This is a genomic window from Agrobacterium sp. CG160-95 (genome assembly GCF_053521725.1).
Genome location: NZ_JBNWDU010000003.1, coordinates 115,344 through 230,686, shown reverse-complemented (window position 1 = coordinate 230,686; position 115,343 = coordinate 115,344). Strand labels below are relative to the sequence as shown.

The 115,343-nt window shown below is 59.0% G+C and carries 98 protein-coding genes (2 of these 98 cut by a window edge); 68 read left to right on the top strand and 30 right to left on the bottom strand.

Annotation, left to right across the window (positions count from 1 at the left end; genetic code table 11):
• Positions 1-789, bottom strand: partial view of a DNA polymerase IV gene (gene dinB / locus ACQZ63_RS12470; RefSeq protein WP_448799217.1) — the 5' portion only. Its footprint begins 291 nt before the window's first position; 789 of the gene's 1,080 nt are visible here — the first part of the coding sequence; it begins with the start codon at positions 787-789; its stop codon lies beyond the left edge, outside the window.
• Between the two features lie 23 nt (positions 790-812).
• Complete coding sequence (locus ACQZ63_RS12465) at positions 813-2,879, bottom strand: ATP-dependent helicase (RefSeq protein WP_111796681.1); 2,067 nt, start codon at positions 2,877-2,879, stop codon at positions 813-815.
• Between the two features lie 287 nt (positions 2,880-3,166).
• Between ACQZ63_RS12465 and ACQZ63_RS12460 the strand changes: the two genes are divergently transcribed.
• The 7 genes from ACQZ63_RS12460 to ACQZ63_RS12430 all read left to right on the top strand — a co-directional run bounded on the left by ACQZ63_RS12460 (position 3,167) and on the right by ACQZ63_RS12430 (position 10,960).
• Positions 3,167-3,904, top strand: a complete 738-nt coding sequence (locus tag ACQZ63_RS12460; protein WP_025594974.1) for a carboxylesterase family protein — start codon at positions 3,167-3,169, stop codon at positions 3,902-3,904.
• Positions 3,905-4,115: 211 nt separating this feature from the next.
• Positions 4,116-5,186 (top strand): LacI family DNA-binding transcriptional regulator, encoded by a 1,071-nt coding sequence (locus ACQZ63_RS12455; RefSeq protein WP_025594973.1) that lies wholly within the window; start codon positions 4,116-4,118, stop codon positions 5,184-5,186.
• A gap of 5 nt (positions 5,187-5,191) precedes the next feature.
• Positions 5,192-6,793 (top strand): FAD-dependent oxidoreductase, encoded by a 1,602-nt coding sequence (locus tag ACQZ63_RS12450; RefSeq protein ID WP_448799299.1) that lies wholly within the window; start codon positions 5,192-5,194, stop codon positions 6,791-6,793.
• A gap of 49 nt (positions 6,794-6,842) precedes the next feature.
• Positions 6,843-8,114, top strand: a complete 1,272-nt coding sequence (locus ACQZ63_RS12445) for an ABC transporter substrate-binding protein (RefSeq protein ID WP_112154226.1) — start codon at positions 6,843-6,845, stop codon at positions 8,112-8,114.
• A gap of 10 nt (positions 8,115-8,124) precedes the next feature.
• Complete coding sequence (locus ACQZ63_RS12440) at positions 8,125-9,057, top strand: carbohydrate ABC transporter permease (protein WP_448799216.1); 933 nt, start codon at positions 8,125-8,127, stop codon at positions 9,055-9,057.
• Positions 9,047-9,889 carry a carbohydrate ABC transporter permease gene (locus ACQZ63_RS12435; RefSeq protein ID WP_112401829.1) on the top strand — a complete coding sequence of 281 codons (843 nt, stop codon included), beginning with the start codon at positions 9,047-9,049 and terminating at the stop codon, positions 9,887-9,889. The genes ACQZ63_RS12440 and ACQZ63_RS12435 overlap by 11 nt, the downstream gene beginning before the upstream one ends.
• Positions 9,890-9,907: 18 nt before the next feature.
• Positions 9,908-10,960: an ABC transporter ATP-binding protein gene (locus tag ACQZ63_RS12430; protein WP_112154227.1), complete on the top strand. Its 1,053-nt coding sequence runs from the start codon at positions 9,908-9,910 to the stop codon at positions 10,958-10,960.
• Positions 10,961-11,068: 108 nt separating this feature from the next.
• Here ACQZ63_RS12430 and ACQZ63_RS12425 read toward each other — a convergent pair whose 3' ends face one another.
• From ACQZ63_RS12425 to ACQZ63_RS12410, 4 genes are read right to left on the bottom strand one after another with little or no spacing between them, the layout of a single operon-like run.
• Positions 11,069-11,806, bottom strand: coding sequence for an ABC transporter ATP-binding protein (locus ACQZ63_RS12425; protein ID WP_025594968.1), 738 nt, complete (start codon positions 11,804-11,806; stop codon positions 11,069-11,071).
• Positions 11,803-12,648, bottom strand: coding sequence for an ABC transporter ATP-binding protein (locus ACQZ63_RS12420; protein WP_025594967.1), 846 nt, complete (start codon positions 12,646-12,648; stop codon positions 11,803-11,805). Before ACQZ63_RS12420 ends, ACQZ63_RS12425 begins: the two co-directional genes overlap by 4 nt.
• Positions 12,635-13,534 (bottom strand): ABC transporter permease, encoded by a 900-nt coding sequence (locus ACQZ63_RS12415; RefSeq protein WP_013761140.1) that lies wholly within the window; start codon positions 13,532-13,534, stop codon positions 12,635-12,637. The genes ACQZ63_RS12420 and ACQZ63_RS12415 overlap by 14 nt, the downstream gene beginning before the upstream one ends.
• Positions 13,531-14,559, bottom strand: coding sequence for an ABC transporter permease (locus ACQZ63_RS12410; protein WP_004431168.1), 1,029 nt, complete (start codon positions 14,557-14,559; stop codon positions 13,531-13,533). Before ACQZ63_RS12410 ends, ACQZ63_RS12415 begins: the two co-directional genes overlap by 4 nt.
• Before the next feature lie 205 nt (positions 14,560-14,764).
• On the opposite strand from ACQZ63_RS12410, the gene ACQZ63_RS12405 reads away from it, so the two are divergent.
• The 9 genes from ACQZ63_RS12405 to ligD all read left to right on the top strand — a co-directional run bounded on the left by ACQZ63_RS12405 (position 14,765) and on the right by ligD (position 26,783).
• Positions 14,765-15,478, top strand: coding sequence for a FadR/GntR family transcriptional regulator (locus tag ACQZ63_RS12405; protein ID WP_004431172.1), 714 nt, complete (start codon positions 14,765-14,767; stop codon positions 15,476-15,478).
• 67 nt (positions 15,479-15,545) lie between these two features.
• Positions 15,546-16,526, top strand: coding sequence for a mannonate dehydratase (locus tag ACQZ63_RS12400; protein ID WP_013761138.1), 981 nt, complete (start codon positions 15,546-15,548; stop codon positions 16,524-16,526).
• A gap of 116 nt (positions 16,527-16,642) precedes the next feature.
• The gene (locus tag ACQZ63_RS12395) at positions 16,643-18,181 is read left to right on the top strand and encodes an ABC transporter substrate-binding protein (RefSeq protein ID WP_370953851.1); all 1,539 of its coding nucleotides are present in this window, start codon (positions 16,643-16,645) and stop codon (positions 18,179-18,181) included.
• A gap of 245 nt (positions 18,182-18,426) precedes the next feature.
• Positions 18,427-19,530: a hypothetical protein gene (locus ACQZ63_RS12390; RefSeq protein WP_448799215.1), complete on the top strand. Its 1,104-nt coding sequence runs from the start codon at positions 18,427-18,429 to the stop codon at positions 19,528-19,530.
• A 185-nt stretch (positions 19,531-19,715) separates the two neighbouring features.
• Complete coding sequence (locus tag ACQZ63_RS12385; protein WP_111784135.1) at positions 19,716-22,055, top strand: bifunctional diguanylate cyclase/phosphodiesterase; 2,340 nt, start codon at positions 19,716-19,718, stop codon at positions 22,053-22,055.
• Between the two features lie 207 nt (positions 22,056-22,262).
• Positions 22,263-23,156 carry an SDR family oxidoreductase gene (locus ACQZ63_RS12380; protein WP_111784140.1) on the top strand — a complete coding sequence of 298 codons (894 nt, stop codon included), beginning with the start codon at positions 22,263-22,265 and terminating at the stop codon, positions 23,154-23,156.
• A 19-nt stretch (positions 23,157-23,175) separates the two neighbouring features.
• Positions 23,176-23,460 (top strand): hypothetical protein, encoded by a 285-nt coding sequence (locus ACQZ63_RS12375; protein ID WP_065660283.1) that lies wholly within the window; start codon positions 23,176-23,178, stop codon positions 23,458-23,460.
• Positions 23,457-24,287, top strand: coding sequence for a non-homologous end joining protein Ku (gene ku, locus ACQZ63_RS12370; RefSeq protein ID WP_019566663.1), 831 nt, complete (start codon positions 23,457-23,459; stop codon positions 24,285-24,287). The genes ACQZ63_RS12375 and ku (ACQZ63_RS12370) overlap by 4 nt, the downstream gene beginning before the upstream one ends.
• 3 nt (positions 24,288-24,290) lie before the next feature.
• Positions 24,291-26,783 carry a DNA ligase D gene (gene ligD, locus ACQZ63_RS12365; RefSeq protein WP_448799214.1) on the top strand — a complete coding sequence of 831 codons (2,493 nt, stop codon included), beginning with the start codon at positions 24,291-24,293 and terminating at the stop codon, positions 26,781-26,783.
• A 3-nt stretch (positions 26,784-26,786) separates the two neighbouring features.
• Here ligD and ku (ACQZ63_RS12360) read toward each other — a convergent pair whose 3' ends face one another.
• The 3 genes from ku (ACQZ63_RS12360) to ACQZ63_RS12350 all read right to left on the bottom strand — a co-directional run bounded on the left by ku (ACQZ63_RS12360) (position 26,787) and on the right by ACQZ63_RS12350 (position 29,324).
• Entirely contained in the window at positions 26,787-27,578 is a 792-nt protein-coding gene (gene ku / locus ACQZ63_RS12360) for a non-homologous end joining protein Ku (RefSeq protein WP_065660285.1), read from the bottom strand.
• 97 nt (positions 27,579-27,675) lie between these two features.
• Positions 27,676-28,680: an inorganic phosphate transporter gene (locus tag ACQZ63_RS12355; RefSeq protein ID WP_004431194.1), complete on the bottom strand. Its 1,005-nt coding sequence runs from the start codon at positions 28,678-28,680 to the stop codon at positions 27,676-27,678.
• Positions 28,680-29,324, bottom strand: coding sequence for a DUF47 domain-containing protein (locus ACQZ63_RS12350; protein WP_004431197.1), 645 nt, complete (start codon positions 29,322-29,324; stop codon positions 28,680-28,682). The genes ACQZ63_RS12355 and ACQZ63_RS12350 overlap by 1 nt, the downstream gene beginning before the upstream one ends.
• A gap of 113 nt (positions 29,325-29,437) precedes the next feature.
• Between ACQZ63_RS12350 and ACQZ63_RS12345 the strand changes: the two genes are divergently transcribed.
• Positions 29,438-29,980 carry an NUDIX hydrolase gene (locus tag ACQZ63_RS12345; RefSeq protein WP_065660287.1) on the top strand — a complete coding sequence of 181 codons (543 nt, stop codon included), beginning with the start codon at positions 29,438-29,440 and terminating at the stop codon, positions 29,978-29,980.
• A 21-nt stretch (positions 29,981-30,001) separates the two neighbouring features.
• Here ACQZ63_RS12345 and ACQZ63_RS12340 read toward each other — a convergent pair whose 3' ends face one another.
• Together ACQZ63_RS12340 and ACQZ63_RS12335 are read right to left on the bottom strand one after the other, a co-directional pair.
• Complete coding sequence (locus tag ACQZ63_RS12340) at positions 30,002-33,148, bottom strand: efflux RND transporter permease subunit (RefSeq protein WP_111784137.1); 3,147 nt, start codon at positions 33,146-33,148, stop codon at positions 30,002-30,004.
• Between the two features lies 1 nt (position 33,149).
• Positions 33,150-34,298 carry an efflux RND transporter periplasmic adaptor subunit gene (locus ACQZ63_RS12335; RefSeq protein WP_448799213.1) on the bottom strand — a complete coding sequence of 383 codons (1,149 nt, stop codon included), beginning with the start codon at positions 34,296-34,298 and terminating at the stop codon, positions 33,150-33,152.
• 186 nt (positions 34,299-34,484) lie between these two features.
• Between ACQZ63_RS12335 and ACQZ63_RS12330 the strand changes: the two genes are divergently transcribed.
• From ACQZ63_RS12330 to ACQZ63_RS12320, 3 genes are all read left to right on the top strand, one after another.
• On the top strand, positions 34,485-35,159 hold the full coding sequence (locus ACQZ63_RS12330) for a response regulator transcription factor (RefSeq protein ID WP_448799212.1): 675 nt from the start codon (positions 34,485-34,487) through the stop codon (positions 35,157-35,159).
• The gene (locus ACQZ63_RS12325; RefSeq protein ID WP_065660289.1) at positions 35,156-36,490 is read left to right on the top strand and encodes a sensor histidine kinase; all 1,335 of its coding nucleotides are present in this window, start codon (positions 35,156-35,158) and stop codon (positions 36,488-36,490) included. The genes ACQZ63_RS12330 and ACQZ63_RS12325 overlap by 4 nt, the downstream gene beginning before the upstream one ends.
• Before the next feature lie 326 nt (positions 36,491-36,816).
• Positions 36,817-37,797, top strand: coding sequence for a DUF535 family protein (locus tag ACQZ63_RS12320; protein WP_065660290.1), 981 nt, complete (start codon positions 36,817-36,819; stop codon positions 37,795-37,797).
• A 31-nt stretch (positions 37,798-37,828) separates the two neighbouring features.
• Here ACQZ63_RS12320 and ACQZ63_RS12315 read toward each other — a convergent pair whose 3' ends face one another.
• Complete coding sequence (locus ACQZ63_RS12315; protein WP_013761123.1) at positions 37,829-38,749, bottom strand: hydrogen peroxide-inducible genes activator; 921 nt, start codon at positions 38,747-38,749, stop codon at positions 37,829-37,831.
• 216 nt (positions 38,750-38,965) lie between these two features.
• On the opposite strand from ACQZ63_RS12315, the gene katG reads away from it, so the two are divergent.
• A complete protein-coding gene (gene katG, locus ACQZ63_RS12310) occupies positions 38,966-41,137 on the top strand; it encodes a catalase/peroxidase HPI (RefSeq protein WP_111804001.1) in 2,172 nt (723 codons plus the stop codon).
• Positions 41,138-41,193: 56 nt separating this feature from the next.
• On the opposite strand, the gene ACQZ63_RS12305 is transcribed toward katG, so the two are convergent.
• The gene (locus ACQZ63_RS12305) at positions 41,194-41,370 is read right to left on the bottom strand and encodes a hypothetical protein (RefSeq protein ID WP_038495335.1); all 177 of its coding nucleotides are present in this window, start codon (positions 41,368-41,370) and stop codon (positions 41,194-41,196) included.
• Positions 41,371-41,614: 244 nt separating this feature from the next.
• Between ACQZ63_RS12305 and ACQZ63_RS12300 the strand changes: the two genes are divergently transcribed.
• Positions 41,615-42,508 carry a helix-turn-helix domain-containing protein gene (locus ACQZ63_RS12300; protein ID WP_198927084.1) on the top strand — a complete coding sequence of 298 codons (894 nt, stop codon included), beginning with the start codon at positions 41,615-41,617 and terminating at the stop codon, positions 42,506-42,508.
• Positions 42,509-42,639: 131 nt separating this feature from the next.
• Here ACQZ63_RS12300 and ACQZ63_RS12295 read toward each other — a convergent pair whose 3' ends face one another.
• Positions 42,640-44,760 (bottom strand): TonB-dependent siderophore receptor, encoded by a 2,121-nt coding sequence (locus ACQZ63_RS12295; protein ID WP_448799210.1) that lies wholly within the window; start codon positions 44,758-44,760, stop codon positions 42,640-42,642.
• Positions 44,761-44,982: 222 nt separating this feature from the next.
• On the opposite strand from ACQZ63_RS12295, the gene ACQZ63_RS12290 reads away from it, so the two are divergent.
• From ACQZ63_RS12290 to ACQZ63_RS12275, 4 genes are read left to right on the top strand one after another with little or no spacing between them, the layout of a single operon-like run.
• Positions 44,983-45,993, top strand: a complete 1,011-nt coding sequence (locus ACQZ63_RS12290) for an iron-siderophore ABC transporter substrate-binding protein (protein ID WP_448799209.1) — start codon at positions 44,983-44,985, stop codon at positions 45,991-45,993.
• Positions 45,990-47,033 (top strand): FecCD family ABC transporter permease, encoded by a 1,044-nt coding sequence (locus tag ACQZ63_RS12285; RefSeq protein WP_448799208.1) that lies wholly within the window; start codon positions 45,990-45,992, stop codon positions 47,031-47,033. Before ACQZ63_RS12290 ends, ACQZ63_RS12285 begins: the two co-directional genes overlap by 4 nt.
• Positions 47,034-47,035: 2 nt before the next feature.
• A complete protein-coding gene (locus tag ACQZ63_RS12280; protein WP_448799207.1) occupies positions 47,036-48,070 on the top strand; it encodes a FecCD family ABC transporter permease in 1,035 nt (344 codons plus the stop codon).
• Positions 48,067-48,879 carry an ABC transporter ATP-binding protein gene (locus tag ACQZ63_RS12275; RefSeq protein WP_112179400.1) on the top strand — a complete coding sequence of 271 codons (813 nt, stop codon included), beginning with the start codon at positions 48,067-48,069 and terminating at the stop codon, positions 48,877-48,879. The genes ACQZ63_RS12280 and ACQZ63_RS12275 overlap by 4 nt, the downstream gene beginning before the upstream one ends.
• A gap of 5 nt (positions 48,880-48,884) precedes the next feature.
• Here ACQZ63_RS12275 and ACQZ63_RS12270 read toward each other — a convergent pair whose 3' ends face one another.
• A complete protein-coding gene (locus tag ACQZ63_RS12270) occupies positions 48,885-49,268 on the bottom strand; it encodes a winged helix-turn-helix transcriptional regulator (protein WP_448799206.1) in 384 nt (127 codons plus the stop codon).
• 153 nt (positions 49,269-49,421) lie between these two features.
• Here ACQZ63_RS12270 and ACQZ63_RS12265 point away from each other — a divergent pair, with 153 nt between their 5' ends.
• Positions 49,422-49,811 (top strand): DoxX family protein, encoded by a 390-nt coding sequence (locus ACQZ63_RS12265; protein WP_025594944.1) that lies wholly within the window; start codon positions 49,422-49,424, stop codon positions 49,809-49,811.
• Between the two features lie 26 nt (positions 49,812-49,837).
• On the top strand, positions 49,838-50,581 hold the full coding sequence (locus tag ACQZ63_RS12260) for an SDR family NAD(P)-dependent oxidoreductase (RefSeq protein ID WP_004431234.1): 744 nt from the start codon (positions 49,838-49,840) through the stop codon (positions 50,579-50,581).
• An 87-nt stretch (positions 50,582-50,668) separates the two neighbouring features.
• Here the strand turns inward: ACQZ63_RS12260 and ACQZ63_RS12255 are convergent, their stop codons facing one another.
• Entirely contained in the window at positions 50,669-51,544 is an 876-nt protein-coding gene (locus ACQZ63_RS12255; protein WP_448799205.1) for a helix-turn-helix transcriptional regulator, read from the bottom strand.
• 132 nt (positions 51,545-51,676) lie between these two features.
• Between ACQZ63_RS12255 and ACQZ63_RS12250 the strand changes: the two genes are divergently transcribed.
• Positions 51,677-51,874, top strand: a complete 198-nt coding sequence (locus tag ACQZ63_RS12250) for a hypothetical protein (RefSeq protein ID WP_111828766.1) — start codon at positions 51,677-51,679, stop codon at positions 51,872-51,874.
• Positions 51,875-51,890: 16 nt separating this feature from the next.
• Positions 51,891-53,342 (top strand): aldehyde dehydrogenase, encoded by a 1,452-nt coding sequence (locus ACQZ63_RS12245; RefSeq protein ID WP_448799203.1) that lies wholly within the window; start codon positions 51,891-51,893, stop codon positions 53,340-53,342.
• Positions 53,343-53,372: 30 nt separating this feature from the next.
• On the opposite strand, the gene ACQZ63_RS12240 is transcribed toward ACQZ63_RS12245, so the two are convergent.
• A complete protein-coding gene (locus tag ACQZ63_RS12240; protein ID WP_004431240.1) occupies positions 53,373-54,269 on the bottom strand; it encodes a choline sulfate utilization transcriptional regulator in 897 nt (298 codons plus the stop codon).
• Positions 54,270-54,363: 94 nt separating this feature from the next.
• On the opposite strand from ACQZ63_RS12240, the gene choX reads away from it, so the two are divergent.
• Together choX and betC are read left to right on the top strand one after the other, a co-directional pair.
• Positions 54,364-55,317, top strand: a complete 954-nt coding sequence (choX, locus tag ACQZ63_RS12235; protein ID WP_448799201.1) for a choline ABC transporter substrate-binding protein — start codon at positions 54,364-54,366, stop codon at positions 55,315-55,317.
• A 14-nt stretch (positions 55,318-55,331) separates the two neighbouring features.
• The gene (betC, locus tag ACQZ63_RS12230) at positions 55,332-56,846 is read left to right on the top strand and encodes a choline-sulfatase (protein WP_448799200.1); all 1,515 of its coding nucleotides are present in this window, start codon (positions 55,332-55,334) and stop codon (positions 56,844-56,846) included.
• Between the two features lie 12 nt (positions 56,847-56,858).
• Here the strand turns inward: betC and ACQZ63_RS12225 are convergent, their stop codons facing one another.
• Genes ACQZ63_RS12225 through ACQZ63_RS12200 form a run of 6 tightly spaced genes read right to left on the bottom strand, consistent with a single transcriptional unit; the run spans position 56,859 to position 63,376 of the window.
• Positions 56,859-57,758 (bottom strand): carbohydrate kinase family protein, encoded by a 900-nt coding sequence (locus ACQZ63_RS12225; protein ID WP_065660303.1) that lies wholly within the window; start codon positions 57,756-57,758, stop codon positions 56,859-56,861.
• Positions 57,755-58,795, bottom strand: coding sequence for an ABC transporter ATP-binding protein (locus tag ACQZ63_RS12220; protein ID WP_448799199.1), 1,041 nt, complete (start codon positions 58,793-58,795; stop codon positions 57,755-57,757). Before ACQZ63_RS12220 ends, ACQZ63_RS12225 begins: the two co-directional genes overlap by 4 nt.
• The gene (gene argH / locus ACQZ63_RS12215; RefSeq protein WP_448799198.1) at positions 58,795-60,309 is read right to left on the bottom strand and encodes an argininosuccinate lyase; all 1,515 of its coding nucleotides are present in this window, start codon (positions 60,307-60,309) and stop codon (positions 58,795-58,797) included. The genes ACQZ63_RS12220 and argH overlap by 1 nt, the downstream gene beginning before the upstream one ends.
• 4 nt (positions 60,310-60,313) lie before the next feature.
• On the bottom strand, positions 60,314-61,156 hold the full coding sequence (locus tag ACQZ63_RS12210) for a carbohydrate ABC transporter permease (RefSeq protein WP_019566689.1): 843 nt from the start codon (positions 61,154-61,156) through the stop codon (positions 60,314-60,316).
• The gene (locus ACQZ63_RS12205) at positions 61,153-62,094 is read right to left on the bottom strand and encodes a carbohydrate ABC transporter permease (protein WP_004431252.1); all 942 of its coding nucleotides are present in this window, start codon (positions 62,092-62,094) and stop codon (positions 61,153-61,155) included. Before ACQZ63_RS12205 ends, ACQZ63_RS12210 begins: the two co-directional genes overlap by 4 nt.
• Before the next feature lie 16 nt (positions 62,095-62,110).
• Positions 62,111-63,376, bottom strand: coding sequence for an extracellular solute-binding protein (locus tag ACQZ63_RS12200; RefSeq protein ID WP_019566690.1), 1,266 nt, complete (start codon positions 63,374-63,376; stop codon positions 62,111-62,113).
• Between the two features lie 245 nt (positions 63,377-63,621).
• Here ACQZ63_RS12200 and ACQZ63_RS12195 point away from each other — a divergent pair, with 245 nt between their 5' ends.
• The 3 genes from ACQZ63_RS12195 to ACQZ63_RS12185 are packed head-to-tail and all read left to right on the top strand — an operon-like array spanning position 63,622 to position 68,178.
• On the top strand, positions 63,622-64,848 hold the full coding sequence (locus tag ACQZ63_RS12195; protein ID WP_013761100.1) for an ROK family transcriptional regulator: 1,227 nt from the start codon (positions 63,622-63,624) through the stop codon (positions 64,846-64,848).
• Positions 64,849-64,867: 19 nt separating this feature from the next.
• Positions 64,868-67,270: a PIG-L family deacetylase gene (locus ACQZ63_RS12190; RefSeq protein WP_448799197.1), complete on the top strand. Its 2,403-nt coding sequence runs from the start codon at positions 64,868-64,870 to the stop codon at positions 67,268-67,270.
• Positions 67,267-68,178, top strand: a complete 912-nt coding sequence (locus tag ACQZ63_RS12185; RefSeq protein ID WP_035200396.1) for a DMT family transporter — start codon at positions 67,267-67,269, stop codon at positions 68,176-68,178. Before ACQZ63_RS12190 ends, ACQZ63_RS12185 begins: the two co-directional genes overlap by 4 nt.
• Before the next feature lie 12 nt (positions 68,179-68,190).
• Here ACQZ63_RS12185 and ACQZ63_RS12180 read toward each other — a convergent pair whose 3' ends face one another.
• Both ACQZ63_RS12180 and ACQZ63_RS12175 read right to left on the bottom strand, forming a co-directional pair.
• Positions 68,191-68,658 carry a hypothetical protein gene (locus ACQZ63_RS12180; RefSeq protein ID WP_173997785.1) on the bottom strand — a complete coding sequence of 156 codons (468 nt, stop codon included), beginning with the start codon at positions 68,656-68,658 and terminating at the stop codon, positions 68,191-68,193.
• 73 nt (positions 68,659-68,731) lie between these two features.
• Entirely contained in the window at positions 68,732-69,625 is an 894-nt protein-coding gene (locus ACQZ63_RS12175; RefSeq protein ID WP_004431265.1) for an AraC family transcriptional regulator, read from the bottom strand.
• A 197-nt stretch (positions 69,626-69,822) separates the two neighbouring features.
• On the opposite strand from ACQZ63_RS12175, the gene melA (ACQZ63_RS12170) reads away from it, so the two are divergent.
• From melA (ACQZ63_RS12170) to ACQZ63_RS12120, 11 genes are all read left to right on the top strand, one after another.
• Positions 69,823-71,289, top strand: coding sequence for an alpha-glucosidase/alpha-galactosidase (gene melA, locus ACQZ63_RS12170; RefSeq protein WP_173997787.1), 1,467 nt, complete (start codon positions 69,823-69,825; stop codon positions 71,287-71,289).
• Positions 71,290-71,396: 107 nt separating this feature from the next.
• Positions 71,397-73,484 (top strand): ABC transporter substrate-binding protein, encoded by a 2,088-nt coding sequence (locus ACQZ63_RS12165; protein WP_448799196.1) that lies wholly within the window; start codon positions 71,397-71,399, stop codon positions 73,482-73,484.
• An 87-nt stretch (positions 73,485-73,571) separates the two neighbouring features.
• Positions 73,572-74,579: an ABC transporter permease gene (locus ACQZ63_RS12160; protein ID WP_004431273.1), complete on the top strand. Its 1,008-nt coding sequence runs from the start codon at positions 73,572-73,574 to the stop codon at positions 74,577-74,579.
• Between the two features lies 1 nt (position 74,580).
• Entirely contained in the window at positions 74,581-75,717 is a 1,137-nt protein-coding gene (locus tag ACQZ63_RS12155) for an ABC transporter permease (RefSeq protein WP_004431275.1), read from the top strand.
• Between the two features lie 12 nt (positions 75,718-75,729).
• Complete coding sequence (locus ACQZ63_RS12150; protein ID WP_035200401.1) at positions 75,730-77,394, top strand: ABC transporter ATP-binding protein; 1,665 nt, start codon at positions 75,730-75,732, stop codon at positions 77,392-77,394.
• A 21-nt stretch (positions 77,395-77,415) separates the two neighbouring features.
• Positions 77,416-78,789, top strand: coding sequence for an alpha-glucosidase/alpha-galactosidase (melA, locus tag ACQZ63_RS12145; RefSeq protein WP_035200672.1), 1,374 nt, complete (start codon positions 77,416-77,418; stop codon positions 78,787-78,789).
• A 361-nt stretch (positions 78,790-79,150) separates the two neighbouring features.
• On the top strand, positions 79,151-80,215 hold the full coding sequence (locus ACQZ63_RS12140) for an HlyD family secretion protein (protein WP_004431283.1): 1,065 nt from the start codon (positions 79,151-79,153) through the stop codon (positions 80,213-80,215).
• 11 nt (positions 80,216-80,226) lie between these two features.
• On the top strand, positions 80,227-83,001 hold the full coding sequence (gene rbbA / locus ACQZ63_RS12135) for a ribosome-associated ATPase/putative transporter RbbA (RefSeq protein WP_076845614.1): 2,775 nt from the start codon (positions 80,227-80,229) through the stop codon (positions 82,999-83,001).
• Entirely contained in the window at positions 82,998-84,116 is a 1,119-nt protein-coding gene (locus ACQZ63_RS12130) for an ABC transporter permease (protein WP_065705613.1), read from the top strand. The genes rbbA and ACQZ63_RS12130 overlap by 4 nt, the downstream gene beginning before the upstream one ends.
• A 135-nt stretch (positions 84,117-84,251) precedes the next feature.
• Positions 84,252-84,854 carry a hypothetical protein gene (locus tag ACQZ63_RS12125; RefSeq protein ID WP_448799195.1) on the top strand — a complete coding sequence of 201 codons (603 nt, stop codon included), beginning with the start codon at positions 84,252-84,254 and terminating at the stop codon, positions 84,852-84,854.
• A 214-nt stretch (positions 84,855-85,068) separates the two neighbouring features.
• Positions 85,069-85,215 carry a DUF1127 domain-containing protein gene (locus ACQZ63_RS12120; RefSeq protein WP_004431290.1) on the top strand — a complete coding sequence of 49 codons (147 nt, stop codon included), beginning with the start codon at positions 85,069-85,071 and terminating at the stop codon, positions 85,213-85,215.
• Between the two features lie 442 nt (positions 85,216-85,657).
• On the opposite strand, the gene ACQZ63_RS12115 is transcribed toward ACQZ63_RS12120, so the two are convergent.
• On the bottom strand, positions 85,658-86,101 hold the full coding sequence (locus ACQZ63_RS12115; protein ID WP_004431292.1) for a response regulator: 444 nt from the start codon (positions 86,099-86,101) through the stop codon (positions 85,658-85,660).
• A 378-nt stretch (positions 86,102-86,479) separates the two neighbouring features.
• On the opposite strand from ACQZ63_RS12115, the gene ftsZ reads away from it, so the two are divergent.
• From ftsZ to ACQZ63_RS12100, 3 genes are all read left to right on the top strand, one after another.
• Positions 86,480-87,442, top strand: a complete 963-nt coding sequence (gene ftsZ / locus ACQZ63_RS12110; RefSeq protein ID WP_019566702.1) for a cell division protein FtsZ — start codon at positions 86,480-86,482, stop codon at positions 87,440-87,442.
• A gap of 202 nt (positions 87,443-87,644) precedes the next feature.
• Positions 87,645-88,343 (top strand): GntR family transcriptional regulator, encoded by a 699-nt coding sequence (locus ACQZ63_RS12105; protein WP_004431295.1) that lies wholly within the window; start codon positions 87,645-87,647, stop codon positions 88,341-88,343.
• 108 nt (positions 88,344-88,451) lie between these two features.
• Positions 88,452-89,417: a dihydrodipicolinate synthase family protein gene (locus ACQZ63_RS12100; RefSeq protein WP_013761087.1), complete on the top strand. Its 966-nt coding sequence runs from the start codon at positions 88,452-88,454 to the stop codon at positions 89,415-89,417.
• Between the two features lie 112 nt (positions 89,418-89,529).
• On the opposite strand, the gene ACQZ63_RS12095 is transcribed toward ACQZ63_RS12100, so the two are convergent.
• On the bottom strand, positions 89,530-90,567 hold the full coding sequence (locus tag ACQZ63_RS12095; RefSeq protein WP_019566703.1) for an Ldh family oxidoreductase: 1,038 nt from the start codon (positions 90,565-90,567) through the stop codon (positions 89,530-89,532).
• 326 nt (positions 90,568-90,893) lie between these two features.
• Between ACQZ63_RS12095 and ACQZ63_RS12090 the strand changes: the two genes are divergently transcribed.
• The 7 genes from ACQZ63_RS12090 to ACQZ63_RS12060 all read left to right on the top strand — a co-directional run bounded on the left by ACQZ63_RS12090 (position 90,894) and on the right by ACQZ63_RS12060 (position 97,918).
• Complete coding sequence (locus ACQZ63_RS12090; protein ID WP_013761084.1) at positions 90,894-91,700, top strand: ABC transporter substrate-binding protein; 807 nt, start codon at positions 90,894-90,896, stop codon at positions 91,698-91,700.
• A gap of 71 nt (positions 91,701-91,771) precedes the next feature.
• Positions 91,772-92,437, top strand: a complete 666-nt coding sequence (locus tag ACQZ63_RS12085; RefSeq protein ID WP_111809841.1) for an amino acid ABC transporter permease — start codon at positions 91,772-91,774, stop codon at positions 92,435-92,437.
• Between the two features lie 12 nt (positions 92,438-92,449).
• On the top strand, positions 92,450-93,103 hold the full coding sequence (locus tag ACQZ63_RS12080) for an amino acid ABC transporter permease (protein ID WP_004431304.1): 654 nt from the start codon (positions 92,450-92,452) through the stop codon (positions 93,101-93,103).
• Positions 93,096-93,818 (top strand): amino acid ABC transporter ATP-binding protein, encoded by a 723-nt coding sequence (locus tag ACQZ63_RS12075; protein ID WP_004431309.1) that lies wholly within the window; start codon positions 93,096-93,098, stop codon positions 93,816-93,818. Before ACQZ63_RS12080 ends, ACQZ63_RS12075 begins: the two co-directional genes overlap by 8 nt.
• The gene (locus tag ACQZ63_RS12070; protein WP_448799194.1) at positions 93,818-95,059 is read left to right on the top strand and encodes an NAD(P)/FAD-dependent oxidoreductase; all 1,242 of its coding nucleotides are present in this window, start codon (positions 93,818-93,820) and stop codon (positions 95,057-95,059) included. The genes ACQZ63_RS12075 and ACQZ63_RS12070 overlap by 1 nt, the downstream gene beginning before the upstream one ends.
• A 110-nt stretch (positions 95,060-95,169) precedes the next feature.
• A complete protein-coding gene (gene lhpI / locus ACQZ63_RS12065) occupies positions 95,170-96,879 on the top strand; it encodes a cis-3-hydroxy-L-proline dehydratase (protein ID WP_448799193.1) in 1,710 nt (569 codons plus the stop codon).
• A 10-nt stretch (positions 96,880-96,889) separates the two neighbouring features.
• Positions 96,890-97,918 carry a trans-3-hydroxy-L-proline dehydratase gene (locus ACQZ63_RS12060; protein ID WP_025594919.1) on the top strand — a complete coding sequence of 343 codons (1,029 nt, stop codon included), beginning with the start codon at positions 96,890-96,892 and terminating at the stop codon, positions 97,916-97,918.
• 61 nt (positions 97,919-97,979) lie between these two features.
• Here ACQZ63_RS12060 and ACQZ63_RS12055 read toward each other — a convergent pair whose 3' ends face one another.
• The gene (locus ACQZ63_RS12055) at positions 97,980-99,002 is read right to left on the bottom strand and encodes a LacI family DNA-binding transcriptional regulator (RefSeq protein WP_025594918.1); all 1,023 of its coding nucleotides are present in this window, start codon (positions 99,000-99,002) and stop codon (positions 97,980-97,982) included.
• A 157-nt stretch (positions 99,003-99,159) separates the two neighbouring features.
• A complete protein-coding gene (locus tag ACQZ63_RS12050) occupies positions 99,160-99,480 on the bottom strand; it encodes a hypothetical protein (RefSeq protein ID WP_004431319.1) in 321 nt (106 codons plus the stop codon).
• A gap of 297 nt (positions 99,481-99,777) precedes the next feature.
• On the opposite strand from ACQZ63_RS12050, the gene ACQZ63_RS12045 reads away from it, so the two are divergent.
• The 7 genes from ACQZ63_RS12045 to ACQZ63_RS12015 all read left to right on the top strand — a co-directional run bounded on the left by ACQZ63_RS12045 (position 99,778) and on the right by ACQZ63_RS12015 (position 107,836).
• Positions 99,778-100,581 (top strand): transporter substrate-binding domain-containing protein, encoded by an 804-nt coding sequence (locus ACQZ63_RS12045; RefSeq protein WP_173997801.1) that lies wholly within the window; start codon positions 99,778-99,780, stop codon positions 100,579-100,581.
• Between the two features lie 66 nt (positions 100,582-100,647).
• Complete coding sequence (locus ACQZ63_RS12040) at positions 100,648-101,352, top strand: amino acid ABC transporter permease (protein WP_004431329.1); 705 nt, start codon at positions 100,648-100,650, stop codon at positions 101,350-101,352.
• Entirely contained in the window at positions 101,349-102,008 is a 660-nt protein-coding gene (locus ACQZ63_RS12035; protein WP_003505666.1) for an amino acid ABC transporter permease, read from the top strand. The genes ACQZ63_RS12040 and ACQZ63_RS12035 overlap by 4 nt, the downstream gene beginning before the upstream one ends.
• Positions 101,989-102,720 carry an amino acid ABC transporter ATP-binding protein gene (locus ACQZ63_RS12030; RefSeq protein ID WP_004431334.1) on the top strand — a complete coding sequence of 244 codons (732 nt, stop codon included), beginning with the start codon at positions 101,989-101,991 and terminating at the stop codon, positions 102,718-102,720. The genes ACQZ63_RS12035 and ACQZ63_RS12030 overlap by 20 nt, the downstream gene beginning before the upstream one ends.
• 24 nt (positions 102,721-102,744) lie before the next feature.
• On the top strand, positions 102,745-103,680 hold the full coding sequence (locus tag ACQZ63_RS12025; protein WP_013761076.1) for a 2-hydroxyacid dehydrogenase: 936 nt from the start codon (positions 102,745-102,747) through the stop codon (positions 103,678-103,680).
• 340 nt (positions 103,681-104,020) lie between these two features.
• Positions 104,021-106,171 (top strand): putative bifunctional diguanylate cyclase/phosphodiesterase, encoded by a 2,151-nt coding sequence (locus tag ACQZ63_RS12020; RefSeq protein WP_448799298.1) that lies wholly within the window; start codon positions 104,021-104,023, stop codon positions 106,169-106,171.
• Between the two features lie 510 nt (positions 106,172-106,681).
• The gene (locus tag ACQZ63_RS12015; protein WP_448799192.1) at positions 106,682-107,836 is read left to right on the top strand and encodes a porin; all 1,155 of its coding nucleotides are present in this window, start codon (positions 106,682-106,684) and stop codon (positions 107,834-107,836) included.
• A 237-nt stretch (positions 107,837-108,073) separates the two neighbouring features.
• Here the strand turns inward: ACQZ63_RS12015 and ACQZ63_RS12010 are convergent, their stop codons facing one another.
• Complete coding sequence (locus ACQZ63_RS12010) at positions 108,074-109,561, bottom strand: amidohydrolase family protein (RefSeq protein ID WP_448799191.1); 1,488 nt, start codon at positions 109,559-109,561, stop codon at positions 108,074-108,076.
• Positions 109,562-109,729: 168 nt separating this feature from the next.
• Between ACQZ63_RS12010 and ACQZ63_RS12005 the strand changes: the two genes are divergently transcribed.
• The 5 genes from ACQZ63_RS12005 to ACQZ63_RS11985 form a co-directional block, all read left to right on the top strand.
• Entirely contained in the window at positions 109,730-111,295 is a 1,566-nt protein-coding gene (locus ACQZ63_RS12005) for an ABC transporter substrate-binding protein (protein ID WP_448799190.1), read from the top strand.
• A 171-nt stretch (positions 111,296-111,466) separates the two neighbouring features.
• Positions 111,467-112,435, top strand: a complete 969-nt coding sequence (locus ACQZ63_RS12000; RefSeq protein ID WP_004431345.1) for an ABC transporter permease — start codon at positions 111,467-111,469, stop codon at positions 112,433-112,435.
• Between the two features lie 18 nt (positions 112,436-112,453).
• The gene (locus ACQZ63_RS11995; RefSeq protein WP_038495432.1) at positions 112,454-113,404 is read left to right on the top strand and encodes an ABC transporter permease; all 951 of its coding nucleotides are present in this window, start codon (positions 112,454-112,456) and stop codon (positions 113,402-113,404) included.
• 5 nt (positions 113,405-113,409) lie between these two features.
• Positions 113,410-114,603, top strand: coding sequence for an amidohydrolase family protein (locus tag ACQZ63_RS11990; protein ID WP_448799189.1), 1,194 nt, complete (start codon positions 113,410-113,412; stop codon positions 114,601-114,603).
• Positions 114,603-115,343: the start of an amidohydrolase family protein gene (locus ACQZ63_RS11985; protein ID WP_448799188.1), read on the top strand. It continues 753 nt past the right edge of the window; only the first 741 of its 1,494 coding nucleotides appear in the window; its start codon is at positions 114,603-114,605; its stop codon lies off the right edge, out of view. Before ACQZ63_RS11990 ends, ACQZ63_RS11985 begins: the two co-directional genes overlap by 1 nt.

The following is a 115,343-nucleotide window of genomic DNA, read 5'->3' as shown; positions in this document are numbered from 1 at the left end:
CGCCAGATTGAGATCGTCGATATCCTCGACGAATGTGTCCTCGGCGCCGACAGATTTGCGGATGCGATCGGGCTTGACCTGCCGTTCATCGATACCGCGGGCGATGTTATAGAAATACGGGCCGGATTTCCCGAAATGCTGTTGCAGAAAACCGAGTGATTTCGACTTGAGATCGAGCCCTGTTTCGATGCCGTGCTGTTTCATCCGCTCGGCCGTGGCGGGTCCTACGCCATGAAATTTCTTGACGGCCAAGGCTTCAACAAAGCCAGGCCCATTCTTCGGCGTGATGACGGCCTGGCCATTCGGTTTGTTCAGGTCGCTTGCCATCTTGGCCAGAAACTTGTTGTAGGAGATGCCGGCAGATGCATTGAGGCTGGTGACCGCCTTGATCTTTGCGCGGATCTCCAGCGCAATTTCGGTGGCGATCTCCATGCCTTTCAGGTTTTCGGTGACATCGAGATAGGCTTCGTCGAGCGATAGTGGCTCGATCAGCGGGGTATATTCGGCAAATATCTCGCGTATTTGTTGCGACACCTGCCGGTAGACCTCGAAGCGTGGCGGTACGAAGATCAGGTCCGGGCATTTCCGTTTGGCAGTGACGGACGGCATGGCGGAATGCACGCCGAAGGTTCTCGCCTCGTAACTTGCCGCAGCCACCACGCCTCGTGCGGCCGATCCGCCGACGGCGACCGGCATGCCGCGAAGTGCGGGGTTGTCGCGTTGCTCCACCGATGCATAAAAGGCATCCATGTCTATATGGATGATCTTTCGAACAGCCGTGTTATCCATCGTTCCAGCCTGTACGATCTTCCCTATTTCCACATCGCCCGCATCCGCGCGCCTACATCGATGCGGATCTGCTGCGCGCTGCGCTCGGAGGCTGCGGCCGAAACCAGGGGCCAGGTGGCGGTTTCAAAGAACTGCAGCAAAGTTGCCGGTATGAAGCGGGTTCTAGCGGCATAGACATGCCGGTCGCCCTGCGCGTTCTGGCCATGGGTGAAGAACCGTTGCGGGGTTATCAGTGACAGGCTGTCCTTGGCGCGCGTCATGGCGACATAGAGCAGCCGGCGTTCCTCCTCGACTTCATGCGTGGAGCCGACACCCAGATCGGAGGGTATGCAGCCATCGACCACGTTCAGGATAAAGACGGAACGCCACTCCTGGCCTTTTGCCGAATGAATGGTTGAAAGCGTCAGATAATCCTCATCGAGCAGCGGCACGCCTGCCTGATCGCTGGTGGCATCCGGCGGATCGAGCGTCAGTTCGGTGAGGAAGCGTTCGCGGGAAGGATAGCCGCCGGCAATCTGCTCGAGTTGCAGCAAATCGGCCTTCCGCGTCTCGGCATCCTCATGGATGCGTTCGAGGTGGGGCTCGTACCAGAGCCGCGCCTGCTCGATATCTGATGGCCAGCCGCCGTGCAATTTTCGCATGTTCGCCAGCAACTGCACGAAGGATACCCAGTCATCACCGGTTTTGGGTGGCGGCGGAATTTCGGCTAGGGCGAGCAGAGGTTCAGGATCTGCCGCAATCGTATCGAGAATATTGCCGGCTTTCTTCGGCCCGATACCCGGCAGCATCTGAAGTAGCCTGAAACCGGCGACGCGGTCACGCGGGTTTTGCGCGAACCGCAATACCGCCAGCATGTCCTTTACATGGGCACTGTCGAGAAACTTCAGGCCGCCAAATTTGACGAAGGGAATATTGCGGCGTGTAAGTTCAACTTCAAGCGGCCCGCTGTGACTGGAGGTGCGAAACAGCACGGCCTGTTGCTTCAGCGTCATGCCGGTCTCACGATTGGCCAGCACCTGGTCAATAATGAAGTTCGCCTGCTCGGTTTCGCTTTTTACTGTCACGAGCTTTGGCCGCTCGAGCGACTGTCGTTCGGTCCAGAGGTTTTTGGTAAATCGCTCACGGGCAAGGTCGATGACACCATTGGCGGCAGCCAGTATCGGCTGTGTCGAGCGATAGTTGCGATCAAGGGTGATAATATCGGCAGCCGGGCTGAAAGATGCCGGAAAATCAAGGATATTGCGCACCGTTGCTGCCCGGAAGGAATAGATCGACTGGGCATCGTCACCCACCACGGTCAATCCGCGACCGCCCGGTTTCAGTGCCATCAGCACCGCGGCCTGCAGCCGATTGGTATCCTGATATTCGTCGACCATCACGTGGTCGAAACGATTGCCGATATCGCCTGCAAGGTCGGGATCGCTGACCATCTGGGCCCAGTAGAGCAGAAGATCGTCGTAATCGAGAACGTTCTGGGCCTGCTTGGCCTCCACATAGGCAGCGAATAATTGCTTGAGCTCTTCTTCCCAACTGGACACCCATGGATAGTGCTGGCGCAGGATTTCTTTCAGCGGCGTTTGTGAATTGACGGCGCGCGAATAGATCGCAAGACAGGTGCCCTTTGTCGGAAAACGGCTCTCGGTCTTGGAGAAACCCAGCTCGTGTCGGGCAAGGTTCATCAGATCAGCGCTGTCTTCGCGGTCGTGGATCGTGAAATCCACGTCCAGTCCAATCTGTTCCGCATAGATTCGCAAGAGGCGCGCGCCGATCCCGTGAAACGTGCCGGACCAGGCCATCGCATCCGTGAGGGCTCCGGCGTTAGCGCCGATGACCTGCTTGCAGATACGCTCGACACGACGGGACATTTCGGAGGCGGCACGCCGTGAAAACGTCATCAGCAGGATGCGGCGAGGATCGGCGCCATTGACGATCAGATGCGCCACCCGGTGCGCCAGCGTATTGGTCTTGCCGGAACCGGCACCGGCGATAATCAGCAACGGTCCAGCCGTGTGTCCGCCTGAAGGCCCAACGCCATGTTCCACGGCCTTGCGTTGCTGCTCGTTCAGTTTGTCCAGATAGGCAACCGCCATGCCTGCATCCTTGATATTTGCCTATCCGCACGAAGACGGCATTTTTCAAAAGCACTCTTGTTGCAATGATTAGCAAAAACTCAAACAGCAGGCCAGAACAAATAATGAACGCATGTCTCTGTCCTCCACACTGCGGTGGACAAACCTGGCTGATCGATATTCGCAGCCTCAATCGGGTTCCGCATGGCGTGTTGACCGGCATGCTTTTCAAACCAATGAACCAACCCGGCGGCTGATGAGTTCACCAGTCGCGTCTTGGAAGACGTGTTTGTTGGGAGGACAAAAGCATGAAGCATCTGAAACTATGCCTGATCGCTGTTGCAGCACTGGCCACATCGACATTTGCCTTTGCCGAGCAGAAGGCCATGAGGTCTGACGCAACGATCGCGTCGGATATCAATTATCTGCTTTACACGCCCAAAGACTATGCCGGTTCGGACAAAACCTATCCTCTCGTGGTCTGGCTGCATGGCGGCGATCAGGGCGGGAGCGACGTCGAAAAGCTGCGCCGCAGCGGTCTGCCAAAATTGATCGAAGGCGGCCGTGATTTTCCTTTCATGGTGTTTTCGCCACAAAATCCGAGCGAGGAACTGCTTTATCCGATCGAACGTGTCGCAAGCGTCCTGGCTTCCGTTGTGGCGGATCATCGGGTGGACCGCAGCCGTATCTATCTGATTGGATATAGCCGGGGAGGGTTCGGCGCCTGGTCAATGGCCGAGCAGTTTCCACAAACTTTTGCTGCGGTCGTCCCAATTGCCGGTGGCGGCATCCGCCATTACCTCAACCGCACCAATGAAAAGACAGCATTCTGGGCCTTTCACGGCTCAAGGGATGAGGTGATTCCTTTGTCCGATACTGTTGTCCTCGTTCAGCGTCTCCAGGAACTGAAACGTAATGTGCGGCTGACGGTTTTTGAAGATACGAACCATGAAGAGGTGGAGGCAAAAGTGCTCGGCGATGAGGCGATGTGGACCTGGCTTCTCCAGCAAAAGCTTGCAGACGCAAAGACGCCTTCGGTACCCTGAATCCGCAGCGGGCACCGTTTTACCGCTGGTATGAAAGCCCATAACCCAGCGCGGCCGTCATAAGGCCGGGCTGGCCGCATCATAAGCCTTCGTCAAAACATCTCTCCGCAAGCGTGTCTTTCGCCTCTTGACACAGAGTAGGGAAGTCGTGCTAATACGCATTAACAGCTAATACGTATTAGCAGTCAACGAGTGTCGGGGAGGGCATTGCGTGACCAGCCATAAACGCCTTACTCAGAACGATATTGCGAAGCTTGCCGGCGTCAGTCAGGCAACAGTATCGCTTGTTCTGAACGGCGCGCCGACCGCGATTGCGCGTATCCCGGCTGAAACACGCGAACGCGTACAGGCGGTCATTCGCAAGACGGGTTATGTCGCGGACCCGATCGCGCGCCGCATGGCCAAGGGGCTTAATCGCATCCTCGGCGTCTTCACCTACGAGCCTGCTTTTCCAAGCGCACAGGCGGACTTCTTCACGCCGTTCCTGTTGGGCATCGAGGAAGAGGCGCAACAGCAGGCGTACGATCTTCTGCTGCTGACCAGTGCCGGCGTCGGCAACAACCGCAAGATTTTTTCCGAGGGCAACAGGCTCCGGATCGCCGATGGCTGCCTTGTCCTGGGCCGTGAATTCGACCGCAAGGAGCTTACCCGGCTGGTCTCGGAAGATTATCCATTCGTGGCGATCGGCCGACGCGACGATGCGGGCGGGCCCGTGCCCTATGTCGGCGGCGACTATGCCGCGGGCACACGGCAGCTTGTTGAGGATGCCATGATGCTCGGGCATTCCAAACTCGCCTATATCGGCCCTGCGGGTCCGGCGGAATCGATTGCCGACCGCTGGCGAGGTTTCAGTGATGCGCTCGGCACGGCGGCGACGCTTGCATTGCACATAAAGGCGGTAAACCGGCCTGCCGAAAAGATCCTCGACGCGATCATCGAAAGCGGCGCGACGGTGGCATTTTTCATAGAACTGGCGGATGCGGTGCGCGTCGAGACTTTGGCACGGGAGCGCGGAATTGGGGTGCCCGACGTGTTTTCGATGGTCGTGCTTGGCAGCCATATTCGTGCCGGCCGCAGCCCGGTGCGTTTCACATCCTATGAAATTCCCCGTGAAGAGATGGGCCGGCAGGCGACTGCAATGCTGGTGAACCGCATCGAGACCGGCAGCCCGGGAAGTCAAATTCTACTCAAGTGCCAACCCGTCAAGGGTGAAACATTGGGGCCGGCTCCAGTGGCCTCCCCTGATAAGTCCCCAGTCAACAAAACGGATGAGACGACGTGAAAGAGATGCAAGCAGACATTCTTGTGGTCGGTGGTGGCCTTGGCGGCGTGGCGGCGGCCCTCGGTGCCGCACGCGCCGGAAAGCGCGTGATCATGACCGAGGAATATGACTGGATCGGCGGTCAGTTGACCAGCCAGGCCGTTCCATCGGACGAACATAGCTGGGTCGAGCAGTTCGGCATCACCCGCTCTTATCGCGCGCTGCGCAACGGCGTGCGCCAATATTACCGCGACCATTATCCGTTGACGGAAGGCGCCCGCTCCTGGAGTGACCTCAATCCGGGTGGCGGCTGGGTCAGCCGCATCTGCGCCGAGCCGCGCGTCAGCCTTGCGGTGATGGAAACCATGCTTATGCCCTATATCGGTGCCGACCGGCTGACGGTGCTCAAGCCCTATCGGCCGGTTGCTGCCGATGTGGACGGCGATAGGGTCCGCGCGATCACCGTGCGGCATCGCGACAGCGGAGCGGAGATCGTCATTTCCGCCGACTACATTCTTGATGCCACCGAGCTTGGCGATCTGTTGCCGATGACGGGCACGGAATATGCCAAGGGGTTCGAGGCGCAATCGGACACGGGGGAGCCCAGTGCGCCGGCCAGCGCCCAGCCTGATAATGTGCAGGCCGTGTCGATCTGCTTTGCAATCGATCATGTCGACGGCGATCAGACGATCGACAAGCCTGATAATTACGACTACTGGCGCAAGTACCAGCCGCATTTCTGGGGTGGGCCGATGCTCGGTTTCACCGCGCCGCATCCGCGCACGCTGGAACACACGACCCGCTCCTTCACGCCCAATCCGGACGACGATCCGTTGCTGGTTGATGCCGACCAGCGCAAGGGCGGTGGCGATGAAAACCTCTGGATTTTCCGTCGCATCGCGGCACGCAAGAACTTTGCGCCAGGTTTTTATAAATCCGACATCTGCCTCGTGAACTGGCCGATGATCGACTACATGGACGGCACCATCATCGATGTGTCGGAAGAAGAAAAGGCGCGGCATCTGAAGGCGGCGGCCGAACTTTCCTATTCGGTGTTTTACTGGTTGCAGACCGAAGCGCCGCGCCTTGATGGCGGACAGGGCTTTCGCGGCCTGCGTCTCAGAGGCGATATTACCGGCACCGAACACGGCCTTGCCATGGCGCCCTATATCCGGGAAAGCCGCCGCATCAAGCCGGTCACGCGCATCGTCGAACAGGATCTTTCCTACACGGTTCGCGGTGACAGGGGGGCTGTCCGCTATCGCGACAGCATCGGCATCGGCATGTACCGCATCGATCTGCACCCATCGACCGGTGGCGACAACTATATCGATGTGCCTTCCTGCCCGTTCGAGATCCCGCTTGGCGCACTCATACCCGAGCGCGTGAAGAACCTTATTCCGGCGGGCAAGAACATCGGCACGACGCATATCACCAATGGCTGCTACCGCCTGCATCCAGTCGAATGGAATATCGGCGAAGTGGCTGGAATGCTGGCGGCCTATTGCCTGGAAAAAGGTCTCACACCGCATCAGGTGCAGGAAGACGATGACCATCTTCATGTCTTCCAGACGGCGCTGACCCGCGAGGGCATCGAAATACGCTGGCCGGATATCGCGGCCTATTAGGACGGCGGACTGCCGTTCGATCGAACCCATCTTTGGAGGAGGACTGGGAATGAATAGTCATTGGAAAATGCAAACCACGGCCTGCGCGCTGGCCCTTATCGGCTCGTTTGCTCTGGCAGGGGCAGCGGCGGCACAGGATGCGGTCAAGCTGCGCATGACGATCTGGAGTGCCAACGAGGCGCATCTAAAGCTGTTCAACGACATCGCAGCCGGCTTCAAAAAGGACCATCCGAATGTCAGCGTGACCTATGAGTCCCTGCCTTTCGACACCTATACCACTGCGCTCACAACCCAGATTGCGGGCGGCAATGCGCCTGACATGGCCTGGATTTTCGAGACTTCGGCCTATGATTTCGTCAAATCAGGCGCGCTTTATCCGCTCACCGACACGCTGAAGGCCGCTCAGGGTTACAATCTCGACGAAGTCAGCGCCGGGGCCACGGAACGCTGGTCGCAGGACGGAAAGCTCTTCGCCTATCCGTTCTCGACCTCGCCCTTTGCGGTCTTCGTCAACAATGATCTCATCAAGGCCGCAGGTGCAAAGACGCCGGCGGAGATGATCGCTGCCGGCGAATGGACCTGGGAAAACGCCATCGCCACCGCCTCGGCGGTCGCGAAATCCGGCAAGGGCGGGCTTGTGGTCCGCGACTTCAATTACCAGAGCTGGCAATATCTGACCTCCGTGTGGAACGGCTGGGGCGCATCGCCCTGGAGCGCGGATGGCGCAACCTGCACCATGTCGGAAAAGCCGATGGCGGATGCGGTGTCGTTCATCCATGACGCCATCTTCAGCAAGAGGGCCATGCCCGGCCCCGGCGAGACGGTCGATTTCTTCGCCGGTAATGCCGCGATGACCATTACCCAGATCAGCCGGGCCTCGCTTTTGCCGAAGGACAAGCCTTTCGGCTGGGACCTCGTGCCGCTGCCGAAAGGACCTGCCGGCGAATACGCGCTGATCGGACAGGCCGGCATCGGCGTCATGCAGTCTGGCAAGAATGCGCAGACGGCGGCCGAATTCGTTGCTTACATGACCAATCCGGAAAATTCGGCAAAGCTCAGCCAGTTCTTCCCCTCGGCACGCAAGTCGCTTTTGAATGCGGAGGTGTTGAAAAAAACCAATCCGCTACTCAGCCAGGAACAGATCGAAAAGGTCGTCATATCAGGTATCGCCACGGGCAAGGTCATGCCCGGCCACACCGGCTTTGCCCAGATCCAGCAGATCGTGCGCTCAAACCTCGATGCGGTCTGGCGGCCGGAGGCCGATGTCGCGGGAGCGCTTCAAAAAATCTGCGGCCAGATCGCGCCGCTCCTGAAGCGCTGAGGAGAAAGCCATGGCTGTCGCGCAGGAGATTACCCGTCCCCGGCATCGCCCGGTATCGGCGTTCTGGACCATCGCGCGGCGCGACAGTCTTGCTGGCTTTCTGTTCATCGCCCCGCAGCTGATCGGGATCATCATCTTCGTGCTGATCCCGCTCGGGCTGGTGTTCTGGTATTCGCTGCATGAGTGGAACGTGCTCGCCAATACCTTCACCTATACCGGTGCGCGGAACTACCGGATGCTCATCGAAGATGGCAATCTTCTGGAGGTGCTGGGCGCGACCGGGATATTCTCCGCCGGACTGGTTGTTTTCAACCTGTCGCTGGCGCTGCTGCTTGCCGTGCTGCTCAACCAGAAGCTTGCCGGCATAGCGATATTCAGAACGCTGTTCTTCTCGCCCGTCGTCGTGTCTCTGGTTGCCTGGACGATCGTTTGGGGTTTCCTGCTGCAGAAGAACGGCGGCATCAACGGCATGTTGCTGATGGTCGGCATCGAAGGCCCCAACTGGCTGCGCGAGGAGACGACAGCGATGATTTCGGTCATCGTCGTACAGGTCTTCAAGAATGTCGGGCTCAACATGATCCTGTTCCTGGCGGCACTTCAGGGCGTGCCGAAGGAACTCTACGAGGCCGCCCGCATCGACGGTGCGCCAGCCTTCAAACAGTTCCGTCGCATCACCCTGCCGCTGATCAGCCCGACGATCCTGTTGACCTCGATCATCACCATTGTCGGCTCGCTGCAGGTTTTTGCTCAGATCGCGGTTTTGACCCAGGGCGGGCCGGGTCTGTCGACCACGGTGCTGGTCTACTACCTCTATCAGCAGGCTTTCCAGTTCCATTTCTTCGGTTATGGCTCGACGCTGTCCATCCTGCTGTTCCTGATCGTCGCGGTATTGACCTTTGCCCAGTGGCAGATGCGCAAGAGGATCGTCTTTTATGAAAGCTGACCTTTCCCCCCGCACGCAGGTGGCGCTTTACGGGCTGTTGTGCGTGCTGTTGATCCCGTTCGTCTTTCCGACCTGGTGGATGGTGACATCGTCGATCAAGCCGATCAGCGACATCTTCGCCTTCCCGCCGCGGTTCTTTCCCCAAAACCAGGATTGGACGACCTACTCGAAGGTATTCGAGTTGCAACCCTTCGTGCGGCAATACTGGAACTCCGCCTATATTGCTGCTGTCGTGACGATTGGCACGATGATTGTCTCCTCCATGGCAGGATATGCCTTCGCACGTATCCGGTTTCCGGGCGCCAATGTGATCTTCATGATCGTGCTGCTTGGCCTGCTGATCCCGTCCGAAGTGACGATCGTGCCGCTCTTCCAGATGTTCCTGAAGGCAGGCATGGTCAACACCCACTGGCCGCTGATCCTCGTGCCGATTTTCGGGGCGCCAAGCGTGTTTGCCACCTTCGTCATGCGGCAGTTTTTTGTGACACTGCCGGGGGAGCTGGAGGAGGCCGCACGCGTCGACGGTCTTGGACGTTTCAAGATATTTCGCAAGATTGCCTTGCCCTTGGCAAAGCCGGCGCTTGCTTCGGTCGCGATCTTTACGTTCCTGCATTCCTGGAACCTGTTCCTCGAACCCATCGTCTTTCTCTCCAGCGCCGAGATGTTCACGCTGCCGCAGGCGCTGACGCAATATACCGACGCCTATGGCGGGCCGATGTGGAACATCCAGCTTGCCGCAGCGACGCTGACTGCGCTGCCCGTGCTCATCGTCTTCGTGATTGCCCAGAAGCAGTTTGTCGAAGGCCTCGCCCATACCGGCCTCAAGGGCTGAAGAACCGGAAACCGATTGATGGCTCACGTTACTCTCTCCGACATCCGCAAAAGCTATGGCGCGGTCAAAACCATTCACGGCATCGATCTCGCCATTATGGACGGCGAGTTTGTTGTGCTTGTCGGGCCTTCCGGCTGCGGCAAGTCGACCCTGTTGCGGATGATAGCCGGTCTCGAAACGATTACCGGCGGAGAGCTCAGGATCGGCGAACGGGTCGTCAACGATCTCGACCCGAAGGACCGCGATATCGCCATGGTGTTCCAGTCCTATGCCCTATATCCGCATATGACGGTGGCCAGCAATATGGGCTTTTCGCTGGAGCACCGCGGCTCGAGCAAGCAGGAAATTGCTGAAAAGGTGAACTGGGCAGCGGATATTCTTGGCCTTGCGCAGCTGCTCGACCGTTTTCCGCGCCAGCTCTCTGGCGGCCAGCGCCAGCGCGTCGCGATGGGCCGGGCCATTGTTCGCAATCCGCAGGTGTTCCTGTTCGATGAGCCCCTCTCCAACCTTGATGCGAAGTTGCGCGTCGTCATGCGAGGCGAGATCAAGGCGCTGCACCAGAAGCTGAAAACCACCACGATCTATGTGACGCACGACCAGGTCGAGGCGATGACGATGGCCGACAGGGTCGTGGTTCTCAATGGCGGCAGGGTCGAGCAGATCGGCACGCCACTCGAACTTTACGACCGCCCGGCAAATCAGTTCGTTGCGGGCTTCATCGGTTCGCCATCGATGAACTTCCTGACCGGCGCGATAACTGAAAGAGGTTTTGAAACCGCAGGTATCGTGTTGCCCTTGCCAGTTTCCGCGGCCGGCTTCGTCGGCAAACAGGCCGTTTACGGCATCCGCCCGGAACACTTCCTGCTTGATGCCGGCGGCGTGCCTGCCGAGATAATACTGGTTGAACCATTAGGATCGGAAACGCAGGTCACCATGAAATTCGGCGGTTCCAAGGTGCTCGGCGTCTTTCGGGAACGCATAGGGCAGGCAGTCGGCGACAGCATCATGGTCTCGCCGACGCTTAACAGCGTTCATCTGTTTTCGAGTGAAGACGGAGCGCGGCTGAACTGATCGCGAGGCCCTCTGCCTCTTGCGCGGCCCGACGGCCTGATCAGATACTGGACTGCCAGGGAAAGCCTCGCAGTCCAGCTGTTCCAATGGCTCACCCCATGACGGCTTTCAAAGAAAGCTGCTCTCGAAGAGCTCGCCTGAATAGGCGGCGTGGGTGATGCCCGCTTCAAGATCGGCCTTGGTCAACTCATCGACAAAAACACCATTCTGCATGACCAGAACGCGGTCGCACATATGGGCTATAACCGACAGGTCGTGGCTGACGAGAACGAAGGTGAGGTTCTGCTCGTCGCGCTGATCGGCCAGGAGGTTCAGGATTTCCGCCTGAATGGAGACGTCGAGAGCGGATGTCGGCTCGTCGAGAAGCAGGATCGGCGGCTCGAGGATAAGCGCGCGGGCGATTGCAACACGCTGACGCTGGCCTCCGGACAGTTCGTGCGGGAAGCGCTCGGCAAAATGCGCGGGCAGGCCAACCTGCTGCAGCGCGGCCGGAACCTTCGACCAGCCGTCACCAAGCCCCATGGAGCGGATCGGTTCGGCAAGAGCCCGGCCGATGCGGTGGCGTGGGTGCAGGGAACCATAGGGGTCCTGGAACACCATCTGCGCCAGCTTCAGCTCGTCGCGGCTACGGACTTTGCCCACAGGCTTGCCTTCGAAAGAGATCGATCCGGTCCAGCCGGATTCAAGGCCGGCAAGCGATCGCAGCAATGTCGACTTGCCGCAACCGCTTTCGCCAACGATGCCGAGTGTCTCGCCTCTGTTGACCCGAAAGCTGACGTCGCGCACGACGTGATTGCGGTTTTCCTTCGTGCCGTAGACGACATCCAGCTTGTCTACCGTGATCATCGCATCACCTCCGCATCGATTGCCTGGCGATCCAGCACCTTGAGGCGCCGAACCGGATTGCGGGGATCGGGCATGGCCGCGATCAGGCCCCGTGTATAGGGGTGTTGCGCATCTTCGAGCTTGGAAAGCGTCTCCACGACGCGTCCGCCATACATGACCAGCACGCGTTCGCAAAAGGCTGCGACCATGCGGATATCGTGACTGATGAGGATGAGGCCCGAATTGTTTTCGCGCACCATCTCGTCCAGAAGCAGGAGGACATCCTTGCGGACGCTGACATCGAGTGCTGAGGTCGGTTCGTCGGCGATGACCAGCTTGGGTTTGGCAAGCAGCATCATGGCGATCATCACGCGCTGTCCCATGCCGCCTGAAATCTGGTGGGGATAAAGCCCCATCACGCGGTCAGGATCGTTTATGCGCACGCGCAGAAGCATGTCGCGCGCGGCATTTCTGGCGGCCTTGCCCTTGAGGGCCAGATGCAGCTCGGCCGCTTCCGCCACCTGCTTTCCGATCGGCAGGACCGGATTGAGGGAATAACGCGGGTCCTGCATGATGAGTGCCATCTCGCTGCCGCGGATCGCACCCATCTGGCGCTCGGATTTTTCAAGCAGCGGTTCGGAGAGGAAATCCATCCGTTCTGCCGTCACCGTGGCACTCTTGGGCAGAAGGCGCATGGCGGCACGACCGGTCGTGGACTTTCCGGACCCGGATTCGCCGACGATACCGACACGCTCGCGCCCGACGTCGAAGTTGACATTGGAGACGGCGGGGATGGCGTTGCGGCCAAAGCGAACGTTAAGATCGCGGACCGAAAGAATGGGAGAGCTATCAGGAACGGGCATGACGCGGATCCAGTAGGTCGCGCAGCGTATCGCCAGCGATGTTGAAGGCAAGGCTCGTCAAAAGGATCGCGATGCCGGGCATGACGGCGACCCACCAGTAATCGAGCATGAATTTACGGCCGCTGGAAATCATCGCCCCCCATTCGGGAAGCGGCGGCTGAGCGCCAAGACCGAGGAAGCCAAGCGAGGCGGCCGTCAGGATGATACCGGCCATATTCAATGTCAGTCTGACGATGACCGAAGGAATGCACATCGGCGCGATATAAAGAAACAGGATGCGCATCGGCGAGGCCCCATAGAGGCGTGCGGCCGCAACATAGTCGGTGTTGCGCACGACCAGCGCTTCGGCCCGCGCCAGGCGCGCGATGGGCGGCCAGGCGGTCAGCGAGATCGCGATGATTGCGGTACCGAGACCGGCTCCCATTGCAGCAGCAAAGGCAAGTGCCAGAACGAGCGAAGGGAAGGAAAGGACAATATCGGTCGCGCGCATCAGAATGGCGTCGGTTCTGCCGCCGAAGAAACCGGCCATGACACCGATTGCAAGGCCGATAGGGCCGACGATGACCGAGACCGACAAGACGGTCTGGATCGTGATGCGGGTGCCATAGACGAGGCGGCTGAAAATGTCTCGGCCAAATTCGTCGGTTCCCGCCAGATGCGCCCAGCTGGGAGGCTGAAGCGCATTGTCGAGCACCTGGCGCACCGGATCATATGGCGCAATCAGGGGAGCGAAAATGGCAACCACGACCAGAATGGCGAGAATGGCAAAGCCGAACATTCCAAGCGGCTCGTCGCCAAGCTTCCGCAGCGTCCGCGCCGTCGTTGTGGATATCCGAGACAACGCGCTGCGGCTCCGCACGGGAGTGTTCTGAGTTATATCGGTCATCGAGCGACCTCCCGTGTCCGCGGGTCAAGCGTGGTGTAGGCCACGTCTGCGAGGAAGTTGAGCATCATAAAGATGAAGCCGATGACGATCGTGGCTGCGAGGATCGCATTCATGTCACCGATAAGCAGTGCATTCGTCATGTATTGTCCGATGCCGGGCCAGGAAAAGACGATTTCGGTCACAACGGCGCCTTCCAGCAGGTTGCCATAGGAGATGGCGAGAACGGTGATCAGCTGCACCGCGATATTCGGCAGTACATGGCGGGTTACGGTGCGCGCCGGGCTGACGCCTTTCGCACGCGCCGCAATCACGTAATCCTGGCTAAGCTGTTCGAGGGTGAAGGCGCGGGTCATGCGGGTAATGTAGGCCATTGCCATATAGGCAAGGATGATCGCCGGCAGCATGATATGCGCGAGCGCATTCCAGAAAATCTCTGTCTCACCTGCGAGAAGAGTGTCGACCAGCATCAGCCCTGTTCTCGGCTCCACGAGGCCTTCGTAAAAGACGTCCACGCGACCGGGCCCGGCGACGAGGTTGAGATTCGCATAAAAAATCACGAGCCCGACGATACCGAACCAGAATACGGGTATCGAATGCCCCACCAGCGCAAAGACACGTGCGAACTTGTCGATAAACGTGTCGCGAAACAGGGCCGCGGCGAGACCGAGCGGGACGCCGATGACGGTGGAGATGATGATTGCCAGCGTTGCAAGCTCAAGCGTCGCCGGGAAGGCTTGCGCCAGGTCCCGCGTTACCGGGTTCCCGGTCAGGATAGCTATACCGAAATCGCCGTGCAGCAGGCCGCGGAGATAGATGAAAAACTGCTGGTAGAGAGGGAGATCAAGCCCAAGCCGAGCCCGCATGGCTTCATAGGCTTTGGGATCTGCAAGCTCACCGACGATTGCCCCGACCGGATCGGTCGGCATCACCCGGCCAATGATGAAGGTGATGCAGAGCAGGATGAAGAGGCTGACGACAAGTTGCAGGAAGCGATGTCCAAGCCCGCGCAATGAAATTTCAGTCATCGCAAATCGCACTTCCACGAGAAAACGCTGTCAGCGATGCCACTTTTTGAACGGCTCGCCGCAGACGAGCAATTCTACCCTGCAAAAACTTTTGATGGTACTTCATCCCAACTCCTCCCTGAGCTAACATGAAAACATATGACGTAACGCCACGTCATCATATGAGTAACGAAGGGATTCGTTTTCTGCAAGAGGGAAGAGTGGCATGATGGGCGATAGGGAAAAGCCGCGGGAGCGGCGGGCACAACAGATCATCGATAATCTCAGTGCAGAAATTCGCAGTGGAAAACTTAAGAACGGCGATCAGCTTCCCACGGAACCGCAGCTTGAGCGCACCTACGGCGTGAGCCGCACAGTGGTTCGCGAGGCGATCGCGGATCTGCGCTCTTCCGGCTATGTCATTCCCATCCACGGCAAGGGCGTGTTCGTCAGCAATGTCAGCGAGTGGGCCGGTGTGAAGCTGACGCAATCCGAAGTTGGCACAATTGCAGAAACGCTGGAAATGCTTGAGTTTCGGCTCGCAACCGAAGGCGAAGCAGCGGCAATTGCCGCCTATCGCCGCACAGCCCAGCAGGAAGCGGCGATTTCCGCAGCCCATCGGAAAATGGGCCGGGCCATCGATGCGGGCGAAAGCACCGTCAGTGCCGATTACGAGTTTCACACGGCCATTGCGATAGCGACCAACAACCGGTTCTATCTCGAGGCACTGCGCCAGTTCGGGTCACGCTCGATACCGCGCGGTCAGTTTCCAACCCTGCCGGAGACGGGCGACGCGGATTATCTGCGCAAAGTGCAGGCCGAGCATGAGGCAATCCTGCGCGCCATCGTAGAGCAGGATCCGGATGCCGCGCGGAAAGCCATGCGCGATCATATGCTTGCGAGCCAGCGTCGATACAGGTTGCTTTCCGAGGCGCAATAGCATCTCGACACTCATCTTATTTCGTGCGATGTCATATGATGACTAGCATGGAGTGAGGAGAGAATCGATGTATGTCGGCACCCAGGTGACAGCGCGCGATGACGAGGATTTCAAGGTTTGGGCGCAGCTTGGCGTCAAGAATATCAACGCCGATCCGCCTGGTGCACCCGCAAGCTGGACCTTTGAGGATTTTGAGCGTCACCGTGACAAGGTCGAGAGCTTTGGCCTCGTGCTCGACATGGTGCAATTGCCGTTGCCATCAAGGCCGATCGAACAGGCATCGTTTCCCGATATCCTGCTTGCCGGGCCAGAGCGCGACCGGCAGATCGATGCCGTCTGCAGAATGATTGAGGATATCGCCAGGGCCGGCATCCCGGCGGCGAAATACAACCTCAATCTCATCGGCATCCCGCGCACTGAAATGGAGCGTGGGCGCGGTGGTTCGCTCAATGAAGCCTGGCGATGGGACAAGGCGGACCATGACGCGGCTCCGGGCCTTGCCGGTGTTCTATCCGAGGACGAAAATTGGGAACGCATCGACTATTTCCTCGAACGCGTGGTGCCGGTTGCCGAAAGCAACAAGGTGCGGCTCGCCTGCCATCCGCATGACCCCTACACCCCGCCCGGCTACAAGGGTGTCACGCGGGTGCTCGGCACCGTCGAGGGCCTGAAGAAATTCGTGCAGATGCGGGAAAGCCCCTATCATGGCCTGAATTTCTGCCAGGGATCGATCGGCGAGATGCTCGACAATCCGCGCGAGGAGATCGACGAGATCATCCGCTGGTTTGGCAGCCGCGACAAGATATTCAATGTCCATTTCCGCAACATCAGCGGCGGCAAGCTGTCGTTCATGGAAACTTTTCCCGACGAGGGTGACATGGACATGGTCCGTTCGCTGAAGCTCTACCATGAACTCGGCTATCGCTACATGATCATGCCCGATCATGTGCCGACGATTGCGGGCCGCGATCCCGTCGGTGTCGCCTTTGCGTTTTGCTACGGCTACATCGCCGCGCTCATCGAGGCGCTTAATAACAACCATCTTTGACTGTTTCAGGCCGGTTGGCGCATGTGGCGCTGCCGGCTTGCAATTACCGATCTGTAGGAGGAGCAGGTATGAAAAAATCAATGATCCGTCTCGCATTCACCACCGTTCTGGGCGCCATGCTGGTGCAGGCGTCGCCGGTGGCGGCCAAGACCCCCAACGACCAGCTCGTCGTCGGGACATCGCTTGCCCAGGTGCTGTCGCTAGACCCCCATCAGGCTACCGAAGCGAAAGCCAACGAAATCATGGCCAATCTTTACGATCGGCTGATCTCGGTCGATGGCTCGGGAAAGGTTTCGCCGCAGCTGGCAGAGCGCTGGGAGACAGATGACAAGGGCATCACGTTTCATCTTCGCGCCGCCAACTTTGCCTCGGGCAATCCCGTTACCTCGGCAGATGTGGTTTATTCGTTCAGCCGCCTTTTGAAGATGAATCAGGCGGCGGCCGCCAACCTCAAGCGCGTCGGTTACAACGCGGAAAATGTCGACAAGCTGGTGAGCGCCCCGGACGAAAAGACGGTCCGTATCGAACTGTCAGGGCAAACGACATCCGAACTGCTGCTCTATCGTCTGGCGATGGTCATTGCCAGCGTTGTCGACAGCAAGGAGCTCAAGTCCCATGAAGTTGATGGCGACTGGGGCAATGCATGGCTGAGAACAAATTCCGCCGGTTCAGGACCCTTCACCCTCAATCGCTGGTCGCCGAACGAAATTATCATTCTTGAGGCCAACAAGGACTATGTGGCTGGCAGCCCGAAAATGCGTCGCGTAATCGTGCGGCATGTACCGGAAAGCCAGGTGGAGCGCCTGATGCTGGAGCGAGGCGACATCGACATTGCCAGCGCGCTGACGGCATCCGACCTTGCGACCTTCAACAACAAGGAAGGTTTTCAGATCCAGCGCGTGCCGACGGGTGGTTTCTACGTCCTGTCCATGAATGCGGGCAAGGAGCCTCTTTCCAACCCCAAGGTTCGCGAAGCAATTGCTTACGGCATCGACTACAAGGGAATGGAAAAGACCATCATGGGCCCCTATGGCAGGGCGCGCACGGTGCCGGTTCCGGAGAATTTTGAATACGCCATTCCAAGCCCCGACTGGAAGCTTGATGTCGAGAAAGCGAAATCTCTTCTGAAGGAAGCCGGTTATGAGAATGGCTTCACGCTTAATCTGAAGACAATTGCCCAAACGCCGCGCATTGATCTTGCTACGGCCATCCAGGCATCGCTCAGCCAGGTCGGTATCAAGGTGAACATCCAGCAGGGTAACGGTTCGGATGTGATTGCCGCTCACCGTGCGCGGGACTTCGATCTGCTCATTCCGCAGACGGGCGCCTATATGCCCAACGTCCTCGGCTCGATGGAGCAGTTCTCCAGTAACCCCGACAACTCGCTTGCTGCCAACAATGCCGGCAATTTCGTCTGGCGCTCTGCCTGGGACATTCCGGAACTGACGGCTCTGACCGCAAAGGCTTCCCTTGAGCCCGATGCCAAGAAACGTGGGGAAATCTACACCCAGATGCAGGAAATGTTCGTCGCGCAGAAGCCAGCGGTTCTGCCTCTCTTCGAGAGATACGAGCCGATCGTTTTGACGTCGCGCGTCAAGGATTATGTCGGTCACCCAAGCCAGACGACGCGACTGGAAAACGTGACGAAGCAGTGACTGCGAACCACTAGACGGAAAACATGTGACGGGCGGTGAATTTACCGCCCGTTTTTTTGTGGGTCCCTCGACTGCTTGCTGGCCAATTAAGACAGGGCCGTCGTGCGAACTATTACGTCCGCATCCTTGAATTCTTGGGGTTTTCGCGATGGCTCTAGCGGGTTAGACCGTGCAGCGATCAACCCTTTCCCAGAGCGGGATTCCCAAACCCCGCTCGCTCACATTCCATTAAATGCGTTGGCACCATGAGCTTCCCACAGATAAAACTTCCCGCAAGGCCGCTCGGTTTGAAGCGCGGTGTCATTTCGGTACCGGCGGCCTATTACTTTTCCATCCCCGTGCTGCTGGTGATTACAGTCGTCCTGCTCGTGGCCGAAGGCCCGGGTGTGTTGCGCGACTATCAGATCAGCCGCGACCCGCTGGAGATCGAAAGCGGCGACATCAACGGCAGTTGCAAGACCCGCAAGGCGATCTTCACGAATTGCGAAGCGGAGCTTTCCTACGACCATGGCGGTGTGAGCTACAAGAAGGATGTCGAGGTCATGTTCGTCGATTTCCATTCAGGTGACTATGAAACCGGTCTGGTCATTTCGGCGAAGAATCCCGAACTTGCAACGATTTCACTTGGCCTCGATATGCTCTGGAACCGGATCATAACCCTGGGCGTGTTCGTTGCCCTGCTCGGTTTCGGCTGTTTCGCACTGCTGCTTGCACTTATCCGCACCTTGCGGGCTCGTCTGCGTCTGCGGCACCCGGCGCCATTGACTGTTATTCCGGTGGCGCTGACGGCGGTCGCCGAAAAACGCAGCCGTCTCTTCGTGACCTATGCCGATACGGTCAGGGAAGGGAAGACGAAGAGGCAATCCTTTACCTACCTGGAGAGAGGGCGAATCCCGGTCGTCGTTGGCCACACAGGCAAACACGATGTCGCACTGGCGGTCTGGCACGGTGAAACCCCGCTGCCTGTTCTGCTTGACGATCAGCTGGAGCGAATTGACCTATCGGAACAGGAAAGAGCGGAAGCACTTGCCTCGCTCGAACCGGTGCTTGCGAACCGTGGGCAGGAGGGCGTATCCGCCCCCGGCGCGGCGGTGACAAAGGCCCCAAGCCTTGCGCGACGGCTGGCAACGTTCGTTGCAATTTTAGCCTTTATCGTCGTTGCAACCTTGGGGTACTGGCTGTGGTACGTCACCAGCGCGCCTTCGCAATTCAACTCTCCGGGCATGGACCTCAACAACATGATGCCCGCGGCGCTCAACGAGTGGGGCTGCGCGCGTCTGCAGGAGCGTTTTGCTGATGGTCCGGCACCTTTCGGTTGTGCCGGGGACGATTTTCGAAGCTGGAAATAAAGGCTTTCTCTCTTGGCGTTTATTGGGCCGGTCGCAAGAGCTTGATGGGCTGGCGCGTCGGCCCGGCGTCTCCTGGCTCTTTGTCGATGAGATCGATCAATTATCCAAAGTTGCATTAGAGATTTATAAATAAACCAACTCCATAGTGCGATCGTGGGCGGTTCTCGAGGCTGGGAGAGTGCATCATGTTCACGGTTCTGGAATGCGTTGCGGTACAACACGATCATGCGATCGTGCTGCTTGCAGCGGTTATTTGCCTGCTTGGCATGCATGCTTTTTTCCATTTGTTGTTGCGTGCGGAAGAAAGCCCGGCTGGCCGCAAGCCTTACTGGGTGCTGGTTGCCGCCTTTGCAGCGGGGCTCAGCGTCTGGGCCACGCATTTCGTTGCCATGCTTGCTTATAAGGGTTCAGTCCCGATCGGCTTTGATTTCCAGTTCACGGCGCTGTCGGCGGTTCTGGCCGTTCTGGGGTTCTGGCTGGCGCTCAGGGCGCGCTCGCAGGCGAGCTACAGTCCCGTTATCGTCGGAACGCTGGTTACCCTTTCGGTTGCCGTCATGCATTTCGTCGGCATGGCGGGCATGGATGTGGCCGCTACGATCAGCTATCGCTGGGCCCCCGTTTTGGGCGGTTTTGCCGTTGCCTGGGTATTTTTTCTGCTGGCCTTTTTCCTGTTCCTTCGCTCCGCCGCATGGAAACGCATCGTCATTCCGGCCGGATGTTCGATCTTGGCAATCTGCGCTTTGCATTTCACCGCCATGTCGGCCACGATCCTGTCGCCGGATCCGTCCGTCGCTGGCCCGGATCCCGACAATCTCGCCAGAGTGATCATGATTGCTGCCGTTTCGGGCGTGACTTTCCTGGTCCTCGCAGCCACTGCCACCGCCGCTCTCGTTGACCGTTACCTTGTCGATCTCAAGGGGCTTGTGGATGCGACGCTGGATGGTCTTGCCGTGGTCCGTGATGGCCGCATTGTTGAGCTGAATACCCGTTTTGCCGGGCTTGTCGGCAGCGATGAGGCATCGCTGATGGGTAAAAATCCCGATGATCTCTTCAAGGCCATGGACGGACAGCCCACCTATCTGCCGCGCCTCGCGCCGGTTGAGGCAATCCGCGAACGCACCGACCGGCCGCAGGTGTTCGAGCTTGCCGTGCGCACCATCGAGTATCGCGGCCATCCTTGCGAAGTGCTGGCCATCCGCGACCTGACGGAAAAGCGGGAGGCGCAAAGGGAGATCGAATATCTGGCCCGCCACGATGTGCTGACCGGCCTTTCGAACCGCACCATGTTCCAGACGCGGCTGCACCAGCAGATCGAACATTGCGACGCGGAGGATGAGTTTGCCTTGCTGGCGCTCGATCTCGATCGGTTCAAGGCGGTCAACGACATTTTCGGCCATGCCGAGGGCGACCGGGTGCTGAAAAAAGTTGCGACCATCCTCGATGAATGCGCAAGGCCGGGAGATATCGTCGCCCGTCTCGGGGGCGATGAATTCGTTATCCTGACTGCCCGGCACACCAAATCGGAGGAGGCACGTCTGCTTGCCGAGACGATCCTTGCCATGTTCGGGTTAAAAATGAATGCGGCCAACGACCCGACCGCTGTCGGCGTCAGCATCGGCATCGCCGTCTTTCCGCGGGACGGGAACAGCAACGAAAGCATCTTGCACGCCGCTGATCTGGCGCTTTACCGCGCCAAGATGGGTGGGCGCGGAATATTGTCCTTTTATGATCCCCTGATGGATCAGGAGGCCCGCGAGCGCCGCCAGCTCGAAACTGATCTGCGGCTCGCCATCAACCGCAACGAATTGGTGTTGAACTATCAACCTGTCCTTTCCGTCGAATGTGGTCAGGTCGTCGGTTATGAGGCGCTGGTACGCTGGCAGCATCCGACAAGGGGTGTCGTACCTCCGGATGTCTTCATTCCGATTGCAGAGGAAAGCGGGATCATTATCTCGCTCGGCGAATGGGTGCTGCGCGAGGCCTGCCGCCAGGCGAGCACCTGGGCGCCGCACTTGAAAATCGCAGTCAATGTTTCACCATTGCAGTTTTCGCTCGCAAATCTCGGCCATGTCGTCTGCACGGTCCTCATGCAGTCCGGCCTTTCGCCGAACCGGCTGGAACTCGAGATCACCGAAGCCGCGTTGCTGAAGGACCGCAAGGCGACGCTGATCATCCTCAACCAGTTGAAGGCGCTGGGTGTGGCCATCGTCATGGATGATTTCGGCACCGGTTATTCCTCGCTTAGCAACTTGCAGAGCTTCCCCTTCGACAAGATCAAGATCGACCGCAGCTTCATCGCCGCCATGAGCGAGGATGATAATGCCCGCGCCATCGTGCGCGCGGTGATCGGCCTCGGTCGCAGCCTCGATCTGCCAGTGACGGCGGAGGGTATCGAAACCGACGCGCAATATCGCATGGTTGTCGATGAAGGTTGCGCGCAGGCGCAGGGTTATCTCTTCGGCAGGCCGGATGTGGCTCCTGCCGCGGCGGCAAGTACGGGCAAGCGGAAGAAACATTCCGTCTGAAAGAGGAGTGCGGCGGCGTGATGCCGTCGTAATTCCATTCTCCTACGCCAATGGAACGAGAGCGAACGCAGATCGTTAGGATTGTGTGTGGTGCGTCCGTGTCGCCACCGCCGCAGCAGGCGGCAGACGACAGCCCTGACCTTCCGATGATGAATTCGCTGGTCATGAGACGCACCAAGGATGGAATTCTATCTCTGGGAGAAGCCAATGACAGACCGCCTTGAGCCGCAGGACCCGCGCAACCAGTATCCGCGCCCGCCCTTTTCAACGCCGACTCAGGAAATGCCGGGGCTGGTCACGAACATGATGCCTTTCCCTGATCATGGTGAAAAGACCTATCGCGGCAGCGGCAAGCTTGCCGGGCGCAAGGCGCTCATAACCGGCGGTGATTCCGGCATCGGTCGCGCCGTGGCAATCGCCTTTGCGCGAGAGGGTGCAGATATCGCGATATCCTATCTGCCGGAGGAAGAATCGGACGCCGAAGAGGTGGTAGCACTTATCGAAGCGGAAGGCCGCGTGGCGGTCGCCTTACCCGGAGATATTACCCATGAGGCATGGTGCCGCGAACTGGTTGAAAAAGCGGTAGGTGATCTCAACGGCCTCGATATTCTGGTGATCAATGCCGCGAGACAACAATATCGCGAGGGTATCGCCGAGCTGTCGACTGAAGATTTCGACCGCACGATGAAGACCAATCTCTACGCGCTGCACTGGATTGCGCAGGCCGCCGTTCCTTATCTAGAGCCCGGATCGTCGGTGATTACCACCGCATCCATACAGGCCTATGAGCCGTCTCCCATTCTTCTTGATTATGCCACTACGAAAGCCGGCATCGTTGCCTATACGAAAGCGCTCGCCAAACAGCTTATCGAAAAAGGCGTGCGGGCAAATGTCGTCGCGCCTGGTCCCTTCTGGACGGTTTTGCAGCCAAGCGGCGGGCAGCCGGACGAAAAGGTCAGGAATTTCGGTAAGGACAGCGATTTTGGCCGTCCAGGCCAGCCTGTCGAACTGGCTCCGGTCTATGTGCTGCTGGCTTCGCAGGATGGCAGCTTCATCAATGGCGAGGTCTATGGTGTGACCGGAGGCCGGGGCGTTGCCTGATCGGCTTTGAGGACTTGACATGAAACGACAGACAGAACGTTCAGACAGAGATGTGAAGCCCTTCGATGTCCGCGACCGGCTGATACTGGCGCTTTATGCGCAGCTGAAGGCCGAGCGGCAAACGCGCGAAGCCATGGAATGGGTCATCCGCAATGGCGGGCTTTCGCCTGAGGTGCTGGAGGCGATGGCATCCGACCCTGTGCCGGTGCTGGCCGATGCGGACGTTCCCGCTATCGAGCGTATCCTTGCTGCGGACCGGGGCAGAGGCCAATCCTCTCAAGACGACCATGGGCGGCGATCATGAACCGGAGAGCGAGCTGGAAGGGTCATCTGACATTCGGCGATTTCAACTGTGAAATCGGTCTCTATTCCGCGCTCACTTCATCGGAAAAGATCTCCTTCAACATCGTCAACCGAAAGACCGGCCATCGCGTCGAACGGCAATATGTCGATAGCGATACCGGCGACGCTGTCGACCGCGAGGATCAGGTTAAGGGATATGAACTCGACAATGGCGACCATATCGTCATCGAGGGAGATGAGATCGCAACGCTGATGCCGGAAAACGACAAGGTCATCCGCATCAGGCATTTTCTGAGCCACGACGAGATCGACAAGCTCTATTTCGACAAATCCTATTATCTGGCGCCGACGCAGGAAGGTGGCGAAGAGGCTTTGACGCTGCTGGCAAAAGCCATGGACGACGAGAAGGTCTCGGCACTTGGCGAAGCGGTACTCTTTCGCCGAAACCGCGTGCTGTTGATCCGTCCAAGCGGCAAGGCGCTCGTGGCGACGACCTTGAATTTCGGCTACGAGGTTCGCTCGCAAACCACCGTTTTCAAGTCCATTCCCGATATTCAGTTCGATGAAGAGATGCTTGAACTCGCCGGTCACATCATCGGGAAACGGGCAGGCACATTCGATCCCGCGGAATATACCGATCGTTACAATGATGCGCTGGCGGAACTGGTGAAGGCGAAGATCGAGGGCAGGGAAATCAGCAAACAGCCGCCGCGCAAGCAAGATAACATCATCGACTTGAAGGAGGCTTTGCGCCGCAGCGCCGGTGACGGCGACAGCGGAAAATCTACCGCTGGTGCGGGGCGCAAATCCTCCCGGAAAGCGAGCTGATCCATGGGTTTGCAGAGCTATAACGCCAAGCGCAGTTTCGACAAGACGCCGGAGCCGAAGGGCGACAAGGTCGACGCAAAGGGATCCAGTTTCGTCGTACAGAAGCACGATGCCCGCCGACTGCATTATGATTTCCGGCTGGAGATGGACGGCGTCCTCAAAAGCTGGGCGGTAACCCGCGGGCCGAGCCTTGACCCGGAGGACAAGCGCCTTGCGGTGCATGTCGAGGACCACCCTCTAAGCTACGGCGACTTCGAAGGCGTAATCCCGAAAGGTCAATATGGCGGCGGCACCGTGATTGTTTGGGATCGTGGTGTCTGGCGCCCGATTGGCGACGCGAAGAAAGGCTACCGCAAAGGCCATCTCGAATTTGAACTGGAGGGCGAAAAGCTTAGAGGCCGCTGGCATCTTGTACGTATGCATGGAAAGCCCGGTGAAAGCCGTGAAAACTGGCTGCTGATCAAGGGCGACGACGAAGAGGCAAGGCATGATGGTGGCGACGATATTCTGGAGGAGCGGCCGCAATCCGTGAAGACTGGCCGAAGTGTTGAAGAAGTTGCCGCCAAGCCGAAGGACACCTGGAATTCGAAGCCCGTATCGAAAAAGACCGTTAGTTCGTCCTCGGGCCGAAAACAGGCGCATGCCCTGCCGAAAGGTGCCCGCAAACAGGCGCTGCCATCCTTCGTGCCGCCGGCACTTGCAACGCTGAAACCCAAGCCACCGGAAGGATCCCGCTGGCTGCATGAGATCAAGTTCGACGGCTATCGCCTGCAGGTCCGTATCGACCACGGCAAACTCCAGCTTCTGACCCGTAGCGGACTGGACTGGACCGAAAAGTTCGGCGATGCCGTGGCGGGAGCGCTCAAGTCGCTGCCGGCCGAAACGCTGATGATCGACGGCGAAATCGTGGTGGAACGGGACAGCGGCGCCTCGGATTTCTCAGCCTTGCAACAGGACTTGAGCGAAGGGCGCAGCGACCGCTTCGTTTTTTATGCCTTCGATCTCCTGTACCTGGATGGCACGGATTTGCGCGGGGCGGCGCTGACGGATCGCAAGGCGCTACTGGAAAAGCTGCTGCCCGCCAGCAACCCGCATCTTCGCTACAGCGAACATTTCGAGGAAAGCGGCGGGCTTGTTCTCGATCATGCCTGCCGCCTCAGCCTCGAGGGCGTCATCTCCAAGGTCAAGGACAGCAAATACGTCTCGGGCCGCAAGGGTAACTGGGTGAAATCCAAATGCTCGATGCGGCAGGAGTTCGTCATCGGCGGCTACACGCTGTCATCCGCGTCGGACAATGCCATCGGCTCACTGGCGCTCGGCGTTTATGAGGAAGGCAACCTGCGTCATGTCGGCCGCGTCGGCACCGGCTATACCGCTGACATTGCCGAAATGCTGCTTGGCCGCCTGAAGCCGCTGGGCATCGATGACAGCCCTTTCGGCGAAAAGCTCACGGCACTTGCGCGCCGCGACCTGCATTTCGTTAAGCCGGAACTGGTTGCAGAAGTAGAGTTTCGTGCCTGGTCCGGAGATGGCAATCTGCGCCATGCATCATTCCGCGGCTTGCGGGAAGACAAGCCGGCGGGTGAAATCGAACGCGAGGATAAGGCAGTGTCGGAACAAGGGACGCCGCAGTCAAAGATCAAGTTCACCCATCCGGAACGGCTTTATTGGCCGGGCGATGGCGTGACCAAGGAAGGGCTTGCCGATTATTACACGCAGGTCTGGCGCTATATGGCCCCCTTTGTCGTCAACCGGCCTCTGGCGCTGCTGCGTTGTCCTGAAGGGATCGATGGTCAGCGTTTCTTCCAGAAACACGCCTGGCGCGGTGTGAACAAGGCGATAGAACAGATCAAGGATCCGAAGGACAAGGGCGGGGAACCGCTTATCAGGATTACGGATTTCGATGGCATGATGGCCCTGGTCCAGTCCGCTGCGCTTGAAATTCACCCATGGGGGGCGACAACCGCGAACTGGGAAAAGCCTGACATGATGACCATGGATATAGACCCCGGCGAGGACGTGTCATGGCAGGAGGTAATCGGCGCGGCACTGGAACTGAAGCGGCGTTTCGAAGATGCCGGTCTGGCCGCTTTCGTGAAAACCTCCGGCGGCAAGGGGTTGCATGTCGTGGCACCCTTGAAACCGGAAGCGGGATGGCCGGCCTTGAAGGCCTTTGCAAAGACCATGGCGGATGACATGGCCAAGGCGGAGCCGGAGAAATATCTTGCGGTGGCAACCAAAGCGAAACGCCAAGGCCGCATCTTCCTCGACTATCTGCGTAATGGCAGGGGCAATACGGCTGTTGCGCCCTATTCGACACGTGCCCGACCCGGAGCCGCCATTTCAGCGCCAATCGAATGGGCGGAACTCTCAGATGAGATAGGTCCGGCACACTTCACGGTCAGCAATATCGGCGCGCGCCTTTCTGCCCTGAAGAAGGATCCATGGGACGGCTTTTTCGCTGCCGCGCGACCCCTGCCGAAAAAGGCCCGATGAGCGTCAGCCTTTCTTGTCCGAGGCAAGGCTTTTCTTCAAGGCATCCATGATGTTGATGACATTGCCGCCGGTCCGGGTTTTCGTGCCGGTCTTCTTTTCCGGGGAAGATACGGTCTTGCTCTTGGTTTTTAGCAAAGCGCTGATCTTTTTCTGGATCGGATCCTGCACCAGCGCCGGTTTCCATCCCGTCATCTGTTTGCCGATGCGTTTTTCCATCGCGTCCAGCAGCGGCTTTTCGAATTTCATCTTCGGATCCAGCGCGTCGATGCTTTCGCGCACTTCCTCGCCATAGTGCAGAGTCCACAGAATGATGCCCTTGCCTGACGGTTCCAGCAGAACCGCTCTTTCGCGGCGGTAGAGAACAAGCCGCGCAATGCCGACAACGCCGTTTGCCCGCATGGCTTCCCGGATCACGCTGAAGGCTTCCGTGCCGATCTTGTCTTCCGGGCGCAGGAAGTGCGGCCGGTCGTACCATATCCAGTCGATAGAACCTGTGGGTACGAAGGTCTGTATGTCGATGGTGCGGGTGCTTTCGAGCGCGACCGCATCGATCTCGTCATCCTCCAGCAACACATAATCGTCTTCGGCGCGGGGAAACCCCTTCACCTGGTTCTTTGCGGCCACCGGCTTGTGGGTAACGCTGTCGACATATCGGCTTTCGACGCGATTACCGGTTTTGCGGTTGAGAACGTGGAAGCGGTATTTGTTGCTTTCGGTTGTGGCAGGCGTCAGCGAAACTGCGGCCGTCACCAGCGACAGCTTCAGATAGCCCTTCCAGAAAACCTGCCGTGCCATGATCCGCGATCCGCCTTGTCGCCTGTTGTCTCCCGGATCAACAACCACAGGGTGGCTTTTGTTCCGGGAGCTTTGGCAGAGAGGGCAGTACTCTGTCTCAGCCGAACAACGATGTAAGACCATAGACAGATGCGGATATCAGGGCAGCGGCCGGCATGGTCACGACCCAGGCAATGACGATATTGCCCGCAAGGCCCCAACGCACCGCCGAGACGCGACGTGCGGCACCGACGCCGATGATGGCGCCGGTGATCGTATGGGTGGTGGACACCGGAATGCCGAGCCACGTCGCGCCGAAAAGTGTCAGCGCACCGCCGGTTTCGGCGCAGAACCCCTGCATCGGGTTCAGCCTGGTGATTTTCGACCCCATGGTGTGCACGATGCGCCAGCCGCCGAACAGTGTGCCGAGCGCCATGGCCGACTGGCACGAGATCACCACCCAGAACGGCACGTAGAAGCTCTCTCCAAGATGCCCCTGGCTGAACAGCAGCACAGCGATGATGCCCATGGTCTTCTGTGCGTCATTGCCGCCGTGGCCGAGCGAATAGAGCGAGGCGGAAATGAACTGCATGATGCGGAAGGTACGATCCACGGCGAAGGGTGTCTGGCGCACGAACAGCCAGGAGACGGCAAGCACCAGCAGCAGTGCCAGGAAAAAGCCGATGGCCGGCGACATGAAGATCGCGCCCACGGTTTTCAGAAGACCCGACCAGACGATGGAATTGAAACCGACCTTCGCAAAGCCCGCACCGACGAGACCGCCGATCAAGGCATGTGACGAGCTGGAGGGAATGCCGAAAATCCAGGTTACGATATTCCAGACGATGGCGCCCATCAATGCCGCGAAGATGACCTGCGGGGAAACGATGGCCGGATCGATGATGCCGGTGCCGAGCGTTTCGGCCACATGCAGGCCGAAGAACAGGAAGGCGATGAAATTGAAGAAGGCCGCCCATGCCACCGCATATTGCGGGCGCAATACACGGGTGGAGACGATGGTGGCGATGGAATTTGCGGCGTCGTGGAGACCGTTCAGAAAATCGAAGAACAGCGCGATGGCGATAAGGCCGACAAGCAGCGGCAGTGCAAGCGCGACATCCATCAGACGTTCTCGATAACGATGCCGCTGATCTCGTTCGCCACGTCCTCGAAGCGGTCGACGACCTTTTCGAGTTCGCCGTAGATCTCGCTGCCGATCATATAGGCCATGGCATTGCCGGTCGCACCATGGCGCCGGAAGAGGTCCTTCAGGCCCTGGTCATGAAGCTCGTCGGAGCGCCCTTCGACGCGGGTAACCTCTTCGGCAATCACCGACAGGCGCTGGGCATTGGTGCCGACCTTTTCCAGAAGCGGGATGGCTTCGGCGACGAGGCTTGCCGCACGCACGATCTCGTGGCCCATCTCGCGCATCAGCGGGTCGAATTCGGTTTGCTCGAACAGCCGGATCGTCTTGACGGTCTTGTGCATCATGTCGATGGCGTCATCCATGGACTGGATGAGGTCCTTGATATCGCCACGATCAAAGGGCGTTATGAAGCTGCGGCGCACCGCAAGCAGAACGTCGCGGGTAATATCATCCGCCTGGTCTTCGAGGGCGACGATAAGGTCGCAGTTTTTCTCAACGTCGACGCCGCTCAGAAGGTGGTCCAGAGCTGCGGCGGCTTTGACGACCGTTTCCGAATGTTTGCTAAACATGTCGAAGAAACGGTCCTCGCGCGGCATCAGCTTGCGAAAAATGCTCATCATGCGAATTGGCCCTCAATGGCGCTTTATTAGTTGTGGGGGGTGATTGTCATAAAACTGTCATAAATGCACGCGGGGCATTGATGCAACCCGGAAAATCGGCAGTATCAACGGATATGAAATCCATGAAGAAAAGCCGGAAAGCCCGTCCGGCGCGTTCCCTGACATTGCTTCAGCAACTTGCTGCTGTTCCTGAAAAGCTGTTCACCGGCTCTTTCCGGCAGCAATATGCCGCCTTATGCTTCCGTTATACCGGAAGCGGCGAAGAGGTCGAAATCCTCGTCGTCACCTCCCGCACCAGCGCACGCTGGATCATTCCGCGCGGCTGGCCGATGAAACGCAAGAAGCCGCATGAGGCTGCCGCGATCGAGGCGTGGGAGGAAGCGGGCGTTCGTGGCCGCGTGAGGAAGGACGCCGTTGGCCGCTACACCTATCTCAAGATGCTCGACAACGGCGATGTCGTTCCCTGCGTTGTCGATGTCTTCCAGATTGAGATCACCGGGGAGGAAACGAGTTTCAAGGAGCGCGGCGAACGCCTTCTGGAATGGGTTCGCCCGGACGAGGCAGCAAGGCGCGTCCGGGAAATCGAACTGAAATCGCTTCTGGTCGACTTCCGCCCGAGGGGGAAGAGGAAACGCCTGACCGAAGAAAAGTCCTAACGGCAAACGTCACCGGCGAACCTAGGATGGTGAAGATGGACGTTCGGTCGATCCCGTCTCCCCCATCTCGTCCGGTGCCTTCGGTAGCAGGCGGGCGAAACGCCGGGTGATGCTGTCGATGTAAGACAGGATTGTTGGCACGACGATCAGGGTGAGCAGGGTGGAGCTGATGAGGCCGCCGATTACTGCGTGCGCCATCGGCGCGCGCTGCGCCCCGCCACCGCCAACAGCCAGCCCGAGCGGAATCATGCCGAAAATCATCGCAAGCGTCGTCATGATGATCGGGCGGAAGCGGATGATGCCGGCGCTCGCCAGCGCTTCGTTGAGCGAAAGTCCACGCTTCCTTTCGCGGTTGGCGAAATCGACAAGCAGGATGCCGTTCTTTGTAACGAGGCCCATCAGCATGATGAAGCCGATCAGCGAGAACATGTTGATCGTGCTGCCGGCAACCAAGAGCCCGACGAGGACGCCGATGAGAGACAGCGGCAGCGACGCCATGATGGCGAGCGGTTGCAGGAAACTGCCGAATTGCGAGGCGAGCACGATGTAGATGAAGATGACCGCCATTGCGAGCGCAATTACCATGTGGCCAACCGTCTCCTCCATGGTTTCGGCGTCGCCGCCGAAGCGGATACGGTAGCCGTCCGGCAGGTCGCGGGCGGCGGTAAGGGTTTTCAAAACGTCTGTCACTTCGCCAAGCGCTCGTCCGGATATGTTGGCCGAAACCAGCACCTCGCGGCGATTGTCGATGCGGCGGATTTCGGCGGGTGCTTCCACGGTGGTGATATCGGCGACCTGATCCAGACGTACCAACAGGGGCGAGCCGTTGGATGCCGTGCGGCTGGTGGCGATCATCAACTCGCTGATCCTCGCCGTGTCGGCACGCCGCTCGCCGGGCAGGCGCACGACGATGTCGTAGCTGTTACCGCCCGCATCCGTCCATTTCGACACGTCCTCACCGGCGATGAGCGGCGAGAGCGCTGCGGCAAGATCGGATCGGGAAATGCCGAGATCGCTTGCCGCCTCGCGTTTCAGGCGTACCGAAAGGATGGAGGTCACGTCGCGGGTGCTTGAGGTCACATCCACGAGGCCGGGGATTTTTTTCATGTCTTCCATCAGACCGTCGGCGATCTTTTCGAGGATCGCCCGGTCGTCGCCAAGAATGCTGAGCTGGACGGGGCTTTCGCCACCGCCAAGACCGTTTTGCAGGATCGCGACCTCTATGCCCGATATGGCCGACAGGCGTTTGCGGATCGGATCGGCCAGCGTGACCGGAGTTCGGGTGCGCATCTCCAGCGGCACCAGTCCCACCAGAACGGCGGCGCGATGTTTACCGACGGTGCCGCCGGTATTGACGGTGGAATAGAGCATCTCGACTTCCGGGAATTCCTGGAGTGCCTTCTCGACCTGCCGCACCTTCGCCGTGGTGTAATCCAGCGAGGAGCCGACCGGTGCCGTGACGTTGATCTGGAAGCGGCCTTCATCCGTATTCGGGACGAATTCCGCACCGACCAACGGCACCATGAGCAGGCTGCCGACAAAAATGCCTGATGTGACGAGCAGGGTGACGAGGCGGTGGTGCAATGTCCAACCGATCACGTGCCGATACTGATCGGCGAGCCATTCGAAGCCGTGATCGAAACGGGCGATCAGCCGGCCCACCGGCCCGCGCGGGGCGTTGGGTTGCGCATCCGGATCGTACCAGACGCTCGACAGCATCGGATCGAGCGTGAAGGCGACGAAAAGCGAGATCAGCACGGCAGCTGAAACGGTGATGCCGAATTCATAGAAGAACCGACCGACGATGCCGTCCATGAAAGCGACGGGCAGGAAGACCGCCACGATTGTCGCCGTTGTCGCGATAACCGCAAGTCCGATTTCGTTCGTGCCGTCGAGTGCTGCGCGGATATGGGATTTCCCCATGTGAAGGTGACGGGTGATGTTTTCGCGCACAACGATGGCGTCATCCACCAGAATGCCGATGGAAAGCGTCAGCGCCAGGAGGCTCAGTGTATTGAGCGTGAAGCCCATAACGTCAATGACCGCCAGCGTGCCGATGATCGCAATCGGCAGCGTCAGTCCGGTGATGACGGTGCTGCGCCAGGAATTGAGGAACAGGAAGACGATGGCCACGGCAAGTGCCGCCCCTTCTATCAACGTCGTCTGCACCTGCGTGACGGATTCCCGGATGGGAATGGATGTGTCCGTAATGACCCGCAATTGCACGTTTTGCGGAACAAGGTCGGCATTGAGGGCGTCCAGGCGCTTTCTCACATCCGCGACAACCTGAACCGTGTTGGCACCCTGAACCTTGACGATGTCGATCGCCAGCGCAGTCTGGCCATTATAGAGGGCACGGTTTTCGGGGTCGGCAGCCCCTTCGGAGAGTGCGGCGATGTCGCGAAGATAAATGGCTGCGCCACCGCTCCGGGCTACGACCATGTCCAGCAGCGCCTGCGGTTCTGCGATGCGGCCCTGGACCTGGATCGTGCGTTCGGAAACGGTATCGACAAGGCTTCCAGCCGGGCTGTTGCTGTTGCCGGTGCGTAGCGCGCTTACCACCTCGTTAATGCCGATCCCAAGCGCGCGCATGCGGGTATCGTCGATCACAATGTCGATCTGCCGCTTGCGGGCGCCGACCAGCGTTGCCTGCCCGACACCGGGAACGGTCGTCAGTTGCCGCAGCACCCTTTGGTCGGCAAGGGTGGTGAGTGCGGGTATGTCGAGCGACGTCGAGCTTATCGCCACCGACAGGATAGGCTCGGCGGCGGGATCGAACCGGGATATGACCGGCTTTTTGGCCTCTTGCGGGAAATTCGCGTCGATGGCGGCGATCTTGTCGCGCACGTCCTGTGCCGCGGTCGCGCTCTTAACCTCGAGCTTGAATTTTGCGACGACGACAGAGCGTCCCTCGTAGGAGGTTGACGTGATCTCGTCCAGACCGCCGATGGCGTTCAGCGCATCCTCGACCGGGCGCGTCAATTCTGTCTCCACCGTTTCCGGCGTGGCGCCCGGATAAGCGGTGGACACCACGACGACCGGAACGTCGACATTGGGGTAGAGGTCGAGCCCCAGCCGCTGCAACGAGAAAAGACCCATGACCAGAAGCGCCACCATCATCATGGTGGCGAAAACAGGGTGGGAGACGGATATGCGGGTCAGAAACATCTCAGCCTGCCTTGTCGACGGTAACGGCCATGTCGGGCTGCAATTCGGGAAGCGGTGCGGTCAGGATCGTCTCACCGTCCTCTAGACCGGCGCCTATCTCGATCAGGCTGCCATCGTTCCAGCGCGATCCCACAGCCACCGTCTGGCGGCGAAGGTGGCCGTTCAGGACTTTAAGGACGTGATAGCCGGTTTCGTCTTTGCGAAGCGCGATTGCAGGAACGACAAGCGCATCGTTTTTTTCGCGCACGAGGATGGACCCGCTGGCGAACATTCCTCCCCACAGCCGGCCGTCGCGGTTGGCAAGCCGGAGATAGACGGCGACAAAGCGCGTCCCGTCTTCGGCAACCGGGCTGATGCGCTCAACGGTGCTTCTGAGAGGCTGGCCGCCGATGCCGTCAATATCGAGTTCGGCGGTCTGGCCAACGGCGACACGTGGGATGTCGCGCGTGGCAACGAGAACCTTCGCCTCAAGCATGCTTTTATCGACCAGCGTCATGAGTTCACCATCGGCACTGACGCGGGAGCCGGCTTCTGCCTGCCGGCGGGTAATGGTGCCATCAAAAGGCGCGCGGATTTCGGCATTGCGAAGGGCAAGGCGGGCGATATCCACCTGCGCCGAAAGGCTCTGAAGCCTTGCCGTTTTCACAACGACATCGCTCTTCGCCTTGTCGAGCTGTTCAGTCGATGCGACGTTTTTTGACGCTAGCTGTTCGGTTCGGGTGAGGGCCTGCATCGCCAGTGTGAGTTCGGCCTCGGCCGCATCCCGGTCGCTCTGCCGCAGCAGGAGAGTCGATTGCAGTTCCTCGGTTTCGAACCGTACCAGCAGGTCGCCCGCCCGCACCGCCTGCCCGTCCCGGACATTCATATCCAGAATTTTTCCAGCCTCGCGGGCGCGGATCACGACACGGCTGACCGGCTGAAGTTCGCCACTGATGCTGAGCCGCTCCGCCATCGCTCGTGTGCCGATCCTTGCGATTTCCGCAGCCGTCAGTTCGAACGGGATACCGGCCGGGCTCATCGAGGTTGACGCCACGATCCCCTTGACGCGCTCGTTCGCATCGACGCTTCCGCGCGCCGGATCGAGAGCCGTGACGACGAGAGCGCAGCCCGCAAGCGCGATCCCCGCCTTGATCGTTCTTTTCACCCACATAACATAATCCTTCCAGGCAAAACTCATCCTGTGACCGATCGAGCGGTCATGTCGCCTGTCTTGCAGGCTGATGGCTTCTGGATAAGTGTTCATAATTGCAGCAGCATTACCCGCCCGCATCTTCTGCGCCGCAATACTGTCGCAACCTTTCTGGCAGACAAGGAGGGGGCGAAGGGACGGTGGCAAATGAGACTTCTGTTGATTGAGGACGAAAAGGAAATGGCGGATGCGCTGTCGACGACGCTCGGCAAGCAGGGGATCGTCATCGACCATACGATGCGGCTCGGCGATGCGATGGAGCTGGCGCGCCAGCATGTCTATGATGCGATTCTGCTCGACCGTCGTCTGCCGGACGGGGAGGGACTTACCTTCATTCCAAAGCTGCGCCGCGCCGGTATCGATACGCCGATCATCTTATTGACGGCGATGAATGAACCGAAGGAGCGGATCGAGGGGCTGAATGGCGGCGCCGACGACTATCTTGGCAAGCCGTTTCTCGTCGGCGAACTGCTGGCGCGGCTGCGCGCGGTTTTGAGAAGGCCGGCAAGCATCGCCCCGTCGCAAATCGCTGCAGGCCGCATCGTGATCGATCCGCTTCATCTCAGCGTCACGATCAACTCGCTTCCCTTTGATCTGCCAAGGCGCGAGCTGATGGTCCTCATCACGCTGGCGAAACGAAAGGGCAAATCCGTGCTGCGCTCGACCCTTGAGGCCGCCGTCTACAATTACGAGGAGGAAATCCAGTCCAATGCGCTCGATGCGCATATATCGCGACTGCGCAAACGCCTGCTTGACGCTTCGGCCGGGGTTAGCGTGCATAATATTCGCGGCATCGGTTATCTGCTCAGGGAAGACACATGAAAGCGCAGGGCAAGTCCAATCCCTCCTTGTGGTGGCAATTGAGCTGGCAGCTCAGCATTGTCGTCTCCTCCATGATCGCTGTCGTCATCGTCGGGCTCTGCGTTTACGGGGTGATGAAGCTCTCGCCCAATATCGGGCTCTGGAACGATTTGTCGGCGACGCTTGACGAGTCGCTTTCGCTTGATCCGCAAAAGGGTCTGGTCGTTACCGAGGGGCCGGCATTACGTGCCTTGAAGGCGAAGAATGAGACGTTGTGGTTCGTGGTCTCGACGCCTGACGGTCACGCGGCCACCTTCGGCACCGTACCGGCTGTTTATGCAGAACTGGCACGCTACGTTCATCTGATGACGGACGCCGATATTCGCGGCGGCAGCGGCATATCCGAGGTCGCTTCGGCTGAAAGTATCGAAACGACGTCGGGGCCCGTCAGGATCATGTTCGGCGGAACCTCAAATGCACGAGCGTCGTTTCTGACGCTTCTTGCCGGCACCTATCCGATTTATGTCCCCCTGCTGGCGGTTCTTTTGCCTGCGGTGTTTTTCTCCGTGCCGCACATTGTGCGCCGGGCGCTTGCCGGCCTGAGTTCCGTCGTCAGAAAAGCACCGGAGATCGACCCGCGACGACCGGGTTCGAAGCTTCCTGTCAAAGATGTGCCACGCGAAGTCGTTCCGTTGATCGTTTCCTTCAACAGCATTCTCGAGCGGCTCGAAGAGCAGTTCCAGGCGCGGCAACGTTTTCTGATCGATGCCGCGCACGAATTGAGGACGCCGATTGCAATCATGCAGACCCGGATAGAGGGCCTGCCCGGACCGGACCAGCAGCGCCTGATGGAGGATGTCGCGCGGCTCGGTGAAACCGCCGAACAGCTTCTGGCCTTTGAGCGAAACGATCAGGTGAACGACCGGCGCGAGGTGGTGGACCTTGTCGATATCGCCCGCACGGTGGTGGCAGAGCTCGCGCCGCTTGCGCTTTCGGCAGGTTACGACATCTCCTTCGAAACGCAGATCGAAAAATACGACATGCAAGGCAACCCCTTCGCCCTGCCGCGCGCCATCAGCAATATCGTGCGCAACGCCATCGACCATGGTGGAAACAAGGGGCTGATCCATGTCTCGGTTCTCGCAAACGGCGAAATCGCGATTTCCGACGAGGGGCAGGGCATACCCGAGGACCAGCAGGAGCGGATATTCGAACCTTTCTATCGGGTCACGCCGAAAAGCACGGGTGCCGGACTTGGCCTCAGCCTCGTCAAGAAGATCGTCGCCAATCATAACGGCCGTATCGTGCTGGAAAGCAACCCCTCTGGAAGCACGTTCCGGGTTCGATTCTGATAGCGCTTTGCGCGCTGTAGACCGGTCGCGGCGATTGTAATGCTGCCGCAACGATCGCGGTCATAATGTGTGGGCACGGGATCAACCGTGCCAACCGGAGTACTCACAGTGACGCACCCACCGGATCGTTTTCTTCCGGATTGCCGGCGAGAAGACGGCGCGTAGAAAGCGCGTCGCGGGCCCGGAACCTCGCGCAATGCCGTAGCGTCAATGATCGCAGCAGAGCACCAATCCGATTTCATATTCGGTTCATCCTGGGCGCGCACAGTCCCGGCCAAATCACTCCACGCCCCAGTCCAAACAGTCATACTCCCCGGAATTTTACGATGTCGCATACTGAAATCGCCGCATTCGCTGCGGAAAAAAACTCGGCGAAACCCGAGCCGGTCATCGCTGCGCAAACGATGACTGGCGATGGGCTGGAACTCCTCCGTTTTCCCCTGGCCTGGAGCGTTGCGACCTTCGCTATGCGCGCCCACTGGAAACGGGGTTTCCTTTTCTGGATGCGTTTTTTGGCTCATCCGCTTGTAACCCTGCGGTGGTGGCGGTTTCTGTCCCGGTTCTCGGCGACGCAAAAACTGCCACCGCCGCATGACGAGCTTCTTCAGAAACCCCTGTCGAAATTCCTCGTCGGCAAAATCTCTTATGGAAGACGGCTGGATTTTCTCATGAAGAATTTCGTCATCGCCAGCGATTGTTTTTCCAGAGAGGTTATGGCTGCGCTCTGGAGTGGAAAAACGGTCGAAATCGGCACCATAGGCGGCCGTGCTGACGAATATCGCTGCACGCTTGCTCTTGCGGATTTATGTGGCGGCCGCCACGAAGGCGCTCTCGCGGTTCGGCTGATCAGAACCCGTGACGACGTCACCTTGTGGACGACGAAGTTTATCTTCGTGACGCAGGATGGGGGAGGGTACAGGACGATTGCCGTTGGCGGCATGCAGGGGCCACGCGCCGCAAAGCAGGAGATGGTGGCAGTAACGCGCGACCTTGCGGGTCTTCGCCCGAAGGATGCCGTTTTGATGCTGCTGCAAGGGCTAATCGAGACGGAAGCGGGTTCCTATTTCGCAGTCTCCCACGCCAGACATCCGATCAATTATCGTCGCGCGCGGCGGCAGAAAATGTTGCTTTCCGACATAGACGCATTCTGGCGGGAACGTTCCGCCGAGCCGGACGACGTGTTCGGTTTTCAGGTACCGGTTTCAACCCTCGAGGGCGCGGACAAACGCAGCAAGATGAAGCTTGCCTTTTTTGCCATGGCCGACCGGCTTTGCGAGGGTAACGCTGGTAGTGCTGTGAAGAGTTGAGGCCGCAGATCCGAGTTGGCCCTCGACACCGTCACGCCGCTGCATCGGCAACACGGCCGAGTTTTTGCAGGCCGCATTCGCGGACGATCTCGGCAATGTGGGTAAACTGCGCCGAGAGCGGATTGCTCTTGCGCCACACCATGCCGATGGTGCGGGATGGTCTTGGCTCTGCCAGCCGAAATACCGAGACGGTGGATTGCCGCGTTTCCATATCGACAGCCATCTGCGGAATGAGCGTGACGCCGATGCCGGCGCCTACCATCTGGACCAGCGTCGAGAGCGAACTGCCCTCCATCAGCACGCGCGGCGGCGCGTTCGTTGTACTGCAGAAAGACAGTGCCTGATTGCGGAAACAATGACCTTCCTCGAGCAGCAGCAGGCGCATTTCACCGAGCTTGCCGGCGCTTGGCACCGGCATCCCCGCATCCTCCATCGGCCGGACCAGAATGAATTCCTCGGAAAACAGCGGAACCTCTTCCAGCGACGCTTCAGACACCGGAAGCGCGACGATTGCCATGTCCAGCCGGGCTTCCAGAAGGTCCTCGATCAGTTTCTGTGTCACCGCTTCGCGCGGGCGCGTTTCCAGTCCTGGATAATGCCGGGTTAGCGTCTTAATGACCTGCGGTAAAAGATAGGGCGCGACGGTTGGAATGACGCCGATGCGCAGGCGGCCGCTGAGCGGGCCGTGCCTTGCCCTCGCCAAATCCTGCAATTCATCCACCGAACGCAGGATCAGGCGGGTACGTTCGGCGAATTCATCGCCGAGAGCGGTCAGCCTGATCTGGCGGCTGCCCCGTTCGACGAGAGGCGCGCCGATCAGCTCTTCCAGTTCCCTGATCTGTAGCGAAAGTGCTGGCTGGGAAATGGCGCACGCCTCCGCCGCCCGCCCGAAATGGCCGATCTTCGCCAAGGCGTCGAAATAACGCAGGTGTTTCATCGATAGTCCAATCATAAGCTGAGCATATCGCAGCCTTTAGAATATACAATTGGAAATTATGGAACCTGGCTGTTAGTCATCGTCATGACAGAAAGAGGATGTAGCTGTTCGGTATCACCAGCGTCACTGCGCGGTTTCCGTAAGGATGATCTGCTGTGGGCTGTGGTTCCAACATGCTGCGCATGTCGAATTGACTATGTCGTTTAATTACTAAACCCATCGGAGGGCGAAATGGACGCAACTTCAAAACCGGCTGGCAAGTGTCCCGTCATGCATGGAGGCAATACGGCCTCCGGTAAATCGGTTACCGAATGGTGGCCGAACGCGCTGAACCTCGATATCCTGCATCAGCACGACACCAAGACCAATCCGCTCGGCACCTCCTTCAATTACCGCGAAGCGCTAAAGTCGCTCGACGTGGAAGCCCTGAAGGCCGATCTGCGCGCCCTGATGACGGAAAGCCAGGAATGGTGGCCGGCCGACTGGGGCAGCTATGTGGGCATGATGGCCCGCGTGACCTGGCATGCGGCCGGTTCCTACCGCGTGACGGACGGACGCGGCGGTGCCAACACCGGCAACCAGCGCTTTGCACCGCTCAATTCCTGGCCCGATAATGTGAACACCGATAAGGGCCGCCGCCTGCTGTGGCCGATCAAGAAAAAATACGGCAACAAGATTTCCTGGGCCGATCTCATCGCGCTCGCCGGAACGATCGCTTATGATGTCGCGGGTCTGAAGACATTCGGTTTCGCCTTCGGCCGCGAGGATATCTGGGCTCCCGAAAAGGACACCTATTGGGGTGACGAAAAGGAATGGCTGGCACCGAGCGATGGTCGTTACGGTGACGTAACCAAGCCCGAGACGCTGGAAAATCCGCTTGCCGCCGTGCAGATGGGTCTCATCTACGTCAATCCAGAAGGCGTCAACGGCAAGTCCGATCCGCTTGCGACAGCCGCGCAGATGCGCGAAACCTTTGCCCGCATGGGCATGGATGACGAAGAAACCGTCGCGCTCACCGCAGGCGGCCACACCATCGGCAAGTCGCACGGCAATGGCAGCGCCGCCAACCTCAGCCCCGATCCGGAAGCAGCAGGCCCCGAATATCAGGGTCTCGGCTGGATCAACACCAAGGGTCGCGGCATCGGCCGTGACACCGTGGTGTCCGGTATTGAAGGTGCCTGGACAAGCGAACCGACCAAGTGGGACAACGGCTTCTTCGACATGCTGTTCAAGCATGAGTGGACATTGACGCACAGCCCGGCTGGCGCGTCCCAGTGGGCGCCGATCACCATTGCCGAAGAGGACAAGCCTGTTGACGTCGAGGATCCCTCGATCCGCACCATCCCGATGATGACCGATGCCGACATGGCCCTGAAGGTCGATCCGATCTACCGCGAGATTTCGCTGAAGTTCAAGGATGACCAGGACCACTTCTCCGAGGTCTTTGCCCGCGCATGGTTCAAGCTGACCCACCGCGACATGGGCCCGAAGTCCCGCTACTTCGGCCCGGATGTTCCCGCAGAAGACCTGATCTGGCAGGATCCCATCCCGGCAGGTTCCACGAGCTACGATGTCGCTGCCGTAAAGGCAAAGATCGCCGCTTCCGGTCTGGCGGTCGCCGATCTGGTCTCGACCGCATGGGACAGCGCCCGTACCTTCCGTGGTTCGGACAAGCGCGGCGGCGCCAATGGTGCGCGCATCCGCCTTGCGCCGCAGAAGGACTGGGAAGGCAACGAGCCCGCCCGTTTGGCCCATGTGCTTTCGGTGCTGGAGCCGATTGCCCGTGAGACTGGCGCCAGCATCGCTGATGTCATTGTTCTCGCCGGCAACTACGGTGTTGAGCAGGCGGCGAAATCAGCCGGCTTCGATGTCGCCGTGCCTTTTGCACCCGGTCGTGGCGATGCCTCAGCCGAGCAGACTGATGCAGACAGCTTTGCGCCGCTCGAGCCGCTGGCGGATGGTTTCCGCAACTGGGTGAAGAAGGACTATGTCGTCAGCCCCGAAGAACTGCTGCTGGACCGCGCTCAGCTTCTGGGCCTCACGGCGCCGGAACTGACTGTTCTCATCGGTGGCCTGCGCGTCATTGGCGCCAATTACGGCGGCGCAGCGCATGGCGTGTTCACGCAGACTCCAGGTGCTCTGACCACCGATTTCTTCACAACGCTGACGGATATGGCCTATTCCTGGGTTCCGACCGGCGGCAATCTCTATGAGATTCGCGATCGCAAGTCCGGAGCAACCCGATATACGGCGACCCGCGTGGACCTCGTTATCGGCTCCAACTCCATCCTGCGTGCCTATGCGGAAGTTTACGCGCAGGACGATAACAAGGAAAAGTTCGTGCGTGATTTCGTCGCCGCCTGGACGAAGGTCATGAACGCCGACCGTTTCGACCTTGTCTGATAAGGCTGACTAGTCCAAAAAAGCCCCTCACTGAGCGATCAGGGAGGGGCAATTTTCTATCTGCGGTCGGAGGATGGAACCGGTTTTTCGGGTGATGGCTTTTCGCCACTATCCCCCGGCGCCTTGCCGCCCTTTTCATTCTCATGCGCATCCGGCCCAGCGACGATGACGCCGCGGCCCTGCTCTTCGCGCTTCTTGTCGGCGAAATCGCCGGGTTCCTTTTTGTCGTTCATAGTGATCTCCCTTCGTGATTTCATTTGTCTGGAGATCAAACGGCTGGTCGGGGCAGAGGTTCCAAGGCTCACATTGGAGCGGGATCGACTGGCAGCACAGCAATGTTTTGCATTACAACCATCTTTGCTATTAACATGAATTGATAAGTCATGTTATTGCGGCCTCATATGGTGGAGCGTGCGGCGCCGTTATCGTGACGCGCATGTCTTACAACCTCGGCTCGACAACTGAACGGTACCCGCATTGAGTTTCTGGCACTCCATGACCTGGCACACGGAAGGGATCAGCGTCACTGCGCCGGTCAAATGGCGCCAGCTGGACGGGCTCGTCAGCGCTTTCTGGGAGGCAGAGAGCCAGATGGGCGCGAAGGGTTATTACCTGGCCGCCGATCCGCGTATCATGATATTTTTCAACGATGTCTCGTCGCGCATCAGCATTTCCAACCGCGACGGCGAGTTCACGCAGCATTCCCGCCCCATGACGCGGGCGGTCTATGTGCCGGCCGGTGTTCCGATGTGGACGAGCAGCAATGCTACGCACAGGTTTTCGCACCTCAATCTGCATATCCACAAGGACCGTCTGCTGCGTTTCCTGTCGCCATCGGTCGGCAGTTCGGCGGCGATGACAGCCTTGCGCCGCCCGGTCGAGATACAGGATATCGGTTCGGTTGAAACACTGGCTGGACTGCTCGTCGATGAACTCGCCGAGCCTTCGAAACATGCGGTCTATGCGGAAAGCCTTGTTGGCAGCATCGTTGCCGGTCTTCTCGATATTCCCGGATCTTCGCCGGAACAGGTAAATGGCAGGCTGACGCAGGCGCAGATGAACAAGCTGCTTTTCCGTGTCGAAAGCCGCGGCGACGACCGCATGACGGTTGCAGAAATGGCCGACATCGTCGGGCTTTCGGAAAGCTGGTTCGCAACGGTGTTCCGCCAGACAACGGGCAAGACGCCGCTGCAATGGCAACTGGAGCGGCGGATAAGCCTTGCTCAGAAACTTTTGCTCGAAGGCGATCTGACGGTGGCCGATATTGCCGCCCAGCTAGGCTTTTCCGATCAGGCCCATTTGACCAAAGCCTTCCGCCAGTCCGTGGGCAATACGCCAGCCGCCTGGCGGCGCATGCACAGGCTGCTTTGAATGGTCGCCTTGCCGTGCGCGCGGAGCGGGTTCGGCGCATGCCTTGAACTTCGTTCCACGTCACCCCAGGGGATGACGTGGAACGTTAGGATGGTTACGTAGTATGTTGAAAAGTAGGGATATACTTACCCTCACCACGTCTTGCGCAGCGTAGCCGAGAACGCTCGGCCGGGGTTGTAGAAGTCTGCGCCGAAACCGCCATAAGAGACGTGCTTCTCGTTGAAGAGGTTGGAGACATTCACCTCCAGCGAGGTGGTTTCCTGGATTTTGTAGCTGAACGCTGCGTCCATGGTCACGCTGCTGCCGGTCGAAACCTTGTTCGCGTCATCAAAATAATACGCACCGGTGAAGCGTCCGCCGAGCCCGAAGGTCATGTCGCCGCGTTTGTCGTTGCCGGCCAGCGTGTAGTTTACCCAAAGCGAGGCCTGATGTTCAGGCACGAATTGCGGGCGGTTGCCGACATTGCCAGCGATGCCGTTTTCGGTGATTTCCGCGTTGAGATAGGAATAGGCCGCCGTCAGGCTCAGCTCGTCGGTAACCTCCGCCTTGGCCTCGAGGTCGAGACCGCGCACGCGCACCTCGCCGATGGTGGTGGGCAGGCTGGTGATCGGGCTGGTGACGGTAATATTGTTCTTCTTGAGGTCGTAGATCGACGCCGTGAACAGGGCAGGGAAGGCATCCGGGTGATACTTTACGCCAAGCTCGATCTGCTCGCCGCGTTCGGGCTCGACGGTCAGGCCCGAGGCCGGCACCACGGATTCGGCGTAGCTGATATAGGGCGCGATCTCGTTCGTGACCTTGTAAGACACGCCGATGCGCTTTGTCAGTTCGCTGATGTCGCCGCTTGCCGTCGTGCCGTTCAGCCTGTTGGTCTGGTCGGTGTCGATCCAGTCATTGCGCAGACCGGCGCTGACGGTCAGCCTGTCGAAGAAGGTCAGGTCCTGCTGGAGGTAGATTGCCCTTGTCTTTTGATCCGTCAGCGAGCTGGCGTAGAGCGGCACCGAAGCGGGCGCACCGGTATAGACCGGGTTCAGCCAGTTGATGCCTGGCGCAGAACCGAAGTAGCTTTTGCTGCCGGACGAGTAGTCGTTATAAAAAACGCCGACAAGGCTGCGGCTTTCGACGCTTTCGAACGTCGCGTCATATTGCAGCCGGGTGTCGATCAGGAAATTCTCGGTTTCGGTCTCGTTGCCGAAATAGGAACGGTTGGCGATGGTCGAGCCATTGGTCGGTGTGGACGAGATATACGCATAACCGAAATCGGTATTTGTCTTGCTGTAGCGCGCGTTCGAACTCAGCGTCAGGCCAGAGCCGAAATCATGGTCGAACATAACGCTCAGCGAATTGCGGTTGGTGCCGCGGTAATTATAGTCCGGTTCACCGAAGAAACGGCTCCTGTCGAAATGCGAGCCGACCGGATGGCCGCCGCCGCCGGGAACGCCGTCCTTGTTGAGATGATCGTAAACGACGGTGAGGCTGGTGGCATCGGTGGGCCGCCATGTCAGGCCGCCCATGAAGAATTTTTCATCGTCGCGGGAATAGTCATATTCCGCGTCGGCATTTCTGAGCTTGCCGGTCAGGCGATATGAGAGGGTGTCGTCGCTGGTGATATTGTCGCCGAAATCGAAGCCGGTTTCTGCGCGGCTATAGGAACCGCCTGTCACATAGACCTCACCAAAGCGGCTGCGTTTGGGAACCTTGGTCGAGTAGTTCACCGAACCGCCGGGATCGGATACGCCAAAGGTCGTGGAATTGCCGCCCTTCAGGACTTCCACGCGCTCATAGGCATAGGTCTCTTCGCGCAGCGCGCCGAAGGGACGGCCGAGCGTCAGCCCGTCGCGATAGGTGTAGGCGTCGAAACCGCGAATCTTGAAATAGTCGAAACGGTCGTCCGAGCCGTAGAAATCCGTGGTCACACCTGCCGTGTATTGCAAGGCTTCTTCCACGGTCTGCACGCCACGCTGCTGCATTTCCTTGGCGGTGATGACGGAAACGGCGGCCGGCGTATCGAGAATGTCGGTTGCCATCTTGCTTCCGCTTGTGGTGCGGGTGGCGACGATCGACTTCTGGTCATTGTCACCGCTGTCGATGGTGATGCGCTCGAGAACCGTGCTACCGCCCGTATTGGCTGCCTCCTGTGCCAGCGAACGAGCGGGAAGTACCGTCGCAAGCGCCGTGCAGGCAAGAAGGGCTGCCTGCCCATAGCGCAGTCGCGCGGTCCTGCCGTTGACGCCATTCATTTCAGTGTTCATTGCTAAATTCCAGAAGTTGATGCCCCAATCGCCGCTTCCACGGCCCGCTCTCGAAGCGCCCAATAACTTGAGAAAGTTTGTCCGGTATTGTAACTTTTTGCGGTTTTGTACAAAACCCCGGAAATTTCACCACTGTTGTGGCGGCATTTCCTCACCGGGGTTGACGGGGGCATGTGAAGCTGAGAGTTCAAGTCCACTTTTGAACCGTTGAGAGCTTCGCCCATGCTTTTCCTGTTTCGCTGCCTCGCGCCGGCATTCGTGTTTTTCCTGTCGATGATCGCGCCAGCCATTGCTTCGGCGGAAGAGGCGACGCGCTATCCCGTCGTCATCAAACACGCCTTCGGCACGACCACGATTGCGAGGAAGCCTCAGCGTGTCGCGACCGTCGCCTGGGCAAACCACGAGGTGCCGCTGGCGCTCGGCATCGTGCCCGTCGGTTTTGCCGCTGCCAATTTCGGCGATGATGACGGTGATGGATTGCTGCCGTGGGTGGCGAAGCAGCTTTCTGAATTGGGTGCTGCAAAGCCTGTTCTGTTTGACGAGGGTGATGGTATCGATTTCGAGGCCGTGGCGGCAACGCAGCCGGATGTCATCCTCGCCGCCTATTCCGGCCTCAGCCAGTCCGACTACGATACGCTAAGCCAGATCGCACCGGTCGTTGCCTATCCCGTGTCACCGTGGGCAACCGACTGGCGCGAGATGATACGGCTGAACAGTGCCGGGCTTGGCATGGCGCCGGAAGGTGAGGGGCTGATCAAACGCATCGAGGGTGAGATCGCGCAGGTGGCTGCCGGCCATCCGCAGCTGAAAGGCAAGTCTGCGATGTTCGTCACTCATCTCGATGCCACCAATCTCAGCGTCGTCAATTTTTATACGGCCAATGACAGCCGGGTGAAATTTTTCACCGATCTTGGGCTGACCTCGCCGAAGAGCGTGGCGGAGGCGACGAAACCGGGGCAATTCGCCGCCGGCGTCAGCGCCGAGCGAGTCGATGCCTTTGACGATGTCGATATCGTCGTGACCTACGGCAGCCAGCCACTGCTCAAGGCGATGCGGGCCGATCCGCTGCTTGCCCGCATGCCCGCCGTTGCCCATGACGCCATCGTCATGCTGGGGCGTGATCCGCTCGGCACCGCATCCAATCCCACACCGCTGTCGATTTCCTGGGTTTTGAAGGATTACGCCGATCTTCTGGCGAAAGCAGCGGATAAGTCCTCCGGTAAAGTGAAATGACAATGGAAGGGCCTGCCAAAGGTCCGGCCGTGCTGCCAGGTGGCCGCTCCAACCGCATGCGGACCGCATGGCTCAGCGCCGTGCTGGCGCTTCTGGCGCTGCTATGTGCGCTTTCCGTGGCGATTGGCACCCGTGACGTCACGTTCGCTGACATCACGGCAGCGCTTGCCGGTCGCGTGGAGACGGTGGCGGAAGCGGCTGTGGCGGTTCGCCTGCCGCGAACGCTGCTTGCCCTGCTGTCCGGGGCAGCGCTCGGGCTCGCTGGCGCCATCATGCAGGGCGTTACGCGCAATCCGCTTGCCGATCCTGGTATTCTTGGCGTCAATATGGGCGCATCACTTGCCGTCGTTATCGCCATCGTCTGGTTCGGCATTGCCTCGGCGCAGGCCTTTATCATCACGGCGATTGTCGGGGCAGGTGCGGCTGCAGTTTTCGTTTATGTCGTCGGCTCGCTCGGACGGGGTGGGGCAACGCCGCTGAAACTCGCTCTGGCCGGTGCCGCCACCTCTGTCGCCTTCTCCTCACTCGTCATTGCCGTCGTGCTGCCGCGCAGCGATATTGCCGGCGGCATCCGTTCCTGGCAGATCGGCGGTGTCGGTGGTGCGACCTTTGACCGGATTGAGACCGTGCTGCCGTTTCTCGCCGCCGGTTTTGCCATCAGCGTTCTTTCGGCACGCAAGCTGAATTCTCTGGCGCTTGGTGATGAGTTGGCTGCCGGTCTTGGCGAGAATGTCGTGGTCGCGAGAGCCATCGCATCCTTTGGAGCTATCCTCCTCTGCGGTGCGGCGACTGCCATCTGCGGGCCAATCGGTTTCGTTGGGCTGGTCGTTCCGCATCTCTGCCGCCTGCTCGTTGGCGTCGACAATCGCTGGCTTCTGCCGTTTTCCGCGCTCGGCGGCGCCTGTCTGCTGCTTGCGGCCGATATTGTCGGGCGCATCGTGGCGCGGCCGTCTGAACTCGATGTCGGTATCGTCACCGCCCTTGTCGGCGCACCTTTCTTCATCTGGATCGTCAGACGTCAGCGGGTACGCGAACTGTGAACATGCACACGTCCGTCATGGAAACATTGGTTTCCAACCGTCACGCCCGCCAGCGCCGGCGTCGCCTTGTCATTGCAGCCCTTTCAGCTCTTTTGATCGCGGTTTTCGCATTGACGCTGATGCTGGGACAATCCTTCACGCCGCCCGGCGACGTCCTGCGGGTGCTGCTCGGAGAGGACATTGCCGGGGTCACTTTCACGGTCGGGCAGTTGCGCCTGCCACGCGCGCTGCTCTCCGTTCTCGCGGGTCTGAGCTTCGGGCTGGGTGGTGTCGCCTTCCAGATCATGCTGCGCAACCCGCTTGCGAGCCCTGACATTATCGGCATCAGTTCCGGCGCAAGCGTGGCAGCGGTGTTTGCCATCGTTGTCCTGCATCTGAGTGGACCGCTCGTTTCGGTGTTCGCCGTCGTCGCCGGGCTTGGCGTCGCATTGCTGGTCTATCTACTGTCCTTCCGCAACGGGGTTGCCGGAACGCGGCTGATCCTTGTCGGTATCGGCGTTTCGGCCATGCTCGAAAGTTTCATCGCCTATATCCTGTCCGTTGCACCGGCCTGGACGCTGCAGGAGGCGATGCGCTGGCTGACGGGCAGCGTCAACGGCGCAAAACTTGCCCAGACGCTGCCGCTCTTCGTCGCGCTCATCCTTTTTGGCGGCCTGCTGCTCAGTCGCGCGCGCGATCTCGAGGCATTGAGGCTTGGCGATGATACGGCCGCGGCGCTTGGGGTCCAGGTGGGGAGAACGCGCATCATCGTGATTATCGCCGCCGTCGGCATGATCTCCTTTGCCACGGCAGTTTCGGGGCCGATTGCTTTCGTCGCCTTTCTGTCCGGGCCGATTGCCGCGCGCATCGTTGGCAGCAATGGGTCGCTGCTCATTCCGGCTGCGCTCGTTGGGGCAGCCTTGGTGCTGGTGGGCGATTATTGCGGCCAGTTCCTGCTGCCGGGCCGTTACCCGGTCGGCGTCGTCACCGGCGCGCTCGGCGCGCCCTATCTGATCTACCTTATCGTGCGGGTAAACCGCAGCGGAGGCTCTTTATGACCAGCCACTCCCTTTCCGTGAACCGTCTTTCGGCCGGATACGGTGATAGCCTCATCATCGAAGGGCTGGATCTTGTCGTTCCGCGCGGCCAGATAACCGTCATCGTCGGCGCCAATGCCTGCGGCAAGTCCACGCTTCTTCGCAGCATGTCGCGGCTTATCTCTCCCCGCGCCGGGCAGGTCCTGCTCGACGGAAAGTCGATCCACCGTCTACCTTCGCGCGAACTTGCAAGACGGATGGGTCTTTTGCCGCAGTCACCGATTGCGCCCGAGGGCATCGTCGTTGCCGATCTGGTCAGCCGCGGCCGGCACCCGCATCACGGCCTTTTCGCGCGTTGGTCGCGCCAGGATGATGAGGCCGTGGCCGCAGCCCTCGTCGCCACCGATACGGTCGAACTTGCCGAGCGGCCGGTGGACGAACTCTCCGGCGGGCAACGGCAACGCGTATGGATCGCCATGGCGCTTGCCCAGGAGACCGAGATATTGCTACTCGACGAACCCACCACCTTCCTCGACATCAGCCATCAGGTGGAAGTGCTGGATCTTCTGACGGACCTCAACCATGCCCGTCAGACCACCATCGTCATGGTGCTGCACGATCTCAATCTCGCGGCGCGCTACGCTGATCATCTGGTCGCCATGACCGGTGGAAAGCTGCACATCTGCGGCACGCCGGAGGAGGTGCTGACGGAAGAAAACGTGCGGCACGTCTTCGGCATAGAAAGCCGTGTCATCGAAGACCCGACGTCGGGCAAACCAATGATGCTGCCGATCGGGCGGCACAGGACGGCGGCGCAACGGCCGCAATAATCCATCTATTTTTGCGTTGACCGTCTGCGTCCACGGGTGGTGGTCTTAACCGGAACGCTCGCGCCGTACTCGTTCCACCATGCCATCAATGCCTCCATGGTCGGGCCAAGTCCTTTCGCCTTTGCCGTAATTTCATATTCCACGCGTGGCGGAACCTCTGCAAAGACGGTGCGAGAGACCAGTCCATCGGCCTCGAGCTCACGCAATTGGGAGGTCAACATGTGCTGTGTGATGCCGGGAATGGCTTTGCGCAGCTCGTTGAAACGATAGATCCGCTGGTTGAGAAGCCACATGATTTCGAGCTTCCACTTGCCGGAAAGCAGCGCGAAAGCGCGACGCATTTCCTCGTGCATGTTAATGGTTTCACCGCCATTAGTCTGGTTTTCCATACTTACCACGCCAAATTCATCCTACTTGCGCATATTCATTCAATAGCACATTTTCCATGTGAACGCCGGATCATGAGCCCCAAGCTGTTCCGGAACAACGAAAATATTGAACAAATCAAGCTGCCGAAGACATTCGGCGGCAATGGATATCCCATGTCTTCATTCTATATCTACTGGGTCGCAACAACCCTTCTCGTCCTGCTCTATCTGGCGTCGGCAGTCACCTACGTCGTCAAATCCGACTGGGTGAGGGAGACGATAACCGGCTTCGGTTACCCTGCATACCTTGTGCCTCTTCTGACGGCGGTGAAGATCGCCGCCGTCATCGCCATCCTTGCGCGGTTCAACGTCGCCATCAGCGATCTGGCGTATGCGGGGGTACTGTTTCACCTGCTGCTGTCCGGCCTTGCGCATATCGGCGTCCGCAAACCTGCCGGCGCACTGCCTGCCGCCATCGGGCTCGGGCTGCTCGTCGTTTCCTTCGCCATGCAGAACGCTGCACGCGAAGTCCCATCCCCCTATGCCCTTGCACGGCAGCTCTGACGCATTCATCACGAAAGGAAATCAAAATGGGAAAATTGACCGGAAAAGTAGCCATCGTGGCGGGCGCTGGCAGAGGGATTGGCCGTGCGACGGCAGAACTCTTTGCAAGGGAGGGCGCCAAGGTCGTGGTATTGTCCTTGACGCCTGCAAATGTGAACGCGGTCGTCAGTCAGATACAATCCAGTGGTGGCACCGCGCTCGGCATCGTCTGTGATCTTGGCGATGGCCAACAGATCACCCGGGCTGTGGCTGAGGCAGCGGAGGTATTTGGCGGCATCGACATTCTCGTGAATGTCGCGTTCGACCCGACTGTCGTCCACTCCCCGATCCTCGAGCTGACAGTCGAGCAACTGCAACGAAACCTCGATATGGGGCCGATCGCCTATCTTCGCATGATGCAGGCTTGTTATCCGTACTTGAAGGCCAGTGGCGAGGGCCGGATCATTAATTTCGCGTCGCTGGCCGGTATTCTCGGCATGTCGCCGTATGGACCTTACAACCTTGCCAAGGAGGCCGTCCGCGCCCTGACGAGATCTGCTGCGCGCGAATGGGGTCCTGACAATATCACCGTGAACAACCTGCTTCCCGTTGCCGACACCTGGGGTGCGGGCGTCGACGCTCCTGCTCCCACGAATGCCCTTGGTCGTTACGGTTCCCCTGAAGAGGATGTCGCTCCGGTCGCTCTTTTCCTCGCAAGCAGCGATTCGAGGTTCATTACAGGCTCGAGCCTGACACCGGACGGCGGCCAGATTATCGACAGCGCCCGTTAACGCCCCGTTGGAGTGCCGGGCAAACAGGCCGGCACTTCGCTCCGTTGTCTCTTCTGCCTGTCCTGATTTGCACCCGCCGGGCAGAACTCAAGGCCATGCGGCATAGGACGGCGGTGCAACGTTCTGTATGCGCATCGCCATTCGCCGGAAACGGCCTGGAGACGTGCCTTCATTGCGGGTGAAGAAGCGGTTGAAATACCCAGGATCCTGAAATCCCAATCGAAACGCAATTTCAGCGACTTGCAGTGAAGAGTTGAGAAGAAGATCACGCGCTTCGGAAAGCAGTTCGCGGTGAATATAGGCCTGTGGTGAAAGCCCCGTTGCCTTGCGCACCACAAATCCAAGACGTTCACGGTTGACGCCGAGTTGGCCCGCATAGTCTTCCACGCCCCATTGGTCGCGTTTGTGCTGACTGACAAGTAGCACAAACCGCTCCGTAAGTCTGCCTGCGGTGGAAGCCGCGCCCGCGACGTCGGCCATGGCATGCTGGCAGATGCGGATAAGGGTGACGGATAACAGGCTGGCGATAATCGTATCCGATCCTGTCGATGACCGGAAACTCTCATCCGCGATGGTGTCGAGATAACCCGCCAGTTCCTGGCTGTCCTTTTCAGCCAACGTCCGGGTCAGAACGCGCTGCAATGTGCTGCGCACCATGATTGCGCTCGTTCCGGTTGGCATGGCATGCGCAAGGCCGATTTCGGTCGTTTTCAGCAGTGATCCGCGGCTTCCGGCATTCAGCCGCAGGCGGCCGACGGGGCCGGAGGCAGGCAGCCAGGCCAGCCCCGGCGCGGTAACCACAAGTGTCTTTTCGCCCTGAATGATCTCCGCTTCACCGGCTGAGACGAGGACAAAATGGGCTGCGCCCTGTTCCAGCTTGAACTCCGACATGCGCAGGGACGACGTCAGCATGCGCGCCGTCGTTTCGATCCTGTTAGCAGCTATCTGGCCGTGATGCGGCATTCACCCTCCAAAAGTACAATAATGCACTACATTAGTGCATTTTATATGCGCCTGTCGTTGCTAAACTTCCATCAGCGCAGGGAAGCCTTGAGGAGAATGGCAATCCCGCTACTGCGCCGTTGGAGGAAAATCATGAATGGTATGAAGCGCAGAACGCTGTCCTGCCTTGCGCTGGCGCAACAGGTTGTTCGCGGAATCTCTGCCCTTGTCGATCGCGATTATCTGCTGGAAGCCGGAAGGATCGCAGGGGCGGGGACGGCAGCAGCCCTTTCCTCCCGTCCCACCGTGCAACGGGCGTTTTTCGGCGGTGCCGCCGCCACCATTTTCTGAATTCAGGAGGAAGACCATGCAGACTGTCAATCTTTTCATCGGTGGCGACCATTGCCCAGCCGCAAACGGCAAGCGTTTCGAGCGCAACAATCCGATCACCGGCGACCTGGCAACCAGTGCGGCGGCGGCAACGCCTGAGGATGCCACACGTGCGGCCGATGCCGCAGCCGCAGCCTTTCCCGTCTGGTCGGCAACGCTGCCCGGCGAACGCCGTCGCCTGCTTCTTGCCGCGGCGCAGGCGCTCCGCGATGCCGGGCCGCAGATTACGCTGGCGATGAAAGAGGAGATTGGCGCGACGGATGCCTGGGCCGGTTTCAACGTGATGCTGGCCAGCGACATGCTGGTCGAGGCGGCCAGCCTGACGACCCAGATAAAGGGCGAAATCATTCCCTCCAACCGCCCGGGAACCACGGCGATGGCACTTCGCCAGCCGGCAGGCGTGGTTCTGTCCATCGCGCCATGGAATGCACCAGTCATTCTCGGCGTACGCTCCATCGCCACGCCACTTGCCTGTGGCAACACCGTGGTGATGAAGACCTCGGAGCTTTGCCCGCGCACCCATGCGCTGATCATCGAGGCCGTCGCTTCGGCAGGTCTGCCGAAAGGTGTGCTGAACGCCGTCTCCAATGCGCCGGAAGATGCGGCGAAAATCGTTGAAACACTGATCGCCCATCCGGCTGTCAGAAGGGTGAATTTCACCGGTTCGACCCGCGTCGGTCGTGTCATTGCGGAAACGGCGGGCCGTTACCTGAAGCCAGCGCTTCTGGAGCTTGGCGGCAAGGCACCCTTCATCGTGCTTGATGATGCCGATATCGATGCGGCAGTCGCTGCGGCCGCCTTTGGCGCTTACATGAACCAGGGCCAGATCTGCATGTCGACGGAACGCATCATCGTACTCGACAGCGTTGCCGACGCCTTTGTCGAGGCCTTTGCCAAAAAAGCGGCGAGCCTGAAGGCTGGAGACCCTCGCGAGGGAAAAATGCCGCTTGGCTCCTTGGTAAGCGCCGAGGCCGCATCCCGCATCCGGTCGCTGGTGGATGACGCCGTTGCCAAAGGCGCACGCCTTGTGGCCGGCGGAGGCGGCAATGGTACCATGCTGGATGCGCTTGCCGTCGATGGCGTGACCTCTGCGATGCGGCTCTATTCCGAAGAAAGCTTCGGCCCAGTCGTTTCCATCATTCGCGCCGGCAGCGTCGATGAGGCAGTCAGTATCGCCAACGAAACCGAGTTTGGTCTTTCCGCAGCTATTTTCGGCAGGGATCAGGCAAAAGCACTCGCGGTAGCCGGACGCATCGAAAGTGGCATTTGCCACATCAACGGACCCACCGTTCACGACGAGGCGCAGATGCCGTTCGGTGGGGTGAAGGCCTCCGGTTACGGCCGTTTCGGCGGCACGGCGGGCATTGCGGAATTCACCGAACTGCGATGGGTCACGCTGCAGGACGGACCGTTGCATTACCCGATTTAAGCCGGAAGCATCACCGGCTGGCTGGTCACGTCAACGCTTCTCGTCGATCAGCCAGCCGGTGAGTTTTCTGACCGCACTGTCGCTGCTTTTCGGCCTCAGCAACCAGTAGCCGCGACCCGGCGCATCCAGACTCGGGCCTGCGGTCACCAGCACGCCTGCCTCGACCAGCGGATCGACCAGTCCCGCCCAGCCGAGGGCAAAACCCTGTTCGCCGATCGTTGCCTGAACCACCATGGTGTAATTGTTGAAGCTGATGTCTCCGCTTTCGTTTTCCGCGCCTCTCAGCACGCCGAAATGCTTGAAATAGGACGCCCAGTCGAACCAGTGCGCCTGTGAGGTATTTTCGAGGTGGATGAGTTTCAGCCGCGAAAAATCAGCCACGGTTTCGGGTGCCGACTGCTCCGCCAAAAGCGCCGGCGAGCAGACGGGCGTGACCTTCTCCGAAAGCAGCAGCACCGCGCCGTCGCCGGCATCCTGCCGCGTGCCGAAGATGATCATCACGTCGCTGTCGTGTTTGCCCTGTCCGAGCGGATCCTGCGTGGCGACGATCTGGATGTTGATGTCAGGATTGAGCGCGCGAAAACCATGCATGCGCGGGATGAGCCAGAGAGAGGAGAAGGCATAGTCCGTGTGCAGGCGGATTGTCTGCCGTTCCTCCGTTCGGCGAAGTTGCTGGGCCAGAAGATCGATGGCATCGACATTGCGCGAGACGATCTCGAACAGCTTTAGCCCCTCGGCCGTCAACTCGATGCCGCGATGTTTACGCCGCACCAGTGCAACGCCCAGATCGTCTTCCAGCCGGCGGATCTGATAGCTGACAGCTGGCTGGGTCAGCCGCAGGGACGCCGCCGCTGCCGTCAGGCTGCCGCGACGGGCGACCTCTGTAAAAATGCGCATCCATCCAAGATCGAGCGGCCGCTCTGTCATAGAAATTCCTTATATCAGTCATCGAAAAATACCCGCTTCACAGGCAAAAACAATGTGGTGTTCAATAAACTGGACTAATAAAAGGGGAGCCGCAATGAAAACCGTTTCTCGCATGCACCGCATCGCCGCCGGTCTGTTTTTGTCCGTGGCGGCCTTCTCCACCCCGCTTTATGCCGCCGATGATGCGGCCTGCAAGACCATTCGCCTCAGCGATCCCGGCTGGACCGACATCACCGCCACCAATGGCGTCGCCTCGGTTCTGCTCGACGCTTTGGGGTATGAGGCTGACGTCAAGACGCTGTCGGTGCCGATCGGCTATCAGGCCATGAAAAACGGTGAGATCGACGTTTTTCTCGGCAACTGGATGCCCGCCCAGAAATCCTTCGTTGACGACCTCAATGCCGCCAAGGCGGCCGACGTGATGACGAAAAACCTTGAAGGCGCCAAGTTCACCCTGGCAGTGCCTTCCTATATGGCCGAAAAGGGCGTGAAGGATTTTTCGGATCTTGCCAAACACGCTGACGAATTTGAAAGCAAGATTTACGGCATCGAGCCGGGCGCACCCGCCAACCAGAACATTCAGAAGATTATCGATGCCAATGATTTCGGCTTGAAGGGCTGGCAGCTTGTCGAATCCGGCGAGCAGGCGATGCTGGCGCAGGTGGAACGGGCCGGAAAAGACAAAAAGGCGGTCGTCTTCCTAGCATGGGCGCCGCACCCGATGAACGAGAAGATCGATATCGCCTATCTCTCCGGCGGTGACGCCTATTTCGGCCCGAATTTCGGCGGTGCCGAGGTCTATACGCTTGCCCGTACCGGCTGGCCGCAGCAATGCCCGAATGCGGCGACGCTTTTCAAGAACCTCAAATTCGATATCGGCATGGAAAATACCCTGATGGGTTCCATTCTCGGTGGCGAGGATTCCAAGGCGGCGGCAGCAACGTGGCTGAAGGCCAATCCGACATCGCTGGATGGCTGGCTGCAGGGCGTTACCACGCTGGATGGCAAGCCGGGTGCGGATGCCGTCAAAGGCAAGCTTGGCCTCTGAGACTGTAGGGTGAAATGCCGCGTCCCAATATCCTGATCCTGATGGCCGACCAGTTCAACGGGACGTTTTTTCCCGATGGCCCGGCCGATTTTCTCCATGCGCCACATCTGAAAGCGTTGGCGGAGCGGTCTGTCCGTTTCGCCAATACCTATACGGCAAGTCCGCTTTGCGCGCCTGCCCGGGCTTCGTTCATGTCCGGTCAATTGCCCAGCCGGACGCGCGTTTACGATAATGCCGCCGAATTCGCGTCGGATATTCCGACCTATGCGCATCACCTGCGGGCAGCTGGTTATTACACCGGCCTTTCCGGAAAGATGCATTTTGTCGGACCGGACCAGCTGCACGGCTTCGAAGAGCGTCTGACGACGGATATTTATCCGGCGGATTTCGGCTGGACGCCTGATTATACCAAGCCGGGCGAGCGGATCGACTGGTGGTATCACAATCTCGGTTCGGTCACCGGCGCGGGCGTTGCCGAAATCACCAATCAGATGGAATATGACGATGAGGTTGCCTATCACGCAACCCGCAAGCTCTACGATCTGTCGCGCCGGCTCGATGACCGCCCGTGGTGCCTGACCGTCAGCTTCACCCATCCGCATGACCCGTATGTGGCACGGCGGAAATTCTGGGATCTCTATGAGGATTGCCCGGCACTCGATCCGCAGATACAGGCGCTTCCCTTCGAGCAGCAGGATCCGCATTCAAAACGGTTGCTGGAAGCCTGTGATCATCAGGCCTTCGATATTTCACCCGACGAGATACGCCGGGCGCGGCGCGGTTATTTCGCCAATATCTCCTATATCGATGAGAAGGTCGGCGAAATTCTCGACGTATTGAAGGCGACGCGGATGGAGGAGGACACGATCATCCTGTTCCTCTCCGATCATGGCGACATGCTGGGCGAGCGCGGCCTGTGGTTCAAGATGTGCTTTTTCGAGGGCTCGGCCCGTGTGCCCTTGATGATCGCGGCACCCGGCTGGCAACCGGTGCTTATCGACGCGCCGGTTTCGACGCTGGATGTCACACCGACGCTGTGCGGTCTGGCAGGCCTCGATATTACCTCACTGAAACGCTGGACGGATGGCGAAGACCTTGCGGCTTTGGCTGCGGGAACAGGCGAGCGCGGGCCGGTGCCGATGGAATATGCCGCCGAAGGTTCGATTGCGCCACTCGTCGCCATCAGGGATGGCCGTTACAAGCTCTCAGTCTGCGAAGCGGATCCGCCGTTGCTCTACGACCTCGAGACGGATCCTGAAGAGCAAATAAACCTTGCCGGCAATCCTGAATTCGCGGATGTGCTGTCATCGCTTTCGGCTGAAATCGGCCGACGCTGGCAGCTGCCCGTTTTCGACGCATCGGTGCGGGAAAGTCAGGCGCGGCGCTGGGTGGTCTACAAGGCGCTGCGAAACGGCGCCTATTTCCCGTGGGATTATCAGCCGTTGCAGAAAGCCTCGGAACGCTACATGCGCAACCACATGGACTTGAACGTGCTGGAGGAAAACCAGCGTTTTCCACGCGGGGAATAACGCTGGCAAGGATTATGCGGCGGCGGTCGTTCTCGGCGCGCCGCCCGTGGCCTGCACGGCAAGGCTACCCGCCGCGACGCCTGCCTCAAGGCATTGCTTCTCGTCCGCCCGCCGAAGCCAGGCATCGATGAAACCGGCATTGAAGGCATCACCCGCGCCTGTCGTGTCGACGACGGGTACCTTCTTCGCCGCCGCATGGTGTAGGCCTGTCTGCGAGGACACCCAGGCGCCCTCTGCGCCGCCTTTCAGGGCGACAACAGGAAAAGACCCCGACAAGGCCCTGGCCGCCGACTCAGGGTCAGAATGGCCTGTGATCGCCTCGGCTTCTTCGAGGTTGGGCAAAAACACGTCGACGCCATCGCACGCCTTGAGCAGGCCCTTGTCGTAAATCAGCGAGGCATCCCAGCTGGGATCGAGCGAGACGGACAGTCCGCTGTCCCTGGCGCGGGCGACGAGATCGGGGATTTCGTGCAGCGTGGCGAATTCTGCGATGTGCAGATGGCAGGCCCCGTTCCACGAAAAGGCGGCATCAAGGGTCGATGGCCGGGCGATACCGGCGCGCCGTGTCAAAAACGCCCTGTCATGGCCAACCACCGTCGCGACGGTGACTTGCGGGCCCGCATCTGCCGAGTGTTCCAGAAATTGCAGGTCTACACCGCTTTGCTGCATTTTCTCGCCGATGGCGCGTGAGAAGGTGTCGGTGCCGAGCCTTGCCAGCAGCGTGGCCGTGCGGCCGATATGGGCGAAATGCGCAGCCGCAATGAAAGCCCCGCCACCGGCGGCGATTTCCATGTCGCTGGCAAACAGCTCCCGTCCGAGCACCGGCAATTCGTCAAGCCCGGTGAAAATGAGGTCGCAATAGATCCGGCCGATACTGATGACCGCTGACTTTTCCGTGTCTGTCGTCATCATGCGCGGCCCAGAAGCTTTTCCGTCTTGGCATCGAAAAGATAGAGCGCGCCTGCCTGCGCCTCGCATTGCAAGCGGCTACCCACCGTGGGAATGGCCTTGCCCCTTGCTGTCGCGATGACCGAGGTCGTGGGCGTGTCCAGATGAACCAGCGTTTCCGGGCCGAGCGGCTCCACGGCTGTCACTGTTCCCTCCAGCGAGAAGGACCCTTGAGTTGTCTCGCCTTCTCCAACCAGCAGATCATGGGGGCGAATGCCAATCAGCAGATCGCCATCGGCAGGCTGTGTAACGCTATTCGTCGTTCTTTTGCCCCGCAGCAGGTTCATCGACGGGCTGCCGATGAAACGCGCAGTGAAGACGTCCACCGGCGTCTCGTAAAGTTCCGAGGGCGTACCGACCTGCAGGATATGGCCGTCTTTCATCACGACAATCCGATCGGCCATGGTCATTGCTTCCACCTGATCGTGCGTGACGTAGACGGTGGTTGTCTTAAGACGTTGGTGCAAGCGCTTGATTTCAATGCGCATCTGCGATCTCAACTGGGCGTCGAGATTGGACAGCGGCTCATCGAAAAGGAAGGCTGAGGGATCGCGCACCATGGCGCGGCCGATGGCGACGCGCTGCCTCTGCCCGCCCGACAAAGCCGCGGGCCGACGGTCTAGCAATGCCTCAAGTCCGAGCACCCGACCGGCCTCCTCGATACGCCGGTTCTTTTCCGCCTTGTCGAGCTTTGAGGTATAGAGCCCGAAGCCGATGTTCTGGCGAACCGTCATATGCGGGTAGATCGCATAGTTCTGGAAGACCATGGCGATGTTGCGCTGTTTCGGTTCTTTCTCGTTGACGACGTTTCCGGCAATTTTCAGCGTTCCGCCCGAAATCTCTTCCAGACCCGCGATCATTCTGAGTGTCGTGGATTTGCCGCAGCCGGAAGGGCCAACGAATACGACGAATTCGCCGTCTTCAATGGCAAGGTCGATGCCTTTGACTGCGTCCACCTTGCCGTAGCGCTTTACGAGTTGATTGAGTTCGATTGTCGCCATTATCGCGCTCCCGTCAGGGCGGTAAATTTCTCTGCAAGCTCAGCGGCTTTTGCCGCTGCGTAGTCGGCGGATCGCTGTGCTTCTGCTTCAAACGCAGCAAGTTTGTCGCGATAGGCCGCAATCGCCTCGCGCATCGGCTCCGGGGCAGGGCCGCCGAAGCGGCTGCGCACGGCGACAAAGTGCTCAGGCGAGACGATCTGCCTGAACTTTTCCTCATCGACACTGGTCTCGCGTCCTGCCAGTTCCTCGAACGCCTTGCGGAACGGCTGGTAACCGTCGTTCGGCAGGTCGCCCTTCAGCGCGACAACGCTTTTGGCGACGGTTGCGGCAATTTCATGGGCCTGGCGGAATGACAGGTCTTCGATGCGGACAAGAGAATCTGCCAGTTCCGTAATGGTGATGCAGGAACGGCGAATATTCTGGTCGACCCTTTCCGGATCGATACTGATCTTGCCGACGAGGCTGGCAAGGAGATCGAGCACCCGGCCGGCAGAGGCGAAGGCTTCGTAACCCATGCCCTGGGTTTCGCCCTCGCTGTCGTTCATGTCGGTGAAGGGCGTGTTGTGCATCACGTCGAGCATGGTCCGTGCCCGCCCGAATGTCTGGCTTGCGAGGTGGCGCAGATGTTCGATCGGGACCGGGTTTCGTTTCTGCGGCATGATCGACGAAATCTGCACCAGCGAATTCGGTACGTAGATCTGCCCGACTTCGAAACTCGTCCAGAACTGGAAGTCCTGAATGAGCCTGCCGAGATGTAGGAACATCAATTCGATGGCGCCATAGGTCGCTGTTGTATAGTCGACGGCGGCGATGCAGGAATAGGAATTGCGCAACGGTGCCGCAAAGCCGAGAAGTTCGGCGACACGTGCCCGGTCGATGGGAAAGCCGGACGTGGTGATGGCCGCAGCGCCCATGGGTGAGAGATCGACGATGCGCCGGGCCTCAGTGAAGCGGTCAATATCCCGGATCAGCACTTCGATGGCGGCGGAAAGATAGTGGCCGAAGGTGGTGGGCTGGGCCGGTTGTCCGTGCGTATAGGCGACGATCAACGTCTTTTCATTGCGCTCGGCGGCGTCGATCAGGGCGGCCAGCAGAAGCCGCGCCTTGGCAGTGAGCGTGTCGATCTTGTCTTTCAGGCCGATTTTGAAAAGCGTGTGATCTATGTCGTTGCGCGAGCGTGCCGTGTGCAGGCGGCCTGCCACATCGACACCGATGCGGGCTTTCAGCTCCTTTTCGATCAGGAAGAAGAAATCCTCGACCTCGCCGGTATAGACCAGCTCCGACGGATTGATGGTCCTGTCGATGTCATCAAGCGCTTCGGCGATTTTTGCTGCCGTGTCCGCATCGAGAATGCCGGTCTCGCGCAGCATGACCAGATGGGCGCGGTCGATGCGGCGGAAACCGTCGACATGGTGGTTCTTGGCGCCATCGAAAAGCGGACGCAGCACGGTTTCCTTGTAAACTGGGTCGGGAAACTTGCTGGTATCCGACAGGCGCGGGTTCATATCGGCCATGGTGTTATCCTTTCAGGCCTGCCAGCATCACACCGCGAACGATGTAGCGTTGCAGGACGATGAAGACGATAAGGGTTGGGATGGTCGCAATGGCAGCGCCGGTCATGATCATTTCCCACTGGATCTGCTGTTCCACCGCAAAGCTCGATAAGCCGACCGGCAGCGTGTACAGCTCTTTGCTGGTAGTCACGATCAGGGGCCAGAAGAATGCTGTCCAGTTGCCGAGGAATGTGAAGATTGCAAGCGCCGAAAGGGCAGGCGTCACCAGCGGCAGGGCTACCTTCCACCAGATCTGGAATTCGTTCAGCCCGTCGACACGCGCTGCCTCCAGGAAGTCATTCGGAACCGTCTCGAAGAACTGCTTCATCAGGAAGGTGCCGAAGGCCGTCATCATTCCCGGGAACATGATGCCCCAGTAGCTGTCGAGCCAGCCAAGCTGGCTGGACATCAGATACCAGGGGATAACAAGCATTTCGGTCGGGATCATCAGTGTGGAAAGGATCGCGAGGAAGATGAAGTAGCGACCCCTAAACTCAAATTTGGCCAGCGTATAACCGACCAGACTGTCGAAGAAGCAGTTGGAGACGGTGACGATGACCGCAACGAACATCGAGTTGAAGAACCAGCGGAGAAAACGGCCGTCGGCCATGACAGTCATGTAATTCGCAAGCGTCGGCGCTGCGGGAATGAGCCTGAGATCATAGACCTGATCCGCGGTCTTGAACGAGGTCGAAAACATGAAGAGCAGCGGCGAAATCATGATCAGGCCGCCGATGAACAGCAGCGTCCAGGCAAGGATGCGGCCGGGGCGGACGCGGGCGTGGGAGAGTGGCAACGCTTCGCTCATTTCTTTTCCCTCAGAACCCAGAGCTGGACCAGCGACACGACAAGAAGAATGGTGAACAGGACAACCGTCTGCGCGGCGGCATAACCCATCGCATAGGAATTGAACGCAGTCTGGTAGATCATCAGCACCAGCGGTTTGGTTGAGCCGAGCGGTCCGCCCGGATCGTTGGTGGTCATGTTGTAGACCTGATCGAAAATGCGCAGGAAACCGATTGAGGAGAAGACGACCAGGAAAACGGTAGTTGGTTTCAGGAGCGGTAGCGTGATCTTTCGAAGGATCGCCCATTCGCCAAGCCCGTCGATGCGCGCGGCCTCATAAAATGTCGTCGGAATGGAGCGCAGGCCCGCCATGAAGATGATGATCTGGAAACCAAGCCCGGCCCAGATGGACGTCACCATGACCGAATAAAGCGCCTGATCGGTGGAACGGATGAATGGCTGCTGCGGAATTCCGATCATGCCAAGCACGTCGTTGATGATGCCGATCGGCGGCGGCTGATAGAACCAGCGCCAGACCCATGCCATTGCCGCTGCCGTCGTCAGATAGGGCAGGAAATAAAGCGCGCGGATGAAACCGTGCAGGATGCGCACCCGATCCAGATAAAAGGCTATGACGAAAGCCAGAACCAGACTGATGGGCGTGCCGACGATGAGATAGGTGAAGGTGTTCTTGAAAACCTTCCAGAATTGCGGATCCTTGAACAGCTTGACGTAATTGGCAACGCCGATGAACTTTGCCGGTCGCAGCAGGTCCCAGTTGGTGAAGGACAACCAGAAGGCCTGCAACGTCGGGTAAAAACGGATGATGCTGTAAAACAGGATCGGGATAGCCAGAAAGCTCCAGATCCACACAAGCCGCTTCGTGCGCATGGAAAAGCGATCCCCGAAGGAGCCGCCGGGGCGGCCGGATGCCGCCCCCTGTTGATCGATCGCTGTCATGATTGGACCTGCGGTTTTACGGTTTGGCCGCGTCGATGATTTCCTGCTCGGCGCTGGCGGCCTGCTTGATGGACTCCTCGACGGATTGACCCTCGAGCAAAATCCGGTTCGTCATGTCGATGGCGTTCTGCCGCTGGGCTGCCTCATCCATGAACCGTGTCGTATGGGCGTATTCGAGACCCTTCAGGAACGGTGCATAGATCGGGTCTTTCAGGTTCTCCTCGGTCAACGCCGCAGATCGCCGCGCCGGCAACTCGCCAACCGTCTTCAGCCAGATCGCCATCGCTTCCGGTGAGGAGATGTAAGCGAGGAATTTCTTCGACGCTTCCAGTTCTTCACCGGTTGTCTTGGCGCTGATGCCATTGGCGAAATAGCTGGCATAGTTGGAGCGGATATTCTTGTCATTGGTGGGAAGCTCGGTCACGCCCCACTCGAAGTCCTTGATGGTTCTGAAAGATCCAAGCCTGAACGTGCCGTCGATGGTCATGCCTGCCTTGCCCGCACGGAAGGCAGCCTGGCCTTCGTCCATAAAGCCTACCTGACCGATCTTCTTTTCAAGCTGCAGGCTCGTATAGAACTTCAGCGCCTGGATGCCCGCCTCGCTGTCATAGGTGACTTTTTGGTCGTTGTCGGTGTAGGGCTCGCCGCCATATTGGCGGATAAGAACTTCGCGCCACCATTGGTGGTCCTGACCGCCCATATCGAGCGTGGAGCCTGCAACGGTCAGGTTTCCGGCGGCATCGTGCTTGGCGATCTTTTCCGCCGCGGCAACAAATTCGTCCAGCGTCTTCGGCGGATTGGCGGCGTCAAGACCGGCTTCCGTGAAGAGCTTCTTGTTGTAGAAAAGTGCGAGCGAGCGAACCGCCGTCGGCAGGCCGTAATAATCGTCGCCGCGCTTCATGGCGCCGACGATGGGGAAAAATTCGCTTTCGATCTTGTCATGCGGGAAAGCGTCGGTCGGCAGCGGCTGCAAGATACCGCCGGCTGCAAACTTGTCGAGCCAGCCGTAGAAGAGCTGCATCACGTCAGGGCCTTTACCGGACATGTTGGCGGCAATCACTCGCGTCTGGTAGTCGGCATAAGGGAAGGTCACCTGTTTGACGGTGATATCCGGATTGGCCTTCTGAAACTCGGCGATAAGCTCGTCCATCGCTTTGACGCGTGTGTCGAAGACATATTGCCAATATTCGATTTCAACCGCCTGCGCGGCGTTGAATGCAAATGTGCTGAAACCGGCGACCAAGCCGGCGAACAAAGTTGCCCTGCGCATGTAAGCCTCCATTTTCTCCGCCCGGTCTTCCGGATGCGGAGTGATCGTTCCCTTTATCCGCGCTTTCGCGCGCGCTCATCGAATTGCCGGCAGCGGGATTTTTACGCGTTCCGCCCCTTGCAATTCTGACCCCCGGTCGCTCTCTACGGTTCTCTGAAGGCGGGCATTTGTCAATAACATAATTTACTTGAATTATTATATTGCACTTATCCTCACTTCGACGCTATGAATTTTCTAACGGACGGGAAGTTGAAGAGATGACGGTGCACACGGTGGATACCTATCCCGTAGCAATCGGAAAAAATCCTGAGCGCAGCCGCGAACACAACAGGCGAGTCGTCCTCGACATCGTCAGGCGGCACGGCTCGCTCGGTCGCGCCCAGTTAGCCAAGATCACGCATCTCACACCCCAGGCGGTCGCCAATATCGTCGATGAGCTGGTAGGCGAGGGACTCCTGAAAGAGCTTGGTCGCCGGCGCACCGGCAGGGGCCAGCCGCCGATACAATTTGCTGTCAACCCGGATGGTGGCGCAACGATCGGGGTTGAGATTGCCGCAGACCATATGGTCACCGTCGGTCTTGATCTGGCCGGCGTGTTGCGCACGCAGCGCGTTACCCCGCTCAAGGACACCACGCCGGACGCCATACTCAAAACCTTTGCGGCGGAGCATGCAGCGGTTGCAAAGAATGTCGGGTGCAGGCTGCTTGGCACCGGCGTCGTCATGCCCGGGCCTTTCGAGATTGACGGCATGACCTCTGTCGGTCCGACGACGCTTTCCGGCTGGGTGGGTATCGATGCCCGCCAGATGCTGAGCGATGCCTGCGGCCAACAGGTCGTGGTGGAAAACGATGCGACGGCCGCTGCTGTCGGCGAGCGCCTGTTCGGCGCAGGGCTGGCTATCCCGAATTTTTGCATGATCTATTTCGGCGTCGGCATTGGTCTCGGCATCATCCAGGATGGTTCGCCCTATCGCGGCGCTTTCGGCAACGCCGGCGAAATCGGCCATGTGACCGTCTCGCCCAAGGGAAGGCCTTGCCCGTCTTGCGGGCAAAGAGGTTGCCTGGAGGCCTATGCTTCCGTCTATGTGCTCAAGGAAAAGCTCGTCTGCGCCGGTGTTGCGGACACGGAGCTTGATGATCTTGAAGCCCTGTTCAGCGCGGGCAATCCGGTCGTGATGGAGTGGATCGACGAGGCGGCCGTCCATCTGGCGCCCATGGTGGCGATGCTCGAGAACATTCTCGATCCGCAGACGGTCATTCTCGGCGGTGCGCTGCCTGAAAACATCATCAGCGAGATCATTGCGCGGATGGGGCATCTGCCGACTTCGGTCGCAAGCCGGCGGCAAAGAGAGTTGCCGCGCGTCATCCACGGCAAGTCCGGACAGTTGACGGCGGCGCTTGGTGCCGCCGCCTTGCCGCTGTTCGACATTGTCACACCAAAACTCGAGACGTCCCTGGGCGCCGCAGCGCAGGTGCCCGGCTGAATATTGGAGGAGACCGCCCATGCTTAACCCCCGGGAGCGCATCGAACGGCAGATGGCCGATCCATGGCTCGTGCGTCTGCACCGTAAACTGAGCGCACTGAAATCCACTGTCACCATCATGCACACCGGTGCGCACCCGGACGACGAGCAGAACGGTCTTCTTGCCTATTTCCGGATGGAACTGGGCATGCGGATCATCATCGCCTGCTCGACGCGCGGTGAAGGCGGGCAGAATGCGCTTGGGCCGGAGCGGCTGGGCGCGCTTGGCGTCATCCGGTCGCGGGAGCTGGAGGAGGCGGCCCGCATCATCGATGCGGACATAAGCTGGCTCGGCCATGGCCCGGCGGATATCATCCACGACTTCGGCTTCTCCAAGGATGGCGACCAGACCTTTGGTCGATGGGGGCAGCAGCGCATCGTCGAGCGGCTGGTGCGCGCCTATCGCAAGGAACGGCCCGATATCGTCATTCCGACATTTCTCGATGTGCCGGGACAACACGGGCACCACCGCGCCATGACGCGCGCGGCGAAAAGCGCAATCGCGCTGGCGGCTGATCCTGCCGCCTATCCCGAGCATTTCTCCGAGGGGCTGAAGCCGTGGAAGGTGGCCAAATATTATCTTCCTGCATGGTCTGGTGGTGGTGACACCTATGATGACGAGGTGCCTCCGCCGGAAACGACGCTGACAGTCAATGCGGTGGGCAAGGAGCGGGCAACCGGCGCGCAGTATGACCGCATCGGCGAATGGTCGCGTTATTATCATGCCTCACAGGGAATGGGGCATTGGCCGAAGCGGGCGCAGGAAGCATGGCCACTGCATCTCGAGCTCTCCAACGTCGCGGGCGGTGAGGAAAGCTCGATCCTCGACAGCCTGCCGTCGTCGCTGGCTGATCTCTCGGCTTTTCCGCGTCTTGCCGCCGATTTGGCAAAGGCGCTGGTTGCAGCCGAACAGGCAATCACTGACGCAATCGATGCCTTTCCCGACACGCAGCGGATCACGGCCTCACTTCTGACGGCGGCAGCCCTTTTGCAAGAGGTCGACGAGGCCGCAGCGCCGGACTTCAGGGAGTTGCATGGGCACCGGATCGCGCGCAAACGGGCGCAGGTCGATGCCGCTATCCTGACAGCGCTCGATCTTTTCGAGCGGGCCTATGCCGAGCCAGCCGAGATCGTTCCGGGTGGGACGTCATCTCTCTATGTGGAACTCGCTGGAAAGGCGGCTGAATTTGACGTCGAGGTTACCCCGGTCCTTCCGGCTGGAGTATCGTCTTCGGTTCAGTCGCGTGGCCAGACAATGGTCTTCTCGCTTGCCGCCGATCAGGACGCGGCCGTTTCCGGGCTTTACCAGCCCGACTGGAAAGCCTCAGGCGGCAATGGTCATGCCTCGGTGCGCCTGTCCGTAAGGATTGGAGGCAGGGAGGTTTCGGCCGCTTTCGATCTGGAGGAGCCGTTTTTCGTGACGCCGGCGCAGTCGCTGACGATTTCGCCCGATGCGCTTCTGGTTCCACTTGGAAAAGGGCAGGATTCCCATGTTTTTGAGGCACACATAAAGGGTACCGATGCGCCGCTGTCGTTCAGGAGTACGGATGGCTGGAACCTGCGCAAGACCGGCAATGACTGGATTGCCGAACGTACCGGTGAGGCAGCGGTCGGCCTTGCCCAGATCAAAGCGCTTGTCGGTTCACAACCTGCCTTCCAGATCACGCCCATCGCATATCCGCATATAGGCCGGGCGCGGTTTCTGGCACCCTCCGCTCTGAAAATCCTCTCGCTCGATCTCAAGCTGCCCGAGGGCGCGCGCGTCGGTTATGTCGGCGGCGGTGCCGACCGGGTCGGGTCATGGCTTTCGCGCATGGGTCTTGATGTCACCGAACTCGATGCGCAGGCGCTTGGCGGTGATCTCTCATCCTTCACGACAATCGTTGTCGGCATCTTCGCCTTCGGCATTCGTAAGGATCTGGCTGCGGCAACCGAAAGGCTTCACCGCTTCGTCGAAGAAGGCGGCCATCTTGTCACGCTCTATCACCGGCCGACCGACGGATGGAATCCCGAGACGACGCCCGTCAGGCGGCTTGAGATCGGTAAGCCTTCCCTGCGTTGGCGGGTGACGGACCCAAATGCGGAGGTGACGGTGCTATTGCCCGATCATCCATTGCTTGTCGGGCCCAACACGATCGGTGCTGCCGACTGGACGGGCTGGGACAAGGAGCGCGGGCTCTATTTCGCTGCGCGCTGGGATGATGCTTATGAACCCCTGCTCGCCATGCACGATGTCGATGAACAGCCTCTGAAAGGGGCGCTGGTCTCGGCAGCCATTGGCAGGGGCCGGCATACGCATACGAGCCTCGTGCTGCACCACCAGATGGACAAGCTGGTGCCGGGGGCATTCCGCCTCATGGCAAACCTTGTGCAACCCGCGTGAATGGCCAGGACCAGAGTGAAAAACAGGAAAACCCGCGCGAAAACGATGCTCGCGCGGGCATCGGCTGGCTGCTCATGGATATGGCCCTCGTTTCGGGCGGAATGACAGCCCTCGTCAAGGCGCAGGGTGTGACCTATCCGGCATTCCAGCTCGTCTTCATAAGAGCGATGATCGGCCTGATCTTCATCCTGCCGCTTATCTGGCGACACCGGGGGGAAATGGCGCGCGTCAAATATCCCTGGCGCAACCTTTTCCGAATCTGCTGCAACGCCATTGCACTCACCAGCAACTTCGTCGCCATCACCCTCTTGCCGCTCGCCACCGTCAATGCTGTCGGCTTCTCACGCCCGCTGGTGACGATGGCCATGGCGGTTGTCTTTCTCGGTGAAAAGGTAAGCCGATATCGCTGGGTCGGCGCTTGCCTCGCATTTGTTGGCGTTCTTGTAGTCATCGGGCCGGGCGGCGCGGAGATTAACGCAGGCGTGCTCGTCGTCCTCGTCTCCGTCGTGTTCGGCGCGCTTGCGGTGATCCAGACCCGGGCGCTGCGGCAGGAAAACACCACTGTCATGATGGTGTTCTACACGGTGGGTCTTGCCGTCATTACCGCCGTTCCGGCGATCTGGACGTGGAAACCGGTCATGCCGCTCGACTGGGTGGCGCTGCTCGCCATCGGACTGCTTGCGCAAATGGGGCAATATTGCTTCCTGCGGGCCTATCGCATCGCTGACGCCAGTGTTCTGGCGCCCGTTGGATATCTGTCGATATTGTTCGTGACCGCTGTGGGATACTTCCTGTTTGACGAGGTGCCCGAAGCCCGTGTTGTTCTTGGCATTGCCATCATTCTCGTCTCCTTGCAGGCAACCGCCTTTGCGGAATATCTTTTGAAGAAGTTGCGCGGCCGGCGGTGAGAAGTGCCGCTTTTATCTTTGACGCGCCAGAACGCTCAGCCGGATCCAGCCCAGTGTCGCGCGCTTGAAGCGATCGTAAAGCGAACGGGCAAAGCGCACATATCTCATGATCCATGCGAACCAGGCGTAGGTGAGGAGCTTCTCCCGACCGGCGTGGTAAATGCGCTCGACAATCAGGAATGTGGCGAGGTGAGCGAGGATCGTCAGCGCAATTCCCATTTTGACGGTGCCGTGCGCGATGAGTAGCAGGCCGATGATTTTCATCGGTTCGGCGATGGCAAATGGCACCGCCAACAAAAGAAGAATGGCAAGACGCGGTAATCCGCCAATCCGGCTTTCCAGTTTCCTGATGAATGTCAGTCTGGATATCGCCTTGATGATCGGCCGATAGAGCGGGCGAAAAATGCCGTCGAGGATCAGGGCAAACACGATGATTGCCCGAAGCGGAAAGATGAGGATCTTCCTGATTTTGTTGTTCACCTCATTCGGTCTCCACAAGGGGCTGTATGGCCAATTCTTAATCGCCTGAAACGTGGCAAAACGAAGTTGTTTTTTACGATCTGCTCTGCTGAACGCTCGCATACATGCCGGTGGTGCGGAATTCGCTTGGATTGATGCCATATAGCCTGCGGAAGACCTTCGAGAAATAGTTCGGGTCTTCGAAGCCGCATAGCACGGATACCTCCTTGATGGGGATGTTTTCGGCTGTGGTGAGAAGCTTGGCTGCCCGCCTCAACCGTCGCTGCAATACAAATTCGGCCGGTGGCAGGCCTTCGCTTGCCGTGAAGATGCGGGAAAAATGCGCACGGCTGAGGCCGGCGACGGCGGCAAGATCGCTGACGGAAAGACGCTCTCCGAGATGCCCGTCTATATAGCTCAGCACCTGCTGCATGGTGCGATATTCACCGCCAAAGGAGGGATGCGAGCCGAACACGTCGTCATAAAGCGTCATCGCCGCTTCATAGGCGACGGCGGAGGCCGCCCCTGGTGTTTCCGCGCCGTTGACGAGGCGCGAGCAACAATGGGCGAGATGATCGACGGTTTCCTGTTGCAGCTTGAGGATCGGCCCGGTGACGGCAAGAATATTGCGATGAATGCGCAAGGCCTCTTCGCCATTCATGGAGATCCAGAAGAACTCCCATTGCTTTCCCGCTTCCAGCCAGTAGCGATGATTGTGCGGGATGAGCAACAGGAGGGTTTCGCCCGGCTTCACCACGTAATGACGGTTTTCGTAACGAAGGTTTCCCTGTCCGCCAATGCAATATTGCAGCACAGTGAATGGTGTCTGTCCGCGCTTTCGTCCGTCCCAGTCATAATTGCCACTGCTGCGGATTTCATAGCCGCTGCTGGTGGGCATTGTGTGCAGGGTCTGGCGGCCGCGGGGCAGCGAGACGGTCCGCATCCCGGGCCCCTGATCGATCAAATCTTGCAGCACAAAATTACCCATGAAAGCATAATCCTTCTCTGGTTCCGCTCGTCATTATACGCATAATCCCGAACCGAGGAGACAGCCAGTACGATATTGTTGCGGAGAATTTTTCAGGAGTGCCGGTTTTCCGGGGTTCTTACAGGTATATTCTCGCATCGCCTTATTATGATCGTTTGGCCCGTTTCACCCGTTCGATTTGCAACAGAGGTGGCGTTATGAGTTTCAAAATCGCTATAATCGGCGCCGGAAGCGTCGGATTCACGAAAAAACTGTTCACCGATCTTTTGTGCGTGCCGGAGTTTCGCGACATCGAGGTCGCGCTGACGGATATCAGCCAGCACAATCTGGATATGATCAGGGCGATCCTCGACAAGGTCGTGGAAGCCAACGGTTTTCCGGTGAAAGTGACGGCGCATACCGACCGCCGTCGCGCGCTTGAGGGTGCGAAATACATCATAAGCTGTGTGCGGGTCGGCGGTCTGGAAGCCTATGCGGACGACATCCGTATCCCGCTGAAATACGGGATCGACCAGTGCGTCGGTGACACCATCTGCGCCGGCGGCATTCTCTATGGCCAGCGTAACATTCCGGTCATTCTGGATTTCTGCAAGGATATCCGCGAGGTCGCCGCATCCGGTGCCAAGTTCCTGAATTACGCCAACCCCATGGCCATGAATACATGGGCAGCCATCGAATACGGCAAGGTGGATACGGTTGGTCTTTGCCACGGTGTGCAGCACGGTGCGGAGCAGATCGCTGAAATTCTCGGCGCAAAATCCCCGTCCGAACTTGATTACATCTGCTCGGGCATCAACCACCAGACATGGTTCATCGATCTAAGGCTGAATGGCCGCAAGATCGGCAAAGAAGAGCTGGTCGCCGCTTTCGAGGCGCATCCGGTTTTCTCACAGCAGGAAAAGCTGCGCATCGACGTGCTTAAGCGCTTCGGTGTCTATTCGACGGAGAGCAACGGCCATCTGTCCGAATATCTGCCGTGGTACCGCAAGCGTCCGGATGAAATCGCCCGCTGGATCGATATGTCGGACTGGATTCACGGCGAAACCGGCGGTTACCTGCGTCACTCCACCGAGACGCGGAACTGGTTCGAAACGGAATTCCCGCAGTTCCTGGCGTCAGCCGCCAAGCCCATCGAACCGGAGAAGCGCTCCAACGAACATGCGAGCCACATTCTGGAAGCGCTTGAAACCGGGCGTGTCTATCGCGGCCACTTCAACGTCAAGAACAATGGCGTCATAACCAACCTTCCTTCTGATGCGATCATTGAGTCGCCCGGTTTCGTGGATCGTTTCGGCATCAACATGGTCTCGGGTATCACGCTGCCGGAAGCCTGCGCGGCGACCTGCATGGCGTCTATCAACGTGCAGCGCATGTCGGTACATGCGGCGGTCAGCGGCGATATCGATCTTCTGAGGCTTGCCGTGCTGCACGATCCGCTGGTCGGTGCCGTCGCCACGCCGGAGGAGGTCTGGCAGATGGTGGACGAGATGGTCGTCGCGCAGGCGCGCTGGTTGCCGCAATATGCGGATGCCGTGCCTGATGCCAAGGAGCGCCTTTCGAAATCGACGGTCAAGACCCGTGACTGGGCGGGGGCTGCACGCCGCAACGTGCGTTCCATCGAGGAATTGCGGGCTGAGAAATCGGCTCTGAAGAAGGCCGTATAAAGGAAAAAGCATGGGAACAGGCCGGCGGCGAAAGGGAGTTCGCCGCTTCGGTCTTGGTGATGACAGACGGTGGGCGGTCGAAGAGCTGCCATTTGGGAGGAATGACGATGCAACTTCAACGCAAGATCGGTATCATCTCGGCATTGGGTCTTGGTGTTTCGATGATCGCACTCAGTGCGAACGCCTTCGAAACCACCACGCCGCCGGAGCCGCCGCAGTTTCCGGCGGAAGGCAAGATCAATTATGTAGCGCGCGACTCGATCCTCGAATTCAAGGCCCTGCCGAGCTACAGCGAGCCGGACTGGATCACCGAAAAATTCGAGAAGACAGGCAAACTGCCGCCCTTGAAGGAACGCTTGCCTGAGGAGCCGCTGGTCTACAAGACCGGCAACATGGTGGATGGCATCGGCGTTTATGGCGATACGATGCGTCATGTGATCGGCGGACGGCCCGAAGGCTGGAACTACATTGCCGGCCAGAGCCAGGGCTGGGGCGGCATCGATATTGCGCTTTCCGAATGCCTGACGCGCACAGCGCCGCTGTTTCAGGTGAATGCCAAGGACACCGAACCGCTGCCCAATCTCGCCAAAGGCTGGGAATGGTCGCAGGATGGCCACAAGCTGACGATGCATCTGGTCAAGGGTGCCAAATGGTCTGACGGTGTGCCGTTCAACGCCGATGACGTCATGTTCTACTGGGAAGACGCGGTTCTCGATCCCAACGTGTCGCCGCTCGGCGGCGGCGCTTCGCCTGAAGCCTTCGGCGAAGGCACCACGCTCAAAAAGATCGATGACTATACGGTGGAGTGGACTTTCAAGACCGCTTTCCCGAAGCAATATCTCTATACCATGGCTTATCCGAGCTTCTGCCCCGGACCGGCGCATATTCTGAGACCACAGCACCCGAAATATTCCAAGAACACTTATAACCAGTTCAAGAACGCCTTTCCGCCGGAATATATGAACATGCCTGTCATGGGTGGTTGGGTGCCGGTGGAATATCGCCCCGACGACATCATCGTGCTCAGGCGCAATCCATACTACTGGAAGGTCGACGAGAAGGGCCAGCAGCTGCCTTATCTCAACGAGCTTCATTACAAGCTCTCCACTTGGGCCGATCGCGATGTGCAGGCTGTGGCGGGATCGGGGGATTTCTCCAATCTCGAGCAGCCGGAGAATTTCGTCGCTTCGCTGAAACGCGCAGCTGACCCGAATGCGCCGGCTCGCCTTGCCTTCGGGCCACGCCTGATCGGCTATAACCTGCAGATGAACTTTTCCGCCAATGGCTGGGGCAATCCGGACGAGCGCGGGCAGGCCATTCGCGAGCTGAACCGCAACGAGGTGTTCCGTCAGGCGGTGACCTCGGCCCTCGACCGCAAGGCAATCGGCGACTCGCTCGTCAAGGGCCCGTTCACGGCGATCTATCCGGGTGGCATTTCCTCGGGCACCGGTTTTTACGATCGCAATTCCACGGTCTATTACCCCTTCAACCTTAAGGAAGCGAAAGCCACCCTTGCATCAATCGGCCTGAAGGACACCGATGGCGACGGCTTCTTGAACTTCCCGAAGGAGACACTGGGCGGACGAAACGTCGAGATCATTCTTCTGGTCAATAACGGCTACACGACGGACAAGAGCATTGCGGAAGGCCTTGTCGGGCAAATGGCGAAACTTGGCCTTCGCCTCGTCATCAACAGCCTTGATTCCAACCAGCGCGATGCGGCCCATTATGGCGGTCAGTTCGACTGGCTGGTGCGCCGCAACTCCACCGAGCTTTCGTCCGTGGTGCAGAATACCGAGCAGTTGGCACCCGTTGGCCCGCGCACCAGCTGGAACCATCGCGCACCTGAAGGCAAGGAACTGGATCTGATGCCGTTCGAAAAGGAGATGGCCGATATCGTGCGCAAATTCATCTCCTCGCAGGACAATGCCGAGCGGGCGGAACTGATGAAGCAATATCAGAAGGTCTACACGCAGAACCTCTACACGATCGGGCTTACCGAATATCCCGGCGCGCTTATCGTCAACAAGCGGTTCTCGAATGTGCCGCAGGGCACGCCGATCTTCATGTTCAACTGGGCTGAAGACGCCATCATCCGCGAACGCCTTTGGGTCGCGGCCGACAAGCAGGGCAAATACGAGCTTTTCCCCGAGCAGCTTCCCGGCAAGCCGGGTGAGGGCGGCCCGATCAACTAGAACTCCTCCCGGAGAAAACCCGGTACCGGTCGCGCGTGAAGCGCGGCCGGAGACACACGGACTAGCCAAGCGGAGGATACCCGTTCGATGCTGAGATTCCTGACAATACGCATAGGCTCCGCCATTCCGGTGCTGCTTATCCTGAGCGTGGTGACATTCGCCATCATTCAGGCGCCACCTGGCGACTATGCTGACTACATCCGCTCGCAATTGATGAACCAGGGCGGTGCGTCCTTCGAACAGGCGGAAGCGCAGGCGCAGGCCTACCGCATCGAACACGGTCTCGATAAGCCGATCGTCGTGCAATATTTCAACTGGATCGGGGGTATCATCACACGCGGCGATTTCGGCTACAGCTTCTATTACAACAAGCCGGTTGCCGATGTGGTCGGCGAACGCCTGCCGCGCACCATCGCACTCGCCCTTGTCTGCCACATTCTTTCATCGCTTCTCGGCATCGGTTTCGGCATCTGGGCTGCCACCAGACAATATTCCTGGATCGATAATCTGCTTTCGACCGTCGCCTTCCTCGGCATGACCATTCCGCGCTTCCTGATGGCGCTGATCCTCGTCTACCTGATGGTGTTTCATTTCGACGTGTCGGAAATCGGCAGCTTCTTTTCGCCGCAATATGGCGGTGCGCCATGGTCATGGGGGAAGTTCGTCGATCTCGTCAGCCATGTCTGGCCGGTGGTTGCCATCGCCGTTTTCGGTGGACTTGCGTATAATATGCGGGTGATGCGCGGCAATCTGCTGGATACGCTGAACGCCCAATATGTGGAGACGGCGCGCGCCAAGGGCCTTTCGGAAGGCGCGGTCATCATGCGCCACGCCGTGCCGAACGCCGTGCATCCGCTCATTATGTATCAGGGCGTCGTGCTGCCCTATATGCTGAGCGGCGAAATCGAAACTGCGATCATCTTTGCGCTGCCGACCGTCGGTCCCGCCATCGTCGGGTCCATGGCGGTCGGCGATGTCTATGTCACCGCAACCTTCATGATGGTGCTGGCCGCCACGCTCATCATCGGCAACATCATCGCCGACATGCTGCTCGCCATGCTCGACCCGCGTGTGCGCGAATTCGGGAGGGCTTGAGATGGTGGCCGTTGACGAACTCAAGAATGAATCGGCTGCCGCACCGAAACCCGAGCGAGGTGTTCAGGGTAACGAGACCTATCTCGCTCTGGTGTGGCGGCGCCTCAGACGCTCTTTCACCGGCATGGTGGGGCTGGTGCTGGTGGTGCTGTTGATCACGATCTCAGTCTTCGCCGATTTCTTCGCGCCGATGAACCCGCTCGAAACCAATGACAGTTTCTCCCCGCCGCAGGTGGTGCGGTTCTCCGACAAGGACGGCAATATCAGCCTGTTCCCTCGGGTCTATGCTACCGCTGAAACGGACGAGCTCGATCCGGTGACCTTCCAGCCTATCGTCGGCCCGGATTACGACAATCCGCTTTATCTCGGCTTTTTCGTGAAAGGCGCGGAATATCGGCTGTTCGGCCTCATCCCGGCAAACCGGCACTTCTTCGGCACCACGGACGGGCAGCCGGTGCATTTTCTCGGAACCGACAAGTTCGGACGCGATGTGCTGTCACGCGCCATTTATGGATCGCGCATCTCGCTTGCCATCGCGCTCAGTGTCGTCACCATCGTTACCGTCATCGGCACCAGCGTCGGGTTGATCTCAGGATATTTCGGCGGGCCGCTGGATGCCTGGGTGCAGCGTTTCGTGGAAGTGGTTCTGGCCTTTCCACAATTGCCGCTCTATCTCGCCTTGACGTCGCTCATTCCGGTGACCGCCCCGACGACTGTTTTCCTCCTCTTCGTGGTCGGCGTCATGTCGGCGCTCGGCTGGGCGCAGATGTCTCGCGAAGTGCGCGGCAAGACGCTGGCGCTGGCGCGTATCGATTATGTCCGCGCCGCGATTGCCGTCGGCGCCACCGACCGGCGCATTATTTTCCAGCACATCCTGCCGAATGTGATGAGCCATGTGATCGTTGCCGTCACGCTGCATATTCCAAGCGTCGTGCTGCTCGAATCCTTCCTTGGCTTTCTCGGTTTCGCGGTCAAGCCGCCGCTGATCTCCTGGGGGCTGATGCTTCAGGATACGGCCACCTATTCAGTCATTGGTTCCTATCCATGGATCCTTGCGCCGGTCGGCTTTGTGCTGGTCACCGTTTTTGCCTTCAACGCGCTGGGCGATGGCCTTCGCGATGCTGTCGATCCCTATTGAGAGGAGCGTAACATGGTTGCTGCACAGAACACCTACGCCCCTGCCATCCGCTTCGATGCTGATAATCGAAACGACCAGGCCATCATCGATGCACGCAATATTGCCGTGACTTTCAAGGTTGAGCACGGCACGGTGGAGGCAGTGAAGGACATTTCCTTCCAGCTTTACCGGGGGGAGACGATCGCCATCGTTGGCGAATCCGGTTCGGGAAAATCGGTGACCGCCCGCACCATCATGGGGCTTTTGACGAAGCGGGCCTCGGTTTCGAAAACCGCGACCGTGCGCTTCAACGGCGACGACATCCTGAAATTTTCAAGCCGCCAGCGGCGGGCGTTGCGCGGCAACCGTATCTCGATGATCTTTCAGGAGCCGATGAGTTCGCTGAACCCGATCTATACGATCGGCAGTCAGATCGTCGAGGCGATCCGCGTCCACTCGAAGCTGAGCAGGAAGCAGGCCGAAGCGAGGGCGCTCGATCTTTTGCGGCAGGTGCAGATTCCGGAACCCGAGGCGCGGCTGAAGCAATATCCGCACCAGCTTTCAGGCGGTCAACGGCAGCGTGTCATGATCGCCATGGCGCTCTCCAACGATCCGGATGTGCTGATCGCCGACGAACCCACCACAGCACTGGATGTGACAGTACAGGCGCAGATCCTCAACCTCATACGCGATCTGCAGAAGAAGCGCGGCATGGCCGTGGTGCTCATCACCCATGACCTGACGATCGTGAAGCAGTTTTCCGATTACGTCTACGTCATGCAGCATGGCGAGATGCGTGAGCACAACACCACTGAGCGGCTGTTTGCAGCGCCGAACCACCCCTATACCCGAAAGCTGCTTGCTTCCGAGCCGCATGGCACCGCCAAACCATTGCCGGAAAATTCCGGTGTGCTGCTGACGGCGAATGGCGTGCGGGTGTCGTTCATGATGCGCTACGGTGGCCTGTTCAAGCCGGAATTGAAGGAACTTGTTGCCGTCGACGATCTTGGTCTTACCCTCAAGCGCCATGAAACGCTGGGAATTGTCGGCGAATCCGGGTCTGGCAAAACGACCTTTGGCCAATCCCTGTTGCGGCTGAACGAGCCGGTGGCCGGAGAGGTGATTTTCGATGGCGAGAGGGTCGACGGCCGCTCCCGGTCTCAAATGCGGCCTCTGCGCTCTCGCATGCAGGTCGTCTTTCAGGACCCTTTCGCCTCGCTCAATCCACGCATGACCATCGGCCAGATCATCGAGGAAGGGCTGGTTATCAACGGGCTTGGTAAAACCAAGGCCGAAAGGCTGGAGCGGGTGCGCGACGCGCTGGAAGCGGCAGGCATGCCCGGCAACATCCTCTCGCGTTTCCCGCACGAGTTCTCAGGCGGCCAGCGCCAGCGCATCGCCATCGCGCGTGCAGTCGCGCTGGAGCCGGAATTCATCCTGCTCGATGAGCCGACCTCGGCGCTCGACCTTTCCGTTCAGGCGCAGATCATAGACCTGCTGCGCAAGCTGCAGGACGAGCGGGGCTTGAGCTACCTGTTCATCTCGCACGACCTGAAGGTCGTTCGGGCTCTATGCCACCGCGTCATCGTCATGCAGCGCGGCAGGATCGTGGAGGAAGGCCCCGTCGAGGAGGTGCTGAACCGCCCGAAAACCGAATACACCCAGCGGCTCGTCCGGGCCGCCTTTGAAATCGCATAGTTCAAGATGCCGGAGGCAAATATGGCACGAGATCCCAAGATCACATTTATCGGCGCAGGTTCCACGGTGTTCATGAAGAACATCATCGGCGACGTGCTGCAACGTCCGGCCCTTTCCGGCGCAACGATCGCGCTGATGGACATCAACCGCGAAAGGCTGGAAGAAAGCGCCATCGTCGTCAACAAGCTGATTTCGACGCTCGGGGCAAAGGCGAAAGCCGAGACTTTTACAGACCAGAAAAAGGCGCTCGCCGGTGCCGATTTCGTCGTCGTCGCCTTCCAGATCGGCGGATACGAGCCCTGCACAGTCACCGATTTCGAGGTGCCGCGTAAATATGGCCTGCGCCAGACCATTGCCGATACGCTTGGTGTCGGCGGCATCATGCGGGGCCTGCGCACCGTGCCGCATCTGTGGAAGATTTGCGAGGATATGCTCGCCGTCTGCCCCAATGCGATCATGCTGCAATATGTCAACCCGATGGCGATCAACACCTGGGCGATTGCGGAGAAATACCCGACAATCCGGCAGGTCGGCCTTTGCCATTCGGTGCAGGGCACGGCCATGGAACTCGCCCATGACCTCGATATTCCCTACGAGGAAATCCGCTATCGTTCGGCCGGCATCAACCACATGGCGTTTTTCCTGGAATTCGAGCACCGCCAGCCTGATGGCAGCTACAAGAACCTCTATCCCGATCTCGTACGAGGCTATCGCGAAGGCCGTGCGCCGAAGCCCGGCTGGAACCCGCGCTGCCCCAACAAGGTGCGGTACGAGATGCTGACGCGTCTCGGCTACTTCGTTACCGAAAGTTCCGAGCATTTCGCCGAATACACACCCTATTTCATCAAGGAGGGGCGCGAGGACCTGATCGAGAAATTCGGTATTCCGCTCGATGAATATCCCAAGCGCTGCATCGAGCAGATCGAGCGCTGGAAGGGGCAGGCGGCGGCCTATCGCTCAGCCGAAAAGATCGAGGTCAAGCAATCCAAGGAATATGCCTCCTCCATCATCAACTCGGTCTGGACCGGCGAACCGTCTGTCATCTACGGCAACCAGCGCAACAATGGCTGCATCACCTCGCTGCCATCAGATTGCGCGGCGGAAGTGCCCTGCCTTGTCGATCATAACGGCGTGCAACCAACCTTCATCGGGGAATTGCCGCCGCAGCTGACCGCGCTGATGCGCACAAACATCAACGTGCAGGAGCTGACGGTGCGGGCGCTGATGAGCGAAAACCGTGAGCATATCTTCCACGCGGCGATGATGGACCCGCATACGGCAGCGGAACTCGATCTCGACCAGATCTGGTCGCTGGTGGACGATCTTCTTGTCGCGCACCGGGACTGGTTGCCGGAATGGACGCAGGTGGAGATGAAGCGGGCGCGGGCGGTGTAAGGAACGCAACGGCTGCGTTGACGGCAGGCTGGCGCACCTTGCGTGGCGTTCGCCGGTTGTCATTCCGCTATAGATTTAACGTCATCCTCGGGCTCGTCCCGAGGAACCAACCACCTAGCAGAAAATGATAGCTAGCAGATGCTCGGGACAGGGCCGAGCATGACGAAGTGGGTTTTAGTCCTTCATCCACTTGACGTGTGTCAAAGCCTCGAAGCGCTCCCTCACCTAAACAGTCCCTAGCAACCTGTCTTCTCGCTCCAATATGGGAAATATCAGGTGGGATTTATGAACGTAAAGGTGGCTGGCTTCTTCGGTTTTATCGTATTACGGTTGAAACTCGAAGGGTTCATGGGGAAGACGGATGTCTAAAAAAGGCTTGCTCATTGGTCTGGCGGTTGGGGTTATTGCCGTTGCTGCCTATTTCGCCTGGTCGAAGTTGACGGCAGAGGGTCTGCCCTCCGGTTTCGTTTCCAGTAACGGCCGGATCGAGGCGGTCGAGATCGATATTTCCACCAAAACCGCCGGCCGTCTTCAGGACATCATGGCGCGCGAAGGCGATTTCGTGAAGGCAGGGCAGGTGCTTGCCCAGATGGATACTGCCCAGCTGGAGGCCAAAAAGCGTCAGGCGGAAGCGCAGCTTCGTCGCGCAAAGATCGCAATCGATACCGCCCATAGCCTCGTTGCCCAGCGGGAGGCGGAAAAGACCTCGGCGCTTGCGGTGGTGGAACAGCGCAAGGCCCAACTTGATTCGGCGTCCAAGACCTATGCGCGCTCAAGACAGCTGTTGACCGGCAATGCCGTGTCGCAGCAGATCGTCGATGACAGTGAGGCGGCAGAACAGTCCGCCCGCGCCACTCTTGCCTCGGCGCAGGCCTCGCTTGCCGCCTCTGATGCGGCAATCAACGCCGCCAAGGCACAGATCGTCGATGCGGAAGCGGCTGTCGATGCCGCGCAGGCCGATATTGAGAGCATCGAGACAGACATAGCCGATGCGACGCTGAAATCACCCCGCGACGGCCGTGTGCAATATCGCATCGCCCAGCCCGGCGAGGTGCTTTCCGCCGGCGGGCGGGTTCTCAACCTCGTCGATCTCGGTGACGTCTACATGACGTTCTTCCTGCCCACGGCTGAGGCTGGCCGTACATCCATGGGCTCGGATGTGCGCCTGATACTGGACGCAGCGCCGCAATATACCATTCCCGCCAAGGTTTCCTTCGTCGCCGATGTGGCGCAATTCACGCCAAAGACGGTGGAAACCGAGGAGGAGCGCCAGAAGCTTACCTTCCGGGTGCGGGCGCAAATTCCGCAGGAGCTGCTGCAGAAATATATTCAGTATGTCAAAACCGGTCTTCCCGGCATGGCCTATGTCCGGCTTGATCCGCAGGCCGTCTGGCCGGAGAATCTCGAACGCAATCTTGTGAAGTGAGAGTGGCCGCGATGGTCACACCCTCCGCGACGAATACTAAAAATCCCGGCGCGCCAGTCGCGCGGTTGACGGATGTACGGCTGGCGTTTGGCAGCACGGTTGCGCTTGCCGATATATCGGTCGAAATTCCCGCCGGACGGATGATCGGCCTTATCGGGCCTGACGGTGTCGGCAAGTCCAGCCTCCTCTCTCTGGTTTCCGGCGCCCGGGCCATACAGAAAGGCAAGGTGGAGGTCCTCGGCGGCGATATGTCCGATCCGCGCCACCGCGAGGATACTTGCCCGCGCATCGCCTATATGCCGCAGGGCCTCGGCAAGAACCTCTATCCAACCCTCTCGGTCTTCGAAAATATCGACTTTTTTGGCAGGCTGTTCGGGCAGGACGGCAGGGAGAGAAAGGCACGCATTGCCGAGTTGCTGAAGAGCACCGGCCTTGAACCTTTTGCCGACCGGCCGGCAATGAAGCTTTCCGGCGGCATGAAGCAGAAGCTCGGGCTCTGCTGTGCGCTGATCCACGATCCTGACCTGCTCATTCTCGATGAGCCGACGACGGGTGTCGATCCGCTGTCGCGCCGGCAATTCTGGGAGCTGATCGATTCCATCCGCGCCGGTCGTCCGGGTATGAGCGTGATTGTCGCTACGGCCTATATGGAAGAGGCCGCCGGTTTCGACTGGCTGGTCGCCATGGATGGCGGCAAAATTCTTGCCACCGGCTCGCCCACCGAGTTGCTCTACCGCACCTCCGCCGCCAATCTCGATGCAGCCTTCATCGCGCTTCTTCCGGAAGAAAAGCGTAAGGGTTACCACGAGGTGAATATCGCGCCGCGCACGGTGACCGGCGAGGGCGATTATGCCATTGAGGCCTCGCATCTGAGCATGCGTTTCGGTGATTTTACCGCCGTCGACAATGTCAGCTTCAAAATTCCGTGTGGCGAGATTTTCGGTTTTCTCGGCTCGAACGGCTGCGGGAAATCCACCACCATGAAGATGCTGACCGGTCTTCTGGCCGCCAGTGAAGGCGAGGCGAAGCTATTCGGCCACGAGGTGGATGCCAGCGACATGGCGATCCGCCACCGCGTCGGCTACATGAGCCAGGCCTTTTCGCTCTATTCCGAACTCACGGTGCGACAGAACCTCGATCTTCACGCGCGGCTGTTCAAGCTGCCGGAAGCGACCATTCAGCCGCGCATCGCCGAGATGGCAGAGCGCTTTGATCTCGGCACGGTCATGGACACGCTGCCGGACGACCTACCGCTCGGCATCCGGCAAAGACTGTCGCTTGCGGTGGCGATGATCCATTCTCCTGACATTCTCATCCTCGATGAGCCGACCTCAGGCGTCGATCCCGTGGCGCGGGACGGGTTCTGGCAAATCCTAGCCGATCTCTCCCGCAACGATAATGTCACCATCTTCATCTCCACCCATTTCATGAATGAGGCGGAGCGTTGCGATCGGATTTCGCTGATGCATGCCGGCAAGGTGTTGATAAGCGATACGCCTGACGCGATCACCAAAAGCCGTAATGCCGCAACGCTGGAAGAGGCTTTCGTCGCCTATCTCGAGGATGCCTCGGGTGTCAAAAAGGCGGAACCTTCAATAGCGCCCGCTCCGGCAACGGAGGTGGTCCCGACGCAGCATGTTGCACCAGCCCGCAAACGGTTTTTCGATGTCAGGCGCATGTTCAGCTATACGCGCCGCGAGGCGCTGGAACTGCAACGCGATCCCATTCGCGGCACTTTAGCGGTTCTTGGCAGCGTCATCCTGATGTTCGTGATCGGATACGGCATCAATCTCGATGTTGAGGACCTGACCTTCGCGGTACTGGACCGCGACGATTCCACCATCAGCCGCGATTATGTGCTCGATATAGCCGGTTCCCGTTACTTCATCGAGAAAATGCCGATCCGCGACTATGCGGATATGGACCGGCGCATGCGTGACGGGGAACTCAGCCTTTCCATTGAAATTCCACCCGGTTTCGGCCGCGATGTGCTGCGCGGCAAGACGGTGGAGGTCGGCGCTTGGATCGATGGCGCCATGCCGCAACGGGCAGAAACCGTGCGCGGTTACGTGCAGGGCATGCACCAGACATGGTTGGCGCGCAAGGCGAGCGAAATCTATGGCAATGCAGCGACGCAAAGCAGCTTCAGCATCGAAACGCGCTATCGTTACAACCCCGATGTCAAGAGCCTCGTCGCCATGGTGCCGGCGGTCATTCCGCTGCTGCTGATGCTCATTCCCGCTATGCTGGCGGCGCTCAGCGTCGTTCGGGAAAAAGAACTTGGCTCGATCGTCAATCTTTACGTGACGCCGACCACGCGGCTGGAATTCCTGATCGGCAAACAGCTTCCTTATGTGGCGCTCGGCATGCTCAATTTCCTGCTCTTGACGGCATTTGCGATCTTCATCTTCCGGGTGCCGTTTACCGGGAGTTATCTCGCTTACGCGACGGGCGCTTTACTCTTCGTCATCATCGCCACATCCATCGGGCTCGTCATGTCTTCCTTCATGAAGAGCCAGATCGCGGCGATCTTCGGCACGGCCCTGTTGACGCTCATTCCGGCCACACAATACTCGGGCATGATCGATCCCGTTTCGTCGCTGCAGGGGGCGGGGGCCTTTATCGGCAATATCTATCCCGCCACCTATTTCATGACGATCTCACGCGGCACCTTCTCCAAGGGGCTGGATTTCGACGGTCTTTCGGGTTCCTTTCTGCCGCTTCTCATCGCCATTCCGCTGCTGCTCATCGCTGGTGCTACTCTTTTGAGGAAACAGGCGTCATGAGTTTGTTTTCATCCAACATCTTCCAGCTCGGCATCAAGGAACTGCGCGGGCTTGCGCGTGATGGCATGTTGTTGCTGCTGATCGTTTACGCTTTCACGCTGCAAATCTACACCGGTTCCAGCGCGTTGCCCGAAACCCTAAACAACGCCGCCATCGCCATTGTTGATGAGGATCAGTCGCCGCTTTCCGGTCGCATCAGCACGGCGTTTTATCCGCCCTATTTCGCGCCGCCGAAGCAGATTTCCATTGCTGAAATGGACAAGCGCATGGATGCAGGGCTCGACACCTTTGCGCTCAACATTCCGCCGGATTTCCAGCGTCAGCTAATGGCCGGGCAGTACCCTGCCATCCAGCTCAATATCGATGCCACTCGCATGAGCCAGGCCTTCAGCGGCGGCGGTTACGTGCAGAACATCGTGACGAGCGAAGTTGAGGAATATGTCAACCGCTATCGCGGCGCGACGACGGTGCCAGTCGATCTGACGCTGCGTTCTCGTTTCAACCCTGAACTGGACAAATCCTGGTTCGGCTCGATCAACAATATCATCACCGCCATCACCATGCTGTCGATCGTGCTGACGGGCGCGGCGCTCATTCGCGAGCGTGAACATGGAACGGTCGAGCATCTGCTCGTCATGCCGGTCACGCCGCTGGAAATCATGCTCAGCAAGGTCTGGTCCATGGGCCTTGTCGTGTTGGTGGCCTCGGCATTTTCCCTTTTCGTTGTCGTCAAGGGGCTGCTCGCTATTCCCATCGAAGGCTCGCTCTCCCTTTTCCTACTTGGAACGGCGTTGCAGCTCTTTGCGATGACCTCGATGGGTATATTCCTGGCAACAGTGGCGGGTTCCATGCCGCAATTCGGCATGTTGCTGATCTTGTTCCTGCTGCCGCTGCAGGTGCTGTCCGGCGCCATGACGCCGCGCGAAAGCATGCCGGATATCATCCAGTACCTCATGCTGCTCGCACCCAACACTCATTTCGTAATTCTGGCGCAATCGGTGCTTTTCAGGGGGGCGGGGCTGGATGTGGTCTGGCCGCAATTGCTGGCGCTGCTTGCGATAGGCTCTGCACTCTTCATTTTTGCGCTTCGCCGCTTCCGGCGGTTCCTGCGCTGACCGGCGGACATTAGCCCGTTTTCCAGCATTTGCGAACGAGTTGAATTAATTGTGTTCGGTAACGGTATGTTCGCCCTCCGGGAATATGCCTATGAGGACGGTTGGGTAAAAGAGGGCTTTGTTGAGGAGTAGCAAATGAATATCGCAGGACGTCTGTCACTCACGGCCATGATCGCACTGGCCACGACACCATCCCTCGCATCGGAGGATATGGCTTCGCAGACGAGTGAAGCGATATTTGGTTTCGGTGGTGTTTTAACGAAAGAAGACATGTTGAAAAGCGCTGCCCTCGTTCCCGTGGAATACGAAAAGAATGCCATTCTGGGTGGCGGTTATCAGTTCTATCCCTATCGCATCGGCAATGTGAAGCTGGGCGGTGAAATCGGCGTTGCCGTCAGGTTTGGCAAGGGGTTCACCGGTGAAGTCTGGGCAGGGCCTGTCGCGCGTTATGACAAGATCAGGCTCGGGGAACGGTTGTTCGTTTCGCCGAGTTTCACGGCGGGTCTGAGCCTCGTCTCGGATGCGCAGCCGGGGCGGGAGAGGCAAGAAGAAATCAAGGACAACGGCAACGCCAATGTCCTGTTTTACCTCGGCCCGGAAATCAACGTTTCCTTCAGCGAAGAAACCTCGACGGAGTTCTTCTGGCGGCTTCACCACCGTTCCGGCGGCGGCAAGACGCTGGGCAATATGAAGGGCGCGACGAATGCCAATGTGTTTGGCGTTCGCTACAAGTTCTGACGACGGGGTGTCGGTAGTGGCCCCCGATATGACTGAATTTACGCCATACTTCTGTTTTTCCGCGCCCCTCGGAGGATGACCCTTGAACTCAGCGCATGGGTGGCCTGCCTTATTCTGTCTGTTCTTTGGTCCCGACAAGGCGCATATAAGGGACATCAAAGGACGCCGGAACGAAACGTTACTGACGTCGCCAACACCTTGAAAGGGTAATGTCATGAACGTAGCACGCAGCTTTAATAACTGGCGCAAGTATCGTCAGACCGTCAACGAACTGGGCCGCATGAGCAGCCGCGAACTGCACGATCTCGGTATCGACCGTAGCCAGATCAACAGCGTCGCCCGCGCCGCCGTCGGCAAGTAATCAGGCAGCTATTGCCGCTTTTGAATGACTAAACGCCCGCTTCGCGGGCGTTTTTGTTTTTGGCGAACCGTCGACGCTTGTGTCTCCCACGGGGCATGCCGTGCAAAGGCGAAAATCAGCCTGTTGCATTGATGTTTCGGGTCGGAAAAATCGCCATGCGTTTGATGCATGTCTGAGGTGCAAGCTTGTGTCTGTGAAATGCAGAAAAAAATGATATCTTCAAATCATCGAAACGGATGTACCTCCTCCCACATTCTTTCGGTAATGCGGGTGATCCTACTCCTCCTCCCAAGGATTGCCCCGGGGACAGCGGTTTCCTCCTCCCATATCGCTGTTCAATCTTTCAAGAAGCCTGCCGCACCTCCTCCCGCGGCAGGCTTTTTTGTTTTCAGCGCCGGGCGCCGTTTTCAGGCAACCCGCTTTTTATCTCCACGAGAATGGTTCAGTCGAAAGCCATCATGCCGATGGGCGTAACGGCACGGGTGCCCGCGCGCTTGGCAAGTGCGTAGGAAAGGCACTGTTCCACGGCGTCCTGCGGCACAGGTTTTACGATAACGCCTGCGCCGATACCGAGATTGACCACCACTTCCGGATTTGCCGTCATGAAGATCACCACGACGCCGTGATCCTGCGAAAGCCGCCTCCCGATCTCCGGGCCGGTCTGGCCGTCGGCGAGATTGACGTCGACAAAGGCAATATCTGCGCGGCTGCCGAGTGCCACGGCCTGATCCAGCCGGTTGGCGATGCCGATGACGTCAGCTTCCTCTTCCGCCTGCATAATGGAATCTTCGATATCCATCGCGATGAGAAATTCGTCCTCCACGATCAGCACACGCGGTTGTTCCGTGCGGAAACCCGGTTCGTTTTGCAGGATGTATGCGGACATATGACTGCCTCCATTCCATGCGCTTTAGCGCGGTCGGAAGGCAAACACCTGCCGAAGCAACTCGTTCCAAAGTGAGATAAACATGGTGAATACAGTGTAAACGGACCGGCTTTTCGGCTATCACCTCTAGATAGCGAAGCAGTTGATTCGGTTTGGTTTTCATCCGGGGAAGGGGTCGGAGACAGTCGCCGTAGCGCATCTTTCGCCCCTGGAGCACAAGCCTTTAGCCGCAAGCGGGGCAAAGGCTTGCATGCAAATTCAAAGCGTTACAGCGTCCTTCACGCGCCAGGAAGGACATGCAGGAACGTTGCCGATCATTCGCGTGCCGCGGTTAAAAAACGGCGCGAGACCCTATGAGTTTAGAAAGAGAATAAGACGATGACCCAGTCTCCGCGCGCTCCAATCGCCCGCAATACGCCCAATATCGCTGTTATCGGCGTCGGTGGCGGCGGCGGAAACGCGATCAACAACATGATCGACGAGGGCATCGGCGGCGTTGATTTCATCGCCGCCAACACGGATGCGCAGGCGCTGAAGAAAACCAACGCGCCAAGGCTCGTGCAACTCAGCTCCGAACTTACAGGCGGGCTGGGTGCCGGGGCTGATCCGGAGGTTGGCCGGCAGGCGGCAATCGATTCGCTTGACGAGATCATGGATCACCTCAACGGTTACGACATGTGCTTCATCACCGCCGGTATGGGCGGCGGTACCGGCACCGGTGCTGCGCCCGTCATCGCGGAAGCGTGCCGTGCGAAGAACATCTTGACCGTCGGTGTCGTCACCCTGCCGTTCAGCTTCGAGGGCGCGCGCCGCATGCGTGCTGCCGAATATGGTTTCGCCAATCTGCTTAATACCGCCGATACCGTCATCGTCATTCCCAACCAGAACCTGCTGCGTATTGCGGATGCCGGCACGACCTTTGAAAGTGCCCTGAAGACGGCGGACAAGGTCCTGTCCCTCGGCGTGCGCTGCATTACCGATCTCATCCTGCGCGAAGGCCTGGTCAATCTCGACTTCGCCGATGTGCGTTACGTCATGAAGAATGGCGGACGCGCGCTTATGGGCACGGCGCAGGCCAAGGGTCCAAAACGCGCTTCGGAAGCGGCAGCAGCCGCCATCGCCAACCCGCTGCTCGGCGAACCGTCGCTGAAGGAGGCACGCGGCGCACTTGTGTCGATTTCCGGCGGTAACGACCTGACGCTTTACGAGATCGACGAGGCGATGACGCTTGTGCGCGAGGCAGTCAGCGAAGAGACCGATGTGGTGATGGGCGCGTCCTTCGATCCGACGCTGGACGGCGCTTTCAAGATTTCCGTCGTGGCCACCGGCCTGCGTAACTGAGGTCCCTACCTCGAAGCGGTGCTTTGTACAAAAGCAGCGATGTCACAAATTGAATTATTGAAGCCGTCGCGGGTAATTTTCGTGACGGCTTTTTGTTGTTTTTGAACAATTATTCCGCCATTCGAGGGGCAGGTGCTGCAACGCGGCGTTGATATGGAAAAAATATAATAGTACTCTTTATGTCGACAAGAGGGATTTGGTTATGACGGATATAATTGCTTCTGCCGAGCGTAAGCGTGGCTCCGGCGTGAAGATGGTCTACGATCTGCTGCGCGACGAGATTCTCGATCTGGTTCTGCCACCGGGTAGTCCAATCGATGAGGTGCAGCTTGCCGAGCGGTTCAAGATGTCGCGCACGCCCATTCGCGAAGCGCTGGTGCGGCTCTCGGGCGAGGGGCTGATCGATACGCTGCCGAACCGTTCGACCATGGTGTCGAACATCGATTTCCTCAATATGCATACCTATTTCGATGCGCTGGTGCTGATGTACCGGGTGACGACCCAGCTTGCTGCCCAATATCACCGTCCGGAAGATCTGGCCGGCATCCGCGCCCATAATGCGGAATTTGCCATTGCGGTGGAAGAGCAAGACGCGCTGGCGATGATTTCCACCAATGCGGCCCTGCACCTTTCCATCGCCGAAGCCGGGCGCAACCCCTATTTCACCAGTCTGTTCAAGCGTCTGCTGGATGAGGGACGGCGCATCTTGCGGCTGTATTACCAGTCCTATGATGATCGCCTGCCGAAACGTTTCGTCGACGATCACGATGCGATCATAGCGGCGATCGCCGCGCGCGACACTGTTCTGTCCGAGAAACTGGCCCGCGAGCATGCCGAACAGATCGTGCAGCAGGTGCAGAAACTACTGGTGCGCAATGAGCGGCTGGAAATAAATCTGTAGCTTGTCGATTTCTTGTCGACAAATAAAATACAAGATTGTAATGTCCTTGTTGAAAGGGTGGCGCGGAGGTGCGTCCATTCCCGAAAAACTGTCCCTTAGGAGCTAGTAATGACGGCCAGCATTTTTTCCGGCGTGATTCCCGCCTTGATGACCCCCTGCAAAGATGATCGCACCCCCGATTTCGACGCGCTTGTCCGCAAGGGCAAAGAGCTGATCGCCGATGGCATGTCTGCCGTCGTGTATTGCGGTTCCATGGGCGACTGGCCGCTTCTTTCCGATGAGCAGCGCATGGAAGGCGTGGAACGTCTGGTGAAAGCCGGCATTCCGGTCATCGTCGGCACCGGCGCGGTCAACACGGCATCTGCCGTTGCGCACGCCGCCCATGCCCAGAAGGTTGGCGCAAAGGGCCTGATGGTCATTCCGCGTGTTCTTTCGCGCGGCTCGGTCATCGCTGCCCAGAAGGCGCATTTCAAGGCCATCCTTGCGGCCGCTCCCGAAACGCCCGCTGTCATCTACAACAGCCCCTATTACGGTTTCGCCACCCGCGCCGATCTCTTCTTCGCGCTGCGTGCGGAACACAAGAACCTCGTGGGCTTCAAGGAATTCGGTGGTCCGGCGGATATGCGTTACGCTGCTGAAAACATCACCAGCCGCGATGATGAAGTCACCCTGATGATCGGCGTCGATACTGCCGTTGTCCACGGCTTCGTCAATTGCGGCGCAACCGGCGCGATCACGGGCATCGGCAATGTCCTGCCGAAGGAAGTCATCCATCTCTGCAAGCTGTCGCAGGCCGCCGCCAAGGGCGATGCGGACGCCCGCGCCCGCGCGCTGGAACTGGAGCAGGCGCTCGCCGTCCTCTCCTCCTTCGATGAAGGCCCGGATCTGGTTCTCTATTTCAAGCACATGATGGTGCTGAAGGGCGACAAGGAATATACGCTGCACTTCAACGAGACCGATGCCCTCAGCGACAGCCAGCGCGGTTATGTCGAGGCGCAGTTCAAGCTGTTCAATAGCTGGTACGCCGACTGGAGCAAGCTTCCGGGTGCGGTTCAGGCCTGCAAGGCTGCCTGATTACTTTCTGCAGTGAAAAAGGCCCGCATTTGCGGGCCTTTTTTCGTTTTATGAGGTTCGATAGATATCCTTCGTCATGCCTGATTGGGTTCGGCATGACGAAGGACTGATGTCAGGAGACGGCGTCCATCCCCTGTTCCAGCAGCCGGTCGAGACCGGCGATTTCGGCGGCGGTCAAGGTGATGCCTTCGCTTTCCGATTTGGCGCGTGCAGTGAAGCGGCGGCCGGAGGGCAGGCGGGCACCTTGGCCGATAATGGCGTCGAACAGGATTTCCGCCCGCTGGAAAGGATCGCCCGGACGGCCCTTGGCGAAGGCTTCCGGGGAAAAGGCGACGATAAGCTCGCCATGGAACGGCGCAAGCGTTGTGGTTCCGAGATACTCCAGTACTTCAGGGCTGGTCAGGTCACCAATCATGATACCCGCGAGAAGCTCGATCATGGTGCCGATCGCCGAACCCTTGTGGCCGCCGAACGGAAGCATGGCGCCGGCAAGCGCAGCCTCTGGGTCGGTCGTCGGGTTTCCGTCGGCATCCACGGCCCAGCCTTCAGGCAAAGATTTGCCCGCGCGACGGTGCAGTTCTATCTCGCCGCGCGCCGCAACAGATGTCGCGAAATCAAAGACATAGGGTGAAGTGTTCTTACGGGGCCAACCGAAGGCGAAGGGGTTGGTGCCGAGCAGCGGCTTGGTTCCGCCAGTGGGGGCGACGGTGGAATAGCTCGGGCACATGACCAGACCCGCTAGACCGTTCGCTGTCAGCCCCTCGACTTCCGGCCAGAGCGCCGAGAAATGCGTACAGTCATTGATGACGAGCGCGGCGATGCCGGTGCGTTTCGCCCGCTCCACCAGAACAGGCAGGCCAAGCTCGAAAGCGGGGTTGGCAAAACCGCCATTGGCGCTGACTTTCACGATCGCTGTGCCGTCGTCTGCGGCCACCTCCGGCATCGCATCGGGCTTAACCTTGCCTGCCTTGACGGTGCGCAGGGCGCCTTCGATGCGGTAGATGCCGTGCGATTTGCAGGCGTCGCGCTCACCGGCAACAATAACCCGCGCAAGCGCTCCCGCCTGCACGGCATTGAGCCCCGCCTTGCGGAAAATAGCTTCGACCCGCTGAAAAAGCCCGTCGATGGTCAATGTGGTGTTGTCGCTCATCATAATCCTCCGATATTGGGCTCGCACATTTTGAATACATAAAGTATACAACGGTCATTCTATTGCAACTTGTCTTTTCGGCATTCTGCGTCCGGTGCCCATGCCTGCCACAAGCGCCGGGATGAGAGTAGGGCGGAACTGCCCAACCAGGGCGTCATTTTCACGTGCTCTCCGGTCCCGAATTGCAAGCTCGCTGCCGTAGCACTGTTCGCTGCTGCAAAAATTCTTTTTGTATACTCATTGTATTTTTATGTTGATTTATCGCCTCCATGGGGAAATAGTGACCTCGCCTTCAATGGCAGAGCAATTCTGGGAGCAAATCAACAATGAAAAAATCGGTCATCGTCGCCGGCCTGCTGGCCGCCACTTTCGCTATTACTCCGGCCAAGGCCGACAAGCTTGACGACATCATTTCGTCCGGTACGCTGCGCTGTGCGGTCGTGCTCGACTTCCCGCCCATGGGCGCGCGTGATGACGCCAACAACCCGATCGGCTTCGATGTCGATTATTGCAACGATCTCGCCAAGGCGCTCGGCGTCACGGCTGAAATCGTCGAGACACCTTTCCCGGAACGTATTCCGGCGCTGATGTCCGGCCGCGTCGATGTTGGCGTTGCCTCCACGTCCGATACGCTTGAGCGCGCCAAGACGGTTGGCATGACCGTGCCTTACTTCGCCTTCGAGATGGCAGTCACCGCCAACGACAAGTCCGGCGTCAAGTCCTTTGAGGACATGAAGGGCAAGACCGTCGGCGCGACTGCCGGTACGTTTGAAGCCATTGCGCTCGAAAAGACCGTCAAGGAATGGGGCGTAGGCGAGTTCCGTCCTTACCAGACGCAGGCCGATGTGTTCCTCGCGCTCAGCCAGGGCCAGATCGACGCCACCGTTTCGACCTCGACCGTTGCACAGGCCAACGTCAAGACCGGCAAATTTGCCGGCATCTCGGTGGTCGGCAAGGCACCTTATGACATCGATTATGTCGCTCTCTTCACCAACCGCGATGAATATGGCTTCATCAATTACCTGAACCTGTTCATCAACCAGCAGGTTCGCACCGGCCGTTACGCCGAACTTTACGGAAAATGGGTTGGCGGCGAAGTTCCTTCGCTCACCGTCAACGGCGTCTATCGCTGATCGGAACTTTTCCCAAACGGCGCGGTCGGATCGATCGCGCCGTTGATCGTTTCTGAAAAGGTGAGACGGTTATGTTCAATTATACATTCCACTGGAATCAGGCGCTGAAGGCTTTGCCGCAGTTGCTGGACGGTGCGCTGGTGACGCTGCAGATCGCGGTCCTGTCGATGGTGATCGGTCTTTCCTGCGCCATCGTGCTAACCCTGTTCCGGCTTTCCGGTAACCGGATATTGGGTGCCATTGCCGCCGTCTGGGTGGAAATCGCCCGCAACACGCCGGCGCTGTTCCAGATTTACATGGCCCATTTCGGCCTTGGCAATTTCGGCATTCATCTCAGCCCCTATACGGCACTTCTGGCCGGCATCGCCTTCAACAATGCGGGCTATCTTGCGGAGAACTTCCGTGGAGCGCTGAAGGCGATACCGGATACGCAAACGCGCTCCGGCCGTTCGCTCGGCATGACGTCGATGCAGACCTTCCGCCTCATCATCATGCCGCAGATGCTGCGCGTCGCCTTCCTGCCTGCCACCAACCAGATGGTCTGGGCAATCCTGATGACCTCGCTCGGTGTCACCGTCGGCATGAATACGGATCTTGCCGGTGTCACGCAGGCCTTGAACGCCCGTTCGTTCCGCACCTTCGAATTCTTCGCGCTTGCCGCGGTCATCTATTACGTGATCGCCAAGATCGTCACGCTTGCCGCCAGATTGCTGGCCGCTCGTCTGTTTCGTTACTGAGAGAGGTGCGCCATGTTTGAAACCGCTCTCACCTGGAGTGATCTTGCCTTCCTTGCCAAGGGCGCGGGGATGACGCTTGCCGTCACCGCCGTTGCCGTGACGGCTGGCACCCTCATGGGTATCATCTTCGGTGTCATCCGCTTCCAGCTCGGGGCCTATTGGTCGCTGCCGCTGACCTTCGTGCTGGATGTTTTCCGCTCCGTGCCGCTCCTCATCCAGCTGGTGCTTGGCAATGCCTTCCAGTCGATCGCCAAGCTCGGCTGGCCGCCATTTACCACCTCATGCGTGGTTCTGTCGCTTTATACGGCGGCCTACTGCACCGAGATCGTGCGTGGCGGCATCGAAGCGGTGCCGTCGAACACGCGCCGTGCCTGCCGTTCGCTCGGCATGACCTGGTCGCAGGACATGCGCTACATCGTGCTGCCGCTTGCAACTCGCGTGTCGTTGCCCGCCTGGATCGGCCTGACACTTGGCGTCATGAAGGATTCGGCGCTCGTGCTGTGGCTCGGACTTATCGAGCTTCTGCGTGCCTCGCAGATCCTCGTCACCCGCCTGCAGGAACCGCTGACCATTCTCATGATCTGCGGCGCCATCTATTTCCTTATCAGCTTCCCCATCGCCCGTTTCGGCGGGTATCTCGAAAGACGGTGGTCCCCCAATGATTGAGATCGAAAACGTCCGCAAATCCTTCGGCCCGCTGGAGGTTCTGAAAGGGATCAACCTGACGGTCAACAACGGCGAGGTCGTCACTATCATCGGTGGTTCCGGCTCCGGCAAGTCGACGCTGCTGACCTGCATCAACGGCCTGGAGCCGATCGATAGCGGCAAGATCGTCATCGACGGCACCGAGGTTCATGCCAAATCGACCGACCTCAACAAGCTGCGTCGCAAGGTCGGCATTGTCTTCCAGCAATGGAATGCCTTTCCGCATCTGACGGTGCTCGAAAACGTCATGCTGGCGCCCCGCAAGGTGCTTGGCATTTCGAAAGAGCAGGCCGAGGAAATCGCGGTCAAGCAACTGACCCATGTCGGTCTTGCCGAAAAGCTGAAGGTCTATCCGAACCGCATGTCTGGCGGTCAGCAGCAGCGTATGGCGATTGCCCGCGCTCTTGCCATGTCGCCGGAATATATGCTGTTCGACGAAGTCACCTCAGCGCTCGATCCGATGCTGGTGGGCGAAGTGCTCGATACGCTGAAGATGCTGGCCGACGAGGGCATGACGATGATCTGCGTCACCCATGAAATGGCCTTCGCCCGCGATGTGTCGAACCGTGTCGCCTTTTTCCATCAGGGCGTGATGGCGGAAATCGGCACGCCGGATCAGCTTTTCGGCGCGCCGCAGCACCCCGAGACGCAGAAATTCCTGTCGAGCGTGCGGTAATGTCTACAAACAATGTCATCGTCATAGGGGCCGGCGTTGTCGGCCTCTCGGCAGCTATTGCCGCGCAGGGACGCGGCCTTTCGGTCACGGTTATCGATCGCGAAGGCCCGGCGGCCGGCGCTTCCGCCGGTAACGCCGGTGCCTTCGCCTTCACCGATATCCTGCCGCTCGCATCCCCCGGCATTCTCTGGAAAGCGCCAAAGTGGCTTCTCGACCCGCTCGGGCCGCTCAGCGTACCGCCTGCCTATGCGCTGAAGATTGCACCATGGATGTTCCGGTTCTGGCGCGCCTGTGCCGCCTCGAAGGTTGAACATTCCACCGCCGCCCAGACGGCGCTGATGGACCTGTCGAAATCTGAACTTGAGCCGTTTCTCAGGAGAACCGACACGATTGCCATGCTGCGCAAGGAGGGCAATCTCCAGGTCTATGAAAGCGAAGCCGAATTCGAAGGCTCGCTTGCCGGCTGGAAGGCGCGCGAGCGTCATGGCATCGAGTTCCGGCACCTCAATGCCGAGCAGATGGCCGAGATACAGCCCGGCATCGCACCGCGTTTCACCTGCGGCACCTTCACGCCCGGCTGGCATTCCATCGCCGACCCGAAGCTCTATACGCTGGCTCTTGCCGAGCATTTCCGCAGCATCGGCGGTCGTATCGAACGTCTCGACATCGCAGCGCTCAGGCCGCTGGAAGACGGTGTGGAAGTGGTGAGCCATGACGGGCGCACTCGCAAGGCCGGCAAGGTGGTGCTGGCGGCGGGCGCATTTTCGCATCGCATTGCCCGTTCGCTTGGGGAAAAAATTCCGCTGGAAACGGAACGGGGGTATAATACCACCCTGCCTTCAGGCGCCTTCGATCTGCGCACGCAGGTGACCTTCGGCGGTCATGGTTTCGTCGTGACGCGGCTTTCGACCGGCATTCGCGTCGGCGGTGCAGTGGAGCTGGGCGGGCTCGAGCTTCCGGCCAATTTCGCCCGCTCCGAGGCGCTTCTCGCCAAGGCGGCAAGTTTTCTGCCAGGCCTGAAAACCGAAGGCGGCAAACAATGGATGGGTTTTCGCCCCTCGCTGCCCGACAGCCTGCCCGCGATTGGTGCGGCGCGCCACACGGCGCGGGTGGTCTATGCCTTCGGCCACGGCCATCTGGGGCTGACGCAATCGGCCGGCACGGCCCGCATCGTCGCCGATCTACTGACGGGGCAAAAACCCGCCATCGATACAAGGGCATTTTCGCCACAACGTTTCTAGAGAATTTTGGCTTTTCTCGGAAACGCAAAAATTCTCTTTTTTTTTTAGGCATTTTCCAGACGTAAAACCGCTACGCACTTTTACTGGAAATGTTTTTGGGGAGATTTTCGATGTCTTCTTCCGGTTCGACAACAGCCGTTCCTCAGGCGCGCAGCATCCTGCCGGGCGCGGCTGAAGGCGTGGTGATCTCCACGACTGAGGCGCTGAGTTTCTGGGGCGGTGTCGATCCCGCCACCGGCAAGGTGATTGACGTGCACCACCCGCTGCACGGCGTCTGTCTCACCGGCGGTGTGCTGTTCATGCCGTCAAGCCGTGGCTCCTGCACCGGTTCTGGCGTTTTGCTCGATCTCATCCTGACGGGCCGCGCACCCTCAGCGCTTGTCTTCTGCGAGGCCGAAGACGTGCTGACGCTCGGCGCGCTGATCGCTTCGGAAATGTTCGACAAGCCTTTGCCGGTAGTGCGCCTGGACGCGGAGAATTTCGAGCGGCTCTCCCAAGCCTCTCATGTGCGTATCGATGAAAATACCATTGAGGCTGACGGCGTTTCCCTCGCGATCGCGCCGCCTGCGACGACGCATCTCGATCTCAAGAATGACGACAGTGCAATGCTCGAGGGCCGCGACGGCATTGCCGTGCAGCAGGCCATGCGCATCATTGTCGCCATGGCCGCCCAGCAGGGGGCGTCAGCGCTCGTTGATGTTACGCAGGGTCATATTGACGGCTGCATTTATGCCAGCCCCGCCAATCTCACCTTTGCAGAGAAGATGGCGGAGATGGGCGCAAGCGTGCGCGTGCCGACGACCATGAACGCCATCTCGGTGGACAAGGCGCATTGGCGCGCGCAGGGCGTGCCGGAGGATTTCGGCGATCCCGCCGCAAGGCTGGCAGATGCCTATGTACGCATGGGCTGTCGCCCCACCTTCACCTGTTCGCCATATCTGCTCGACAGCGCGCCGCAGGCCGGCGACATGATCGCCTGGGCCGAATCGAATGCCGTGATTTTCGCAAATACGGTTCTCGGCGCACGCACGGCTAAACATCCGGATTTTCTCGATCTCTGCATTGCCTTGACGGGCAGGGCGCCATTGTCCGGCGTCTATCTTGAGGAAAACCGCCGACCGCAACGCATTGTCGATGTCGCTTTGCCTGAGGATATCAATGACGCCTTCTGGCCGCTCATCGGTTATCTCGCTGGCAAGGCAGCCCCCGATTGCATTCCGCTTCTGCGCGGTCTTGGCGCAGCAAAGCCTTCTCGGGATGATCTGAAGGCGCTCTGCGCCGCTTTCGGCACCACGTCTGCGGCTCCCATGCTGCATATCGAGGGCGTCACCCCGGAAGCGCGACTGGAGCCGGTCGAGACGGCGGAAACCGTCACAGTTTCGCTTGCTGATATGGCCGCAGGCTGGTCGCTTCTGAATGAGGGACCAGAGGATGTGCAACTGGTTGCCATCGGCAGCCCGCATGCCTCGCTGGAGGAATGCCGCGCGCTGGCGTCCGCCTTCAACGGACGCAGGCGTCATGCAAATGTTGTCGTCATCGTCACTGCCGGACAGCAGGTCATCGACGCAGCAGAACGGGACGGCACCCTGCAAAGCCTGCATGACAGTGGCGTCCAGGTACTGCCTGATCTCTGCTGGTGCTCGATTTCCGAACCGGTCTTTCCGACCAGGACGCGCGCGCTGATGACCAATTCGGGCAAGTACGCCCACTACGGCCCTGGACTCAGCGGTCGCGCGGTGCGTTTCGGCAGCCTTGCCGACTGTGTTGAAAGCGCACTGACCGGCCGTGCTATTTCCCGTCTTCCATCCTGGCTTTCCTGAGGAGCACTAAATGCGCAGTATCAAGACAGTTCACGTCATCTCCGCCCATGCGGAAGGCGAGGTGGGTGATGTGATCGTGGGCGGCGTCAGGCCGCCGCCGGGCGAGACGATCTGGGAACAGAGCCGTTTCATCGCCCGCGATGAGACCCTGCGCAATTTCGTGCTCAACGAGCCGCGCGGTGGCGTGTTCCGCCACGTCAATCTTCTGGTGCCGCCAAAACATCCTGACGCGGATGCCGCCTTCATCATCATGGAGCCGGAAGATACGCCACCCATGTCGGGCTCCAACTCCATCTGCGTTTCCACCGTGCTTCTGGATGGCGGTATCGTGCCAATGCAGGAGCCGGAAACCCATATGCTGCTTGAAGCGCCGGGCGGGCTTGTGAAGGTGCGTGCCGAATGCCGCAATGGCAAGGCCGAACGCATTTTCGTGCAGAACCTGCCAAGCTTTGCCGCGAAGCTCGATGTAGAGCTTGAGGTCGAGGGTCTCGGTACATTGAAGGTGGATACGGCCTATGGCGGCGACAGTTTCGTCATCGTCGACGCCGAGGCGATGGGCTTCAGCCTGAAGCCGGATGAAGCGCACGAGATTGCCCGTCTCGGCGTGCGCATCACCAATGCCGCCAACAAGGCTCTGGGTTTCGAGCATCCCGAAAACCCCGATTGGCGTCATTTTTCCTTCTGCCTGTTTGCGGGCAAGGTGGAGCGCACCGCTGAGGGCCTGCGGGCGGGTGCCGCCGTCGCCATCCAGCCTGGCAAGGTGGATCGCTCACCGACCGGTACGGCGCTTTCGGCGCGCATGGCGGTGCTGCATGCACGCGGTGAGATGAAAGAAGGCCAAACGCTGACGGCCGTGTCGCTCATCGGCTCCACCTTTACCGGTCGCATTCTGGGAACGACAACGGTGGGCGACCGCCCGGCCATCCTGCCGGAAATTTCCGGCCGCGGCTGGATCACCGGCATTCACCAGCACATGCTCGATCCTTCCGATCCGTGGCCGGAAGGATATCGTCTGACGGACACTTGGGGCGCTCGATAAGGACGATACACTGTGCTTACCTCATCCCTGTGACCAGCACAGGGATGAGGGAGGGAACGCCTCACCCGCCCACCCGCTTCGTCGTCTCGCGCACGATCAACTCGAACCCGACATCCACCCGCGCGCCTTCGGGAACGGCAGCGCCTTTTTCTGCTTCCAATATGGAAAGCAGCAATTCGCCCGCTTTTCGGCCGATCATCTGGGCGTCTACACGGATCGTTGAAATCGCCGGATAACATTGCCGGCCGATGTCGAAATCGCCGAAGCCGAGGATGGAAATCTGTTCGGGCACATGAATGCCGCGACGATGACACTCCATCAGTGCGCCGACGGCGGAAATATCGGAGACCGCGAAAATGCCTTCGACATCCGGCGCCTTCGCCAGCAACGAGCCGAGCGTTTTGGCCCCATGGTCGTAGGAGACTGGGGCGCTGCCCTCGCGGATGATGAGGTCGTCGGCAATGCCGGCTTCGCGAAGTGCAGCACCAAAACCGAGCAGACGGCTTTCGCCGCGCCAGTCCTTCACATCGCCATCCGCACGCGATCCCAGTGCGCCAATTCTCTTAAATCCAAGCGATATTAAATATTTGGCGGCGTTTCTTCCCACTTCGTAGTTGGAAAAGCCTACCGCATGGTCGATGGGATGTTCGGGAACGTCCCAGATTTCCACAATCGGGATGCCGGCGCGCATCAAAACTTCGCTCGCCATCTTGGTATGCACCGTTCCGGCAACGACTATGGCGTCGGGCCGGCGCTCCATCATGGTGCGGATGACGCGCTCCTCCTCCTGGAGATCGTACATGGTATAGCCGATCAGCAGTTGGTAGTCGGCGGCGCGCAGAGCATTGGCGAGCCCCTGTGCGCTGTCGGCGAAGTTGGAGTTGGTGAGCGTCGGCAGGATGGCGGTGATGAAATTGGTGCGCCGGGAAGACAGCGAACCGGCGATTCTATCTGGAACATAGCCCAGCTTCTCGATGGCCTTCATCACCTTCTGGCGCGTGTCCTCAGACACCAGCGCCGGATCGGCCAGCACCCGCGAAACGGTCATCTTGGAGACGCCCGCGAGTTTCGAGACGTCGCTCATGGTTGCTTTTTTTGACGTGACTAACGCTGCGGCCAAGGGCGTGCGCTCCACCAAAGCATGTCTCCCTGAATTAGAACCGGTTCAGGACAAGACATACACGAAGATATCAAGGGAAAGCACGCCGCATGATTGCAGATCGGTGCGGCGTGCACCGGATTTATGCGATGCGACGGTAGACGAGGTGATAGAAACGCCCGTCGCACATGCTCATCATCTCGTCCGTCAGCACCCGGCCTTCCAGTCTAACAGGCGAAACCAGCGCTTCTTCCACAGCCTCAATCGACGGATAGTCGATTTCCTGCACCATAATGATGGCCGCCGCGTCCGGGTCCGTACGCTCGGTGCGCATGACGCGCACGGCCTGCGCGTTCGGCATGCGTTTCCAGACCGGCAGAAGCTTTTCCTCGACAATGCGGAAAAACTCCTCCTCCCGACCGGCGTGGATCTTGCCTTCAAAAATTGCCGAGCGTGTATACATGGTTCCCTCCCGAATGAATGCCCGATGCAACAGTTCTGTAGATCGGACTTGCAATGATACCGATAACATGCATTATTGATCCTGCCAAGAACGCGAAATGGTGTCGACCAGAGGAAAATCGATAACCAGCCAAAATCATTGAATTTCATAGGGAATTCTAACGATTTTGGATCTTCGCGTCTTCTTGGGAGGAGTTTTTTGCAAATCGGGTTGAAATGTTATCGAGAACATTTTTCGGTTTGCGCAAAGGCCGCTGTTCCCTTGCGGACGGCAAATAAAAGGGTTGGAGGAGAAACCATGAGCATTTCCAGATTTTTGAAGAACATAACCGTCGCAGTCGGTGTTGCAGCAGCAACGCTTGCCGCGACCACTTCGGCCCATGCCGTCTCGCTCAGCGAGATCACCGCGCGGGGCAAGGTCAAGATCGGCGTTCTCACCGGCGCGCCGCCGATGGGTATGGTGGATGAGAAGGGCAATCCTTCCGGATATGACGTTGATGTCGCCAATCTGATCGGCTCTTACCTGTCGCTGCCGGTCGAACTGGTGCCGCTGACGCCGCCGGCCCGCATTCCGGCGCTCCAGACCGGCAAGGTCGATTTCCTTGTCGCGACGCTCGCCCCGACCGGTGAACGCGCCAAGACCGTCATGTTCACGCAGCCCTACAGCGCCTTCAACATGGACATCATCTCCGGCAAGGACCAGAAATTCGAAAATCTTGATAGCCTCAAGGGCAAGCGCGTTTCGGTCAATCGCGGTTCCTCGCAGGAAACCGCGCTGCGCAAGGCCAATGTCGAAGGTCTCGAAATCGTCGTCTACGAAGACGATTCCACCAGTGCCCAGGCTCTGCTTGCCGGTCAGGTGGATGCCGTCGCCCTGCCGTCCACGGTGGGTGAGGCGATCATCAAGCAGCGTCCGGAAGCCGGTCTGCAGGTCGGTTTCACCTTCTTCCAGCAGGGCAATTCCATGGCGACGAAGATTGAGGATTTCGAGCTGCGTCAGTGGCTTAACACCTCCATCTATCTCATGAAGATGTCGGGCGATCTCGACCGCATCTCGGTGAAGTGGACCGGCCGTCCGCTGCCGCAACTGCCAAGCTTCTGATTGAGCCATTCAACGCGCCCGCCGGGAGAAATTCCGGCGGGCCGGGAAATGTCCACGGAGTGACGCATGTCCTATACATTTCAATTCGGCGCACTTGCCCAATATCAGAACGAATTGTTGAGCGGCATATGGCTGACGATCAAGCTATCGGTCCTCTCCATCGTGCTCGGTTGCGCTTTCGGCATTCTTTTAGCCTCGCTGCGTTCCATCAATGGCGGCATCGTCCGCATTATCGTGGACGGCTATGTTGAGGTGATCCGCAACACGCCATTTCTGGTGCAGCTTTTCATCGTCTATTTCGGTCTGCCAGGGCTCGGCTTTCGCGTTGGAGCCGATACGGCAGCTCTGATCGGCATGACGATCAATCTTGCCGCCTATTCCACGGAAATCATCCGCGCCGGCATCGAGGCGGTTCACAAGTCGCAGATCGAGGCGGGCGAGGCTCTGGGCTTCACCAAATATCAGATCTATCGTCACGTCATCATCGTGCCTGCCATCGCCAAGGTCTATCCTTCGCTGTGCAGCCAGTTCGTGCTGATGATGCTGGCATCGAGCATATGTTCGGCCATCTCCACCCATGAGCTTGCGGCCGCCGCTGCCTTCGTGGAATCGCAGACCTATCGCTCCTTCGAGGTCTATATCGTCGTCACGCTCATCTATCTTGCGCTGGCGCTCAGCCTGCGGCTCATCCTTGCCCTTGTCGGCATGTGGCTGTTCGGCCGCCGCGTGGCGCGCAAGACGATGACCGCCTTGCCGGAGGTGCAGTCATGACACTCAGAACTTTCGGCTGGAACGAGTTCGGCTTCCTGCTCACCGCCCTGCAATGGACCGTGCTTCTGACGATCATTGCGCTCATCGGCGGCGGCCTCGTCGGTTTCTTCGTGGCGCTTGCCCGCACCTCGGATCTGAAGGCGCTGCGTATCGCTGCCGGCACCTATATCCAGGTCATCCAGGGCATTCCGGTGCTGATGATCCTGTTCCTGTCCTATTACGGCCTAAGCCTTGCCGGACTTGAACTGCCACCGCTGATTGCCGCCGGCGCATCGATGACGATCTATACGTCGGGTTATCTCGCCGAAATCTGGCGCGGCTGCATCCAGGCGGTGCCGAAGCAGCAATGGGAAGCGTCCGAGTCGCTGGCTCTCACCCGCGCCCAGCAATATCGCTACGTCATCCTGCCGCAGGCGATCCGCATTTCCCTGCCGCCGACCGTCGGTTTTGCCGTTCAGGTCGTCAAGAATACGTCCATCGCATCGATCATCGGTTTCGTCGAACTGGCGAGAGCGGGGCAGCTTATCAACAATGCCACGTTCCAGCCGTTCCGCGTCTTCGTCGCGGTGGCCGTGCTTTATTTCATCGTCTGCTACCCGTTGTCCCAGCTGTCTCGTTGGCTGGAAAGGAGGCTTCATGCCGGAAGTAATCGTTGAAAACGTTCACAAGAGCTTTGGCGCTCTGGAAGTCCTCAAAGGCGTGTCGCTGACGGTCGGCCGTGGTGAAGTTTTCGCCCTCATCGGCCGCTCCGGCTCCGGCAAGAGCACGCTGCTGCGCTGCATGAACGGGTTGGAGAAGATCAATTCGGGCCGCATCGAAATTGCCGGCCATGCGCTGGGCGGAGATGCTACGGCGCTGCGCAAGCTGCGCACCGATGTCGGTATCGTCTTCCAGAGCTACAATCTTTTCCCGCATCTAACGGTCGGCGAAAACATCATGCTCGCTCCGCGCATCGTCAAGGACGTGGCAAAGTCGGAAACGAAGGACATCGCCCGCGAGGTTCTGCAACTCGTCGGCCTGTCGGAGAAATTCGATTCCTATCCCGACCAGCTTTCCGGCGGCCAGCAGCAGCGCGTGGCGATTGCCCGTTCGCTTGCCATGCGGCCGAAGGTGATGCTGTTCGACGAGGTGACCTCTGCACTCGATCCCGAACTGACGGAGGAAGTGCTGACGGTCATGGAAAACCTCGCCAAGGGCGGCATGACCATGATCCTTGTTACCCATGAAATGGCCTTTGCACGCCGTGTGGCGACCGAAACCATCTTCATGCACAAGGGTAAGATCTGGGAACAGGGCCGCTCGGCAGAACTCTTCGCCAATCCGCAAACACCGGAACTCCGGCAATTCGTCAAGGCCGATGTGAAATAGCGCCTGATCCACAAGGACATATCCATGACTACTGAAATCGTACAACTGTGCCCGCTGATCCCGGCACTGGAACAAGAACTCGCGCAGCGCTTCACTGTTCATCGCCTGTTTGAGGCGGCAGAAAAGGCGGCGTTCCTTTCTGAAAAGGGTGCTGCAATCCGCGGCGTCGTCACCGGTGGCCATATCGGCCTGCCGGCGGATATCGGCGCCGCACTCCCCAATCTCGAGATCGTCGCCATCAACGGCGTCGGTTTCGACAAGGTGGATCTGGCGGAAGCCAAGCGACGCGGTTTCCGCGTTTCCAACACACCGGATGTTCTGACGGCGGATGTCGCTGACCTCGCGCTCGGTCTTGTTCTGGCGCAGGCGCGCAAGCTGCCGCAGGCTGACCAGCATGTGCGCACGGGGCAGTGGCTGAAGGGTGATATGGGTCTTTCCACCCGTGTGGCCGGCCGCCGCTACGGCATTTTTGGCCTTGGCCGCATCGGTCAGGCGATCGCCAAAAGGCTGGAAGGCTTTGATGCGCGCATTTCCTACACCGCCAGAAACCGTCGCGATGTTCCCTATGATTATCACGACAGCATCGAAGCGCTGGCCGCCAATTGCGACGTGCTGATCATCGCCGCCGCCGCCACCGCCGAAACGCGTCATATCGTCAATGCGGATGTGCTGAAGGCTCTCGGTCCCCAGGGTGTGCTCGTTAACGTGGCGCGTGGTTCGCTTGTGGATGAAAAGGCACTGGTCGAGGCGCTCTCGAGTGGCACGATCGGTGGCGCAGCGCTTGACGTCTTTGAAGATGAGCCACGTGTGCCGGAGGCGCTTTTCACCTTCGAAAACGTCACGCTCGCGCCGCATATCGGCAGCGGCACGCACCAGACCCGGCGCGCCATGGCCGATCTGGTTCTCGCCAATCTCGACGCGCATTTTGCCGGTAAAGAGCTCCCCACACCTGTCGTGTGATGGATAAGCAATTGACGGTTGCAGTCAAACGCTGCAGCCGTTGCAGCTCATAAGATTGACTACGAAGTCCTGCAGCTCACGGTTCAGTGCTATGAAGTATTGAATGGGAAAAGCTTGCTTCACGGCGCAGATGCGCCGTGGCTCAATGCCGGCTCAAGGCTGGCATGTTGCAGGAGAGGTTTTGCCTTTGCCGACAATCTGATCGCGCGGTATTTGTCGCGCCATTTCGCTTCAATCCCCCGCCGTCGTTCATATTTATATAATATGTATAATCCTACTATTATGCCTCCTTATACAGTAACGAGGCGGATAGTTGCGTTCCAAAGGCCCGAAGTCACGCTTGCAGAACCGGCCGCCGCGGACGAAGTCCGATGCGCCGCCATCCGACCGGCATGCGCTGCTTGAAGCGATGATCGATCATGTGCCGGATTTCATCTACGCCAAGGACCTGAAAGGCCGCTTTCTCTTCGCCAACCGTGCCATCGTCACCGAAAACGGCTTTGACACAGTCGAGGAACTGATCGGTCTCACCGATTACGATATTAACGGCGATGCGGCGCAGCGTGCCGGCATTCCAGAGACCGAGGCGCGGGTGATGCGCACGGGAGAGCCGGATCTCGGTTTTGAGGAACGCGCAATGCGCGGCGATATCGACCGCTGGCTGATGATGTCGCGCGTGCCGCTTAAGGACAAGAACGGCGCGATCATCGGTGTGGTTGGTGCATCCAGGGATATTACCCAGAAGAAAGCCTCGGAGCGACTGCTTCAGGCGCAGGCGCATATTCTCGAAATGATTGTTGGGGCGGCGCGTATCGAGGATTTTCTCGAAGAATTCGTGAAAGCCATCGAAAACCTCGCTACAGGTCTTGCCTGCGCTGTTCGCGTATTCGATGCCGCGGCCGGCGAACCCTCGGTCTATGCCTCACCGGCGCTTTCACAGCATGCGGGGGTGACAGCACTCATCTCCAGCGTCAGCGATCCCGAAAGCCTGACCTATCCCGCCGGTAATGTGGCCTTCAGTTTCGATATTCCCGCCAGCGAAGGCAATGCGCACGGTTTCGTCTGGTGCATGTTGGCGGGCCGCAAACCGGATGCGGGGCTTCTGGAGTTCATCGCCGCCGCCGCGCGCATGGCGGGTCTTGCGATCGATCGCAAACGGGCGGCGGAACATATCGCGTTTCTTGCCGATCACGACATGCTGACACGGCTGCCCAATCGCCGCTTTCTGGATACGAGACTGCCGGAAATACTGGCAGCATCGGCAAAAGCGAAGCGGCATGTCGGCATCGGCTTTCTCGATCTCGATAATTTCAAGCAGATCAACGATACGCTCGGCCACAGCGTTGGCGATGCTTTGTTGTCCAAAACGGCTGAGCGCATCTCGCGCAGTCTCGGTCGAAACGATCTGGTGCTGCGGGTGGGCGGGGATGAGTTCGTCATCATTCTGCATAAGCAGAAGGACGATTTCGAAAGCCGCCTGCAACATATCCGGGCTGCGGTCTCGCAGCCGCTGCGCCTCGGCAACTACGATATCAAGGTCACATGCAGCATTGGCATGGCATTTTTCCCGGAGCACGGGGAAACCACGGCGGAAATTGTCGCTGCGGCCGATCTTGCGATGTATGAGGCCAAGCATAGCGGGCGAGATGGCATTGCAACCTTCACGCCGCGCATGGCGGATGATCTGAGGAAGAAGTTCACCCGCATCGAGGAATTGCGCAAGGCGGTAGAAAGAGATGAGTTCGTTCTCCACTATCAGCCGCAGGTCGATCTTTTGACCGGTCGCGTCAGCGGCGTGGAGGCGCTGGTGCGCTGGCAGCACCCGGTGGAAGGTCTGCTCGGCCCCGCGGAATTCATCGGCCTTGCGGAAGAAACCGGCCTCATCGTGGAACTTGGGGAAAGCGTTCTGAAGAAAGCCTGCCTTCAGGCGCAGGCATGGTGCAATGCCGGGCTGCCGCCCGTCAAAATGGCGGTCAATATTTCACCCAGGCAATTTCAGGGCGGCCTTGTGGAGCAGATCAGGTCTGCGCTCACGCAATCCGGCCTTGCACCGTCTCTGTTGGAAATTGAGATCACCGAAACCCTCATCATTCAGGATGTGGAAACATCCGTGCGGATCATGCGCGTCATCAAGGAGATGGGCGTCAGCCTGGCACTGGATGATTTCGGCATTGGTTATTCCTGTCTCGGCATGCTCAAGACCTTCCCCCTGTCGTGCATGAAGATAGATCGGTCGTTCCTCACCCATCTGCCGGAAAAAACCAAGGACAGCGCCATCGTCTCCATCATGATCCAGCTTGCGGGGTCTCTGGGCATCGATGTCATTGCCGAAGGCGTCGAGACCGGCGAGCAGGCAGCGTTTCTGCGCGCTGCCGGCTGCCCCTATGGGCAGGGTTATTACTTCAGCCGCCCGGTGCAGGCGGATGCGATCGAGGCAATGTTGGGGAATATGATGACTTTCCCCGCTGGTCTATCGAACGACATGCAATAATTCCCACCTCGGTGGCCTGCCTCTAACCGGATTCGCCGGGCGCGAATTGGCGGAAGGCACGTTGCGCTGTCTTTGCCGCGTAGTGGCGTCGGGAGGGAGTGCGGCTATATCACCCTTCTTGCGACCCCACGCGGCATTAAAAGCCCGCATCCCCTCATCTTCATCCATGAAACTTGATGCCTTTCCCAAGCGATTGCGGGATTGGGCGCAAGTTTGTTCTAGTATTATAATTCAAAAATATTAGAAATAATTTGCGCTATAACTAAGTAATAAATATCGAAATCACTAAATAAAACATTTATATATTATATATTAAACTATTAATTTGTTGTAATTTTACTACGTGATTTGAATGTATTCTCTAAGTGTATTTGTATTCTTTAGATTTGAATTGCGAGTCTCCCGTAATTTCTGCCATTTGCTGGATCAGCGCAGAGAAGCGGGCGGCAGGGAAAAGACCAGCCCTCGGTTTTGCGCATTCGTTGAAAAATTTTTGACTGGAGATTAAAAATGAACATCAAGAGCCTCCTCATCGGCACCGCTGCCGCTCTCGCAGCAGTATCCGGCGCACAGGCCGCTGACGCTATCGTCGCTGCCGAACCCGAGCCCATGGAATATGTTCGCGTCTGCGACGCCTTCGGCACCGGCTTCTTCTACATCCCCGGCACCGAAACTTGCCTGAAGTTCGACGGTTATGTCCGTTTTCAGACCGACTTTGGTCGCGACAAGTCCGGTCGATCTGATTGGGACACCTTCACGCGCGCCCAGTTCAATATTGATACTCGCACCGACACCGAACTCGGCGCTTTGCGTGGATATATTGGTTTCCAAGGTAACGCCGATAGGGGCGCTAACTCGGTCTCGTCGACTGATGGTTCGTCAGTTTTCGTAGATCAAGCGTTCATTGAGCTTGCTGGTATCAAAGTCGGTAAGTTCACTAGTTGGTGGGATGACGGTCTTTCTGGTGAGACAGACGTGCTCTCCACAAATGCGAAATTTAATTCCGCTCGTTACATATATGATGCAGGCTCTTTCTGGGCCGGCGTTTCCGTAGATGAACTGGAAGGTACAAGAACCCAGTTCGGCCGTCTCACAGGAGGAAGGGTAACAAGCGGGATAACCGGTAAGGTCTACAGTGTAAGAGCGAGGGAGAGCGACAATAACTTCGGTATTGCTGGAGGTCTGGGCGCGAAATTTGGAGCCGCGACGCTTCAACTCATAGGCGGCTACGATACCAAACTCGAAGAAGGTGCTCTTCGTCTGATCGCAACTGCTGATATCGGTCCTGGTAAACTGGGTCTTGCAGGCGTTTGGGCTTCCGGCGCGAATGCATACTACGCTGAGTCTGAATGGGCAGTAGCGGCGGAATATGCTATTGCAGCCTCTGAGAAACTTACAATTACGCCAAGCATTCAATATTCCGGCAACATGGCTAGAACGGGCACCGCTCTGACAGGTTATAGCACAGACGTGTCGGGTGGCGATTTGACTGAGTCCTACAAGGTTACGAATTCGTGGGGCAATGCTGACGAGTTGCGCGCTGGCGTGACTGTAGACTACAAGATCACGGACGGCTTCTCTGCGAAGGTGGGAGCAACTTATGTTGACCGCGATTTCGTCGCTGAACAATGGACAGGTCTCGTTCGACTTCAGCGCGGCTTCTAATAAATCAAAAAAAGCCTAAACCGGGTTAGATAACTCAGATCCACCCCGCTCTCGAGCGGGTGAGTAACTAAATCCAGTCAAAGTTCCTGACATGAAAGTCAGGTTTGCTCCCCGGAACCCTCCAGGCCGGGGAGTTTTTGTTTTGACGAAAGACCGAACGACTTTTTGTCAACAATGTCATTGCTGGCAATTGAAAGCGCGTGACGCGTCGACCAGCTTCTAGGCCGCATTTCCATACTACCGGCCAAGCACCGCGGCGGGCAGCTGGGGAGGGTGCACTGGCTCTTCGAAGGTTCGCAGCAAACGTCCCCAGCCCGGATCATGCATATGCGCTTCAAGACCCGCGCGGGCGGCGAGTGCCAGTGCCTCTTCCTGTCCAAAGGAGAGAGCCGCATCGACGTCGGTCGTCAGAACACGGCCGTTTTCCATCAGCATCTTGCCATCGACGAAAACGGTGTCGACATCGCTTCCCAGAACCTGATGCACGAGACGGTGCACCGGCATCCACATCGGCATCAGATGTGGCTTGCGCATGTCGATGACGACGACATCGGCCTTTTTGCCATTTTCGAGCGAGCCGATTTCATCTTCCATGCCGATGGCGTGGGCGGCGTCGATGGTGATCATTTCGAATATCTTGCCCGGCGGCAAAAGGTAGCGATCGTGATTGTGCAGCAGGTGTTGCGTGAACTGCGCAAGTCGGGCGGTCTGGAGCATATCGAAGTGACGGCTGGGTGCTGCGCCATCGGTGGTAATGGCGACTCGAATCCCCTTGGACATCATTTCCATGATCGGCGTCGAGCGGCCCGGCGGGGCGTGGGTCACGCGCGTGCCGGTTTCCGCCAGAATGTCGATTTCTTCATGCGAGATGCCCCAGCAGTGCTGGAGGTGGATATCCGGGCCGAGAAGCGCATTTTCCTTATCCTGAAACGCCATGCGAATTTGTCCCGCAAATGCATCCGAATGCAGCCTGACGCCCATTTTCCGGGCCGTCTCGCGTATTCGGCGCGCCTGCATGCGGTCGTTTTCCGTCAGTTTCACCGCCTGGTCGGGGCTTGAAGCGTTGGAGGGTTCCACCGAGGGAACGATGGTAAAAGGTGTCAGAAAAACACTGATGCGTCCGTCTGCCGTTCCGTTCAGGGCGTCGATCGTGGCTTCGCTGCCTTCGATCATTTCCTCGAAGCTTACATTTCGGCGCTCCGGAGAGCCGCTTTCCCATCGGGTCACCGGGTGCGGCCAGGGCAGGCCGGAAGGTCCAACGCAGATGATTTCACGAAGCCCGATCTCGTCATAAGCGCGGGCGTGGTTGATGGCAAAGACGGGGTCGTCGGCTCGTGGCATCGAGGTGATGATGCTGGCACCTGTCGTCACGCCGGCGCGAAGCCGCTCGATGCCGGAGACCAGGCCGTCCGCATACCAGTAATCGCGTGTGACGTAGTGATAGTAGGTCGGCGTCACGACCTTCATCCAAACGGCGTTGGTGTCGGCCGCAATGCTGCGGATCAGCGCGTGCCCTGCATGGCCATGGGCGTCAATGAGGCCGGGAATGATGAGTTTTCCCCGGCAATCTATGATCTGCTTGTCGGTGTGACGTGGCGCCAGTTCCGCTGCTGTACCGATGTCGACAATACGGTCGCCCTGAATGGCAAGGCCACAATCCTCGATGATGCGTCTTTCACGATCCACCGTCACCATCGTGCCGTGCAGCAGCAGAAAATTCCCCATTTCGTCCTCTCCCTCATTGAAGCGTAGCTTGTATCCAGAACCTCGCGATTTTGGATACGATAATTGTCAACAATATTATTGACAATACGCCTGTGCGAAACAATACTCCGCCTTGTCCGGCCGGTAGGTCTGCCGGCTATCCAATGATTTATAAAAAGGGGGGATCAAATGTCCCGAATTAGAAGTTTCGTTCTGGCCGCCATGGCCGCCGCCGCCATTGCCGTTCCCGCAAACGCAGAAACCTTGCGTTGGGGCGGCCGCGCGGATCTTTACTCGCTTGATCCGTATTCGGTGCCTTCCACCTCCAAGCTTGCCTTCCTAAATCATATCTATGAAGGGTTGGTGCGTTACGGGCCGGACTTCAAGATTGAGCCGGCGCTTGCGACGGAGTGGAAACTTGTTGATGAAAAAACATGGCGTTTCACCCTGCGCAAAGGTGTGAAGTTCCACGACGGTGCTGAGTTTACCGCTGACGATGTCGTTGCATCTTTCACGCGCGCTTCGGATGCCACCTCGCCATTGCGCGGCAATATTCCGGTTTTCGCCGGCGTGAAGAAGGTCGATGACTACACCGTCGATCTGAACGTCACCGCGCCCACTTCGCTTTTCCTCAACGACATCACCAATATCTTCATCTTCAATGCCAAGTGGTTGAAAGATAACAACAGCGAAAAGCCGACCGACTTCGCTTCCAAGGTCGATGGCTACACGACGATGCACACCAACGGCACCGGCCCGTTCAAGCTTGAGAGCCGCGTTCCCGATAGCAAGACGGTTCTTGTCGCCAACGATGCCTGGTGGGATCAGAAAAAACACAATCTCGACCGCATCGAATTCGTGCCGATTGCCTCGGCCGCAACCCGCGTTGCAGCTTTGCTCTCCGGCGAAATCGACCTGATCGATTCCGCACCGATCCAGGATCTGCCGCGTCTGGAATCCTCGCCGAACATCACGGTGAAGAAGCGCACCGAACTGCGCACGCTGTTCATCGGCTTCAATCGCCGCGAAAAGCTGGAAGACGGCAAGCCCAACCCCTTCAACGATCTTCGCGTTCGCCAGGCATTCGAGGCGTCGATCGATCGTGATCTCATCAACAAGAAGGTCATGCGCGATCTTGCAAGACCGTCCGGCTCGCTTATTGCGCCTGAGATTGCGGGTTACGCCAAGTCGCTTGATACCTACCAGCCTGCCGATCCGGCAAAGGCGCAGAAGCTGCTTGCCGATGCAGGTATGAAGAACCTTGCATTCACCTATACCTGCATGAATGACGAAAGCATCAACGAGGAAGACATCTGCTCCGGCGTTGCCAACATGCTCAAACGCGGCGGTTTCCAGCCGACAATCGACATCGCCCCGCGTTCGGTGCAGTCTCCCAAGCGCAATGGTGGCAAGGCCGATGTCTTCAACCTCAGCTGGGCGAACGAGCCCACGCTCGATGCCTTCTCGTTCCTGTCGCAGATCCTGTCGACCCGCAAGGGCGCGATGGGCGTATCCAACTATGGCGGCTGGTCTAACCCCGAGATCGACAAGCTGGTGGATCAGGCAGCACACGAGCAGGACAATACCAAGCGTCTGGCGCTTGAAGAAGCTGCATTGAAAATCGCCAAGGACGAGACGATGCTTGTTCCGCTGCACCAGCAGCCCATCGCCTGGGCCATGCTCGGAAAGGTCAAGAGCGTTGATTTCCGCGCCGACAACAAGCCGCGCCACTGGCTGACGCAGGTCGGCAAGTAATCCGGAATATCAGGGAGGCATTGGGCATTTCGCTGAACGCCTCCCTGAATGCTCCGCTGCCGGTGCAATTGTTGACAATGTTACGGGCGCATGCGGCCCGTACCCCGTCTCTTGCAAAAATGGGCAAACCTGCCTGCCTTTTGGCCACGGGTTTGCATCCGAGAGGTTACAATGCTGGTTTTCATCATCAAGCGTATGGGAAATGCCATTCTGGTCATGCTTTCCGTCGCGCTTATTGCATTTCTCATTTTCAGGCTTGCCGGAGACCCCGTCGAGCTGATGGTGGGGGAGCAGACATCGCAGGAAGATCGCGCCGCCTTGCGTGAGCGTCTTGGTCTTAACGACAGTCTGCCAACGCAATATCTGCGGTTTGTCAAAGATGCCGCCCAGGGCAATTTCGGCGTTTCCTATCGCAACGGCCAGCAGGTGCTGCCGCTAATCGCGGAGCGGTTTCCAGCCACGCTGGAACTGGTTCTGGTGGCCACGATCATATCGCTTGTCGTCGGCCTGCCGCTCGGGGTGCTGACGGCGATCAGGCGCGGAAAGTGGTATACGGAGGGCCTGCAATTCCTGTCGATTGTCGGCGTCTCGCTGCCAAGCTTCGTTGTCGGCATTCTGCTTATTCTCGTCTTTTCGGTCAGCCTCGGCTGGGCGCCGGCCTTTGGTCGCGGTGATGTCGTGCAGCTCGGCTGGTGGTCCACCGGCCTGCTCACCTCATCGGGGCGTGCCGCACTCATTCTGCCTGCCATCGCGCTCTCGCTTTACCAGATTACGCTCGTCATGCGTCTGGTCCGCGCCGAGATGCTGGAGGTGCTGCGGTCCGATTTCGTGAAGTTCGCCCGTGCACGCGGCATTCCCCGCTGGCGCATTTATTTCCGCCATGCGCTGCGCAACTGTCTTATGCCTGTTGTGACGCTGACGACGATGAATGTCGGTTCGCTCATCGCTTTTGCGCTCATCACCGAGACGGTGTTTCAGTGGCCGGGCATGGGCATGCTGTTCATACAGGCGGTGACGTTTCTCGACATCCCCGTCATGGCGGCCTATCTCTGCATCATTTCCTTCATCTTCGTTGTCCTCAACACGTTCGTCGACATTGCATATGCGGTGATCGATCCGCGTCTGCGCACTGCGCGCTAACCGAAGGGAGCCGGTTTCATGGCCACAGACCTTCCGCAAACGGCAAAACCTGCCCGCCCGTCGCTCATCAAGCGCATACGCAACAGCGATCTCTACTGGTCGTTCAGCCACAGCAGATCGGCCAAGATCAGCGCGCTGATCCTTGCAGTCCTCATCCTCGCCGCCGTTTTCGCGCCCCTGATCGCACCGCAGAACCCTTATGACGGCGCGTCGCTCGACATGTGGAAGGCCGAACTGCCGCCGGTGTGGCAGGAGGGCGGCGAATGGCCCTATCTGCTCGGCACGGATACGCAAGGGCGCGACATGCTCTCCGCTATCCTCTACGGCACGCGCATATCGATCGTCATCGGTGTTGCCTCGGTGGCACTTTCCCTGGTCATCGGCATGACTGCCGGGCTTGTCGCCGGTTATTTTGGCGGTTTTGCCGATAATCTCCTGATGCGCATCGGCGATATCACGCTCTCCATTCCGACAATTCTGGTGGCAATTCTCGTCTCCACGGTCGTCAGACAGATGCTTCCGGACAATCTTCGCGAGGTCGGCGCGTCTGCCGTGCTCATTCTCGCCATCGCGCTTTCCGCCTGGGTGCAATATGCGCGCACCGTGCGTGCCCAGGCGATTGTCGAAACCGGCAAGGACTATGTGCAGGCAGCGAAGCTGATCGGCGTTCCCGCGCGCCGCATCATGGCAAACCATATTCTGCCCAATACGCTGACGCCGATCATGGTTGCCGCCACGCTCAACTTCGGCATGGCGATCCTGACCGAAGCGACGTTGTCGTTCCTCGGCATCGGCATGCCACCCAGCCAGCCGTCGCTCGGAACGCTGATCCGCATCGGCAACCAGTTCCTGTTTTCCGGTTCCTGGTGGATCGTGTTGTTTCCCGTTTTCCAGCTCTGCCTGCTCGTCGTCACCGTCAACCTTCTGGGTGACTGGCTGCGCGATGCGCTCAATCCGAAACTGAGGTGAGTTCCATGTACGATCTTCTGCTCCGCAACGTCAGGCCCATGGCGGGCGACACCTGCGATATTCTGGTAAGACAGGGAAAGATTGCCGGTTTTGGAAAGTTCGAGGCCGAACCCGGCATGGCGGTCGAGGATGGCAACGGTGCAATCGTCGCGCCCGGTCTCATCGATGCACACACCCATCTCGACAAGACGACATGGGGCATGCCCTGGCATGAGAACAACCGTGCCGCCATCCTGCGCGGACGGATCGATTTCGAGCGCGAGAACCGCACCCAGATCGGTATCGATCCGCACCGCCAGTCCATGCGCCACGCCATCGGCCTTGCTGCAAACGGCGGCACGCATATCCGCAGCCATGTGGATATCGATCCGACCCACGGCCTGAAGCTTGTCGAAGGCATATGGGAAACACGTGAGAAGCTGAAAGGCATCATCGACATCGAGGTCGTTGCCTTCCCGCAGTCCGGCGTTATGGTCATGCCCGGCACGGTGGAGTTGCTGGACGAGGCCCTGAAACAGGGATGCGAAGTCCTTGGCGGCATCGATCCCTGCGGCATCGATCGCGATCCCAAAGGCCAGCTCGATATTCTCTTTCAACTCGCGGTCAGGCACGGCGTGCCGATCGACATTCATCTGCATGAGGCTGCCGATCTCGGCGCCTTCACGATGGAGCTGATCTTCGAGCGTATTCGTGCCAATGGCATGGAAGGCAAGGTCGCAATCAGCCACGCCTTTGCGCTGGGCATGAATGATTACATCAGGGTCGGCAAGCTGATCGATGAAATCGCCCGGCTCGATGTGGCGATCCTGACGACGGGCGCGCCCTCGGCAACCGTGCCGTCGATCATGCGGCTGAAGGAAGCCGGCGTTCGCGTTGGCGGCGGTTGTGACGGCATTCGCGATACCTGGGGACCCTGGGGCCAGCCGGATATGCTCGACCGGGCCAAGATCATCGGCATGAAGAACGGCTTGCGCTCGGATATCGAGCTTGCGTATGTCCTGCATGTCGTCTCGCAGGGCGGTGCCGATGTCATGGGCCTCAAGGATTACGGTCTTGAGGTTAGCTGTGCCGCAGACTTCACGCTGCTGACCGGCGAAACATTGGCCCATGCCGTTGTCGATGTCGCGCCGCGGCCGCTGGTCGTAAAGGGCGGACGCGTGACCGCCAGAGGCGGCAAGGCTGTGGTGGAGGCACCATGATGAGCAATCCGCTACAGTCTATCGCTCTCGGTGAACGGTCCTCCGGTCGCACGCTGCTCACCGCAAGCTGGGTGGTCGGTCATAAGGACGGGTCTCACCGGCTGTTGAAAAACGGCGAAGTGGTTTTCGAGAACGGCGAAATCCTTTTTGTCGGCCATGGCTTTCCGGGCGAGGTCGCGCGCCGCGTCGATTTCGGCAATGCCCTGATCAGCCCCGGCCTGATCGACCTCGATGCGCTTTCCGATTTCGATACGACTATTTTGGGGATCGACAATCATCCCGGCTGGGCGAAGGGCCGTGTCTGGCCGCGCTCCTATGTCGAGGCCGGTCCTTACGAGATGTATTCCGAGGAGGAGCTTGCCTTCCAGAAACGTTTCGCCTTTGGCCAGCTTCTCCTCAACGGCATCACCACGGCGGCACCCATTGCCTCGCTGTTTTATCGTGAATGGGGAGAAACGGTCGCTGAATTCGAGGCTGCGGCCGATGCTGCCGGCGAACTTGGTCTCCGGGTCTATCTCAGCCCCGCCTTCCGCTCCGGCGGCATGGTGCTGGAAGAGCCGGGACGCATGGTGCCAGTGTTCGACGAGGAACGAGGTCTTCAGGGGCTGAAGGAAGCCGTGTCGTTCATCGAACGGCAGACCGGAAGGCACGGTGATCTCGTCCGCGGCCTTCTCGCACCTGATAGGGTTGAAACATCGACGCTCACCCTGCTGGAAAGAACCGATGCGGCCGCCCGTGAT

What these genes read in the sequence shown, in the direction of transcription:
- ACQZ63_RS12465 (WP_111796681.1), bottom strand. Translation starts at nt 2,879, where the DNA reads ATGGCGGTTGCCTATCTGGACAAACTGAACGAGCAGCAACGCAAGGCC.
- ACQZ63_RS12460 (WP_025594974.1), top strand. Translation starts at nt 3,167, where the DNA reads ATGAAGCATCTGAAACTATGCCTGATCGCTGTTGCAGCACTGGCCACA.
- ACQZ63_RS12450 (WP_448799299.1), top strand. Translation starts at nt 5,192, where the DNA reads ATGCAAGCAGACATTCTTGTGGTCGGTGGTGGCCTTGGCGGCGTGGCG.
- ACQZ63_RS12445 (WP_112154226.1), top strand. Translation starts at nt 6,843, where the DNA reads ATGAATAGTCATTGGAAAATGCAAACCACGGCCTGCGCGCTGGCCCTT.
- ACQZ63_RS12440 (WP_448799216.1), top strand. Translation starts at nt 8,125, where the DNA reads ATGGCTGTCGCGCAGGAGATTACCCGTCCCCGGCATCGCCCGGTATCG.
- ACQZ63_RS12435 (WP_112401829.1), top strand. Translation starts at nt 9,047, where the DNA reads ATGAAAGCTGACCTTTCCCCCCGCACGCAGGTGGCGCTTTACGGGCTG.
- ACQZ63_RS12430 (WP_112154227.1), top strand. Translation starts at nt 9,908, where the DNA reads ATGGCTCACGTTACTCTCTCCGACATCCGCAAAAGCTATGGCGCGGTC.
- ACQZ63_RS12425 (WP_025594968.1), bottom strand. Translation starts at nt 11,806, where the DNA reads ATGATCACGGTAGACAAGCTGGATGTCGTCTACGGCACGAAGGAAAAC.
- ACQZ63_RS12420 (WP_025594967.1), bottom strand. Translation starts at nt 12,648, where the DNA reads ATGCCCGTTCCTGATAGCTCTCCCATTCTTTCGGTCCGCGATCTTAAC.
- ACQZ63_RS12415 (WP_013761140.1), bottom strand. Translation starts at nt 13,534, where the DNA reads ATGACCGATATAACTCAGAACACTCCCGTGCGGAGCCGCAGCGCGTTG.
- ACQZ63_RS12410 (WP_004431168.1), bottom strand. Translation starts at nt 14,559, where the DNA reads ATGACTGAAATTTCATTGCGCGGGCTTGGACATCGCTTCCTGCAACTT.
- ACQZ63_RS12405 (WP_004431172.1), top strand. Translation starts at nt 14,765, where the DNA reads ATGATGGGCGATAGGGAAAAGCCGCGGGAGCGGCGGGCACAACAGATC.
- ACQZ63_RS12400 (WP_013761138.1), top strand. Translation starts at nt 15,546, where the DNA reads ATGTATGTCGGCACCCAGGTGACAGCGCGCGATGACGAGGATTTCAAG.
- ACQZ63_RS12395 (WP_370953851.1), top strand. Translation starts at nt 16,643, where the DNA reads ATGCTGGTGCAGGCGTCGCCGGTGGCGGCCAAGACCCCCAACGACCAG.
- ACQZ63_RS12390 (WP_448799215.1), top strand. Translation starts at nt 18,427, where the DNA reads ATGAGCTTCCCACAGATAAAACTTCCCGCAAGGCCGCTCGGTTTGAAG.
- ACQZ63_RS12385 (WP_111784135.1), top strand. Translation starts at nt 19,716, where the DNA reads ATGTTCACGGTTCTGGAATGCGTTGCGGTACAACACGATCATGCGATC.
- ACQZ63_RS12380 (WP_111784140.1), top strand. Translation starts at nt 22,263, where the DNA reads ATGACAGACCGCCTTGAGCCGCAGGACCCGCGCAACCAGTATCCGCGC.
- ACQZ63_RS12375 (WP_065660283.1), top strand. Translation starts at nt 23,176, where the DNA reads ATGAAACGACAGACAGAACGTTCAGACAGAGATGTGAAGCCCTTCGAT.
- ku (WP_019566663.1), top strand. Translation starts at nt 23,457, where the DNA reads ATGAACCGGAGAGCGAGCTGGAAGGGTCATCTGACATTCGGCGATTTC.
- ligD (WP_448799214.1), top strand. Translation starts at nt 24,291, where the DNA reads ATGGGTTTGCAGAGCTATAACGCCAAGCGCAGTTTCGACAAGACGCCG.
- ku (WP_065660285.1), bottom strand. Translation starts at nt 27,578, where the DNA reads ATGGCACGGCAGGTTTTCTGGAAGGGCTATCTGAAGCTGTCGCTGGTG.
- ACQZ63_RS12355 (WP_004431194.1), bottom strand. Translation starts at nt 28,680, where the DNA reads ATGGATGTCGCGCTTGCACTGCCGCTGCTTGTCGGCCTTATCGCCATC.
- ACQZ63_RS12350 (WP_004431197.1), bottom strand. Translation starts at nt 29,324, where the DNA reads ATGATGAGCATTTTTCGCAAGCTGATGCCGCGCGAGGACCGTTTCTTC.
- ACQZ63_RS12345 (WP_065660287.1), top strand. Translation starts at nt 29,438, where the DNA reads ATGAAATCCATGAAGAAAAGCCGGAAAGCCCGTCCGGCGCGTTCCCTG.
- ACQZ63_RS12340 (WP_111784137.1), bottom strand. Translation starts at nt 33,148, where the DNA reads ATGTTTCTGACCCGCATATCCGTCTCCCACCCTGTTTTCGCCACCATG.
- ACQZ63_RS12335 (WP_448799213.1), bottom strand. Translation starts at nt 34,298, where the DNA reads ATGTGGGTGAAAAGAACGATCAAGGCGGGGATCGCGCTTGCGGGCTGC.
- ACQZ63_RS12330 (WP_448799212.1), top strand. Translation starts at nt 34,485, where the DNA reads ATGAGACTTCTGTTGATTGAGGACGAAAAGGAAATGGCGGATGCGCTG.
- ACQZ63_RS12325 (WP_065660289.1), top strand. Translation starts at nt 35,156, where the DNA reads ATGAAAGCGCAGGGCAAGTCCAATCCCTCCTTGTGGTGGCAATTGAGC.
- ACQZ63_RS12320 (WP_065660290.1), top strand. Translation starts at nt 36,817, where the DNA reads ATGTCGCATACTGAAATCGCCGCATTCGCTGCGGAAAAAAACTCGGCG.
- ACQZ63_RS12315 (WP_013761123.1), bottom strand. Translation starts at nt 38,749, where the DNA reads ATGATTGGACTATCGATGAAACACCTGCGTTATTTCGACGCCTTGGCG.
- katG (WP_111804001.1), top strand. Translation starts at nt 38,966, where the DNA reads ATGGACGCAACTTCAAAACCGGCTGGCAAGTGTCCCGTCATGCATGGA.
- ACQZ63_RS12305 (WP_038495335.1), bottom strand. Translation starts at nt 41,370, where the DNA reads ATGAACGACAAAAAGGAACCCGGCGATTTCGCCGACAAGAAGCGCGAA.
- ACQZ63_RS12295 (WP_448799210.1), bottom strand. Translation starts at nt 44,760, where the DNA reads ATGAACACTGAAATGAATGGCGTCAACGGCAGGACCGCGCGACTGCGC.
- ACQZ63_RS12290 (WP_448799209.1), top strand. Translation starts at nt 44,983, where the DNA reads ATGCTTTTCCTGTTTCGCTGCCTCGCGCCGGCATTCGTGTTTTTCCTG.
- ACQZ63_RS12285 (WP_448799208.1), top strand. Translation starts at nt 45,990, where the DNA reads ATGACAATGGAAGGGCCTGCCAAAGGTCCGGCCGTGCTGCCAGGTGGC.
- ACQZ63_RS12280 (WP_448799207.1), top strand. Translation starts at nt 47,036, where the DNA reads ATGCACACGTCCGTCATGGAAACATTGGTTTCCAACCGTCACGCCCGC.
- ACQZ63_RS12275 (WP_112179400.1), top strand. Translation starts at nt 48,067, where the DNA reads ATGACCAGCCACTCCCTTTCCGTGAACCGTCTTTCGGCCGGATACGGT.
- ACQZ63_RS12270 (WP_448799206.1), bottom strand. Translation starts at nt 49,268, where the DNA reads ATGGAAAACCAGACTAATGGCGGTGAAACCATTAACATGCACGAGGAA.
- ACQZ63_RS12265 (WP_025594944.1), top strand. Translation starts at nt 49,422, where the DNA reads ATGTCTTCATTCTATATCTACTGGGTCGCAACAACCCTTCTCGTCCTG.
- ACQZ63_RS12260 (WP_004431234.1), top strand. Translation starts at nt 49,838, where the DNA reads ATGGGAAAATTGACCGGAAAAGTAGCCATCGTGGCGGGCGCTGGCAGA.
- ACQZ63_RS12255 (WP_448799205.1), bottom strand. Translation starts at nt 51,544, where the DNA reads ATGCCGCATCACGGCCAGATAGCTGCTAACAGGATCGAAACGACGGCG.
- ACQZ63_RS12250 (WP_111828766.1), top strand. Translation starts at nt 51,677, where the DNA reads ATGAATGGTATGAAGCGCAGAACGCTGTCCTGCCTTGCGCTGGCGCAA.
- ACQZ63_RS12245 (WP_448799203.1), top strand. Translation starts at nt 51,891, where the DNA reads ATGCAGACTGTCAATCTTTTCATCGGTGGCGACCATTGCCCAGCCGCA.
- ACQZ63_RS12240 (WP_004431240.1), bottom strand. Translation starts at nt 54,269, where the DNA reads ATGACAGAGCGGCCGCTCGATCTTGGATGGATGCGCATTTTTACAGAG.
- choX (WP_448799201.1), top strand. Translation starts at nt 54,364, where the DNA reads ATGAAAACCGTTTCTCGCATGCACCGCATCGCCGCCGGTCTGTTTTTG.
- betC (WP_448799200.1), top strand. Translation starts at nt 55,332, where the DNA reads ATGCCGCGTCCCAATATCCTGATCCTGATGGCCGACCAGTTCAACGGG.
- ACQZ63_RS12225 (WP_065660303.1), bottom strand. Translation starts at nt 57,758, where the DNA reads ATGATGACGACAGACACGGAAAAGTCAGCGGTCATCAGTATCGGCCGG.
- ACQZ63_RS12220 (WP_448799199.1), bottom strand. Translation starts at nt 58,795, where the DNA reads ATGGCGACAATCGAACTCAATCAACTCGTAAAGCGCTACGGCAAGGTG.
- argH (WP_448799198.1), bottom strand. Translation starts at nt 60,309, where the DNA reads ATGGCCGATATGAACCCGCGCCTGTCGGATACCAGCAAGTTTCCCGAC.
- ACQZ63_RS12210 (WP_019566689.1), bottom strand. Translation starts at nt 61,156, where the DNA reads ATGAGCGAAGCGTTGCCACTCTCCCACGCCCGCGTCCGCCCCGGCCGC.
- ACQZ63_RS12205 (WP_004431252.1), bottom strand. Translation starts at nt 62,094, where the DNA reads ATGACAGCGATCGATCAACAGGGGGCGGCATCCGGCCGCCCCGGCGGC.
- ACQZ63_RS12200 (WP_019566690.1), bottom strand. Translation starts at nt 63,376, where the DNA reads ATGGAGGCTTACATGCGCAGGGCAACTTTGTTCGCCGGCTTGGTCGCC.
- ACQZ63_RS12195 (WP_013761100.1), top strand. Translation starts at nt 63,622, where the DNA reads ATGACGGTGCACACGGTGGATACCTATCCCGTAGCAATCGGAAAAAAT.
- ACQZ63_RS12190 (WP_448799197.1), top strand. Translation starts at nt 64,868, where the DNA reads ATGCTTAACCCCCGGGAGCGCATCGAACGGCAGATGGCCGATCCATGG.
- ACQZ63_RS12175 (WP_004431265.1), bottom strand. Translation starts at nt 69,625, where the DNA reads ATGGGTAATTTTGTGCTGCAAGATTTGATCGATCAGGGGCCCGGGATG.
- melA (WP_173997787.1), top strand. Translation starts at nt 69,823, where the DNA reads ATGAGTTTCAAAATCGCTATAATCGGCGCCGGAAGCGTCGGATTCACG.
- ACQZ63_RS12165 (WP_448799196.1), top strand. Translation starts at nt 71,397, where the DNA reads ATGCAACTTCAACGCAAGATCGGTATCATCTCGGCATTGGGTCTTGGT.
- ACQZ63_RS12160 (WP_004431273.1), top strand. Translation starts at nt 73,572, where the DNA reads ATGCTGAGATTCCTGACAATACGCATAGGCTCCGCCATTCCGGTGCTG.
- ACQZ63_RS12155 (WP_004431275.1), top strand. Translation starts at nt 74,581, where the DNA reads ATGGTGGCCGTTGACGAACTCAAGAATGAATCGGCTGCCGCACCGAAA.
- ACQZ63_RS12150 (WP_035200401.1), top strand. Translation starts at nt 75,730, where the DNA reads ATGGTTGCTGCACAGAACACCTACGCCCCTGCCATCCGCTTCGATGCT.
- melA (WP_035200672.1), top strand. Translation starts at nt 77,416, where the DNA reads ATGGCACGAGATCCCAAGATCACATTTATCGGCGCAGGTTCCACGGTG.
- ACQZ63_RS12140 (WP_004431283.1), top strand. Translation starts at nt 79,151, where the DNA reads ATGTCTAAAAAAGGCTTGCTCATTGGTCTGGCGGTTGGGGTTATTGCC.
- rbbA (WP_076845614.1), top strand. Translation starts at nt 80,227, where the DNA reads ATGGTCACACCCTCCGCGACGAATACTAAAAATCCCGGCGCGCCAGTC.
- ACQZ63_RS12130 (WP_065705613.1), top strand. Translation starts at nt 82,998, where the DNA reads ATGAGTTTGTTTTCATCCAACATCTTCCAGCTCGGCATCAAGGAACTG.
- ACQZ63_RS12125 (WP_448799195.1), top strand. Translation starts at nt 84,252, where the DNA reads ATGAATATCGCAGGACGTCTGTCACTCACGGCCATGATCGCACTGGCC.
- ACQZ63_RS12120 (WP_004431290.1), top strand. Translation starts at nt 85,069, where the DNA reads ATGAACGTAGCACGCAGCTTTAATAACTGGCGCAAGTATCGTCAGACC.
- ACQZ63_RS12115 (WP_004431292.1), bottom strand. Translation starts at nt 86,101, where the DNA reads ATGTCCGCATACATCCTGCAAAACGAACCGGGTTTCCGCACGGAACAA.
- ftsZ (WP_019566702.1), top strand. Translation starts at nt 86,480, where the DNA reads ATGACCCAGTCTCCGCGCGCTCCAATCGCCCGCAATACGCCCAATATC.
- ACQZ63_RS12105 (WP_004431295.1), top strand. Translation starts at nt 87,645, where the DNA reads ATGACGGATATAATTGCTTCTGCCGAGCGTAAGCGTGGCTCCGGCGTG.
- ACQZ63_RS12100 (WP_013761087.1), top strand. Translation starts at nt 88,452, where the DNA reads ATGACGGCCAGCATTTTTTCCGGCGTGATTCCCGCCTTGATGACCCCC.
- ACQZ63_RS12095 (WP_019566703.1), bottom strand. Translation starts at nt 90,567, where the DNA reads ATGAGCGACAACACCACATTGACCATCGACGGGCTTTTTCAGCGGGTC.
- ACQZ63_RS12090 (WP_013761084.1), top strand. Translation starts at nt 90,894, where the DNA reads ATGAAAAAATCGGTCATCGTCGCCGGCCTGCTGGCCGCCACTTTCGCT.
- ACQZ63_RS12085 (WP_111809841.1), top strand. Translation starts at nt 91,772, where the DNA reads ATGTTCAATTATACATTCCACTGGAATCAGGCGCTGAAGGCTTTGCCG.
- ACQZ63_RS12080 (WP_004431304.1), top strand. Translation starts at nt 92,450, where the DNA reads ATGTTTGAAACCGCTCTCACCTGGAGTGATCTTGCCTTCCTTGCCAAG.
- ACQZ63_RS12075 (WP_004431309.1), top strand. Translation starts at nt 93,096, where the DNA reads ATGATTGAGATCGAAAACGTCCGCAAATCCTTCGGCCCGCTGGAGGTT.
- ACQZ63_RS12070 (WP_448799194.1), top strand. Translation starts at nt 93,818, where the DNA reads ATGTCTACAAACAATGTCATCGTCATAGGGGCCGGCGTTGTCGGCCTC.
- lhpI (WP_448799193.1), top strand. Translation starts at nt 95,170, where the DNA reads ATGTCTTCTTCCGGTTCGACAACAGCCGTTCCTCAGGCGCGCAGCATC.
- ACQZ63_RS12060 (WP_025594919.1), top strand. Translation starts at nt 96,890, where the DNA reads ATGCGCAGTATCAAGACAGTTCACGTCATCTCCGCCCATGCGGAAGGC.
- ACQZ63_RS12055 (WP_025594918.1), bottom strand. Translation starts at nt 99,002, where the DNA reads ATGAGCGACGTCTCGAAACTCGCGGGCGTCTCCAAGATGACCGTTTCG.
- ACQZ63_RS12050 (WP_004431319.1), bottom strand. Translation starts at nt 99,480, where the DNA reads ATGTATACACGCTCGGCAATTTTTGAAGGCAAGATCCACGCCGGTCGG.
- ACQZ63_RS12045 (WP_173997801.1), top strand. Translation starts at nt 99,778, where the DNA reads ATGAGCATTTCCAGATTTTTGAAGAACATAACCGTCGCAGTCGGTGTT.
- ACQZ63_RS12040 (WP_004431329.1), top strand. Translation starts at nt 100,648, where the DNA reads ATGTCCTATACATTTCAATTCGGCGCACTTGCCCAATATCAGAACGAA.
- ACQZ63_RS12035 (WP_003505666.1), top strand. Translation starts at nt 101,349, where the DNA reads ATGACACTCAGAACTTTCGGCTGGAACGAGTTCGGCTTCCTGCTCACC.
- ACQZ63_RS12030 (WP_004431334.1), top strand. Translation starts at nt 101,989, where the DNA reads ATGCCGGAAGTAATCGTTGAAAACGTTCACAAGAGCTTTGGCGCTCTG.
- ACQZ63_RS12025 (WP_013761076.1), top strand. Translation starts at nt 102,745, where the DNA reads ATGACTACTGAAATCGTACAACTGTGCCCGCTGATCCCGGCACTGGAA.
- ACQZ63_RS12015 (WP_448799192.1), top strand. Translation starts at nt 106,682, where the DNA reads ATGAACATCAAGAGCCTCCTCATCGGCACCGCTGCCGCTCTCGCAGCA.
- ACQZ63_RS12010 (WP_448799191.1), bottom strand. Translation starts at nt 109,561, where the DNA reads ATGGGGAATTTTCTGCTGCTGCACGGCACGATGGTGACGGTGGATCGT.
- ACQZ63_RS12005 (WP_448799190.1), top strand. Translation starts at nt 109,730, where the DNA reads ATGTCCCGAATTAGAAGTTTCGTTCTGGCCGCCATGGCCGCCGCCGCC.
- ACQZ63_RS12000 (WP_004431345.1), top strand. Translation starts at nt 111,467, where the DNA reads ATGCTGGTTTTCATCATCAAGCGTATGGGAAATGCCATTCTGGTCATG.
- ACQZ63_RS11995 (WP_038495432.1), top strand. Translation starts at nt 112,454, where the DNA reads ATGGCCACAGACCTTCCGCAAACGGCAAAACCTGCCCGCCCGTCGCTC.
- ACQZ63_RS11990 (WP_448799189.1), top strand. Translation starts at nt 113,410, where the DNA reads ATGTACGATCTTCTGCTCCGCAACGTCAGGCCCATGGCGGGCGACACC.